Annotated in this window: 99 protein-coding genes, 1 tRNA gene and 1 pseudogene (1 of these 101 running past the window's edge); 47 read left to right on the top strand and 54 right to left on the bottom strand. The window is 64.8% G+C overall.

The window, feature by feature from the left end:
* Nucleotides 1-129: 129 nt before the first annotated feature.
* The 8 genes from fdhA to C7411_RS12775 form a co-directional block, all read right to left on the bottom strand.
* Entirely contained in the window at nt 130-1,326 is a 1,197-nt protein-coding gene (fdhA, locus tag C7411_RS12740; RefSeq protein ID WP_110384657.1) for a formaldehyde dehydrogenase, glutathione-independent, read from the bottom strand.
* Nucleotides 1,327-1,499: 173 nt separating this feature from the next.
* On the bottom strand, nt 1,500-1,994 hold the full coding sequence (locus C7411_RS12745; RefSeq protein ID WP_110384658.1) for a dihydroneopterin aldolase: 495 nt from the start codon (nt 1,992-1,994) through the stop codon (nt 1,500-1,502).
* Nucleotides 1,991-2,626, bottom strand: a complete 636-nt coding sequence (locus tag C7411_RS12750; RefSeq protein ID WP_110384659.1) for a sarcosine oxidase subunit gamma — start codon at nt 2,624-2,626, stop codon at nt 1,991-1,993. Before C7411_RS12750 ends, C7411_RS12745 begins: the two co-directional genes overlap by 4 nt.
* On the bottom strand, nt 2,616-5,624 hold the full coding sequence (locus C7411_RS12755) for a sarcosine oxidase subunit alpha family protein (RefSeq protein ID WP_110384660.1): 3,009 nt from the start codon (nt 5,622-5,624) through the stop codon (nt 2,616-2,618). The genes C7411_RS12750 and C7411_RS12755 overlap by 11 nt, the downstream gene beginning before the upstream one ends.
* Entirely contained in the window at nt 5,621-5,923 is a 303-nt protein-coding gene (locus tag C7411_RS12760) for a sarcosine oxidase subunit delta (protein ID WP_110384661.1), read from the bottom strand. Before C7411_RS12760 ends, C7411_RS12755 begins: the two co-directional genes overlap by 4 nt.
* A 68-nt stretch (nt 5,924-5,991) precedes the next feature.
* Nucleotides 5,992-7,236, bottom strand: coding sequence for a sarcosine oxidase subunit beta family protein (locus C7411_RS12765; RefSeq protein ID WP_110384662.1), 1,245 nt, complete (start codon nt 7,234-7,236; stop codon nt 5,992-5,994).
* A 38-nt stretch (nt 7,237-7,274) separates the two neighbouring features.
* The gene (locus tag C7411_RS12770; protein WP_110384663.1) at nt 7,275-8,660 is read right to left on the bottom strand and encodes an L-serine ammonia-lyase; all 1,386 of its coding nucleotides are present in this window, start codon (nt 8,658-8,660) and stop codon (nt 7,275-7,277) included.
* 200 nt (nt 8,661-8,860) lie between these two features.
* A complete protein-coding gene (locus C7411_RS12775) occupies nt 8,861-10,003 on the bottom strand; it encodes a porin (RefSeq protein WP_110384664.1) in 1,143 nt (380 codons plus the stop codon).
* Between the two features lie 346 nt (nt 10,004-10,349).
* On the opposite strand from C7411_RS12775, the gene betI reads away from it, so the two are divergent.
* From betI to betA, 3 genes are read left to right on the top strand one after another with little or no spacing between them, the layout of a single operon-like run.
* A complete protein-coding gene (gene betI / locus C7411_RS12780; protein ID WP_110384847.1) occupies nt 10,350-10,964 on the top strand; it encodes a transcriptional regulator BetI in 615 nt (204 codons plus the stop codon).
* 19 nt (nt 10,965-10,983) lie between these two features.
* On the top strand, nt 10,984-12,453 hold the full coding sequence (betB, locus tag C7411_RS12785; protein WP_110384665.1) for a betaine-aldehyde dehydrogenase: 1,470 nt from the start codon (nt 10,984-10,986) through the stop codon (nt 12,451-12,453).
* A gap of 11 nt (nt 12,454-12,464) precedes the next feature.
* Entirely contained in the window at nt 12,465-14,198 is a 1,734-nt protein-coding gene (gene betA, locus C7411_RS12790) for a choline dehydrogenase (protein WP_165822797.1), read from the top strand.
* Between the two features lie 191 nt (nt 14,199-14,389).
* Here the strand turns inward: betA and C7411_RS12795 are convergent, their stop codons facing one another.
* From C7411_RS12795 to C7411_RS12805, 3 genes are all read right to left on the bottom strand, one after another.
* Nucleotides 14,390-16,036 carry a trimethylamine N-oxide permease gene (locus C7411_RS12795; protein WP_110384666.1) on the bottom strand — a complete coding sequence of 549 codons (1,647 nt, stop codon included), beginning with the start codon at nt 16,034-16,036 and terminating at the stop codon, nt 14,390-14,392.
* Nucleotides 16,037-16,135: 99 nt separating this feature from the next.
* Nucleotides 16,136-17,038: a choline ABC transporter substrate-binding protein gene (locus C7411_RS12800; protein WP_243413144.1), complete on the bottom strand. Its 903-nt coding sequence runs from the start codon at nt 17,036-17,038 to the stop codon at nt 16,136-16,138.
* Between the two features lie 335 nt (nt 17,039-17,373).
* Nucleotides 17,374-18,288 carry a LysR family transcriptional regulator gene (locus C7411_RS12805; RefSeq protein ID WP_110384667.1) on the bottom strand — a complete coding sequence of 305 codons (915 nt, stop codon included), beginning with the start codon at nt 18,286-18,288 and terminating at the stop codon, nt 17,374-17,376.
* A 126-nt stretch (nt 18,289-18,414) separates the two neighbouring features.
* On the opposite strand from C7411_RS12805, the gene metE reads away from it, so the two are divergent.
* Together metE and C7411_RS12815 are read left to right on the top strand one after the other, a co-directional pair.
* On the top strand, nt 18,415-20,709 hold the full coding sequence (metE, locus tag C7411_RS12810; RefSeq protein WP_110384668.1) for a 5-methyltetrahydropteroyltriglutamate--homocysteine S-methyltransferase: 2,295 nt from the start codon (nt 18,415-18,417) through the stop codon (nt 20,707-20,709).
* A 206-nt stretch (nt 20,710-20,915) separates the two neighbouring features.
* Nucleotides 20,916-21,494, top strand: coding sequence for a DUF4142 domain-containing protein (locus tag C7411_RS12815; protein WP_110384669.1), 579 nt, complete (start codon nt 20,916-20,918; stop codon nt 21,492-21,494).
* 54 nt (nt 21,495-21,548) lie between these two features.
* Here the strand turns inward: C7411_RS12815 and C7411_RS12820 are convergent, their stop codons facing one another.
* On the bottom strand, nt 21,549-22,148 hold the full coding sequence (locus C7411_RS12820; RefSeq protein ID WP_110384670.1) for a TMEM175 family protein: 600 nt from the start codon (nt 22,146-22,148) through the stop codon (nt 21,549-21,551).
* A gap of 172 nt (nt 22,149-22,320) precedes the next feature.
* Between C7411_RS12820 and C7411_RS12825 the strand changes: the two genes are divergently transcribed.
* Nucleotides 22,321-23,025: a cytochrome b/b6 domain-containing protein gene (locus C7411_RS12825; RefSeq protein ID WP_110384671.1), complete on the top strand. Its 705-nt coding sequence runs from the start codon at nt 22,321-22,323 to the stop codon at nt 23,023-23,025.
* Between the two features lie 84 nt (nt 23,026-23,109).
* Nucleotides 23,110-23,361 (top strand): H-NS family nucleoid-associated regulatory protein, encoded by a 252-nt coding sequence (locus C7411_RS12830; RefSeq protein WP_110384672.1) that lies wholly within the window; start codon nt 23,110-23,112, stop codon nt 23,359-23,361.
* 134 nt (nt 23,362-23,495) lie between these two features.
* Here C7411_RS12830 and C7411_RS12835 read toward each other — a convergent pair whose 3' ends face one another.
* Nucleotides 23,496-24,584, bottom strand: a complete 1,089-nt coding sequence (locus C7411_RS12835; protein WP_110384673.1) for a lactonase family protein — start codon at nt 24,582-24,584, stop codon at nt 23,496-23,498.
* A 79-nt stretch (nt 24,585-24,663) separates the two neighbouring features.
* Nucleotides 24,664-24,841, bottom strand: a pseudogene (locus tag C7411_RS12840) (MFS transporter); the annotation flags it as partial.
* A gap of 223 nt (nt 24,842-25,064) precedes the next feature.
* On the opposite strand from C7411_RS12840, the gene C7411_RS12845 reads away from it, so the two are divergent.
* Nucleotides 25,065-26,648 carry an aldehyde dehydrogenase (NADP(+)) gene (locus C7411_RS12845; RefSeq protein WP_110384849.1) on the top strand — a complete coding sequence of 528 codons (1,584 nt, stop codon included), beginning with the start codon at nt 25,065-25,067 and terminating at the stop codon, nt 26,646-26,648.
* A 99-nt stretch (nt 26,649-26,747) separates the two neighbouring features.
* Here the strand turns inward: C7411_RS12845 and C7411_RS12850 are convergent, their stop codons facing one another.
* The gene (locus C7411_RS12850) at nt 26,748-27,488 is read right to left on the bottom strand and encodes a FadR/GntR family transcriptional regulator (protein WP_110384674.1); all 741 of its coding nucleotides are present in this window, start codon (nt 27,486-27,488) and stop codon (nt 26,748-26,750) included.
* A 425-nt stretch (nt 27,489-27,913) separates the two neighbouring features.
* On the opposite strand from C7411_RS12850, the gene C7411_RS12855 reads away from it, so the two are divergent.
* The 8 genes from C7411_RS12855 to C7411_RS12890 all read left to right on the top strand — a co-directional run bounded on the left by C7411_RS12855 (nt 27,914) and on the right by C7411_RS12890 (nt 34,102).
* Nucleotides 27,914-28,642 carry a c-type cytochrome gene (locus tag C7411_RS12855; protein WP_373682586.1) on the top strand — a complete coding sequence of 243 codons (729 nt, stop codon included), beginning with the start codon at nt 27,914-27,916 and terminating at the stop codon, nt 28,640-28,642.
* Between the two features lie 94 nt (nt 28,643-28,736).
* Nucleotides 28,737-30,020 (top strand): c-type cytochrome, encoded by a 1,284-nt coding sequence (locus C7411_RS12860; RefSeq protein ID WP_110384675.1) that lies wholly within the window; start codon nt 28,737-28,739, stop codon nt 30,018-30,020.
* A gap of 7 nt (nt 30,021-30,027) precedes the next feature.
* A complete protein-coding gene (locus C7411_RS12865; protein ID WP_110384676.1) occupies nt 30,028-30,210 on the top strand; it encodes a hypothetical protein in 183 nt (60 codons plus the stop codon).
* A 28-nt stretch (nt 30,211-30,238) separates the two neighbouring features.
* Nucleotides 30,239-30,814, top strand: a complete 576-nt coding sequence (locus tag C7411_RS12870) for a cupredoxin domain-containing protein (RefSeq protein ID WP_110384851.1) — start codon at nt 30,239-30,241, stop codon at nt 30,812-30,814.
* Nucleotides 30,804-32,429, top strand: coding sequence for a cbb3-type cytochrome c oxidase subunit I (locus C7411_RS12875; RefSeq protein ID WP_110384677.1), 1,626 nt, complete (start codon nt 30,804-30,806; stop codon nt 32,427-32,429). Before C7411_RS12870 ends, C7411_RS12875 begins: the two co-directional genes overlap by 11 nt.
* A complete protein-coding gene (locus C7411_RS12880; RefSeq protein ID WP_110384678.1) occupies nt 32,426-33,223 on the top strand; it encodes a c-type cytochrome in 798 nt (265 codons plus the stop codon). Before C7411_RS12875 ends, C7411_RS12880 begins: the two co-directional genes overlap by 4 nt.
* A 102-nt stretch (nt 33,224-33,325) precedes the next feature.
* Nucleotides 33,326-33,754: an OsmC family protein gene (locus C7411_RS12885; protein ID WP_110384679.1), complete on the top strand. Its 429-nt coding sequence runs from the start codon at nt 33,326-33,328 to the stop codon at nt 33,752-33,754.
* A gap of 9 nt (nt 33,755-33,763) precedes the next feature.
* A complete protein-coding gene (locus C7411_RS12890) occupies nt 33,764-34,102 on the top strand; it encodes a cupin domain-containing protein (RefSeq protein ID WP_110384680.1) in 339 nt (112 codons plus the stop codon).
* Between the two features lie 94 nt (nt 34,103-34,196).
* Here C7411_RS12890 and C7411_RS12895 read toward each other — a convergent pair whose 3' ends face one another.
* The gene (locus tag C7411_RS12895; RefSeq protein ID WP_110384681.1) at nt 34,197-35,630 is read right to left on the bottom strand and encodes a cytochrome-c peroxidase; all 1,434 of its coding nucleotides are present in this window, start codon (nt 35,628-35,630) and stop codon (nt 34,197-34,199) included.
* A gap of 183 nt (nt 35,631-35,813) precedes the next feature.
* Nucleotides 35,814-37,499 (bottom strand): phospholipase C, encoded by a 1,686-nt coding sequence (locus tag C7411_RS12900; RefSeq protein WP_110384852.1) that lies wholly within the window; start codon nt 37,497-37,499, stop codon nt 35,814-35,816.
* A gap of 623 nt (nt 37,500-38,122) precedes the next feature.
* On the opposite strand from C7411_RS12900, the gene C7411_RS12905 reads away from it, so the two are divergent.
* On the top strand, nt 38,123-38,380 hold the full coding sequence (locus C7411_RS12905) for a hypothetical protein (RefSeq protein ID WP_110384682.1): 258 nt from the start codon (nt 38,123-38,125) through the stop codon (nt 38,378-38,380).
* A 100-nt stretch (nt 38,381-38,480) separates the two neighbouring features.
* On the opposite strand, the gene C7411_RS12910 is transcribed toward C7411_RS12905, so the two are convergent.
* The gene (locus C7411_RS12910; RefSeq protein WP_110384683.1) at nt 38,481-38,885 is read right to left on the bottom strand and encodes a DUF302 domain-containing protein; all 405 of its coding nucleotides are present in this window, start codon (nt 38,883-38,885) and stop codon (nt 38,481-38,483) included.
* A 106-nt stretch (nt 38,886-38,991) separates the two neighbouring features.
* A complete protein-coding gene (locus C7411_RS12915) occupies nt 38,992-40,461 on the bottom strand; it encodes an MFS transporter (RefSeq protein WP_110384684.1) in 1,470 nt (489 codons plus the stop codon).
* A gap of 142 nt (nt 40,462-40,603) precedes the next feature.
* Here C7411_RS12915 and C7411_RS12920 point away from each other — a divergent pair, with 142 nt between their 5' ends.
* Entirely contained in the window at nt 40,604-41,329 is a 726-nt protein-coding gene (locus C7411_RS12920) for an ArsR/SmtB family transcription factor (protein ID WP_110384685.1), read from the top strand.
* Between the two features lie 14 nt (nt 41,330-41,343).
* Here C7411_RS12920 and C7411_RS12925 read toward each other — a convergent pair whose 3' ends face one another.
* Both C7411_RS12925 and C7411_RS12930 read right to left on the bottom strand, forming a co-directional pair.
* A complete protein-coding gene (locus C7411_RS12925; RefSeq protein WP_110384686.1) occupies nt 41,344-42,555 on the bottom strand; it encodes a M20 aminoacylase family protein in 1,212 nt (403 codons plus the stop codon).
* 58 nt (nt 42,556-42,613) lie between these two features.
* Entirely contained in the window at nt 42,614-43,909 is a 1,296-nt protein-coding gene (locus C7411_RS12930) for an MFS transporter (protein ID WP_110384687.1), read from the bottom strand.
* 413 nt (nt 43,910-44,322) lie between these two features.
* On the opposite strand from C7411_RS12930, the gene C7411_RS12935 reads away from it, so the two are divergent.
* The 7 genes from C7411_RS12935 to C7411_RS12965 all read left to right on the top strand — a co-directional run bounded on the left by C7411_RS12935 (nt 44,323) and on the right by C7411_RS12965 (nt 51,052).
* On the top strand, nt 44,323-45,174 hold the full coding sequence (locus tag C7411_RS12935; protein ID WP_110384688.1) for a transporter substrate-binding domain-containing protein: 852 nt from the start codon (nt 44,323-44,325) through the stop codon (nt 45,172-45,174).
* Nucleotides 45,175-45,247: 73 nt separating this feature from the next.
* Entirely contained in the window at nt 45,248-45,979 is a 732-nt protein-coding gene (locus C7411_RS12940) for an ABC transporter permease (RefSeq protein WP_110384689.1), read from the top strand.
* A gap of 17 nt (nt 45,980-45,996) precedes the next feature.
* Nucleotides 45,997-46,740 carry an ABC transporter permease gene (locus C7411_RS12945; RefSeq protein WP_110384690.1) on the top strand — a complete coding sequence of 248 codons (744 nt, stop codon included), beginning with the start codon at nt 45,997-45,999 and terminating at the stop codon, nt 46,738-46,740.
* Between the two features lie 25 nt (nt 46,741-46,765).
* Entirely contained in the window at nt 46,766-47,557 is a 792-nt protein-coding gene (locus C7411_RS12950) for an ABC transporter ATP-binding protein (RefSeq protein WP_110384853.1), read from the top strand.
* Nucleotides 47,558-47,582: 25 nt separating this feature from the next.
* Nucleotides 47,583-49,199: an HAL/PAL/TAL family ammonia-lyase gene (locus C7411_RS12955; protein ID WP_110384691.1), complete on the top strand. Its 1,617-nt coding sequence runs from the start codon at nt 47,583-47,585 to the stop codon at nt 49,197-49,199.
* Between the two features lie 13 nt (nt 49,200-49,212).
* Nucleotides 49,213-49,962 carry a histidine utilization repressor gene (gene hutC / locus C7411_RS12960; protein ID WP_165822798.1) on the top strand — a complete coding sequence of 250 codons (750 nt, stop codon included), beginning with the start codon at nt 49,213-49,215 and terminating at the stop codon, nt 49,960-49,962.
* A 100-nt stretch (nt 49,963-50,062) separates the two neighbouring features.
* A complete protein-coding gene (locus C7411_RS12965; protein ID WP_110384692.1) occupies nt 50,063-51,052 on the top strand; it encodes a LysR family transcriptional regulator in 990 nt (329 codons plus the stop codon).
* Nucleotides 51,053-51,221: 169 nt separating this feature from the next.
* Here C7411_RS12965 and C7411_RS12970 read toward each other — a convergent pair whose 3' ends face one another.
* The 4 genes from C7411_RS12970 to C7411_RS12985 form a co-directional block, all read right to left on the bottom strand.
* Nucleotides 51,222-52,073, bottom strand: a complete 852-nt coding sequence (locus C7411_RS12970; RefSeq protein ID WP_110384693.1) for a mechanosensitive ion channel family protein — start codon at nt 52,071-52,073, stop codon at nt 51,222-51,224.
* Nucleotides 52,074-52,236: 163 nt separating this feature from the next.
* Entirely contained in the window at nt 52,237-53,427 is a 1,191-nt protein-coding gene (locus C7411_RS12975; protein ID WP_243413145.1) for an arginine deiminase, read from the bottom strand.
* A gap of 174 nt (nt 53,428-53,601) precedes the next feature.
* Nucleotides 53,602-55,026: a basic amino acid/polyamine antiporter gene (locus C7411_RS12980; RefSeq protein ID WP_110384695.1), complete on the bottom strand. Its 1,425-nt coding sequence runs from the start codon at nt 55,024-55,026 to the stop codon at nt 53,602-53,604.
* An 81-nt stretch (nt 55,027-55,107) separates the two neighbouring features.
* Nucleotides 55,108-55,569: an outer membrane lipoprotein gene (locus C7411_RS12985; RefSeq protein WP_110384696.1), complete on the bottom strand. Its 462-nt coding sequence runs from the start codon at nt 55,567-55,569 to the stop codon at nt 55,108-55,110.
* A 293-nt stretch (nt 55,570-55,862) separates the two neighbouring features.
* Here C7411_RS12985 and C7411_RS12990 point away from each other — a divergent pair, with 293 nt between their 5' ends.
* Both C7411_RS12990 and C7411_RS12995 read left to right on the top strand, forming a co-directional pair.
* Nucleotides 55,863-57,278, top strand: coding sequence for a basic amino acid/polyamine antiporter (locus C7411_RS12990; protein WP_110384697.1), 1,416 nt, complete (start codon nt 55,863-55,865; stop codon nt 57,276-57,278).
* Between the two features lie 98 nt (nt 57,279-57,376).
* Nucleotides 57,377-58,333: a cation diffusion facilitator family transporter gene (locus C7411_RS12995; RefSeq protein ID WP_110384698.1), complete on the top strand. Its 957-nt coding sequence runs from the start codon at nt 57,377-57,379 to the stop codon at nt 58,331-58,333.
* A gap of 8 nt (nt 58,334-58,341) precedes the next feature.
* On the opposite strand, the gene C7411_RS13000 is transcribed toward C7411_RS12995, so the two are convergent.
* The 3 genes from C7411_RS13000 to C7411_RS13010 are packed head-to-tail and all read right to left on the bottom strand — an operon-like array spanning nt 58,342 to nt 63,954.
* Entirely contained in the window at nt 58,342-59,856 is a 1,515-nt protein-coding gene (locus C7411_RS13000; protein WP_110384699.1) for an efflux transporter outer membrane subunit, read from the bottom strand.
* A complete protein-coding gene (locus C7411_RS13005) occupies nt 59,843-62,923 on the bottom strand; it encodes an efflux RND transporter permease subunit (protein WP_110384700.1) in 3,081 nt (1,026 codons plus the stop codon). The genes C7411_RS13000 and C7411_RS13005 overlap by 14 nt, the downstream gene beginning before the upstream one ends.
* The gene (locus tag C7411_RS13010; protein WP_243413137.1) at nt 62,920-63,954 is read right to left on the bottom strand and encodes an efflux RND transporter periplasmic adaptor subunit; all 1,035 of its coding nucleotides are present in this window, start codon (nt 63,952-63,954) and stop codon (nt 62,920-62,922) included. The genes C7411_RS13005 and C7411_RS13010 overlap by 4 nt, the downstream gene beginning before the upstream one ends.
* A gap of 531 nt (nt 63,955-64,485) precedes the next feature.
* On the opposite strand from C7411_RS13010, the gene C7411_RS13015 reads away from it, so the two are divergent.
* The 5 genes from C7411_RS13015 (at nt 64,486) to C7411_RS13035 (ending at nt 71,156) form a co-directional block, all read left to right on the top strand.
* Nucleotides 64,486-64,647 carry a hypothetical protein gene (locus C7411_RS13015; protein WP_243413138.1) on the top strand — a complete coding sequence of 54 codons (162 nt, stop codon included), beginning with the start codon at nt 64,486-64,488 and terminating at the stop codon, nt 64,645-64,647.
* A complete protein-coding gene (locus tag C7411_RS13020; RefSeq protein WP_110384701.1) occupies nt 64,644-66,389 on the top strand; it encodes a SulP family inorganic anion transporter in 1,746 nt (581 codons plus the stop codon). Before C7411_RS13015 ends, C7411_RS13020 begins: the two co-directional genes overlap by 4 nt.
* Before the next feature lie 3 nt (nt 66,390-66,392).
* Entirely contained in the window at nt 66,393-67,847 is a 1,455-nt protein-coding gene (locus tag C7411_RS13025) for a DUF2252 domain-containing protein (RefSeq protein ID WP_110384702.1), read from the top strand.
* A gap of 231 nt (nt 67,848-68,078) precedes the next feature.
* Entirely contained in the window at nt 68,079-68,696 is a 618-nt protein-coding gene (locus C7411_RS13030; protein WP_110384703.1) for a LysE family translocator, read from the top strand.
* 84 nt (nt 68,697-68,780) lie between these two features.
* Nucleotides 68,781-71,156 (top strand): DNA polymerase II, encoded by a 2,376-nt coding sequence (locus C7411_RS13035; protein ID WP_110384704.1) that lies wholly within the window; start codon nt 68,781-68,783, stop codon nt 71,154-71,156.
* Nucleotides 71,157-71,165: 9 nt separating this feature from the next.
* On the opposite strand, the gene C7411_RS13040 is transcribed toward C7411_RS13035, so the two are convergent.
* Nucleotides 71,166-72,569, bottom strand: coding sequence for an aminotransferase-like domain-containing protein (locus C7411_RS13040; RefSeq protein WP_110384705.1), 1,404 nt, complete (start codon nt 72,567-72,569; stop codon nt 71,166-71,168).
* Between the two features lie 172 nt (nt 72,570-72,741).
* On the opposite strand from C7411_RS13040, the gene aptA reads away from it, so the two are divergent.
* The 3 genes from aptA (at nt 72,742) to C7411_RS13055 (ending at nt 75,703) form a co-directional block, all read left to right on the top strand.
* Nucleotides 72,742-74,070 (top strand): omega-aminotransferase AptA, encoded by a 1,329-nt coding sequence (gene aptA, locus C7411_RS13045; RefSeq protein ID WP_110384706.1) that lies wholly within the window; start codon nt 72,742-72,744, stop codon nt 74,068-74,070.
* 263 nt (nt 74,071-74,333) lie between these two features.
* A complete protein-coding gene (locus C7411_RS13050) occupies nt 74,334-74,582 on the top strand; it encodes a hypothetical protein (protein ID WP_110384707.1) in 249 nt (82 codons plus the stop codon).
* Between the two features lie 53 nt (nt 74,583-74,635).
* Nucleotides 74,636-75,703 (top strand): NAD(P)/FAD-dependent oxidoreductase, encoded by a 1,068-nt coding sequence (locus tag C7411_RS13055; RefSeq protein ID WP_110384708.1) that lies wholly within the window; start codon nt 74,636-74,638, stop codon nt 75,701-75,703.
* 37 nt (nt 75,704-75,740) lie between these two features.
* Here the strand turns inward: C7411_RS13055 and pcaC are convergent, their stop codons facing one another.
* From pcaC to C7411_RS13080, 5 genes are all read right to left on the bottom strand, one after another.
* Nucleotides 75,741-76,130 (bottom strand): 4-carboxymuconolactone decarboxylase, encoded by a 390-nt coding sequence (gene pcaC / locus C7411_RS13060; protein ID WP_110384709.1) that lies wholly within the window; start codon nt 76,128-76,130, stop codon nt 75,741-75,743.
* Nucleotides 76,130-76,918: a 3-oxoadipate enol-lactonase gene (pcaD, locus tag C7411_RS13065; protein ID WP_110384710.1), complete on the bottom strand. Its 789-nt coding sequence runs from the start codon at nt 76,916-76,918 to the stop codon at nt 76,130-76,132. The genes pcaC and pcaD overlap by 1 nt, the downstream gene beginning before the upstream one ends.
* Before the next feature lie 29 nt (nt 76,919-76,947).
* Nucleotides 76,948-78,315: a 3-carboxy-cis,cis-muconate cycloisomerase gene (locus tag C7411_RS13070; protein ID WP_110384711.1), complete on the bottom strand. Its 1,368-nt coding sequence runs from the start codon at nt 78,313-78,315 to the stop codon at nt 76,948-76,950.
* Nucleotides 78,316-78,447: 132 nt separating this feature from the next.
* Nucleotides 78,448-79,107 carry a 3-oxoacid CoA-transferase subunit B gene (locus tag C7411_RS13075; RefSeq protein WP_110384712.1) on the bottom strand — a complete coding sequence of 220 codons (660 nt, stop codon included), beginning with the start codon at nt 79,105-79,107 and terminating at the stop codon, nt 78,448-78,450.
* 17 nt (nt 79,108-79,124) lie between these two features.
* Nucleotides 79,125-79,832: a 3-oxoacid CoA-transferase subunit A gene (locus tag C7411_RS13080; RefSeq protein ID WP_110384713.1), complete on the bottom strand. Its 708-nt coding sequence runs from the start codon at nt 79,830-79,832 to the stop codon at nt 79,125-79,127.
* A 310-nt stretch (nt 79,833-80,142) separates the two neighbouring features.
* On the opposite strand from C7411_RS13080, the gene C7411_RS13085 reads away from it, so the two are divergent.
* The gene (locus C7411_RS13085) at nt 80,143-81,066 is read left to right on the top strand and encodes a LysR family transcriptional regulator (RefSeq protein WP_110384714.1); all 924 of its coding nucleotides are present in this window, start codon (nt 80,143-80,145) and stop codon (nt 81,064-81,066) included.
* A gap of 91 nt (nt 81,067-81,157) precedes the next feature.
* Nucleotides 81,158-81,847: a GTP cyclohydrolase I FolE gene (gene folE / locus C7411_RS13090; protein WP_110384715.1), complete on the top strand. Its 690-nt coding sequence runs from the start codon at nt 81,158-81,160 to the stop codon at nt 81,845-81,847.
* A gap of 47 nt (nt 81,848-81,894) precedes the next feature.
* Here folE and epsC read toward each other — a convergent pair whose 3' ends face one another.
* Both epsC and C7411_RS13100 read right to left on the bottom strand, forming a co-directional pair.
* Nucleotides 81,895-82,824: a serine O-acetyltransferase EpsC gene (gene epsC / locus C7411_RS13095; RefSeq protein WP_110384716.1), complete on the bottom strand. Its 930-nt coding sequence runs from the start codon at nt 82,822-82,824 to the stop codon at nt 81,895-81,897.
* A gap of 125 nt (nt 82,825-82,949) precedes the next feature.
* A complete protein-coding gene (locus C7411_RS13100; RefSeq protein ID WP_028206369.1) occupies nt 82,950-83,183 on the bottom strand; it encodes a hypothetical protein in 234 nt (77 codons plus the stop codon).
* A gap of 309 nt (nt 83,184-83,492) precedes the next feature.
* On the opposite strand from C7411_RS13100, the gene C7411_RS13105 reads away from it, so the two are divergent.
* Both C7411_RS13105 and C7411_RS13110 read left to right on the top strand, forming a co-directional pair.
* A complete protein-coding gene (locus tag C7411_RS13105; RefSeq protein ID WP_373682587.1) occupies nt 83,493-83,951 on the top strand; it encodes a DUF3005 domain-containing protein in 459 nt (152 codons plus the stop codon).
* Nucleotides 83,952-84,414: 463 nt separating this feature from the next.
* Nucleotides 84,415-85,119, top strand: a complete 705-nt coding sequence (locus C7411_RS13110) for a helix-turn-helix transcriptional regulator (protein ID WP_110384717.1) — start codon at nt 84,415-84,417, stop codon at nt 85,117-85,119.
* Here C7411_RS13110 and C7411_RS13115 read toward each other — a convergent pair.
* Complete coding sequence (locus C7411_RS13115; protein WP_042260174.1) at nt 85,103-85,417, bottom strand: helix-turn-helix domain-containing protein; 315 nt, start codon at nt 85,415-85,417, stop codon at nt 85,103-85,105. The two genes, C7411_RS13110 and C7411_RS13115, sit on opposite strands and share 17 nt — an antisense overlap.
* A 168-nt stretch (nt 85,418-85,585) precedes the next feature.
* Here C7411_RS13115 and C7411_RS13120 point away from each other — a divergent pair, with 168 nt between their 5' ends.
* The gene (locus tag C7411_RS13120; RefSeq protein ID WP_110384718.1) at nt 85,586-86,176 is read left to right on the top strand and encodes an acyl-homoserine-lactone synthase; all 591 of its coding nucleotides are present in this window, start codon (nt 85,586-85,588) and stop codon (nt 86,174-86,176) included.
* A 144-nt stretch (nt 86,177-86,320) separates the two neighbouring features.
* Here the strand turns inward: C7411_RS13120 and C7411_RS13125 are convergent, their stop codons facing one another.
* Complete coding sequence (locus tag C7411_RS13125) at nt 86,321-87,883, bottom strand: MFS transporter (protein WP_110384719.1); 1,563 nt, start codon at nt 87,881-87,883, stop codon at nt 86,321-86,323.
* A gap of 326 nt (nt 87,884-88,209) precedes the next feature.
* On the opposite strand from C7411_RS13125, the gene C7411_RS13130 reads away from it, so the two are divergent.
* The 3 genes from C7411_RS13130 to C7411_RS13140 all read left to right on the top strand — a co-directional run bounded on the left by C7411_RS13130 (nt 88,210) and on the right by C7411_RS13140 (nt 91,021).
* Nucleotides 88,210-88,671 (top strand): universal stress protein, encoded by a 462-nt coding sequence (locus C7411_RS13130; protein ID WP_110384720.1) that lies wholly within the window; start codon nt 88,210-88,212, stop codon nt 88,669-88,671.
* A gap of 181 nt (nt 88,672-88,852) precedes the next feature.
* Nucleotides 88,853-89,608, top strand: a complete 756-nt coding sequence (locus C7411_RS13135) for a helix-turn-helix domain-containing protein (protein WP_110384721.1) — start codon at nt 88,853-88,855, stop codon at nt 89,606-89,608.
* 135 nt (nt 89,609-89,743) lie between these two features.
* The gene (locus tag C7411_RS13140; protein WP_110384722.1) at nt 89,744-91,021 is read left to right on the top strand and encodes an SUMF1/EgtB/PvdO family nonheme iron enzyme; all 1,278 of its coding nucleotides are present in this window, start codon (nt 89,744-89,746) and stop codon (nt 91,019-91,021) included.
* Between the two features lie 176 nt (nt 91,022-91,197).
* On the opposite strand, the gene C7411_RS13145 is transcribed toward C7411_RS13140, so the two are convergent.
* The 7 genes from C7411_RS13145 to C7411_RS13175 form a co-directional block, all read right to left on the bottom strand.
* Nucleotides 91,198-92,097 (bottom strand): 4Fe-4S dicluster domain-containing protein, encoded by a 900-nt coding sequence (locus tag C7411_RS13145; RefSeq protein ID WP_110384857.1) that lies wholly within the window; start codon nt 92,095-92,097, stop codon nt 91,198-91,200.
* A 10-nt stretch (nt 92,098-92,107) separates the two neighbouring features.
* The gene (locus C7411_RS13150) at nt 92,108-95,086 is read right to left on the bottom strand and encodes a molybdopterin-dependent oxidoreductase (protein ID WP_110384723.1); all 2,979 of its coding nucleotides are present in this window, start codon (nt 95,084-95,086) and stop codon (nt 92,108-92,110) included.
* Between the two features lie 109 nt (nt 95,087-95,195).
* Nucleotides 95,196-96,110, bottom strand: coding sequence for a VOC family protein (locus C7411_RS13155; RefSeq protein WP_110384724.1), 915 nt, complete (start codon nt 96,108-96,110; stop codon nt 95,196-95,198).
* A 78-nt stretch (nt 96,111-96,188) separates the two neighbouring features.
* On the bottom strand, nt 96,189-96,893 hold the full coding sequence (locus tag C7411_RS13160) for an OmpW/AlkL family protein (protein WP_110384725.1): 705 nt from the start codon (nt 96,891-96,893) through the stop codon (nt 96,189-96,191).
* Nucleotides 96,894-97,185: 292 nt separating this feature from the next.
* On the bottom strand, nt 97,186-99,219 hold the full coding sequence (locus C7411_RS13165) for an acyl-CoA synthetase (RefSeq protein ID WP_110384726.1): 2,034 nt from the start codon (nt 99,217-99,219) through the stop codon (nt 97,186-97,188).
* Nucleotides 99,216-100,172: a fumarylacetoacetate hydrolase family protein gene (locus C7411_RS13170; RefSeq protein WP_110384727.1), complete on the bottom strand. Its 957-nt coding sequence runs from the start codon at nt 100,170-100,172 to the stop codon at nt 99,216-99,218. The genes C7411_RS13165 and C7411_RS13170 overlap by 4 nt, the downstream gene beginning before the upstream one ends.
* Before the next feature lie 34 nt (nt 100,173-100,206).
* Nucleotides 100,207-101,307, bottom strand: a complete 1,101-nt coding sequence (locus C7411_RS13175; protein ID WP_110384728.1) for a VOC family protein — start codon at nt 101,305-101,307, stop codon at nt 100,207-100,209.
* 126 nt (nt 101,308-101,433) lie between these two features.
* On the opposite strand from C7411_RS13175, the gene C7411_RS13180 reads away from it, so the two are divergent.
* Nucleotides 101,434-102,186: a TetR/AcrR family transcriptional regulator gene (locus tag C7411_RS13180; RefSeq protein WP_181431337.1), complete on the top strand. Its 753-nt coding sequence runs from the start codon at nt 101,434-101,436 to the stop codon at nt 102,184-102,186.
* Between the two features lie 61 nt (nt 102,187-102,247).
* Here the strand turns inward: C7411_RS13180 and C7411_RS13185 are convergent, their stop codons facing one another.
* From C7411_RS13185 to C7411_RS13210, 6 genes are read right to left on the bottom strand one after another with little or no spacing between them, the layout of a single operon-like run.
* Nucleotides 102,248-102,997, bottom strand: coding sequence for a PqiC family protein (locus tag C7411_RS13185; protein ID WP_110384730.1), 750 nt, complete (start codon nt 102,995-102,997; stop codon nt 102,248-102,250).
* The gene (locus tag C7411_RS13190; protein WP_110384731.1) at nt 102,994-104,589 is read right to left on the bottom strand and encodes a PqiB family protein; all 1,596 of its coding nucleotides are present in this window, start codon (nt 104,587-104,589) and stop codon (nt 102,994-102,996) included. The genes C7411_RS13185 and C7411_RS13190 overlap by 4 nt, the downstream gene beginning before the upstream one ends.
* A gap of 48 nt (nt 104,590-104,637) precedes the next feature.
* On the bottom strand, nt 104,638-105,993 hold the full coding sequence (locus C7411_RS13195; RefSeq protein WP_110384858.1) for a paraquat-inducible protein A: 1,356 nt from the start codon (nt 105,991-105,993) through the stop codon (nt 104,638-104,640).
* Between the two features lie 19 nt (nt 105,994-106,012).
* Nucleotides 106,013-107,476: an efflux transporter outer membrane subunit gene (locus tag C7411_RS13200; protein ID WP_110384859.1), complete on the bottom strand. Its 1,464-nt coding sequence runs from the start codon at nt 107,474-107,476 to the stop codon at nt 106,013-106,015.
* A gap of 2 nt (nt 107,477-107,478) precedes the next feature.
* Nucleotides 107,479-110,661, bottom strand: a complete 3,183-nt coding sequence (locus C7411_RS13205) for an efflux RND transporter permease subunit (RefSeq protein ID WP_110384732.1) — start codon at nt 110,659-110,661, stop codon at nt 107,479-107,481.
* A complete protein-coding gene (locus C7411_RS13210) occupies nt 110,658-111,797 on the bottom strand; it encodes an efflux RND transporter periplasmic adaptor subunit (RefSeq protein WP_110384860.1) in 1,140 nt (379 codons plus the stop codon). The genes C7411_RS13205 and C7411_RS13210 overlap by 4 nt, the downstream gene beginning before the upstream one ends.
* Here C7411_RS13210 and C7411_RS37465 point away from each other — a divergent pair.
* Nucleotides 111,712-111,984 (top strand): hypothetical protein, encoded by a 273-nt coding sequence (locus tag C7411_RS37465; RefSeq protein WP_165822795.1) that lies wholly within the window; start codon nt 111,712-111,714, stop codon nt 111,982-111,984. The genes C7411_RS13210 and C7411_RS37465 overlap by 86 nt on opposite strands.
* 31 nt (nt 111,985-112,015) lie before the next feature.
* On the top strand, nt 112,016-112,771 hold the full coding sequence (locus C7411_RS13215) for a TetR/AcrR family transcriptional regulator (RefSeq protein ID WP_110384733.1): 756 nt from the start codon (nt 112,016-112,018) through the stop codon (nt 112,769-112,771).
* Here C7411_RS13215 and C7411_RS13220 read toward each other — a convergent pair.
* From C7411_RS13220 to C7411_RS13230, 3 genes are all read right to left on the bottom strand, one after another.
* Nucleotides 112,768-113,823 carry an AI-2E family transporter gene (locus tag C7411_RS13220; RefSeq protein WP_110384734.1) on the bottom strand — a complete coding sequence of 352 codons (1,056 nt, stop codon included), beginning with the start codon at nt 113,821-113,823 and terminating at the stop codon, nt 112,768-112,770. The genes C7411_RS13215 and C7411_RS13220 overlap by 4 nt on opposite strands.
* Nucleotides 113,824-114,241: 418 nt before the next feature.
* Nucleotides 114,242-114,314, bottom strand: a tRNA-Lys gene (locus C7411_RS13225).
* Nucleotides 114,315-114,360: 46 nt separating this feature from the next.
* A complete protein-coding gene (locus C7411_RS13230; protein ID WP_110384735.1) occupies nt 114,361-114,924 on the bottom strand; it encodes an Hsp20/alpha crystallin family protein in 564 nt (187 codons plus the stop codon).
* 250 nt (nt 114,925-115,174) lie between these two features.
* Here C7411_RS13230 and C7411_RS13235 point away from each other — a divergent pair, with 250 nt between their 5' ends.
* Nucleotides 115,175-115,343, top strand: the start of a protein-coding gene (locus C7411_RS13235) for a diguanylate cyclase (protein ID WP_110384861.1). The gene runs 476 nt beyond the window's last position; the window shows 169 of its 645 coding nt (coding positions 1-169); its start codon is at nt 115,175-115,177; its stop codon lies off the right edge, out of view.

Raw genomic sequence — 115,343 nt, forward strand, 5'->3', positions numbered from 1 at the left:
TGAGCGGCTTTCTTTGCCTACTTTCTTTGCCGCCGCAAAGAAAGTAGGTGCCGCCCCGCACAGGGGCAACGCCCGCGTCCCGACGCGAATTCAAGAAAACCCCAATCCGCGGCGGGAACCGCAAAAAAATCAAGCCGCCAGCAACCCATGCGGATCAATCACAAACTTCCGCGGCGCCCCGCCATCGAACTTCTTGTAGCCCTCAGGCGCCTCATCAAGCGAAATAACCGACACATTAACGATCTTGGCAATCGGCAGCCGGTCGAACAAAATCGCCTGCATGAGGTTGCGGTTGTACTTGAGCACGGGCGTCTGCCCCGTATGGAACGTATGCGACTTGGCCCAGCCAAGGCCGAAGCGGATGCTCAGGCTGCCGTGCTGCGCGGCCACGTCGCGTGCGCCCGGATCGTCGGTCACGTACAGCCCCGGAATGCCGATCATGCCCGCAGGCCGCGTGATTTCCATCAGCGAATTGAGCACCGTGGCCGGCGCTTCCTCCGAGTGGCCCGACGCGCCATGTCCGTGCGCTTCAAACCCCACGCAATCCACGGCGCAATCGATTTCCGGTTTGCCGAGAATCTGTTCGATCTGCTCTCCGAGCGTCGCGTCTTTCGAAAGATCGACCACTTCGAAGCCCATCGCCTTCGCATGCGCAAGACGCTCGGCATTGATGTCGCCGACGATCGTGCAGGCCGCGCCGAGCAGGCGCGCCGATGCCGCAGCCGCCATCCCCACTGGGCCCGCGCCCGCGATATAGACGGTCGATCCCGGCTTCACGCCCGCCGTGACGGCGCCGTGATAGCCCGTGGGCAGAATATCGGAGAGACACGTGAGATCGCGGATTTTCGACATGGCCTGGTCGCGGTCGGGGAACTTCAGCAGGTTGAAATCGGCATACGGCACGAGTACGTATTCAGCCTGGCCGCCAATCCAGCCGCCCATGTCCACATAGCCGTAAGCGCCGCCCGCACGCGACGGATTCACATTCAGGCAAACGCCGGTATGCTGCTCGCGGCACATCGCACAGCGCCCGCAAGCTACGTTGAACGGCACGGAAACAAGGTCGCCGATCTTCAGCGTTTCGACGTCGTTGCCCACCTCCACCACTTCACCGGTGATTTCGTGACCTAGCACGAGACCGACGGGCGCCGTCGTGCGCCCGCGCACCATATGCTGGTCGGAGCCGCAGATATTCGTGCTGACCACCTTCAGAATGACACCATGGCCGATCGGGCGTCCGCCCGGATCGACCATCTTCGGATACGCGATCTTCTGCACCTCGACCTTGCCCGGCCCTTGATACACGACGCCTCGATTACCGCTCATCTCGCTGTCTCCTGTTCGATGCAGCTCGCAACGCTGCTTGCTAGTGGCGTCGCCTCGCGCAACTCCGCGCAAGACAACGATGCTTCGAGCGTAGCCTGCCCGCCGCATACGACGATGTGCAAAAAGCGACGCACCCTTGCTTTGCGCCGACATTGGGCTACGCGTCTTGCCTGCTACGGCTGCCCCCCTTCTGCCCGTATCCATTGCCGATAGTCGGCGCGTGTCCAGTCGAGCGCCACGCCCACGCGCCGCGTGCCCGGCCGGATCTTCGGCTTGTGCACCGTGAGCCTGAGCGTTTCCAGCGCGGGCCATTCGCGAAACGAAAACGCGGCCATGTCCGCCACCAGCGTTTCGAGCAGCCGCGTGTGCGGCTTGCGCCCGAGATAGTCGGCAAGGCGCGTGCAATAGCCGTCGTAGTCGATCCAGTCGCCCGCTTCACCCGTCGCGTTCTTTTCGCGCGGCATGCAGCGGTAACCGAGTTGCGCGTCGATCACGAGCGGCTGCGGACAACCGTGCTCGTGCGGATAGATGCCGATGCGCGCCGGCACGCTCAACGCTTCGACGAATACGCTCCAGCCGCGTCCGCGCGGCTCGTCGTGAGCACCGAGCGCGCCGATTGCGCCCAGCGTGCCGAGCGCCGGCTCGAACGCTGCATCGACGATCTTCATGGCGCGACCGACGCCGCGGCGTCGACCATGATGCGGCAGAAATAATCGGCGAAGCTGCGGCGCACGACGATTTCGAAGCGGTCGTCGCCCGTTGGAATCAGCACGATCGAAGCCTTGAAGTACACGCTCTGCGCGCATTGCCCCGGCTTGAAGAGGCGCGGATGCAGGTCGAGCGGGCAGCCGCGCGAGAGCACGTCGCGCGCTCGCGTGCCTTCGATCTTGATCACCGTGTTGCCGCTGCCGACGTCCACGGCCGCCGCATAGGCGCCGCCGAGCACGGCGGTGAGCGTCGCTTCGAGCACGCCGGTTTGCACCGCAGCGAGCGAACGCACGAGCCATTCGTCGGGGCCGAGCCAGAGCACGTCGTACTGGTCGCTGCGCGCGACGGTGTTCGGCGCGGGCGGCGGCTCGCAGCCCACGACGCTTGCGAACGCCGCGACGAACGCCGGGTCGCTCAATTCGCCGCGCACGTTCACGAGGTCGCGGAACGGCAGCTCGCGCATGGCGAACGCCTTCGAGGCGCGCCCCTCCTGCGCCTTGATCAGATCCGCAGCGCCGACAAGCGGCGATTCCAGGCGCACGCCGACGACGCGCTCCGCGACCGGCAGGGGGTCTTTCATTTCATTGAACATGCTGACGCACTCCTTCCGTGTCGTAGAAAATCGGGCTGGCGATCTGCGCGCTCACGCGCCGGCCATCGGCCATGGGAATCACCACGCGCTCGCCCATCTTGTTCAAGCCGCCCTTCACCACCGCGAGCGCGATGGAACGCTGCAGGATCGGGCTGTAATAGCTCGACGTGACGTGACCGATCATCGGCGTCGTGCCGTCGGGCCGCGCTTGCGCATCGGGCGCGATGATCTGGCCGCCTTCGGGCAGCACGTATTGCGCATCGTCGGTCAGCAATCCGACGAACTGCTTGCGGTTTTCCTTCGCCGTGTCCGAGCGCTTGAGCGAGCGGCGGCCGAGGAAGTCCTTCGTCTGCGAGACTAGACCGCCCATGCCAAGGTCGAAAGGCGTGACCGAGCCGTCCGTGTCCTGGCCCACGATGATGTAGCCCTTCTCCGCGCGCAGCACGTGCATCGTTTCCGTGCCGTACGGCGTGATGTCGAATTCGGCGCCTGCTTCCATCAGCGCTTCCCATACGGCGCGGCCTGCATTGGCCGGCACGTTCACTTCATAAGCCAGCTCGCCCGAGAAGCTGATACGCATGACGCGCGACTTCACGCCCGCGACCGTGCCGTTGCGATACGACATGAACGGGAACGCGGCGTTGTCGAAGTCGATGTCCTTGCACACCTTCTGCAGCACCTTGCGGCTCTTCGGGCCGACCACGGCGAACGTCGCCCAGTGGTCGGTGACGGAAGCGAGACGCACCTTCATGTCGGGCCACTCGGTCTGCAGCCAGCGTTCGAGCCACGTGAGCACGCGTGCCGCGCCGCCCGTGGTGGTCGTCATCATGTAGTGCTGCTCGCCGAGGCGCACCGTCACGCCGTCGTCGAACACCATGCCGTTTTCGTCGAGCATCAGGCCATAACGGCACTTGCCCACTTCGAGCTTGAGCCACGGGTTCGTATAGACCCAGTTGAGCAGCTTCGCGGCGTCGGGGCCTTGAATGTCGATCTTGCCCAGCGTGGACGCATCGAGAATGCCGACGCTGTTGCGCACCGCAAGACACTCGCGCTTCACGGCCGCGTGCAGATTCTCCCCGCTCTTCGGGTAATACCACGGGCGCTTCCAGTTGCCCACGTCCTCGAACTGCGCGCCATGCTGCACGTGCCACTCGTGAATGCAGGTCTTGCGGATCGGGTCGAGCATGTCGCCCAGTTCGCGCCCCGCGAACGCGCCGAACGTGACAGGCGTGTAGTTCGGGCGGAACGTCGTCGTGCCCGTTTCGGGAATCGTCTTGCCGAGCGCGCTGGCGAGAATCGCCATGCCGTTGATATTGCCAAGCTTGCCCTGGTCGGTACCGAAACCCATGGCCGTGTAGCGCTTCACGTGCTCGACCGACTCGAAGCCTTCGCGCGCGGCGAGCAGAATGTCCGCTGCCGAAACGTCGTTCTGGAAGTCGACGAATTGCTTCGGGCCGCGCGCCGCATCCTTGTGGCTGCCCACGAGCCACAGCGCCTGCAGCGGCGTTTCCTCGACCTCGGCGGCCCTGGGCACCGCGGGCCGCTTGAGCGGGAAGCCGAGCGACTTCGCCGCGTCGATGCCGCCGTCCACGCCCTGTGTGAGCGCGCGCGCCAGGCCGAATTCGCCCGCCGCCGCGCCAACGCTCACCTCCTCCTGCACGCGCTTGCCCGGCATGAAGCACGCCTTCGCGTCGCTCCAGTGCGCCTTGCCGCCCGACTGCGCAAAGAGGTGCAGGACGGGGCTGAAGCCGCCCGACACCGCGACGAGGTCGCATGCGAGCGTGGCCTGCTGCGCGCCGGCTTGCCCGTTCGTGTAGCCGACGACATCGACCGAGCTCACGCGCTGCTTGCCGTGCGCACAGTTGATGGCGGCGTTGTACATCACCTTCACGCCCTGGCGGCGGGCGGCGGCCTGCAATGCGCCGTTGCCCTGGGTGCGCGCATCGACGACCGTGACGGCCGCACCGCATGCCTTCAGGTCGAGCGCACAACGGTAGCCCGTGTCGTTGTTCGTGAACACGACCGCATTGCGGCCCGGCAACACGCCATAGCGATGGATATACGTCGATACTGCCGATGCCAGCATGATGCCCGGCAGATCGTTGTTGCCGAACACGATGGGACGCTCGTGCGCACCCGTTGCGAGAATCACGCGTTTGGCGCGGATTTTCCACAACAGCTCGCGCGTACCCTGGCGCGTGGAAACCGGCAGATGCTCGGTCAAACGCTGCGTCACGGTCACGAGATTGTGATCCTGATAGCCGAAAGCCGTGCTGCGCGACAGGATCTTCACGTCGGGCATCTGCTTGAGTTCGGCTTCGATCTTCTCGACCCAGTGGAACGCGGGACGGCCATCGATATCGGCCTTGCACGACAGCAGGCTGCCGCCCAGTTCGCGCTGGTCGTCCACCAGAATCACGCGTGCGCCGGTTGCGCCCGCCGTATGCGCGGCCGCGAGACCGGCGGGCCCGCCGCCGATCACGAGCACGTCGCAATGCGCGAAGCATTTGTCGTAGCGGTCGGCGTCGCGCACTTCGGGCGCTTTGCCGAGACCTGCGGCGTCGCGAATCTTTTCCTCGTATTTCGGCCACCATTTGCGCGGCCACATGAAGGTCTTGTAATAGAAGCCCGCGGGCAGAAAGCGCGAGAACTTCTGGTTGATCGCCATGCGGTCGTTTTCCAGGCTGGGCTCGGCGTTCACGCTCGTCGCAATGAGGCCCTGGTACAACTCGACCTCGGTCGCACGTGCATTGGGCACCGTATAGGCGCCGCGCTCCAGTTGCACGACGGCGTTCGGCTCGGCCACGTCCGCCGTCATGATGCCGCGCGGGCGGTGGTACTTGAAGCTGCGCGCGACGAAATGCACGTCGTTGGCGAGCAGCGCCGAGGCGAGCGTGTCGCCCTGGAAGCCCTGATACGTGCGGCCGTTGAACGTGAAGTTAAGCGGAATCGCGCGGTTCACGCGCCCACCGGCGCCGAGGCGGTTCTTCTGGCTCATCGCTGCGTGCTCCCTTGCTTGTTGCCTTGCGCTTCGTTTGCCGCGCCGAAGGTCTCGTAACTCTGGATCTCGTAGGTGACGGTGTCGCGCGTCGCCATGAACCAGCGGCGGCAACCCTGCGCGTGCAGCCACTGCTCCTTGTGCACGCCGCGCGGGTTGTGGCGCATGAAGAGGTAGTCGCCCCATTCCTTGTCGGTGAGCTTGTCGGTGTCGAGCGGTCGCGCGATTTCGGCTTCGCCGCCGCACGTGAACTCGACTTCGGCGCGGGGACCGCACCACGGGCATTCAATGATCAACATGTCTGGATCTCCTGTCGACCCGAGTTGGCGCTTCAGCGCCTTACTCGGGTCCCATGCAACGAAATTGCCTAGTGTGCGACAGCGGCTGCGCCGTGCTCGTCGATCAGATGGCCGGTATAGAAACGGTCCAGTGAGAACGGCGCGTTGAGCGGATGCGGTTCGTCCTTCGCAATGGTGTGAGCGAACACCCAGCCCGATCCCGGCGTCGCCTTGAAGCCGCCGGTGCCCCAGCCGCAGTTGAAATAGAGCCCTTTCACGTCGGTCTTGCTGATGATCGGGCAGGCGTCCGGCGAAACGTCGACGATGCCGCCCCACTGCCGGTTCATGCGCACGCGCGAGAACACCGGGAACATTTCGACGATGGCCTGCAGCGTGCCCTCGATGATGTGGAAGCTGCCGCGCTGGCCAAAACCGGTGTACTGGTCCACGCCCGCGCCGATCACGAGGTCGCCCTTGTCGGACTGGCTGATATAGGCGTGCACTGCGTTCGACATGATCACCGTGTTCACGACCGGCTTGATCGGCTCCGACACCAGCGCCTGCAGCGGATGGCTTTCCAGCGGCAGGCGCACGCCGGCCATGTCCGCGAGCGTCGTGGTGTTGCCCGCCGCCACCACGGCGACCTTCTTCGCCTTGATGAAACCCTTCGACGTATCCACCCCGGTCACACGCGCGCCGTCGCGGCGAATCCCTGTTACCTGGCAGTTCTGGATGATGTCCACGCCGTGCTGGTCCGCGCCGCGCGCGAAACCCCACGCCACGGCGTCGTGGCGCGCCACGCCCGCGCGGCGCTGGATCGACGCGCCCAGCACGGGGTATCGGCTGTTCAGGTTGATGGTCGGCTCGATTTCCTTGATTTGCTCGGGCGTGAGGAATTCCGCGTCCACGCCGTTCAGGCGGTTCGCATTCACGCGGCGCTCGGTATCGCGCACGTCCTGCAGCGTGTGCGCGAGATTTATCACGCCGCGCTGGCTGAACATCACGTTGTAGTTGAGGTCCTGCGAGAGCCCTTCCCAGAGCTTCATCGCCTTTTCATAGAGCGCCGCCGACTCGTCCCACAGATAGTTCGAGCGCACGATGGTCGTGTTGCGCGCCGTATTGCCGCCGCCGATCCAGCCTTTCTCCAGAATCGCGACGTTCTTCACGCCGTGCTCTTTCGCGAGGTAATAGGCCGTTGCGAGACCATGGCCGCCGCCGCCGACGATCACCACGTCGTACTCCTTCTTCGGCTCCGGGCTTCTCCACTGCCGCTCCCAGTTCTCGTGATACGACAACCCGTTGCGGAACAGACTGAATATCGAATAGCGGCTCATCTCGCGGACCCCTTGTTGCGCGTTACCATTAGCTTCCGTTAGCACTCGATGACGTTCACGGCGAGACCACCGCGCGACGTCTCCTTGTATTTCGTCTTCATGTCGGCACCCGTTTCACGCATCGTCTTGATGACGTTGTCGAGCGTGACGTAATGCTCGCCGTTGCCCTTGAGCGCCATGCGCGCGGCGTTGATCGCCTTGATTGCGCCCATTGCGTTGCGCTCGATGCACGGAATCTGCACGAGGCCGCCCACGGGGTCGCAGGTCATGCCGAGGTTGTGCTCCATGCCGATTTCGGCAGCGTTCTCCACCTGGCGAGGCGTGCCGCCCATGACGGCAGCGAGCGCGGCAGCGGCCATCGAGCAGGCCACGCCCACTTCGCCCTGGCAGCCCACTTCCGCACCCGAGATCGACGCGGTTTCCTTGTAGATGATGCCGATGGCCGCGGCCGTGAGCAGGAAGTCGGCAATGCCGTCTTCGTTTGCGCCCGCCACGAACTTCACGTAGTAGTGCAGCACCGCGGGAATCACGCCCGCCGCGCCGTTCGTGGGCGCCGTGACGACGCGGCCGCCCGCCGCGTTCTCTTCGTTCACGGCCATGGCGTAGAGATTGACCCAGTCGAGCATGGAGAGCGGATCGCGCAGCGACTCTTCCGAGCGCGAACGCAGATGCACCGAGAGATCGGCCGCGCGGCGCTTCACCTGCATCGGGCCGGGCAGTTCGCCGTGCATCTTGCAGCCGCGCTCCACGCAGGCGGCCATCGCGCGCCAGATCACGAGCAGCCCTTCGCGCACGTCTTGCGGCGAGCGTGCCGCGCACTCGTTCGCAAAGGTGACTTCGGCGATCGAGCGGCCGCTCTCGTTGCACACGCGCAGCAGGTCGTCGCCGGTGCGGAACGGATACGGCACGTCGCGTCCGCTGCGCACGCCGTTCACGCGGTCGCCGTCGCGGTTCACGACAAAACCGCCGCCCACCGAGTAGTACTCTTTTTCGACGAGCAGCTGCCCGTTTTCGTCGAAGGCCTGAAAACGCATGCCGTTCGGGTGCAGCGTATTGGCGCCGCCCATCGTCTTGCGAAAGAAGCCGACGCATTCCTTTTCGTCGAAGCGGATGGTCTGCTTGCCGAGCAGCACGAGCGTCTTCTCGCGGCGAATGGCGGCAAGGCGCGGCTCGATCTGGTCGGGATCGACCGAGTCGGGCAAGCTGCCTTCGAGGCCGAGCAGCACGGCCTTGTCGGTGCCGTGGCCCTTGCCCGTCGCGCCGAGCGAGCCGTACAGCTCGACTTTGACGCGGCGTACAAAGGCGAGCAGATTGGCGTCCTCGACGTGGGACGCGAAACGGCACGCGGCGACCATCGGGCCGACCGTATGTGAACTGGACGGACCGATTCCGATCTTGAACAGGTCGAAAACGCTGACGTTCATCTGACTTCCCTTCGCGCTGAGCGCATGGATGAGCTTGGGTACAAGTAGACCAAAGAGGCCATGGCAGCCGATAGAACAAAAACGCCATCGCCGTTGGACGGCCACGCCAGCCGGGGCCTCGGGGCGACTCCGGCGGGCGCAACGCATGCCTTTACCGCGGGTTTTCCCGAGGCTGCGGCGGATCAACGCCCTCCGCCCGCTCAGAACGAGTGGCGCAAGCCAATGCGCACGTCGGCCTGCGTCGTGGTGGAAGACGGCGTGAAGCTGTAGCCGATCACCGCGTCCACGCCCTGCGAGGCCTTGAGCCAGTCGCCCGAGAGATAGACGTCGGTGGTTTTCGAAAGCAGGTAATGCAGGCCCGCCGAAATCTGGTTCCAGTGATGGCCGTCGAAGTGGGTGTACTGGTAGCCGCCCGCCACGCTGAACGCGGGCGTCACCTGCCAGTTCGCGCCGCCCTCGCCCACCTGCATGTGCTCGCTCTCGCCGAACGCCTTGATCTGCGTGTACGTGAAAGCGCCCATCAGCGTGACGTCGCCGAGGGCATAGCTCGCGCCCGCGCCGAAGGTGGCCTGCTTGTCCACGGGGAACGGTGTCGCCGAATAGAGCGAGCTCGCTGCGCCCGTAGCCGGATCGACGCTGACGGTCGGTCTGCCAAAGAACGTGCGCACGCCGATCATGTTGTACGGGTCGAACGCGTAAATGCCCGATGGGTTGTTCAACTGTGTGTAGGCGGTGCCCATCGCGAACGGGCCGTTCTGGTACTGCGCGCCCACGCTCCAGGCGCTGCCGGTGTGGAAGTCGCCGGGCGTGTTGCTGAACGAGTACATGCCGCCGAACTGGAATCCGCCGAACGTGTTCGACATGAATTTCACGGCGTTCGGCAGATGGTCGCCGTTCATGCGGTCGAAGTCGCCCTGGTTGATCGCGTAGCCGCTCGCCCATGCCGTGACGTTGTAGAGGTAGACGAACTCCTGCGTCATGTCGGCCTGATTGCCGAACGCGAGCGTGCCCCAATCGTTCTGTAGTCCCACATAAGCCAGACGGCCGAAAAGCGAGCCGCCGTTGGCGAGCTGTCCGTTGCCGAGGTGAAAACCGCTTTCCAGCTGGAACACGGCTTTCAGCCCGCCGCCGAGATCCTCGGTGCCCTTGAGGCCCCAGCGGTTCGCCTGTGCAATGCCATCGTCGAACTTCACCTGGTGTGAGCCGCCCGCATTGCTCACATACGTCACGCCCGCGTCGACGATCCCGTACAGGGTGACGCTGCTTTGGGCGTGGCTTGCGGTCGAGACAGCGCTCAATGCCGCCGCAATGCCGCTCAGTGCCACCGCATTCAGTTTTCTCATGGTTTCGGGTCTCTCTGGTCTGGCGATACAGGTTGTCGGGCCGCGCCGGGAACGCCTGGCGCCTCGCGCGGTGGATCAAAACGTACAAGTCCAAATCTCGCCCGACTTGCGCAGACACGACATGCGCTGGCGCTGACGCGACACGCCAGCGGCGGAAAAACCCCTGTAAAACAGGCGCAATCCGTTATCTGGCGGGCCTCTCGAGGGGTTCCGGCGACGTCATCATCGGTAATCCGACGCAGACTTTGTAAAATCCGCCGATCCCGCCATTTCTACGTTTTTATTGATTGAACATTCAATAAAAAATACCTAGAGTGGAAACCTCCCCGAATCGTCCGGAATGACCATGCCCAAGATCGGAATGCGCGACCTGCGCCGCGCGCAACTCATCGACGCCACCCTGCAATCGATCGACGAGTCGGGCCTCTCCGGCACGACGCTCGCCACCGTCGCGCAGCACGCGAAGATTTCCACTGGCATCGTCAGCCACTATTTCGGCGGCAAGGACGGTCTGCTCGAAGCCACCATGCGCCATGTGCTGCACGACCTCTGGGAGGCCACGGTGCGGCGTCGCCTCGCCGCGAAAGACGAACCGCGTGCGCGCTTGCGCGCCATCGTCGCGGCCAATTTCGACGTCTCGCAGGTGAACGCGCCCGTCATGAAGACGTGGCTCGCGTTCTGGGCCGAGAGCATGCATCAGCCCGTGCTGCGCCGGCTGCAGCGCGTCAACACGCGGCGGCTCCATTCGAACCTCTGCGCGGAGTTCGAGAAGGTGTTGCCGGGCGCCGCGGCGCGGCGCGCTGCAAGCGGACTCGCTGCCTTGATCGACGGCCTCTGGCTGCGCGGCGCGCTCACGGGCGAACCGTTCGACACGAAGGCCGCGCTGCGCGTGGCCAACGACTACATCGACCTGCTGCTCGAGACGCGCGCCAAGCCGCGCTCAGGCAAGTCGGCCAAATAACCCGGCCCGGAGCCAAGCGATGTCCCTCTTTCCCCTGCAACGCCTCTTCATCGACGGCACCTACAGCGACGCCACCAGCGGCGAAACGTTCGACACCTACGATCCCGCCACCTGCACCAGGCTCGCCACGGTGCAGCACGCGAGCGCCGCCGATATCGACCGCGCCGTGCAATCGGCGCGAGCCGGCCAGCGCGTGTGGGCCGCCATGACGGCCATGCAGCGCTCGCGCGTGCTGCGCCGCGCGGTCGAATTGCTGCGCGAGCGCAACGACGAACTCGCGGCGCTCGAAACCCGCGACACGGGCAAGCCCATCGCCGAAACGCGCAGCGTGGATATCGTCACCGGCGCCGATGTGATCGAGTACTACGCGGGTCTCGCGCCCGCACTGGAAGGCCAGCAGATTCCGCTGCGCGAGACTTCGTTCGTCTACACGCGGCGCGAGCCGCTGGGCGTCACGGCGGGCATCGGCGCCTGGAACTATCCGCTGCAGATCGCCTGCTGGAAGTCGGCGCCCGCGCTTGCGGCCGGCAACGCGATGATCTTCAAGCCGAGCGAGATCACCCCGCTTTCGGCCTCGAAACTCGCTGAGATTTATATCGAAGCAGGCGTGCCGCCCGGCGTGTTCAACGTGGTCCACGGCGACGGCCGCGTGGGCGCCATGCTGAGCGTGCATCCCGGCATCGAGAAGATTTCGTTTACGGGCGGCGTCGAAACCGGCAAGAAGGTCATGGCGGCCGCGGGCGGCTCCACGCTCAAGGAAGTCACGATGGAGCTGGGCGGCAAGTCGCCGCTCATCGTCTTCGAAGACGCCGACCTCGAGCGCGCCGCCGATATCGCCGTGACCGCCAACTTCTTCAGCGCCGGCCAGGTGTGCACCAACGCCACGCGCGTGTTCGTCCATCAATCGGTGATTGCCGCGTTCGAAGCACGCGTGCTCGAACGCGTGCAGCGCATCCGCGTGGGCAACCCCGCCGATCCCGCCACCCACTTCGGACCGCTCGCGAGCGCCGCGCAGCTCGACAAGGTGCTCGGCTATATCGAGAGCGGCAAGCGCGAAGGCGCGCGGCTGATTGCGGGCGGCGCGCGCCTCACGCAGGGCGATTTCGCGCGCGGCCAGTACGTGCAGCCCACCGTATTCTCCGGTTGCCGCGACGACATGCGCATCGTGCAGGAGGAGATCTTCGGCCCGGTGATGAGCATTCTCGCCTTCGCCAACGAAGCCGAAGTGATCGCACGCGCCAACGAATCGCTGTACGGCCTGGCCGCCGGCGTCGTGACCGAAAGCCTCGCTCGCGCGCACCGCGTCATTCATCGGCTCGAAGCCGGCATTTGCTGGATCAACACGTGGGGCGAGTCGCCCGCCGAAATGCCCGTGGGCGGCTACAAGCAGTCGGGCGTGGGCCGCGAAAACGGCATCACCACGCTCGAGCATTACACGCGAATCAAATCCGTCCAGGTGGAACTGGGACCGTATCAGCCCGTTTTCTGAGGGAGTCCTGCATGGCAGCGCAAGAGTACGACTACATCATCATCGGCGCGGGATCGGCGGGCAACGTGCTTGCCACGCGCCTCACCGAGGATCGCGACGCGACGGTGCTGCTGCTCGAAGCCGGCGGTCCCGACTACCGCTTCGATTTCCGCACGCAGATGCCCGCGGCGCTCGCCTACCCGCTGCAAGGCCGCCGCTACAACTGGGCCTACGAAACCGATCCCGAACCGCACATGAACAACCGGCGCATGGAATGCGGGCGCGGCAAGGGGCTGGGCGGGTCGTCGCTCATCAACGGCATGTGCTATATCCGCGGCAACGCGCTCGACTACGACGGCTGGGCCGAGCGCAAGGGGCTTGAAAACTGGAGCTATCTGGACTGCCTGCCCTATTTCCGCAAGGCCGAAACGCGCGACATCGGTGCGAACGACTATCACGGCGGCGAAGGTCCGGTTCACGTGAGCACGAGCAAACCGGGCGTGAACCCGCTCTTCGAGGCAATGATCGAGGCGGGCGTGCAGGCGGGCTATCCGCGCACCGACGACCTCAATGGCTTCCGCCAGGAAGGCTTCGGGCCGATGGACCGCACCGTGACGGCCAAGGGCCGGCGCGCGAGCACCGCCCGCGGCTATCTGGATCAGGCCAGGCATCGGCCCAACATCGACATCGTCACGCACGCGGTGACGGACCGCATTCTGTTCAGCGGCAAGCGGGCGTGCGGCGTCGTCTTTCTCGACGGGCCCGCGCGCGTGACGCGCTACGCGCGCCGCGAAGTGCTGCTGTGTGCGGGCGCGATTGCCTCGCCGCAGATCCTGCAGCGCTCGGGCGTCGGCCCCGGTGCGTGGCTGCGCGAGCTCGACATTCCCGTCGTGCTCGATCTGCCTGGCGTCGGACAGAATCTTCAGGATCACCTGGAGATGTACATGCAGTACGCGTGCAAGGAGCCTGTGTCGCTCTACCCCGCGCTCCTGATGCGTAATCAACCGGCTATTGGCCTCGAATGGATGCTGCGCGGAACCGGCATTGGCGCGAGCAATCATTTCGAGGCGGGCGGCTTCATTCGCACGCGCGACGACGATCCGTGGCCAAACCTTCAATACCACTTTTTGCCCGTTGCGATCAATTACAACGGCAGCAATGCGATCAAGATGCATGGCTTCCAGGCGCACGTGGGCTCGATGCGCTCGCCGAGCCGCGGGCGTGTGAAGCTGCGCTCGCGCGACCCGCGCCAGCATCCGTCGATTCTCTTCAACTACATGGCAGAGGCGCTCGACTGGCGCGAATTCCGCGACGCGATTCGCATGACTCGCGAAATCATTGCGCAGCCCGCGCTCGACCGGTTTCGCGGGCGCGAGCTGAGCCCCGGCGCGGCGCTCGAGACCGACGCCGAAATCGATGCCTTCGTGCGCAACCGCGCGGAAACCGCCTATCATCCGTCGTGTTCTTGTGCGATGGGCTACGACGACATGGCCGTGGTGGATGGCGAAGGCCGCGTGCATGGCGTCGATGGCCTGCGCGTCGTGGATGCTTCGATCATGCCGCGCATCACCACCGGCAACCTCAATGCGCCGACCATCATGATCGCGGAGAAGATCGCGGACCGGATTCGCGGGCGCGAGGCGCTGGCGCGTTCGAATGCGGCGTATTACGTGGCGAACGGAGCGCCGGCGCGTGGGGCGGCTATTCCTGCACCGGATGGCGCGTCGCATAGCGAGAAAATCCGCGCGCACAGTGTGACGCTTTAAGCAACGCTGATGGGCCGGAGTCGGCGCGCAAGGATCCGCGTGCCGACTCCGGCTTTTTTTTTGGGGGGTTCGCCGAGCATTCAGCGCGCGATCAGTCCAGCAAAGAGCGCCGCGGCAGGCACACAAAAAAACGCGGCACCGCACGGGCAACCCGCCCGCACGATGCCGCCAACACCAACACTGAAGCCAACTCAGACCGAAGCGGCCAGCCAATGCGAAACCGCAATCGTCAGCGCCGCAGCAATGAGTGCGCCATAAGGCGCAAGATTCAGCCACCGGTTGCGCACCGGCACGCTCACTTCCATATCGAGCGCACTGCCCGCCGGAAACCGCCCGCGATCCTGCCAGTAATGCCGGAAAGCAAACACCGGCACGATCAGCAGCATGGCAACGAGGCCATCGCGCAGCGTCCCCTCGCCTTGCAGATCGGCGCCAGCGCCCACGAATACGAGGTTCGCATACCCGCACAGCGCGCCCAGCGCGAGCAGCCACGTCGGGCAACGAAACGGCCGTGCCCACGCGCCGCGGTCCATGCGATGAATCCAGCCCGATTGCAAATTCAGGAACACGAACAACATGTAGCAGACGTTCGAGATCGACAGCACCGTCATATAGTCCGACATCGCGAGCAGGACGAGATTGAAGCCCAGATCGGTCCACATCGCCGCCGTCGGCGCGCCGTGCTCGTTCACGCGCGAGAGGTAGCGCGGCAGCCAGCCGTCCACCGAAGCCTGATAGAGCGTGCGCGACGAACCCATCATCGACGTCATCACGATCAGCAGGATGGAGAGCATCAGCATCACCACCACCGCGTTGCCCACCCAGGCGCCGCCGCCCACCATTGCGGCCATCGCAGTACCCACGCCCGTGCCGTCGCCAATGCGCGGATCGAGCATCATCGCCGTACCCAGCGAGCCCTGAAACGCGAGCGGAACGAGCGTCATCACGACGAGGCAAAGCGCGCCCGACCAGAAGATCGCCCTCGCCGTATCGCGCCGCGGGTCGCGAAACTCGCGCGTATAGCACACCGCCGTCTCGAAGCCGTACGAAGCCCATCCCGCCATGAACATCGCGCCCAGCGCCATGACCACGCCCTGCCCGTTCCATGCGCCGAACACTGCAGCGGTGAGATTGCCGTGCGCGTCGTGCCCGAGCGGCAGCAGCGGAAAAAGATGCTTTGCGGGCGCATCGCCCGTGACGAAGGGCACGAGGCCGACGATCAACAGCGGCGTGAGCGACGCAATGCCCAGAATCTTCTGCGTTTTCGCGGCCTTCGAAGCGCCGCTATGCTGAAGCCGGAACGTGACGAGCAGGAACGCCGCGGCGATCAGGAACGTCGCGTTGATGCGCAGCGTGAGGCCTGGCTTGATGAAGTCCAGGTTGGCGAGCGTCCAGTGCCACTGCATGATGGCCGCTTCGGGCGCAAACAGTGTGGCGAGCGCGTAGTTCGCGGCGAGTCCGCAGCCCAGCGCCAGCATGGGCGACCACGCGAGCCAGTTGCACCATACGGAAACCGGCGCGATCATCTTGCTGTAGCGGACCCAGCCGATTGCCCCGTACACCGAAGCGCCGCCCGACTTGTGCGGAAAGAGCCCCGAAATCTCGGCGTAAGTCGCGCTTTGCACGAGGCCCATCGTAATCGACGCGATCCAGATGGCCCAGGCCGGCTGGCCGATGGTCGCGCAAACGCCGCCGATCGTGAACAGCACGCCCGCGGGCACGCCGCTCGTCACCCAGAACGCATCTTTCCATGTGAGACCGCGCTGTAGCGCATGGCCATGACCGCCCCATGCGGCGCTCTCCTGTGCGCCATGCGTACCGATTCCCGCTTGCTCCATCTGCCTCCTCCTCTTTTGAACGCTAATCAACCAAAATTGCTGCGCAAATAGGGATGTACCGCAGGGATGTCCGCGGCTTTCGCCGCGGACAAGGGCGCGTCAGTGCACGCCCAGCGAAGCGCGCACGGCAGGCAGGCCCGGCTTGCCGTCCAGCGTGGTCACGCCGGCGAGCCAGTTGTCGAGCACCTGCGGGTTGCTGCGCAGCCAGTCGGCGGCGGCCTTGTTCGGGTCCTCCTTGTTGGCGATCGGCACCATCAAACGGTTCTCGATGGCGGTCGTGAACTGCAGGTTGGAGACGAATTTCGCCACGTTCGGGCAGCGCGCGGCGTAGTCGGGCGGTTCCGCGGTCAGCACGCGCGCCGCGCCATAGTCAGGCCCGAACACCGCATCGCCGCCGGAGAGATAGTCGATCTTCATCTGCACGTTCATGGGATGCGGCTCCCAGCCGAGGAACACGATCCATTGCTTCTCGCGCACGGCGCGGTTCACCTGCACGAGCATGCCCGCCTCGCTCGATTCGACGAGCTTGAATTTGCCGAGCCCGTACTGATTCGCGCCGATCATCTTCTGGATCAGCGCGTTGCCGTCGTTGCCGGGTTCGATGCCGTAGATGCGCCCTTGCAGTTTGTCCGCGTATTTGGCGATGTCCTGAAACGATTTGAGGCCGCCCTGGTAGACGTAATCGGGAACGGCAAGCGTATATTTCGCGCCCGTGAGATTCGGCGTCGAGAGCACCTTGATCGAGCCCGACTTCGTGAACGGCTCGATGATCGGGTCCATGGTCGGCGACCAGTAGCCGAGAAACACATCGATCTGCTTGCTCTTGAGCCCTGCAAACGTGATCGGTACCGAGGCGATCGTCTTGGTCGGCGTATAGCCAAGCGCGCCCAGGATCGTCGATGCCACGCCCGTGGTGGCCGCGATATCGGTCCAGCCCACGTCGGCGAAGCGCACGTCCTTGCACGCGGCGGGATCGGCCGCGTAGGCGCTGGTGCAGAGCATCGCGGCGCACGCGAGCGCGCCTGTCTTAAGCAGGGGGAATCGGCACATCGTCATCTCCTCAGGAATCGAATTGCGTCGCAGGGTCATGAAGCCTCATGACACATGGTTGTCCGGCAAAAAGCCGACTAACGTAGCAATTGCGACGGGCAATTGCGCAGAAACGACAAACGATTCCAGCGAGCGCCGATGAATAGCGGCTTTAAGTTAATTGAACGATCAATATACGGTCCTATGTCGCGTTCCTTTCGTTCTGGAGATGTCATCGGTTGCCGCGAGCGCGCGTGCACCGCGCGGCATCAGCCTCGCACGCGTGGCTGTGGCCAGACCGGGTCGCGTCAGACCGGGTCGCGCCAGACCGGGTCGCGCCAGACCGGGTCGCGCGCGAATTCGACGAAGGATTTCAGGTAGTCGACCACGGCGTCGCCTTCCCGCGTGCCGAGGAAGATCTGCTTCGCGATGCCCTGCTTGCCGAGCTTCACGATCGCGAGCGGCATGCGGTCTGCGTATTCTTCCGCGAGCCAGCGCGGCAGCGCGGCCACGCCGCGGTGGCTCGCGACCATCTGCAGCATGATGTCGGTCGTTTCGATCGTCTTGTGACGGCGCGGCGTGATGCTCGCGGGCCGCAGAAACTGGTTGTAGATATCGAGCCGGTCGGTATCCACGGGATACGTGATGAGCGTTTCGTCGACGAGCTGCTCGGGCTTCACGTAGCGCACGTTCGCGAGCCGGTGGTCTTCCGCGACCACCAGCACCTGTTCGTAGTCGAACACGGGATCGAAACGCAGTCCGGGCCGGTTGAGCGGATCGGGCGTGACCAGCACGTCGATGTCATAGCCGATCAACGCGCCGATGCCGCCGAACTGAAAACGCTGCTTCACGTCCACGTCGACGTCGGGCCAGCGCGCCAGATACGGCGAGACCACCTTGAGCAGCCACTGATAGCACGGCGCGCATTCCATGCCGATGCGCAAGGTGCCGCGCTCGCCCGCGGCGTACTGCTTCATGCGTTCTTCCGCGAGTTCGAACTGGGGCAAGAGCCGCTCGGCCAGAGAGAGCAGATATTGCCCGGCCTGCGTAAGCCGCAGGCTGCGCCCCTCGCGGTCCCAGATTGGCGTGCCGAGCTGCTGCTCGATTTTCTTGACCGTATGGCTCAACGCCGATTGCGTGAGAAAAAGGGACTCCGCCGCTGCGGTCAGCGAACCCTGCCGGGCGACTTCGCGGACGATGACGAGATGAACGCGTTCGAGCATCGGGTGTCAGATGAAGAAAACTAATGGATGAATGAAATAATGCCATTTTTATTCATTCACGGATACCGCTATCATCGCCGCCACTCTGGAACGTTTTCAACACTTTCATTTCGGACGGCGCCGCACATGGTCACCACGCACAATCTCGGCTTTCCGCGCATCGGCGCGAAACGCGAACTCAAATTCGGTTTGGAGCGCTACTGGAAGGGCGAATCCTCTCTCGACGAGCTGAAGGCGCTTGGCGCGCAACTGCGCGCGCGCCACTGGGAGAACCAGAAGGGTCTCGACCTCGTGCCCGCCGGCGACTTCGCGTTCTACGACCAGGTGCTCGACATGAGCTTCACGCTCGGCAACCTGCCCGAGCGCGTGCAGGGCTTCCACGGCGACCAGCTCGACAACGCCTTTCGCGTGGCGCGCGGCCGCTCGGCCCACGGCGCCGAGGATCATGCCGCTTGCTGCGGCGGCGTCGCGGCCGGCGAAATGACGAAGTGGTTCGACACGAACTATCACTACATCGTCCCGGAATTCACGGCCGATACGCAGTTCAACCTCGACACCTCGCGTCTTTCCGGGCAACTGCGCGAAGCCCGCGAACTGGGCGTGAAGGCCAAGCCGGTGATCATCGGGCCGCTCACGTACCTGTGGCTCGGCAAGGCCAGGGACGACTCGGACAAGCTCGCGCTGCTGCCGCGCATCATGCCCGTGTATCGCGCGCTGCTCGACTATTTCCGCGTGATGGACGTCGAATGGGTGCAGATCGACGAGCCGATTCTCGTAACCGAACTCGATCCGGCCTGGCGCGCCGCGTTTGCGACGGCATATGAAGGGTTCGAGCTGCGCAGCGTCAAACTGCTGCTGGCCACCTACTTTGGACAACTCCAGGAGAATCTCGACCTCGCGTGCTCGCTGCCCGTCGACGGTCTGCATATCGACGCGATCAACGCCCGCGCAGAAGTCGCGCTGGCCGCGCAAAAGCTGCCTGGAGAATGCGTGCTTTCGGTGGGCGCGGTCAACGGCCGCAACATCTGGAAGACAGACCTGAACGCCACGCTCGACTGGCTCGAGCCGCTCGCGAAGCAGTTGGGCGAGCGCCTCTGGATCGCGCCGTCGTGCTCGCTGCTGCACGTGCCGGTGGATCTCGACAGCGAAGTGAAGCTCGACGCTGAAATCCGTTCGTGGCTCGCGTTCGGGCTGCAGAAGCTCGACGAAGTGAAGGTGCTCGCCACGGCGCTGAACGCCGGCCGCGACCAGGTCGCAGCCGTTCTCGCAGCGAACGCCGCCGCCGTTCAGGCGCGCCGCGAGTCGCCGCGCGTGAACAACCCTGCTGTGAAGGCCGCGATCGCCCGCATCGACGCGCAGCTCGGCAATCGTCAGCACGCTTACGCCGAGCGCGCCGCGAAGCAGGCCACGCGCCTGAAGCTGCCCGCCTTCCCGACCACCACGATCGGCTCGTTCCCGCAAACGGCGCAAATCCGCCAGGCGCGAAGCCAGTTCAGGAGCGGCGCGCTCGACGACGCGGGCTACCGGGCCGCCATGCGCGCCGAAATCGAGCGCATCGTGCGCGAGCAGGAGCAACTGGGCCTCGACGTGCTCGTACACGGCGAAGCCGAGCGCAACGACATGGTCGAATACTTCGGCGAGCAACTCGACGGCTACGCGTTCAGCCAGTTCGGCTGGGTGCAGTCGTACGGCTCGCGCTGCGTGAAGCCGCCCATTCTGTTCGGCGACATCAGCCGCCCGAAGGCGATGACGGTGGAGTGGATCACCTACGCGCAGTCGCTCACGGACAAGCCCATGAAGGGCATGCTCACGGGCCCGGTGACGATCCTCAACTGGTCCTTCGTGCGTGACGACCAGCCGCGTTCGGTCTCGTGCTACCAGCTCGCGCTTGCCATTCGCGAAGAAGTACTCGACCTGGAGAAGGCCGGCGTGGGCGTGATCCAGATCGACGAGGCCGCGCTGCGCGAGGGTCTGCCGCTGCGCCGCGCGCAGTGGGGCGAGTATCTGCGCTGGGCCGTGGAATCGTTCCGCATCACGGCGAACGGCGTGGGAGACGACACGCAGATCCACACGCACATGTGCTATTCGGAATTCAACGACATCATGGCTTCGATTGCCGATATGGATGCGGACGTCATCACGATCGAGACCTCGCGCTCGAACATGGAGCTGCTGGACGCGTTCGACGACTTCAGGTATCCGAACGAAATCGGGCCCGGCGTGTACGACATTCACTCGCCTAACATCCCGACCGAAGCGCACATCGTGCAGCTGATGCAGAAGGCCGCGGAGCGTATTCCGGCAGAACGCCTGTGGGTCAACCCGGATTGCGGTCTGAAGACGCGCCAGTGGGCCGAGGTGATTCCTGCGTTGACGAACATGGTGGCTGCCGCGAGGACGCTGCGCGGCCAGGTGCAATAAGTCGGCGAAGCGCATGCTCTCTTACCAACCGTTACACAAGCGAAGCAATCGTTTCACCTGAACCGCGAGTGACTTCATAGAATTCCTCTGACCGTTGAGCAGCAAGGCGCCACGCCATAACGGTCCCGCGCAGGGCCACACGAAAATCCGCATCACGTGCGGCGCTGCGCGCGCAATCGATACCAACTACGCAGAAAGGAGTTCAGATGACTCGCCTCTCGCTTGCCTCGCTCATCGCGGCTTCGGCCGCCAGCCTTTGCGCCGTTACGCTGAGCGCCCATGCGCAGACCCCCGCGCCCACAGCAAATGCAGCGGCGGCTGCCTCGACTTCGGCCGCACCCGGCAAGCTTCATGAAGCCGACAAGGCCTTCATCGCGGACGGCACGCAAACCGTCGCCACGCAGCGCGATGCCGCGCGCATTGCCGACTCGCGCTCGACCGACCGCGAAGTGAAGGCCTTCGCGGAAAAACTGGTGGCCGACTATTCGAAGCTGTCCGACTCGATGCGCGCGGCGAGCCCGCGCGGCGTGGACGTGCCGCGCAACGACCCGGATGCGGCGGTCATCAGCAGCATCAACACGCTGCGCGGCGCGGACTTCGACAAGACGTATATCGAGCAGGTCGCGCTGGCCGGCCAGCAGAAGACGCTCTCGGCGTTCCAGGCGGAGATCGCCTCGGGCCGCGACGCGGGCCTCAAGAAGGCCGCCACGGAAGGCCTGCCGGTGATCCAGGCCGACTACGCGAAGGCTCAGGAACTCGCGAAGCGCAAGCATCTGGCAGGTTGATGACGATGTGATGGGCGAAGGGGCCGGCCGCATGCGCGCCGGCCCCTTCGCTGTCTACTCTTCCTTCTTTTCGCCGGCAGCGAGGGCGAGCCGCTCCATGCGTTGGTCGGGCACGAGCCAAAGCAGTGCGACGAAGAAGTAGAAGATCGCGCCAATGCGCGGATAGTCGAGCGCCGCGAGCGCAAACCCCGCCAGATAAAGCACCGGTGAGATCTTGCCCTTCACGTCGTTGCCCAGCGCGATGGCGAGCGGACTTTGCGTGCCGTGATAGCGCACGAGCGTAAATTGCAGCACGACATAGGCCAGCGCACAGAGCAACAGGTTGACGCCGTAGAGCGCGGTCGGCCAGCGCCCGAATTCGTTCTCGCCCATCCAGCCCGTGGTGAACGGCAGCAGCGAAAGCCAGAACAGCAGATGCAGGTTGGCCCAGAGCACTGAGCCGTTCACGCGGCGCGCCACCTGCAGCATGTGGTGATGGTTGTTCCAGTAGATACCCACGTAGATGAAGCTCAACACGTAGCTCAGATAAACCGGCCAGAGCGGCGCGAGCGCAGCCAGATCGTCGCCATGCGGCACCTTGAGTTCCAGCACCATGATGGTGATGATGATGGCGAGCACGCCATCGCTGAATGCTTCGAGTCGGTTTTTTTCCATCTGCGCAATCGGCCTGCAAGGGATGTAAGGCAGACGGGAAGTATGGCCGAAGTCGCCGCGCGATGCCACCTATGCGCCGGGGCTTTGCAGTTGCGCAGGTTGCGCCACACGCGGCGTGCGTTCCTGACCTATGATGGCCTTGGGCGCCCCGCCCGGCCGCCCGCCTCGAATCATGAATTCCACGACCTCCGCAACCCGCCGCCGCCCCGGGCATCCTGACCGCCCCGAGCGCCACGTGCCCGTCTGGGACCTGCCCGTGCGCCTCTTTCACTGGCTGACCGTCGTGCTCGTGGCCGCCGCTTACATCACGCAGCGCATGAACTGGATGCAGATGCACGTGCGCCTCGGCGAGACGCTGCTCGCGCTCGTGCTGTTTCGCATCCTGTGGGGATGCTTCGGCAGCGAGACCGCGCGCTTCTCGCGCTTCGTCGCTTCGCCGCGCAAGGCGATCGAGCATCTGCGCCATCTGCTGCGGCGCGAGCCCGACGTCCAGGTGGGCCACAACGCGGCGGGCGGCTGGATGGTGCTGCTGCTGCTCGCGCTGCTGCTGGGCGAAACGCTCACCGGTCTCTACGACAACAACGACATCGCCGACGAAGGCCCGCTCAGCGAAATCGTGCCCGCAAAGATCGCCAATGCGATAGCCGGCCTGCACGCGTGGGGCTGGGATCTGCTCGCGGCGGCGGTCGTGCTGCACGTGTGTGCGATTGCCGTCTATGCGCTCGTGAAAGGCCACAATCTGGTCGGCCCGATGGTGAGCGGCAAAAAACGCCTGCCTGCTTCGGTGCGCGCGCCCGCGCGCGGGTCGCTGTGGCTCGCGGCCTTGCTGATGGGGCTGTCGTGCGTCGTGGTGGCGCTGCTCGCCGCGTATCTTTGATGCCGCTTGTGCGGTGTAAGGCCCACGCGAAGCCCGCACAACGCGTAAAATCAGCGGCTCTTTTTCACTCGACAAGAATCATCGATGGCTACCTACCGCGAATTGCTCGCCCAGAAGCGCGAACTCGACGAGCGCATCGAAGCGGCGCGCGCCGAAGCGGCGCACGAGGCGCTGGCCAGCGTGCGCGCGGCAATCGCCGAATTCGGCTTCACGCCCGACGAGGTGTTCGGCAAGCCGCGCCGCGAGAAGACCGCGCGCCGCACCCGCAACGCCGAAGGCAACGAAGGGAAAAAGCGCGAGCGCGCCAATCTGGACCTGTTCGGCGACAACAGCTGATCGACCGCCCGCGCCCTTCACAAGCACACAGGGCCGCAAGGACCCTGTCGCAAGCCATGCCGCGCGCCGGCTGGCACGAGCATGGCGCAAACACCGCAAGCGTCACTGCGCGCCGAGCTTCCTGATCAGCACGGTCAGGCGCGGGCGGCGACGATCTCCACCCAGTTCGCGCCGTTGCCGCCCTCGCCGCGCGACAGGAGTGTGAGCGCGCCGCTCGCCGCATCGATCGTGTAGACCGACACGTGCCGCGATTTTTCTCCGCACGCCACGAGAAAACGGCCCGTCGGGTCGATGCGAAAACCGCGCGGCTGTGTTTCCGTCGCGCTCGCGCCCACATATTCGAGCGCGCCATCCTGAGAGACACGCAGCGTGACAATCTGGCTCGTCGTGCGCTCGGACACGTAGACGAAGCGCCCATCGGGCGAGACGTGGAGATCGGCGGCCCAGACGAGCTTCGCGAGCACGGCGGGGTCGGGCTGCACGGGGTCCGTGGGGCTCGGGCGCGCAAAGCCGTCGTTCAGATGCGCGAGCACCGGAGCGCGCGGCGAGACGTGCAGCGCCGTGAGCTTGCCCGTGGCGGCGTCGCGCGCGAAAGCCGCCACCGTCGCGCGGAATTCGCTCAGCACGTACAGCACGTCGCCGTTGGGCGAAAAGCGCAGATGCCGAGGACCGAAGCCCGCGCCGAGATCGACCGCGCCGAGATCGGCGAGGCGCCCCACGTCTTCCAGCGCGAAAGCCAACACGCGGTCGCTGCCGAGCGACGATGCATAGGCGAAGCGCCCGTCGGCGGAAACGATCACCGCGTGCGCGTGCTCGATGCCGCCGATCACCTGCAGCGGCGCGCCACGCCCGTCCTCGAGATCTTTCGCGCCATACAGGCTCACGCGATGCTCGCCGTACGAGGCGCCCAGCAGGAAACGCCCCTGCGGCTCGGCACACAGATACGCGAGGCTCGATTCGATCGGCGTCTGCACGCGCAGCGCGAGACTGCCGCTTTGCGCGTCGATGACGTAGTCGTTGATGCGCTTGTCCGCGCCGCGCGTAGCCGCGTAGAGGCGGCGGCGATCGGGCGAGAGCGCCATCGGCATCACGTTGTCCTGCGCAGCCACGCGCGCTTGCGGCGTGAGTGCGCCATGGCGCGCATCGAGATGAAACACGCCGATGTCGCCGTCTTTCGAATTCGCGACGTAGACGAAGAAGCCTTCGGGGTTCGGCTGGCTCATGGTGTGGGTTTCCTTCTCGATTGAGGGTTGCGCCAGGGTCGGGCCAACGACGTCGAAGCAAGCAGGCCGCGATCACGAGCGCGACGGCAAGCCAGAACGTGGCTGCGTAGAATCGTGAACTGAATGGCGCACGAATGCCATGGCGGCAGCCACGATGCCCCACGTGCCCATGATGCGCGTGCGCCATACTTTTGCATGAGGATGTTGGACGGCACCTCGAAGATCGCATAGCCCACAAAGAACAGCCCCGCGCCGAACCTGGTACGTTGTCCGACGACATCCAGGCTTGCCCCGCTGAGGGAACCAACGCCGCATTTACCCCGCTTCAGAACGGGAATCATAGTTGAAAAGGCTTGATTTTGTGCGCATGCGGCGCTTCTGGACTGCTACAGGCACCTGCCGCGGACGTGCCGCGGCGATGAACTGGCGCACGGTAGTTGTACGATGACCAAATTCACTGCAACGATGCTCGGAGACGATATGCAAATCACTGGCGACATGCTCATTGGAGGCCGCGCGGTGCGCGGCCCGGAAAAGCCGCTCGCGGCTTTCAACCCCGCCACGGGCGAAGCGATCCCCGCACCGGCCTTCGGCAGCGGTACGGCCGCCGACGTCGACGCCGCCTGCCAGCTCGCCGCCGCGGCGTTCGACGCGTACCGCACGCTGCCGCTCGCCGTGCGTGCGGCGTTCCTCGAACGCATCGCCGACGGCATCGCCGCGCTCGGCGACGCGCTCACCGAACGCGCCCACGCGGAAACCGGCCTGCCCAAGGCGCGCCTCGAAGGCGAGCGCGGCCGCACCGTCGGTCAGCTCAAGCTGTTCGCGCAGGAAGTGCGTCAGGGACTGTGGCTCACGCCCACGCTCGACGCCGCCCTGCCTGAGCGCAAGCCGTTGCCGCGCGCCGATCTGCGTCTGCAGAAAATCGCGCTCGGTCCAGTCGCCGTGTTCGGCGCGAGCAACTTCCCGCTCGCGTTCTCGGTGGCGGGCGGCGACACGGCCGCGGCGCTGGCGGCGGGCTGCCCGGTCATCGTCAAGGCGCACGGCGCGCACCTCGGCACCTCGGAGATGGTGGGCCGCGTGATCCAGCAGGCCGTGCAGGAGATGGGGCTGCCCGAGGGCGTGTTCTCGCTCATCGTCGGCGCGGGGCGCACCGTGGGCGAGGCGCTCGTGGCGCACCCGGCCATCAAGGCCGTGGGCTTTACCGGCTCGCGCGCGGGCGGCACGGCGCTCATGCGCATTGCCGCGAACCGGCCCGAGCCCATTCCCGTCTACGCGGAAATGAGCAGCATCAATCCCGTGTTCCTGCTGCCCGAGGCGCTCGCGGCGCGCGGCGCGGCCATCGCGCAGGGCTTCGTCGATTCGCTCGTGCTCGGCGCCGGTCAGTTCTGCACGAACCCGGGTCTGGCGATCGGCATCGAGGGTCCGGCGCTCGACCAGTTCGCGCAGGCCGCGAGTCGGGCGCTGGGCGTCAAGCCCGCGCAGACCATGCTCACGGCGGGTATCCATGCGGCGTATGAAGAAGGCGCGCGGCGTCTGGCCGAAACCCAGGGCGTCAGCGCGCTCGCGCAAGGCCAGCCCGCGAGCGGCCCGAACCAGGCGTTCGCCGCCCTCTTCGTGACCGACGCGCAAACCTTCCTCGCGCAGCCCGCCCTCGAAGACGAAGTGTTCGGCCCGGCCTCGACGCTCGTGCGCTGCAAGGACGAAGCCGAACTGCTCGCCGTGGCCGAGCACTTCGCGGGCCAGCTCACCGCGACGATCCAGATGGAGCGCGCCGACCTGCCCGCCGCGATGCGCCTCGTGCCGATACTCGAACGCAAGGCCGGCCGCCTGCTCGTGAACGGCTTTCCGACCGGCGTGGAAGTCGCGCACGCGATGGTGCACGGCGGCCCGTTCCCGGCCACGTCCGATAGCCGCGCGACCTCAGTCGGCACGAGCGCGATGGAGCGCTTCCTGCGGCCGGTGTGTTATCAGGACTTCCCGGCCGAACTGCTGCCGCAGGCGCTTGCGGACGCCAATCCGCTCGACCTCTGGAGGCGCAAAAACGGCGAGCTGATGCGCGGCTGAGTGGCTGCATCGGCGCGTTCCACGCATCGCAAATGAAAACAGCGGCGGCAGTTCGACCTGCGGCCGCTGTTTGCCATGCACGCTGCGCGCCGGGATGCCTTACGCTTTCCCCCCCGACTCCGCCACGGCGCGGCGCAGCCGCTCGCGGCTGCTCGACAGATGCATGCGCATGGCCGCGCGTGCGCCTTCGGGATCGCGACGGGCGATGGCGTCGAAAATGCTCTCGTGCTCGCGGCTCACCAGTTCGGCGTAAGCCTGCGGATCGCGATGCACGATGCCGGCCGAGTCGACGCGACGGCGCGGGATCAACGCCGCGCCCATCTGCGTGAGGACGTCGACGAAATAGCGGTTGCCCGTGGCGCGCGCCACCGAGATGTGGAATTCGAGGTCGGCGCCCGAGCTGTCGCCGCCCGTGCGGATGACGACGTCGAGTGCGTCGAGCGCAGTGCGCATGCCTGCCAGGTCGCGCTCGCCCGCGCGCAGGGCGGCAAGGCCCGCGGCCTCGGTTTCGAGACTGATGCGCAGCTCCAGCACGGCCAGCACATCGTCCAGCGTGCTGGCCGGGACGACGTCGAGATCGAACGGCTCGCGGCGCGGCTCCAGCACGAAGCTGCCAATGCCGTGACGCGTTTCGATCACCGACATGGCTTGCAGACGCGAGATGGCCTCGCGCACCACCGTGCGGCTCACGCCCAGTTGCGTCATGAGATTGTTTTCGGTCGGCAATTTGTCGCCGGGCTTGAGTGCGCGCGTGGCGATCCGCTCGCTGATGAAGTCGACGACCTGCCCGGCGAGATTGCGGCTACGCGCGGCGATGGGCGCGGCAAGCGACTCCGCCATGTGGATCTCCTTGGGCTCGATATGCGCGTGTGAGTCTGCGTGCGTCAGTCTTGTCATTCCATTATACGTTGTCGGACAACCCCCGGAACAGCGTGCACGCATGAGACTGAGGACATCCTATGACCGCATGATGGATGCCATCGGCGCAGACTCCGGAACTACACGGAATCGCGCCGTGAACGATCCTCATTTTATTTCGTATTCCGATGCAATTCGCGCCGCTCCCGCCGGCGGCGGGAAGCCCATATCGTTGTGTTAGCAAACATATCGTGCAATCGTGTTCCGGGCGAAATTATTTGTGCAAGCTGGCTGCACAAGTCGGCGTTCTCCGATAATCTCCTCGAAAAGGTGCGCGCCCGGCCGTTTTAGATAATGAGAATCCCCCACGGACGACGCCTCAACTGATATCGAATCGCAACGCGTTTGTGCAGCTACCATCCGCAACGAGGGAATCATTGAGAACCCGCATCGTCCTGCTCATCCTTGCGCTCGCGCTGCCATGGGCGCCGCTCCTCGCGGCACCGCCCGCCGAGCCCGCGCCTGACACGATGCAGGCCCGCGTGATGGGTTGCGCGGCCTGTCACGGCGCACACGGCGAAGGCACCGACAACGACTACTTCCCGCGTCTCGCGGGCAAGCCGGCGGGGTATCTGTTCAACCAGCTCGTCGCCTTCCGCGACGGCGGCCGCAGCTACCCGCCCATGAACTATCTGCTGGCGTATCTGCCCGACGCCTACCTCAAGCAGATCGCGGAATTCTTCTCGCAGCAGCACCCGCCCTATCCGCCGCCCGCCAGGCCCACGGTCGACGCGGCCATGCTCGCGCTCGGCAAAACGCTCGTCATGAACGGCGACAGCAAGCGCAACGTGCCCGCCTGCGCGCTCTGCCACGGCGCTTCGCTCACGGGCATGCAGCCGGCCATTCCGGGCCTCGTGGGCCTGCATGCGAACTACCTCAGCGCGCAGCTCGGCGCGTTCCGTTACGGCACACGCCGCGCCGCCGCGCCCGACTGCATGCACGACATCGCCACCCGTCTCGCCGACCGCGACATCACCGCGATCGCGGCCTGGCTCTCGTCGCAACCCGCGCCCGCCGATACGACGCCGGCTGCGGCCTCGCCGCTGCCGCTCGCGTGCGGCAGCGTCCATCACTAGCCGGGGCCTCGACGTGCGCAGACTTCGATCCCTTCTCCCGTCATCGTCAAGGCCGCTCGCGGCGCGCCTCTCGTTCGCGGCCGTCACGTTCTGCATGGGCGCCGCGCTCGCGCTCGCGCAAACGGCCGCGCCCAGCGCGAACGCAGCGGACGCGGCGAGCGCCGCCGCGGCGGCAGCCGCGGCCAACGCGAAGCCGGTAGCGAGCAACGCCGCACTGATCGCGCGCGGCGAATATCTCGCGCGCGCCGGCGACTGCATTGCCTGCCACACGGTGCCTTCCGAGCAGATGTTCGGCGGCGGGCGTCCGATGGAAACGCCTTTCGGCACGCTCTACACGCCGAACATCTCGTCGGACAAGACGTTCGGCATCGGCTCGTGGACCGCAGACGAGTTCTACCGCATGCTGCACGAAGGCAAGTCGCGCGACGGCACGCTGCTCTACCCGGCCATGCCGTTCGCGTCGTACACCAAGGTCACGCGCGCGGACTCGGACGCGATTTTCGCGTACCTGCTCTCCACGCAGCCCGTGCACAAGGAGAACCGCGCGCACGACCTGCGCTTCCCGTATAACAAGCGCGCGCTGCTGCTCGGCTGGCGCACGCTGTTCTTCCGCCAGGGCGAGTTCAAGCCCGACCCGAAGCAGTCCGCCGAGTGGAATCGCGGCGCCTATCTCGTGGAAGGCCTCGGCCACTGCACGATGTGCCACACGGCGATCAACGCGCTCGGCGGCAACTCGGCCTCGAAGGAGTTCCAGGGCGGCCTGATTCCAGTGCAGAACTGGTATGCGCCTTCGCTCACCTCGAACAAGGAAGCGGGCCTCGGCGACTGGAGCATCGAGGACATCGTCGATCTGCTGCACGCGGGCGTGTCCAAACGTGGCGCCGTGTACGGGCCGATGGCCGAAGTGGTCTACGACAGCTTCCAGTACCTCACCGAAGACGACGTGCGCGCCGTGGCCGTGTATCTGAAGTCGCTGCCGGGCCACAACAACGAAGTCGACAAGTCGCCCAAGAGCACCTTCGTGACGGAGGAAGCCGCCCGCCTCGTGCCGCTCGGCAAGAAGATCTACGAGTCGCAGTGCGCGGTGTGCCACGCGGCCGAAGGCCAGGGCAAGCCGCCGCACTTCCCGCCGCTCGCCGACAACCAGTCCATTCAGATGAACTCGGCCGTGAACCCCATCCGCATGGTGCTCAACGGCGGCTATGCGCCGGGCACGCAAAAGAACCCCATGCCCTATGGCATGCCGCCCTTCGCGCAATCGCTCTCCGACGAAGAAGTGGCGGCCGTGGTCACGTATATCCGCACGGCGTGGGGCAACCACGGCACGCCGGTTTCCGAACATGAAGTGAACGCGCTGCGTTCCGCGCCGCTTTTCTGAGGCTGCGATGATCGAAACTCCCGTACCCGAACAACCGGGCGAGCGCCCGCAACACGAACAGGTCGACGAGATCGTGGCCGGCGGCCCGGGCGGCGCGCTCGCGCTGGCTGGCATCGCCACGGCGATCGTGGCCGCGATCTGGTTCATCTTCTACTTCGTCGTGTTCCTGCCGCGCGGCGTCATCCAATAGATCAGACAGACAAGAAAAGGCCGGCCTCATGTCGAATCCGCTCGATAACCATGCCAGTGCCGAAGTCGCCGCGCGCGTCGAGCGCCGCTGGGCGATGCTCATGGTGGCGTTCGTCTCGCTGCTCGTGGCCGTGGTGGTGTTCACGGGCCTGCACTGGGCCATGATGCCGCCCTCGCGCGTGGAGCTCGTCAATCCGGAAACGCTGCACGTGTCCGGCGAATTCGTCGAGTCGAACCTCGGCAGCGCCGTGGAGACCGACGGCTCCGTGACGGTGCGCATTCTCGCGCAGCAATACTCGTTCACGCCGCAATGCATCCTCGTTCCGGCGAATACGCCCATTACGTTCCGTGCGACGAGCGCCGATGTCGTGCACGGCTTCCTCGTCACGGACACCAACCTGAACTCGATGGTCGAGCCGGGCTACATCTCGACGTTCCGCACGACCTTCGACCAACCCGCCGACCACCTCATGCCGTGCCACGAATACTGCGGCACGGGCCACCAGGGGATGTGGGCTCACGTGAAGGTCATCGACAAGGATGCCTTCATGCAGATGGCGAACCAGGCAGGCAATTCAGCGCGGAGACTCAGCTGTGTTAAATAACAAGCGACTCGTACTCGCCCACTTCTGGCTCGCGTTCATCGTCTTCGGCGTGGCGCTGCTGCTCGGCGCGTGGCAGATGTTCGTGCGCAGCCCGCTGCACCCATGGCTCAACGACCCCGAGCTTTACTACCGCTCGGTCACCGAGCACGGCACCGTGATGGGTTATGTGTTTCCCACGCTCATTGCCATGGGCTTCGGCTACGCGGTCAGCGAACTGGCGCTCAAGCGCCCGCTCGTGGGCGTGAAGTGGGCCTGGCTCGGCTTCATCCTGCTCGCGCTCGGCGCCGTCACGGCCTCGGTGCCCGTCGCGCTCGGCCTCGCCTCCGTGCTCTACACGTTCTACCCACCGATGATCGGCAACGTGTTCTATTACCTGGGCGTCGTGCTCGTCGTGGTGGGCTCGTGGGTCTGGGTCGCGCTGATGGGCGTGAACACCGCGAAATGGAAGCGCGAGAATCGCGGCAAGCCGCTGCCGCTCGCCATGTTCGCGACCACGGCGGGCGCGTATCTCTGGGGCTGGACCGCGGTGGGCGCCGCCATCGAGGTGCTGTTCCAGATCCTGCCCGTGGCCTTCGGCTGGCGCAATACGATCGACGCGGGTCTCGCGCGCGTGTTCTTCTCCTGGACCCTGCACGCCATCGTCTACTTCTGGCTCGTGCCCGCCTATATCGCCTACTACACGATCGTCCCGCGCGCGATCGGCGGCCGGCTCTACAGCGACGTGATGGCGCGCATCTCGTTCATCCTGTTCCTCGTGGTGGCCATGCCGATCGGCCTGCACCACCTCTTCACCGATCCGCAGGTGGGCTCGGGCTTCAAGTTCGTGCAGTCGGTGTTCACGGCGCTCGTCTCGGTGCCCACGCTGCTCACCGTGTTCACGATCTGCGCGTCGGTCGAAATCGCCGGGCGGCTGCGCGGCGGCAAGGGCCCGTTCGGCTGGATCGCGAAGCTGCCGTGGCAGAACCCGCAAATGCTGGCCGTGGCGTTCTCGTTCGTCATGCTCGGCTTCGGCGGCGCGGGCGGTCTCATCAACATGAGCTACCAGCTCGACCAGTCCGTGCACAACACGCAGTGGATCACGGGCCACTTTCACCTGATCTATGGCGGCGCGATCGTCATCATGTACTTCGCCATCGCCTACGACCTGTGGCCGCAGATCACCGGCCGCGCACTCGACAATTGGCGCCTCATGCGCTGGCAGTTGTGGCTGTGGTTCATCGGCATGATCGTGACGACCTTTCCTTGGCACCTGGTCGGCCTCATGGGCATGCCGCGCCGCATGGCCTATTACGACTATAGCGACCCGGCGCTCGCGGGCCAGGGCGCGCTCGTGGCGCTCTCGGCGCTCGGCGGGCTGATCCTCGTGATCTCGGCGGTGCTGTTCTTCATCGTGCTGCTGCAGGGGCACCGCAGCGAGGCGGCCGCGCCCGAGGAGTACCGCTTCAGCAAGCCGGTGCACGAGTCGGCCACGCTGCCGGTGGCGCTCAACAGCTTCGGGCTGTGGATCGTGCTGATGATCGCCCTCACGATCACCAACTATGGCTACCCGATCGCGCAACTGCTCGCGACGCCCGAGACGGCCGTGCCCGCGATCCCGATTGGAGCGCAGCGATGAGCGACGAACGCCTGTTCTCGTTTCGCAACGTGTGGTTCCGCGCGGGCGTCGGCACGGCGATCGTCGTGTTCGCCGTCTCCGTGCTGATCGGCTTCGTCTGGCTGCCTTCCGCCAAAAGCGACCCGTATTTTCAGGGCATCTGGACGGCGATCTGCAGCGCGGCCGGCGTGCCGCGCGAGTGGCACCCGGTCGGCTCGGCGGTGCCGCCCGGCTACACGCTGAGCCAGGTCGAACTCACGCCGCACATGCTCGACGGCGCGACGGCGCTCTCCGTCGGCCGCGGCGCGACGCTCGCCTTGCGCTGCACGATGTGCCATGGCCCGCGCGGCATCAGCATGGCCAATTCGCCGAATCTGGCGGGCCAGTTCGCCATCGTGGTCTTCAAGGAACTGCACGACTTCCAGACGGGCGCCCGCCAGAACGCGGTGATGTCGCCCATGGCGCGCGATCTGTCCGACGAGGACATGCGCGACCTCGCGGCCTACTACGCGTCGCTGCAGCCAATCGCGCACCTGCGCGGCGGCGCGCCCGCCATCGTGGCGCACGGCGCGCCGCTGCGCAATATTCCCGCGTGCGCGTCCTGCCATGGCGGCGTGGACAGCAAGATCGGCAGTCCGTGGCTCGACGGCCTGCCGGCCGCGTATACAAAGGCGCAGTTGCTCGCGTTCGCGAACGGCACGCGCCATAACGACATTTCCGGGCAGATGCGCAACATCGCGCGCAACATGACGCCCGAGGAAATCGACGCGGCCGCCGCCTGGTACGCAGGCGAAACGCCGCCGCAGCAACCCTGAACCCAACCCCGAATTCATCCATGCAGGGCGGCGGCGGTATGTAAATTGCGCGCCCTGCATGTCCTTCACCCACCTCGTTACCCAACCTCGCGGAGCGACATCATGCAAAAGACGGCATCGGCAAAATGGCACGGCGGCATCAAGGACGGACAGGGCACGATCTCGACGCAAACCGGCGTGCTCAAAGAGGCGCCCTATGGCTTCGCCTCGCGCTTCGAAGGCGGTCCCGGCACCAACCCCGAGGAACTGATCGGCGCGGCGCACGCGGGCTGCTTCACGATGGCGTTCTCGCTCTTTCTCACCCAGGCGGGCTTCACGGCCGAAAGCATCGAGACGAAAGCGACCGTCACGCTCGACAAGGTGGGCGAAGGCTTCGCCATCACGAGCTGCCAGCTCGACATGACCGCGAAGATTCCCGGCATCGATCAGGCGAAGTTCGACGAGCTTTCGAAGGGCGCCAAGGAGAACTGTCCGGTGTCGAAGCTCTTCGCCAACAACGCGAAGATCACGCTCAACGCGAAGCTCGTGTGAGAGGCTGTCATGGCCATCCCCCATGCCGCGCCGGGTGAGGTCTTCGACGTGCGTGCGCTAGGCGGCGCGCTCAAGAACGCGAAGTCGACTACCCTGATCCGCGCGCAGCAACTCGAAGTCATGCGTATCGTGCTGCCCGCAGGCAAGCGCCTGCCCGAGCACAGCGTGCCTGGCGAGATCACGGTGCAGTGCGTGGAAGGCGTGATCCGTTTCTTCGTGAACGGCGATCCGCGCACCATGCACGCCGGCGACATGCTGCTGCTCGGCGGCGGCGAGCCGCACGCGCTGGAAGCGCTCGACGATGCTTCGGTGATCGTGACGATTCACCTTGCCCATGGGGAGAAATAAGGGCTGGCGCTGCATCCGTTACAAAATGGGCGCGTCCCGGCTTAAACCGGACACGCCCATTTTTCTTTCCGAAGACGGGTTGCCCCCGCCCCGCTCACTGCTGCGACGGCACCGGGTCGTCGTTGAGCGTCTTGAGGAACGCGATGATGTCCTGAATGTCGCTTTGCGTCATCGCGGGCTTGTCGCCGAACTTGCGGTCGAACGGGGCATCGGTCACGTCCACGTTCTTACGGAACTGCGGCGGAATATCGTCGTACTTGTCGATCTTGCCGTCTGGGCCGCGCGGATAGAACTTGCCCGGGTCCGTATTGCGGTCGTTATAGAACGCCATCACGTCGTCGAGGTTGTGATACACGCCGTTGTGGAAAAACACCGTGCGCGTGGCCGAGTTGCGCAGCGTGGGGGTGAGGAACATGCCGCAGTACTGCGTCTGGTCCTTGAAGTCCGTGCGGAACGGGCCGCATACGCCCAGATCGAAGAAATGCGGATCCTTGTTCTGCGCGAGCTTGTTGTTGCGCGGCACGCCCAAGGCCTCGTACTGGTAGTCCGTGAACATCGGCGGCAGGCCGTCCTTGCCGGGCTTCGAGAGGTGGCAGCCCGCGCAGTTCGCCTTGTTCGGGTCGTTGAACAGACGCAGGCCGCGCAGCTCGGCTTGCGTGAGACGCGCATGGCCTTCGAGCCAGCGGTCGTACTTGCTGTTATACGGATGGAACGACTGGTCTTCCACCTGGTAGCGCGAGATCGCGAACATCGCCTCCGCCACGGCCAGCTTCGGGTCGCCGAAGATCCGGTCTCCGAACAACTCCGTGAAGTGCTTCGCGTACGGCGCTTTCGCAAGCTTCGTCGCCACCTGTTCGATGCTCGTGTCCGCCATTTCCACGGGATTGAGCAGCGGGCCGTACGCCTGCTGCTGCAGCGTGTCGGCGCGTCCGTCCCAGAACAGGCCGCCCTGCGGCACCATCTCCACGGAGGTCGAGGCGCCGCCCGCCACCTTCTGCGACTTCACGACGTCGGCTGCGGCGGTGGCCTGCTGGGCGACCGTCGGCGCGTCGTCGTTTTCGCCCTGGTCGGGACCGATGCTGAAGTTCGGCTGACGGTACAGGTACATGAGCGAAGGCGGCGGCCGATAGCCCTGCTGGTTCATCGCGAGGCCGCCCATCTGCACGTCGTGCCCGTTGGGAGGACCGTAGGCGCGGTCGGGGCTATGGCACGAAGCGCAGGACTGCTGACCGGAGCCCGAGAGCGCCGGATCGAAGAAAAGCTGTTTGCCGAGCTGCGCCATGGCCGAAAGCGGCGCGACGGGCGGGCGCTGCAGCACGACCGGGTGCGGATTCGCGCCGGTCAGGTTCTCGACGACCTCGCCCACGGCATCGGGCACGCTGGCCGGGAAAGCCACGGCGTAGGCGCAAAAACCCAGTGCACCGACGGCGATCACGGCGGCGGCAGCGCGCAGGACGATCCGCGTGGGGCTCGCCGCGCTGCGCGGCCTGGGTGAAGACGGCGCAGGCGAAGTGGAAAGCTCGGACATGTTCGATCTTTCTTTGCGTAATACCATGAGAAGGAAAAGCCAAACGCCGCGTTTCACCCAGCGACCATCGAAGCTGGCGTGCAACGCGGCGAAAGCACACGACATGACAACGGCGCGAAGCCCGCCGCCCTGCACGCGCGAAACTTGCGCGTGCGGACGGTCGAGACTCGCGCCGGACGTCGATCAGATCGACGGCGCGGAGCTCAACTGCGTGCCCAGCGTGCCGTCGAGATACAACGCCGGCAGATTGCCCGTACCGCTAAAGTTGAACAGCGCGCGCATGTCGCCTGCGGCTGCGTCGAACGAACCGCCGCCAAGACGGGCGCCGCCGAGCCAGTTGTCTTCGATGAAGCGCACGACCGATGCTTGATCGATGAACGTGTGGTCGACGTAGTTGGCCTTCGCCCACGGCGAGATCACGAGGAACGGAATGCGCGTGCCCGGACCGCAGCGGCCGTTGACCGGCGCGCCCGCGATACCCGTAGGCTGCGTGCCCGTGCCGCAAACGCCGTTGCCGTTGAGCTGGTCGGCCGCGTTCAGCGACGAATGCACCGGCGCCATGTACTGGTGGTCGTACCAGCCGTCCGAATCGTCATACGTCACGACGACGGCGGTGTTCTTCCAGTCCGGCTGCTGCATCAGGAAGTTCACGACCTTGGTCACGAACTGCTGCTCGTCGAGCGGGTCCGAATAGCCTGCGTGCGCGTCCTGGGCAGCGGGTGCCTTGAGGAAGCTCACCGACGGGAAGTTGCCCGCCTTGACCGCCGCGAAGAAGTCGTCCGAGTCGTACTGGTGGTTCGCCGGGTCCAGCGTCTTGCCGTCCGCTTCGAGCGTGGAGCCGATGGCCGCCGTCGAGCTCGGGCGCAGATGCTGCGGGTTCGCCGTCGACTTGAAGTACTGGAACCAGTTGTGGTGCGGGCTGTAGTCCGCGGTCGCCGCGTTCACGGCCGTTGCGACGGTGCTGCGCTGGCAGCCCGTCGTGCCGTTCGCGTTGACCGTCTGCAGGTTGAAGCCGCCCATGAAGCCGCCCCACGTGATTTTCTGCGCGTTCAGCAGGTCGCCGATGTTCTGCGCGTTGATCATGCCCTGGTCGGTCTTGCTCGAGCACGTGTCGTAGCCCGGATCCACGTCGCCAATCATCGTCAGGCCGCCTGCGCCGTCTTCGATGTAGTAGCTGGGCGCCGCCACCGTCGAAGGCAGCTTCGACGTATTCACGATTTCGAGGCCGTTGGTCTGGCCCGAGACGACTTCGAGCGCGCCCGGCGTCGAGGGACCGTAAGTCGTGGTCCATGCGTTGTCGCTCATCGCGAACTTCTGCGCGTAGTTCCACAGCGCCGTGACAGTGTTGCCGTCGTAATAGCCCATCACCTGGCCCTTGGTGCCGAACGCGCCCGCGCCGCCGCTCGTGCCCTTACCCGTGAACTTCGGGAACAGGTCGAGCAAGCCGTTGTCGCCGGCCTGCTGCTCGGCCGTGTAGGCGTGGTTCTGGTCAGCCGTGGCGGCCTGCGTGCGGTCGAGACGGAACGGCGGCGAAGCGTCCGTGCCGTTGAGCGTCGTGTTCGCGTTGCCGTTCGAGTTGATCAGCGCGGTGGTGAGGCCGTTGACCGCCGGCGTGCCCGAGGCGGCCGTGAAGGCCGGCTCGCCGCCCGGGTTCGTGGCGTTCGGGTAGGTGGCGAAGTAGTGGTCGAACGAAACGTTCTCGCCGTAGATCACGACGAGATGCTTGATCGGCGTGGCCGTCGTCAGCGTGTCTTGTGCCGACGCGGCCGCGGCTGCGGACGTCCCCGAATTCGAATTGCTGCTGCCACATGCAAACAGGGCAGCAGCGAGGCCCGCACAAGGCAGGGCGAGTAATGCTCGGCGATACAACATGTAGTTAGGCTCCATCGATTGTTTGAGTTGCTTTTTAGAGTCCTGCAGACGCGGCGCGCACAAGTGCGCCCTGCCGCCGCGCTTTCAGGCGGGGCCCATCCATTCTGCGCACGGGCCCCCATGCGCCTTACATCAGAGCGAGCGCATTACAACATCGCAAGATGACTACACGGCGAACGTTTAATTTCCGAATACTTTCAACTAATTTCAGATTCGAAAGAATCGCGGAAAGGACTGTGTATGCGGAGGTCTGGATTCGGCCCTGGATTCGGGCCGCGCGCGGGGCCGGGGTTCAGCCCATTGCACTCCGTGCGGCGCGAGCTATAACTGAAAGCACAGTGCGGATGTTCTCTGCGCGCCCGCTCGCCCCTTCTTCTTGCGCCGCGCCGCGCTGTGCCGCCCCCGAATGCGTGGGCGCGCTTCTTTCGTGAGCAGTGAGCTAAGACGTTCGGCAGCCGTGCGCTGCGCGCAGGCATCCCGACTTTCCAGATGAGTGTGCGACTTCAGGCTTTGCCTCTTGCTCGCGCGCACCTTCGCCGCGCAGTCACTTCGCCGTTATTGCGCAGTGATTTCGTCATTGCCGCGAAGGCGCACTCACGAACTCGAGAAAGGAGGTTGACATGACATTTCGCCTGGCATTGATCGCCACATGCGTGGCGGCCGTGGCAGCCGTTGCGCCCGGCACGGCGCGCGCGGCGGACGATCCCGTCTCGCAACAGCGCGCGCATCAGACGATGACCGATGACGCCGATGCTTCGGCTCAGGCCGCCACCGACATGTCGTACGGCGGCACGCCCGATACGCGCAGCGCTTCGGGCCATCGCGCGGGCAAGACGTGCTGGCCGCGTCCCGATTGCGACGTGTTTTTTGGTCAGTGAGATGTGGCTATTGAGGTTGGGTCACTGACCCGCGCCCGGCAGTCGATTTTAAGCGTCCGCCGAAGATGCGTGCGCAGCACATCTGCGTTCGCATCGGCGCTTATTGCACGACAGCCTGCAGCAGCCCCACCACGCGCTGAAGCGGCACGAGCACTTCGGCGTCGATGCCATAGAGCGGGCCGAGCGTCTGCGAGACGTCGCGATAGTCGAGCCGCGTATGCCCTTCGTTGTCTTCCCAGATCACCATGCGCAGCGGCAACTCCACCGCCGCGTGCGGATTGGACGCCATGACGGGCGTACCCGCCTTCGGATTGCCGAACAGGATGAAGCGCGTGCGGCGCAGGCTGAGCCCGGCGGTCTCGGCGGCTTCGCGCTGGTCGACGTCGGCGAAGATATCCGCGCCCGCCTTGGCGAGCGCTGCCTTCAGGCGCGCGATCGTCGTGTCGAAGTCGTGCGCGCTCTTGAGCGTCAGCACTGACGAGGGATGTTGCCCGTATTCGGCCATGACAAACTCCTCCTATGGCACACGGCCCGCGCGAATGCGCGATGCATGCAACGGCACTTTATCCCAGAATGCGCAGCGGATGATCCGGGGCGCGCGCGGGGAGAAGTCAGGCGCACGGCTTCCCAGTACGCGTCTTGTTCGCGCCTCGCGACTCGGCGGCGTGCGAAGCATGGCGGGACCACGCACGCCACCACGCCCACGCCGCGCCTGCCGAGAGCACGGCGGCGATCAGCAGATTCAAGCGCATGCCCGCGCCGATCGATGCGCGCCCGGCGATCATGGCGCCCGCCACGGCCACGCCGAGCGCCGCGCCGGTCTGCCGGGCGGCGTTGAGCACGCCGGCGGCGATGCCCGCACGGCCCTGATCGACTATCGCCATGAGCGCCGCCGTCGCCGCGGGCGTGATGAGGCTCGCGGCGAAACCGATGGCTGGCAGCGGCAGGGCCAGCAACTCGTATCGCGCCGTCGTTGCGCACGCCGCCGCGCCGAGGTAGCCCGCTGCCGCGAGCAGGCAAGCTAGCGCAACGAGTGCGCGCGATCCGAGCCACGCTGCGGCGCGCCGCGAAAGCAGACTGCCGGGCGGCACCACCACGGTGAGCGGCAGGAAAGCGAGGCCCGCGCGCAACGGCGAGTAGCCGCGCTCCTGCTGCAAAGACAGGCTGAGTCCGAAGAGCAGACCGTAGAACGCGAACGCCGAAATCATCGAGACCAGCACGGCTGCGCCGAACACAGGCTCGCGAAAAAAGCCGAGCGGCAGCATCGGCTGTGCGCGGCGCGCTTCGAGCGCGACAAAGGCGAACGCCGCCACCAAAGCCAGCACGATACCGCCCGCCACGAGCGGTGCACGCCAGCCGTGCGCGGGCGCTTCGATGATGGCCGCATTGAGCAGTGCCAGCGCCGCGATGGCCGCCGTCTGACCCGCGAGGTCGAGCCGGCGCGGCACGCGTGGGTGCGGCTGCGCTGCCACGCGCGCGGCCATGACGATGCCCGCCAGGCACACCGGCACGTTGAGCAGGAAAATGCTGCGCCAGCCGACGAGCCCGATCAGCACGCCGCCCAGTAACGGGCCCGCCGCCATCGCGACGCCGCCGAGCCCAGCCCACACGCCGAAAGCGGCGGCGCGCTCGCGCGCGCTGGCGCACGCGCCATTGATGAGCGCCATCGATGCAGGCACGAGCAGTGCCGCGCCCACGCCTTGCAGCACGCGTCCGAGCGTGAGCAGCGCGAGGCTCGGCGCGGCGCCGCACAACGCCGAAGCCGCCGTGAAGACCGCGAGTCCGGCCATATAGACCTGGCGCGCGCCGAGCCGGTCGCCGAGCGTGCCGCCCGAAAGCAGCAGGCTCGCGAACGCGAGCGTATAGGCGTTCACGACCCATTGCAGGCCGGCCACGCCGCCCGCAAGACTCGCGCCGATGCGCTCGAGCGCGACGTTGACGATCGAGGTGTCGAGGATCACCACGACATAGCTGATGCTCGTGGCCCAGAGCACCCGGCGTTGCTGTTCGCGGCTGTGCGTATCTTGCGTCTCGTGCGTCTCGTGCGTCTCGTGCGTCTCGTGCGTTTCGTGCGTCTGCATAGGCTCTCCCGCTACGCCGGCGCGCGTTGGGCGCCGGTCACGAGCCCAGTATCGGACGCATGGCGGCGGCGATGCTTCGATGCGTGTCGAAACAAGCGACCCTGCTCGCGCGCTACGCTACGCGTATATCGTGGAGAAACACATGAACATGCAACCGGGCGTATCCGCCACGGCCTTCCTGATCGCCGACCCCGCGCGGGCCGCAATGTTGATGGCGCTCGCCGATGGCCGCGCGCTGCCCGCCGGTGAACTGGCTTACGCGGCCGGCGTGACCGCGCAGACCGCGAGCAGCCATCTGGCGAAGCTGCTGGACGGCGGGCTGCTCGCCGTGGAAAAAGAAGGCCGCCACCGCTACTACCGGCTCGCGGACGCCCAGGTCGCAACCTTGCTCGAAAACCTCGCGACGGTCGGCGCGCGCACGCCGGCGCGCCGCAAGCCGCTCGGCCGCGAGGCGCGGAACCTGCGCTTCGCGCGCTGCTGCTATGACCATCTCGCGGGCCAGGTGGGCGTGGCGATTACGGAGCGCCTCACGGATGCGGGGCTCATCACGGCGCAAGCGGACAAACGCTTCGCCGTGACGCCCGCCGGCGAGACGTGGTTCGGCGAACTCGGGCTCGACGTCGCCGCGCTCAAGCCGGGACGTCACGGCATTGCGCGTCAATGCCTCGACTGGACCGAGCGCCAGCATCATCTGGCCGGGCCGCTCGGCGTGGCCTTTCTCGCGCTGCTGTGCGAACGCGGCTGGATGCGGCGTGCGCGTGCGTCGCGCGCGGTGCAGGTCACGCCGCGCGGCTGGGTCGATCTGCGCGAGCGGCTGGGCCTGACGCCCGAACTGCTAGCCGCCCGCACAGATGATTCGAATGACTAACGAATTGCACCTCGTCAGGCCACGAGGAACCGCTGGGCCAGCCGCACCCAGCACGCCGCGCCGAGCGGCAGCACCTGGTCGTTGAAGTCATAGCCGGGGTTGTGCACCATGCAGCCGCCCCACTCCCCTTCGCCGTTGCCGAGCAGCAGGTAGCAACCGGGCACTGCATCGAGCATCCAGGCGAAGTCTTCGCTGCCGTTCAAGCCCTTGGGTGCCTGCATGACCACGTTGTCCTCGCCGACCAGCTCCGCACAGACCTGCTGCGCGAGCGTGGTCTCATCCGGTGTATTGACCATCGGCGGCGTGAGCTGCCGATAGTCGATCTGCGCCTCCACGCCGTGCGCCTGGGCGGTGAGCGCCACGATCTCGCGCACGCGCGCTTCCACGAGCGCGCGCGTTTCGGCGCGCGCCGCCCGGATGTTCAGCCCGAGCGTGACCGTCTCCGGTATCACGTTGTGGGTCGCGCCGCCCCGAATGTAGCCCACGGACACCACCGCGGACTCGTCGGGCGCCACGTTGCGCGCAACGATGGTTTGCAGCGCCGTCACGAGCGCCGCCGCGGCCACGATGGGATCCTTCACGCGGTGCGGCATCGCGCCGTGGCCGCCCACGCCCTTGAGCGTCACGTCGGCCACATCCGATGAAAGGCTCACCGGCCCCGGCAGCACGCGGAATGTCCCGGCCGGCACGCCCGGCATGTTGTGCAGCGCATAGACGGCGTCGCAGGGAAAGCGCTCGAACAGACCGTCTTCGATCATCGCCTTCGCGCCGCACAGGTTTTCCTCGTCGGGCTGGAAGATCAGGTTGAGCGTGCCGTCGAAATCGCGCCGCTGCGCCAGCGTTTTCGCGGCGGCGAGCAGGATCGCCGTGTGGCCGTCGTGGCCGCACGCATGCATCTTGCCGGGCGTCTGGCTCGCGTACGGCAAACCCGTGTTCTCGACGATCGGCAGCGCGTCCATGTCGGCACGAATGCCCAGGCGCCGCTTGCCGCTGCCCACCTTGAGCTGCCCCACCACGCCGCTCTTGCCGATGCCCGTATGGACTTCGTAGCCCCACTTCTCCAGCAGCATGGCGACGAGCTTCGCCGTGGCGCCCACTTCGAACCCTAGTTCGGGCTGCGAATGAATCTGCCGGCGTATGCCGATGAACGTCCCGGCGTCGATCTCGATCTCGGGCAGCAAGGTGGGCAGAAACTGGAACGGGGTGAGCGACGGTTCGCATTTCATGAGGACTCCATTGTTCGTGTGAAGGATCGATGGGCGAGAAGCGCTGCGCAACGCAGCGTCAGCCGACGCGCCGCTCGCGAATCGCGCCGATGGCGCACAGCGAGATGAGCCCGCAAACGACGAGATAGACCGCGGGCGAAAGCGGATTGCCGGTCTTCGCGAGCAGCCACGTGACGACGAACTGCGAGCTTCCGCCGAACACCGTCACGCCCACGCTATAGATGACCGAAAGACCGCTTGCGCGCACGCTGGCGGGAAGCATCTCCATGAGCATCAGCAGCATGGGGGTAGACCCGAGATTCGCTGCGGCCGTGATCATGACCGAGAGCGCGAGCACGAGCGGCACGCTCGGCATGCGCGTCATCAGCCAGAACGCGGGCACGATGGCGACGATGTTGAAGAGCAGCGCACCGAGCACGAGCCGCTTGCGGCGCGCGAGGCGGTCGGCGAGACGCCCCGAGACGAGCGAGGCGACGAGCATCGTGAAGCCCGTGGCACAGCCCGAAAGCAACGAGAGCGACGGCGGCATCCTGAGCACGCGGATCATGTAGGTCGGCATGAAGAACACCACGAGATACATGCCCACGGTGCCCGCCGTGATCGAGAGAATGCCGAGGCCCACTTTCGCGCCATGCTCGCGCATGAGCGTGGCGAGCGGGCTGGGCGCATCGGGCTCGGCTTCGTGCGTTTCGTCGAGCCTGGAGCGGATATAAAGGCCCACCGGCGCGATCAGCAGACCGCCCAGGAACGGCAGACGCCAGCCCCAGCTCTCCAGCGCCTGCGGCGAGAGCGTGGCGTAGAGCACCGCGCCGGTGAGCGCGCCGACGAGTGCCGAGATGCCCTGGCTGCCCAACTGCCAGCTCACGCGAAAGCCGCGCTGCCCCACTTCGCCGGACTCCATCAGCATGGCCGTGGACGCGCCGATTTCGCCGCCGAGCGAAAAGCCCTGCAGGAGCCGCCCCGCAAGGATCACGAGCGAGCCGATCACGCCGGCCTGTGCATAGGTGGGCGCGAGCGAGATGCACAGCGTGCCCGCCACCATCAGCGCAATGGTCAGCGTCATGGCAGCCTTGCGCCCGCGCCGGTCGGCATAGCTGCCGATCACGAGCCCGCCCAGCGGCCGCATGACGAAACCGATGCCGAACGTCGCCACGGCCAGCAGCAGCGAGCCGTAAGGGCTGTCCGAGGGGAAAAAGAGCCGGCCGATCAGCAGCGCGAAAAAGCTGTAGACCGTGAAGTCGTACATTTCGAGCGCATTGCCGATCGAACACGCGGCGATCAGGCGGAACTGGCTCTGGCGAGTGGCCGCTGGCGGCGCAATCGGGGCGGTGGCGCTGAGCGTTGCGTCATTCATGGCGGATCTCCGCGAGACGTGGAGCGGGTGGGAACAGGAAGCGGCCGATCGATATTCAGGCAGGTCTCACTTTTGAAAGAAGTCACAAATTTTCATCTTGATAACCGAATGGAATCACAACGAAACGCAACGGCCATCGTGCAGCCATACTGCGCCCCACTTTTAACATGACTAGACAATCAATGGATCACACCCTTGAACAAGGTCGCCGCTAACCCGGCACCACGATGCTTCGCGGCGAGAGCACGGATTTAGCGGCATTACAGGCGGCTTAACAGGGTTTTCCATGAGCCCGGATTTCTGAAATTCTCTTGCGCACAAATTCTTTTCTCGTCATGCTTGTCTATGCAAGTCACACAAACGAAAGAACGTACCCACGAGTCCACGGTACCCACCGACAAAGGAGCATGGTCATGCAGGCGAAGTACCCCCGGCTGGCAAAAGCGCTGATCGGCGCTGCACTCGGCGTCACGCTGCTTGGAAGCGGCAGTGCAGGCGCGAAGGAATGGAAAAGCGTGACGATCGCGCTCGACGGGAGCTATGCCCCGTGGAACCTGACACTGCCTGGCGGCAAGCTCGGCGGCTTCGAACCGGAGCTGGTCGAAAACCTCTGTGCGCGTGCACAGATCCAGTGCAAACTCGTTGCCCAGGACTGGGACGGCATGATTCCGGGTCTGCAGGCCGGCAAATTCGACGTCCTGATGGATGCAATCTCGATCACACCCGAGCGCGAGAAGATCATTGCGTTCTCGAAACCCTATGCGGCCACGCCGGCAACGTTCGCCGTGTCCGATACGAAGATCCTGCCGAAGGGTGGTCCGAACACGCCGCCTCTGAAGCTCGACGCCGACGCGCGCAGCAACGCGCCTGCCATCGAAGCGATGCGCAAGGCGCTGAAGGGCAAGACGATCGGCATCCAGTCGGGCACCGTCTATACGGGCTTCATCAACGCCAATTTCAAGGACGTCGCGTCAGTGCGCGTGTACAAGACCGCACCCGAGCGCGACCTCGATCTCACGAACGGCCGCATCGACGCCACCTTCGACGACGTGACCTACTACACCGCCAACGCCGACAAGTCGCCCGTGGTGATTGCCGGCACGATGATCTCTGGCCCGATCTGGGGACCCGGAGAAGGCCTCGCGTTCCGCAAGCAGGACGCCGACCTGAAGGCGAAGTTCGACACCGCGATCACGGCGGCGCTTGCCGACGGCACTGTGAAGAAGCTCGCCCTGAAGTGGTTCAAGACCGACGTGACGCCATAAGCGCCGCATCCTGGCCATACGCGCGCCGCTTGCGGCGCGCGCCTTTGCTTTCCGACCCGCGTGGATCCAAGCCATGTCCCTGTTATCGCTATTCAACACACTCGGCCTCGGGCCGGACGGCTGGGGTAGCGTGCTGCTTCTCGGCGCGTTGATGACCGTCGTGCTCACGCTTGCCGCATTGGCTATCGGCGCGGTGTTCGGTGCGCTCATTGCCGCTGCGAAACTCTCGCGCTGGCGCGTGCTGCGCGTATTCGGCGACTTCTACACGACCGTCTTTCGCGGCGTGCCCGAATTGCTCGTCATCTATCTGTTCTATTTCGGCGGCTCCACGCTCGTCACCACCGTCGGCCAATGGTTCGGCGCCGAAGGTTTCGTCGGCGTGCCGCCCTTCGCCGTCGGGGCGTTCGCGGTCGGCATGATTTCGGGCGCCTATCAGGCCGAGGTCTATCGCGCAGCCGTGCTCGCGGTCGCGCGCGGCGAACTCGAAGCCGCTCGCGCGATCGGCATGCCGCCGCTGACGATGTTCCGCCGCATCCTGGTCCCGCAGGTGCTGCGCTACGCGCTGCCCGGCATCGGCAATGTCTGGCAGCTGAGCCTCAAGGATTCCGCGCTGATATCGGTCACGGGTCTCGCGGAACTACTGCGCGCGAGCCAGATCGCGGCCGGCTCGACGCATCAGTACTTCCTCTTCTTCGTCGTTGGCGGCCTGCTCTATCTCGCCATGACGGGCGTTTCGAACCGTGTCTTCGGCCGTGCCGAAGCGGTCGTCGGCCGCTCATTCAAGCGCAACTTCGCGCGCAACTGATCGGAGAGCGCTCCATCATGACCATCGATTTCGCGTTCCTGCTCGACACGTTGCGCCAGCTCATCGGCGCGGTGCCGACTACGCTCGGTCTTTTCTTCGCCTCGCTCGTGCTGGGCGGTCTGCTTTCGCTCGTGATCGTCACGATGCGCGTCTCGCCGCACTGGCTGCCGAACCGGTTCGCGCGCGCGTACATCCTGGTATTTCGCGGCTCCCCGCTGCTCATCCAGATGTTCCTCGTCTATTACGGCCTCGGTCAGTTCGGCGTGATTCGCGAAAGCTTTCTGTGGCCGGTGCTGCGCGAACCCTATGTCTGCGCGGTCCTGTCGCTCGCGCTGTGCACGGCGGGATATACGGCCGAAATCATCCGCGGCGGCCTGATGGCGGTCCCCGTCGGGCAAATCGAAGCCGGTTACTCCGTCGGCCTTTCCGGTTTCGCCTTGCTGCGCCGCGTGATCGGGCCGATCGCGCTGCGCCAGTGCCTGCCCGCGTATTCGACGGAAGCCGTGCTGCTCGTCAAGTCGACGGCGCTGGCAAGCCTCGTCACCGTTTGGGAAGTGACGGGCGTCGCGCAGCAGATCATTCAGCAGACCTATCGCACGACCGAAGTGTTCACGTGCGCCGCGCTGATCTACCTGTTCCTGAACTTCGTCGTCGTGCGCGTCATTGGCTTCATCGAACACCGGCTGTCGCGCCACCTGCGTGCGGCGCCCGCCGTGCGCAAGCCCGCCGCGCCGCTCGAAGCTCGCCGCGCCGCATCGTGATCCGCTGCCCCATCTGGAGAGATTGATGAACCCATCTGCACCCATTGCGCTGTCGGTGCGCAACATCCATAAATCGTTCGGCGACCATCACGTCCTGAAGGGCATTTCGCTCGACGCTCGCGAGGGCGACGTCATTTCGATTCTCGGCGCGAGCGGCTCGGGCAAGAGCACGTTCCTGCGCTGCCTGAACCTGCTCGAGACGCCGGACGACGGCTCGGTCGCGCTCGCAGGCGAGGAGCTCAAGATGAAGCGCCGCCGCGACGGCAGGCTGCAACCGGGCGACCGCCGTCAGGTCGACCGCGTGCGCTCGCAGCTCGGTATGGTGTTTCAGAACTTCAACCTGTGGTCGCACATGACCGTGCTGGAGAACCTGATCGAAGGGCCCATGCGCGTGCTCAAGCGCAGCCGTGCCGAGTCGGTCGAAGAAGCCGAAGCGCTGCTCGCCAAGGTCGGTCTCGCGGACAAGCGCGGCCACTATCCGGCGCATCTGTCGGGCGGCCAGCAGCAGCGCGTCGCGATTGCGCGCGCGCTCGCCATGCATCCCAAGGTGATGCTGTTCGACGAGCCGACATCGGCGCTCGACCCCGAGCTGGTCGGCGAAGTGCTGCGCGTGATGCGCACGCTCGCCGCCGAAGGCCGCACGATGCTCGTCGTCACGCACGAGATGGGCTTCGCGCGTCACGTTTCGAATCGCGTGATGTTCCTGCATCAGGGCCAGGTGGATTCGGACGGCACGCCAGACGAGGTGTTCGGCGAACTGAAGTCGGACCGTTTCAGGCAGTTCGTTTCGAGTCACCAGGACCGCAACGCTCACTGAACCCGCGCAACGCACAAGCACTCTCATGACAATCGTACGTACCCAGGATCCGCTCGACTGGCGCGACATCGCAGCCATTGCAGCGGGTCAACCGCTGATGCTCAGCACGCACGCACAGGCGAGCATTCGCAGCGCCCGTGCGCTCGTCGAACAGATCGTCGCGCGCAGCATCCGCGCATATGGCGTGAACACGGGCGTCGGCGCGCTGTGCGACGTGGTCGTCTCGCAAGACGAACAGCACGACCTCTCGCACAACATCCTGATGAGCCATGCGGTGGGCGTAGGCGAGCCGCTCGGCGCAGAGGAAACGCGCGCGATCATGGCTGCGGCCGTCAACAACTTCGCACATGGACATTCCGGTGTGCGACTCGAAGTCGTCGAGCGGCTCGCCACGCTGCTGGACGCGAATTGCCTGCCCGAGGTGCCCGCGTTCGGTTCCGTCGGCTATCTGAGCCACATGGCGCACATCGCGCTCGTGTGCGTGGGCGCGGGACATGTGCGCTGGAACGGCGAGCGCCTGAGCGGCGCGCAAGCCCTGCAGCGGCTCGGCCTGCAGCCCCTGTCGCTCGAGGCGAAGGAGGGTTTGAGCCTCGTCAATGGCACGCCGTGCGTGACCGGGCTCGCAGCGCTCGCGCTTGAGCGCGCTCAGCGGCTGCTCGACTGGGCGGATGTCGTCGCCGCGATGAGTTTCGAGAATCTTGGCGGGCAGATCGCGGCGTTCGACACGCGTTCGCTCGCCTTTCGCATCTCGCCGGGCCTCGCCCGCGTGGGCGAGCGCCTGCGCGCGGCGCTCGCCGGCAGCTCGCTGCTCGAAAAGTCGCTCGGGCGGCACACGCAGGACCCGCTCAGCGTGCGCACGATCCCGCATGTGCACGGCGCCGCGCGAGACACGCTCGCCGCAACGGCCGAAGTCGTGAACCGCGAGCTTGCCTCGGTGACCGACAATCCGATCGTTGCGGGCACACCGGAATCGCCGCAGGTCTACTCGCAGGCGCACGCGGTCGGCGCCTCGATCGCACTGGCGATGGACAGTCTCGCAACCGCGATTGCTCAGGTCGCCGCAATGGCAGAACGGCGCCTCGACCGCCTGGTGAACCCGCTCGTGAGCGGCCTGCCCGCCTTCCTTGCTCACGCAAGCGGCACGCGCTCGGGTTTCATGATCGCGCAGTACACGGCTGCATCGCTCGTCGCGCAGAACCGCCGCGAAGCGGCTCCCGCGAGTCTCGACGGCGGCGTGACCTCGGGGCTGCAGGAGGACCACCTGTGCCATGCGACGCCTGCCGCGCTCAAGGCGCTCACGATCATCGAGAACAGCAACCGGATCCTCGGCATCGAACTGCTCGCCGCGGCGCAAGCCTACGATCTGCAGCCGCTCGACGCGGCGCGCGCCCCCTACACGGACGCGCTCTACGCCAGCGTGCGCGCCACGCTGCCGACCTATCGCGACGACCGCCCGCTCTCCGACGACATGACGTTCGCGTTTCGCCTCGTCGCCGACGGCGCCCCGCCGCCGCTTCCCGGCCCCGCGCATGACGACGCGAAGCCCGTCTCGCGGGCAACGGAGCTCGACATGCTGCCAAACGCGCGCAGCACGGCAACCCCGGCAAGCAACGACGCGCTTCCCGGCGCGATCGGCGTCTGAAGCGAGGTCAGGCATGAACGCGCCATCTTCGCTCATCGACAATTCGACGCGTTCCGCGCCAGCGCACAAGGTCGCTCCGGCGTATGAGCAGATCAAGCGCTACGTGGTCGATCGAATCGCGGACGGAACCTGGAAGCCGGGTGAGGCCATTCCGTCGGAAACGGAGCTTGTCAAGGAATTCGGCGTCGCGCGCATGACCGTATCGCGCGCGCTGCGCGAACTGTCGGCCGAGCATGTGCTCAGACGCGTCCAGGGCGCGGGCACGTTCGTCGCGTCGCGCGACGTCGAATCGACCGTTCTCGAGGTTCGCAACATTGCCGACGAAATCGCCGCGCGGGGCCACCGGCACAGCGCACGGGTGCTGACACTGGAAGCGAGCGCGAACGATCAGGCGATGGCCGCGCTCGAACTTGCCGGCGGTTCCGCGTTCCATTCGCGTATCGTCCACTACGAGGAAGACGAACCGATCCTGTACGAGGACCGCTACGTCAACCCGCATGTGTTTCCGGGGTATCTGGAGCAGGATTTCACGCTGGAAACGCCGAACCACTACATGATGAGGCTCGCGCCGGTTCAACGGGCTGAGTTCCGGATCTACGCGCAAAAGCCGGACGCGGACATACGGCGCCATCTTTCGATGAATATTGGCGAGCCCTGCCTGCTGATGTGGCGGCGTACGTGGGTCGGCAGCGCAGTGGCGACGGCTGTCGAGCTTTGGCATCCGTCTTCGCGGTTTCATCTGGTCGGCAAGGTATCGACCTGACACCGGGCGCACTGCGCCCCGCTCCTCGCCCTGTCGCGCAACGTTTAGAATCTCTTCCGACCGGAGACCATCGAAGCGCCACGCGCGGGGAGCACCACAGATGAAACTGCACCAGTTGCGCGTCCTGCTCGCGCTCGCGCAGCACGGCAGCATGCACGAGGCATCGCGCAGCCTGCACATCTCGCAGCCGGCGCTTTCCAAGGCGATTGCGGAACTGGAGCGCGAACTGGGCGTCACGCTCATGTCGCGCTCGGTGCGCGGCGTGAGCCTCACGAATTACGGGCGCGCGCTCGCGAAACGCGCGAGCGTCGTCGAACAGGAGCTGCGCCACGCGCTGGAAGACATCGAGGGCATGCGCGGCCATGCCGAGGCGCAATTGAACATCGGTTTTTCCGCCGTGGCATCGAGCGGGCCGCTGCCCGAATCGATCGCCGCGTTTCGTGCGCGCTTTCCGGGCGTGGCGGTGCATGCCTATGAAATGCGGCCGCAGCAGATACTCGAAGGGTTGCGCGAAGGCCGCCTCGACCTCGCGCTCATCTCGACGAACAGCGGCCCCGGCACAAGCGCGTTTCAGTGGGAGCCGCTCTTTTCCGTGGGCATGGTGCTCGCCACGCGCCCCGGCCATCCGCTCGCGCGCGCAACGCGCCTGCGCGATCTGCTCGAGGCCGACTGGCTCACGCTCGACCCGCTGGACGATCCCGGCAGCCCGCTCGCGAGTCTCATGCGCGTCAATCGCCTCGACATGCCCAGGCGCGTCGTGCACAGCGTGTCGAACCTGCTCGGCCTGCAGCTCGCGACCTGCACGGATGTGATCAGCATGTGGTCGGATTTCGTGTTCTACGGCATGAACGGGCCGCTCGTTCTCCAGCGCGACGCGTTGCACATGCTCCCCATTCGCGACGAGTTGCCCGACTTCCACGTATTCATGGTCTACCGGTCCACGGACCTGATGACTCAGGCGTGCACCGCGTTCAGCAAGGAGATTCGCCATCGCAGCCGCACGATGGTCTCGCCGCGCGCCGCCGCGTCCGGCGCGGCGCGCACGCGCAAAACGGCGGGCGGGGCCGCGAAGTTACGTGTGGATCGCTAAGGCTCAATCTTGTTTCGCACCCGCCTCGCACGTCGAGACGGCCTTCCTCCACGGAGTCATGGTAAGCGGGCGGCGGCTTCACACCGTTCATCGCCGTCGCGCTGGTGGGCTTTGGCGGCGGTACGCGGCACCTCGTCGGCGTGCTCTGGCGCTACGTTTGAACAACGGCTCACGAGCGCGTGAGCGCTGCACGATCGCCCGTCATGCGTGCGTTGCCCGCCACCGCGAGTCCCGCCGTGGCCAGCGCTTCGCGTGCATGTCCGCGTATATCGTCGACGGCATATTGCGCATCGGCGTTGCGCACCCATGCGCGCACCAGCAAGCGCGCGCCGCCGCCGGACGGGTAGCTGTCCACGGCGACCGTCGGCGCAAGCGTCGTGCCGCCCTGCACGCGCGGTTCGGCGCTAACCATCTCCTTGAGCTTGCCGATGGCCGCGTCCACCTGGTCGCGCCGCGCGAGATCGACCGTGACGTCGATTCGCTGCGTGCCGCCGCTGCTGTAGTTGATGACCGGATTGCTCCAGATCTGGCTGTTCGGCACGAATACGACGTTGCCGTCGCCGCGCTCGATGCGCGTCGTGAACAGCCCCACTTCGCACACGATGCCGGCCGCCGCGCCGCTGCCTTCGATCACATCGCCGGCGCGAAACGGGCGCAGCATCAGCAGCATGATGCCGGCAGCGATGTTTTGCAGCGTGCCTTGCAGCGCGAGGCCGATGGCGAGGCCGGCGGCGCCCAGCGCGGCGAGCACGCTAGCCGTGGCGATACCCACTTCGCTGAGCGCGGCGACGAGCGCAATCACGCGCACCGTCCACGCCGCCATGCCCGCGAGCATCGGCGCGAGCGTCGGATCGGCGTGCGAGCGCGCCAGCATGCTCGCGAACACGTGCGCCACGCGATTGGAAACCCACCAGCCGACAACGAGGATCAGCACGGCAACAATCACATTCATGACGTCGTGCGTCATCGTGGCGAGCAGCGAGGGTTGCAGATGGAACAGGCGGTTGAGGAAATCGTCCATGATCGGGAAGCAACGGGTTGCGATGGGGGCGAGGCGCGCACGCATTGCGCACCCCACCGAACCCGGCAGCAGTCCGCATACCCGTAAGCTTTGAAAGCATGGGCCTCGCAAGCCCCATCGATCCGGCACCGTTGCGCCCGCAACGATCTCCCGCCCTTCGGCGCTAGAAGTCCACCGCATCGCGAATGATCGGGCACGTCATGCAGTGGCCGCCGCCGCGCCCGCGCCCCAGTTCCGCGCCCACGATGCTCACGACCTCGATGCCAGCCTTGCGCAGCAGCGTGTTCGTATAGGTGTTGCGGTCGTAAGCGAACACCACGCCGGGCGAGGTGCACACGAGGTTCGCGCCGCTGTCCCATTGCGTGCGTTCGCGCTGGTAGTCGTTGCCGCCCGCTTCCACCACGCGCATTTTCTTGATGCCGAGCGCCGCGCTCACCACCTCGACAAAGGACTTTTTCTCCTGATGCAATTCCACACCCGCCGGATGATCGCTGGGCCGGTACGTGAATGTCCGGGTACGCGCGAGGAAATCCGGCGCGATCAGCACGCAGTCGCGATCGGCAAACGTGAAGACCGTGTCGAGGTGCATGGCCGCGCGAATTTTCGGCATCGCCGCCACGATCACCTGCTCGGCGGCGCCCTTCTCGAACAGCGTAGCGGCGAGCTGGCTGATCGCCTGGCGCGAGGTGCGCTCGCTCATGCCGATCAGCACCGTCTTGTTGCCGATGGGCATGACATCGCCGCCTTCGAGCGTCGCCATGCCGTGGTCCTGCGTGGGGTCGCCCCACCACACGTTGACCTTGCCCGCGAAGTCGGGATGAAACTGGTAAATCGCCGCGGCAAGAATCGTTTCCTCGTGCCGGGCGGGCCAGTACAGCGGATTGAGCGTCACGCCGCCGTAAATCCAGCAGGTGGTATCGCGCGTGTAGATCGTATTCGGCAGCGGCGGCAGCAGATATTCGGTGGAACCGGCCGCTTCGCGCACGACCTTGAGCGCCGCGCCGCCATGCGCTTCCGGGAAATCGTGGATCGAGAGGCCGCCCAGCAAGGTCTCGGCCAGCTTGCGATCGTCGAGCCCGTCCAGATAGCTGCGCAGTTCGTCGATGAAACCCAGCCCGACCTGGTTTGGCACGATCTGATTGTCGAGAATCCACTTCTTGCCCTCGGGCACGGCAACGGTTTCGGCGAGCAGGTTGTGCATTTCCACGACTTCGACGCCGCGGTCGCGCATCTTCGTGACGAAATCGAAATGGTCGCGTTTCGCGTTGTCGACCCACAGCACGTCGTCGAACAGCAACTCGTCGCAATTGCTCGGCGTGAGGCGCGAGTGCGCCATGCCAGGCGCGCACACCATCACCTTGCGCAGTTGCCCGACCTCCGAGTACACACCAAACGCGCTCTTTTCCTTCGCCTTTGCCTTGTCGCCCTTCGCGGCTTTGCCCGCCTTTTCAGGCTTCTCTACCTTCTCGCCCTTCTCACTCTTGCCACCGCCCTTCGCCTTGGACATATCGATCTCCGCTCGTTCTCGTTAGACCGCCATGGTTCCCGTGGCCAGCGCAACGACGCCTACGATGGCCGCGGCGGCCGCCACGATGAAAATGACCCAGTCGCTCGTCCGCTGGAAGACCTTCAGCTTGCGCTCGCGCCGTGCAATGAAATACAGCACGGTGCCCGGTGCGTAGAGAATCGCCGATAGCAAAATGAACTTGAGGCCGCCGGCAATAATCATGAACAACGTGTAGATAACCGCGACCGACGCCAGGGCGAGATCTCGCGTGCGTTCCTCGGGCCGGACCTCGTAGCTCTCGCCTCGTTTCGAGACCATCCACCCGTAGGCCGCGACGAACAGGTAGGGAATCAGCGACATCGCGCTCGTAAGATTGAGCATCAGGGCGAACGCGTCGTACGAAAAATAGGTACTTGCGACCAGGATTTGCACGACGATGTTCGTGATCCAGAGCGCATTGGCCGGTACGTTGTTGGCGTTTTCGCGCGCGAACACGGCCGGCATGTCCTGATTGCGCGCCGCCGCGAACATCACCTCGGCGCAGATGAGCGACCACGCCAGATACGCGCCCAGCACCGAAACGATCAGACCGATGCTCACAAAAATTCCGCCCCACGGACCGACCACGCTTTCGAGCACGGCCGCCATGGAGGGCTGGCGCATGCCCGCTACGTCGCCGCGCGGCAGCACGGCGAAGGGCAGCATGGAAACGAGCACCATAAGCGTAGTCACGCCGGCGAAGCCGAAGATCGTTGCGCGCCCGACGTCCGCCCGCTCTCTCGCATAGCGCGAATACACGCTCGCCCCTTCGATGCCGATAAAGACGAATACGGTGACGAGCATGGTCGCGCGCACCTGGCCGATGATGCCGCCCTCTTGCGCCGCGGACTCGATATTCAGGTGGAAAGTGCCGTACTTGAACACGAACAGCAGGATCACGATGAACACCACGATCGGAATGACCTTGGCGAACGTCACGATGGTGTTGATGAACGCGGCCTGCTTCACGCCGCGCAGAATGAGAAAGTGAAAGAGCCAGATGCCGATCGAAGCGACGACGATGGCCGTGACCGTATTGCCTTCGCCGAAAATCGGGAAAAACGCGCCCAGCGTGGACTTGATCAGTACCCAGTACGAAACGTTGCCGATGCAACTGCCTATCCAGTAACCGAACGCGGAAAGGAAGCCGGGGTAATCGCCAAAACCCTCTTTGGCATAGACGAACACACCGGCGTCGAGGTTCGGCTTGCGCTCCGCGAGCGCCTGAAACACGCGTGCGAGCGTGTACATGCCCACGCCCGCCACGAGCCACGCAATCGCCGCACCGACCGGCCCCGTCGCACCGGCGAAGGTTCGCGGCAGAGAAAAGATTCCGGCGCCCACCATGCCCCCAACTACCATCGCGGTCAACTGCACGCGACTCATCTTCTGCTCGGTATCGGCCATCGGTTTCCTCGCTGGTTGTTCGGAACTTCGCTTTATCGGGCGGCCGGCGCACCGCCGCTCAGGCTTCAGGGACCTGCAGGGTCACCGCGTCACGCGCACCGAGTTGTTGCCGAGCAGCACGCGTACGCGGTCGCCTGGAACGAACTGCTGATCCGCATCCTGGACCACCGACATCAGTTGCCCCGAATCCAGCCGCACGACGATTTCAAGGCCTTGCCGCTGCGTGACGCGCTGCTCGACGGCATTGCCTGCCGCGCCGCCCAGCACAGCGCCGCCGATGCCCGCCGCAACGGCACCCGTGCCGCGCCCGATGTTGCTGCCAGCCGCGATGCCGCCGAGCGCGCCGCCGGTTATCGCGCCGATGCCCGTTGGACCCGGCTGAATCGTGACGGGCCGCACGGTTTCGACGGTACCGAGTTCGATCACGAACACCTGCTGAGCCTGGGCCGGCGTGAAGACAGAGCCTGAAGTCGGCGCCTCGCAGCCTGAAAGCGCGACCGAGACAGCCACGGAGCCAAGAAGTGTTGCAGCGAGATATCGCATGACATTCCCCCTTAATGCGGCGCGTTGCGGATTCGCTAATTCATTCGGCCTGTTTGCTAACGATTGCACGGATATTCATTAGCGAACATTCAGCCGATAAGTACCCGGTGAATTACCGCTTTCCATCCATCCTCCGGACACCTGAAGAACATTATGGAATACGATTCGCACATGATGTATTCAACGTGACATTCGTTCGAGAATAGTTCAGCAATTCAATGTGGCGCGCATTTTTTCCGCGATTTCCCGCGCTCGCATTACGGACCGGTCAGAGATCAGAAAAAGGCTCGAACATGAAATCGACGGATGACCAGAAATTGTCGCTGCCGGTACTGACGGCCATGGTCGTGGGATCCATGGTCGGCGCCGGCATCTATTCGCTGCCGCGCAACTTCGCACTCGAAGCGGGACCGACGGCCGCCGTCATCTCATGGTGCATTGCGGGAGGCGGCATGTATATGCTGGCCCGCGTCTTCCAGCTGCTCGCCGAAATCCGGCCCGACCTCGACTCCGGCATCTTCGCCTATGCTCGCGACGGCTTCGGCGGCTACGCCGGCTTTCTTTCCGCGTTCGGGTACTGGATGGCCGGTTGCTTCGGCAATGTCTCTTATTGGGTGCTGATCAAATCCACGCTCGGCGCATTCGTGCCGGCATTTGGAAACGGCAATACGCCGATTGCCATCGCGGTTTCGTCGGTCGGCATATGGGCATTTCACTGGATGCTGTTGCGGGGCATTCGGCAGGCCACGCTCATCAATGCGATTCTCACCGTCGTCAAGATTTTGCCGATTTTCGTCTTTATCGGCATTTTGAGTGTCTATGCCGGCGCGGAGCCATTTACGGACAATCTCGCTCAAAGCACGAGCGGGCTTGTCCCGCAGGTCAAAGGGACCATGCTCGTGACAGTATTCGTGTTTCTCGGCATCGAAGGAGCCAGCGTGTATTCGCGCTACGCGAAAAAGCGCTCGGACGTGGGTGCCGCCACGGTACTCGGCTTCGCCTTCGTGCTGTTGCTGCTCGTGCTCGTGACACTGCTGCCCTACGCGCATCTCATGCGCGCGGAGATCGCCGCCATGCGGCAACCTTCGATGGCGTCGGTGCTGGGCGCCGTCATCGGTCCGCGAGGTGTGGTGTTCATCGGCGGCGCGCTGATCGTCTCCGTGCTCGGCGCCTATCTCGCATGGTCGCTGATCTGCGCGGAAGTGCTGTACGCCAGCGCGAAAGCGGACGCCATGCCCGCCATCTTCGCACGCCGCAACGCGCGGCAGCTTCCCACCGCCGCGATCTGGCTCACGAGCGGCGTCGTGCAGGCCTTCGTCATCAGCACGTACTGGTCCACTGACGCCTTCTCGCTCATGCTGCGCCTCACGAGCGCCATGGCGCTCATCCCCTACTTTTTCGTGGCGACCTTCGGACTCAAGGCCATCCGCGCACTGCCGCAGTCGGCCATGAGCGCGCGAACGCGCATGCAGCGCTATGCCACCGCGGGCATCGCCACGATTTATACACTGTTCCTCCTTTACGCTTGCGGGGTGGAACTGCTCGTCATGTCTGCGCTGCTCTACGGGCCCGGCAGCCTGCTGTACATCTGGGCCCGGCGCGAGCGTGGGCAAGCGTTTTTTTCCCGGCCCGAGTGGTGCGCATTTCTCGTGGTGATGGGCGGTGGACTCGCCGCGATCTTCGGGCTGAGCCCCTCCGCATGGCGTTAGCCGCGCGCCATTGCGCCCGCCCGTATCCATCGGCCTTGTGACTGCGTTTCGCCTCATCGCCGCCATTGCGGCATCCCAACGTTCGACAGCGAGGAACCATGCCTATCAGCTACGCTTTGCGCAAGGCGCAGCTTGCAGCGGTCGAGCAGCGCGCGATGAAGATTTCCATCTACGTCGTGTGCCTCGGTTTCGCGGCCAACGTCGGTTATGGCTTCATCGTGCAATCCGATACGCTGCTGCTGACCGCCATTTTTTATCTGCTCAATCTCGTGAGTTCCGCGCTTGGATTGCTCGCAGCCACCGTGATCAGCCGGCCGGCGACGACGCGTTTCGAATATGGCTACTGGTTCCTCGAACCGCTCGTGAACGGCATCAACGGTCTCATGATGCTGCTGGTTTGCGTGTATGGCTTCGTGAACGGGCTGGAAGGGATACGGTCGGGCGGCCACGTGGTCGATGCGCACGGCGTGATCCTGATCAGCGTCGCGAGTTGCGTGATCTGCTTTGCCATGGTGGTCTACAAGAAGCGCGCGGCCGCGCAAATCAATTCCAAGCTGCTCAAAACCGACGGCTGGAAATGGATCATGAAATTCTCATTCAGCGCGGCCACGCTGCTCGGCTTTTTTGTCTATTCGTTATTGCCCGAAAACTTTCAGGATTTATGGGCGCGCTATGTCGACAGTGCCATGACCGCGGGGCTCTCGTTGATATTTCTCTCGGCGCCCGTGAAAATCGTGCGCACCAGCTTTGCCGAATTGCTGCATATGAGCCCCGAAGAGAACAATCCGCGTGCGGAGATCGAGAAAGCGCTATCGAAGCTCGAACGCGAGCTTGGCATTCTGCGCCATCACACGCATGTCATTCAGGCGGGCCGGCGCAATTTCGTCGAAGTCAGCGTGCTGGTCGGCGCGGCGTCCGCGTTAAACGACCTCGCCTCGCAGGACAGATTGCGCGAACGCATCTGGGAAACGCTCAGCGCGAACCCGCTGGAAAACCGCCTCACCGTGCAGATCACCGCGGACCCGCGCTGGGAAGACGGACGCCAGCCGGGATGACACGCGCCTCACCAGAACGCACTCAACGAGGGCGACAGTTCCAGCGGCGTCCCCGTTTTTTCCCAGCCGCCTCCCATCGCTCTGAAGAGCGCGATCTGCGCGCTCAGTTCGCCGACCCGCTCGCGCACCAGCGCCGCCTCGCTGTCGGCGAGCGCGAGCTGCGCGCGATCGACATCCATGCGCCCCACCTCGCCCACGCGCAGTTGCGTTTGCACCTTGCCCAGCAGCGTGCGGCGCTGCGCCACCTCGTCATTGCGCGCGGCCTGCAGCTGCGTCTGCCGCGATAGACGCGTGAGCGCCTGCTCGACGTCGAACAGCGCCCCGCTAGCCGCCTTCTCATAGGCGATTTCCGCTGCGCGCGCCTGGGCGTCAGTTGCCTGCACGCGCGACTCGCGCGCGCCGAAGTCGATGAGCGGCATCACCGCCGCCGCGCCGAACAGCCATAACGTGCTCGTCCCGAGCGACTGCCCGGCGATTTCCCAGCCATTGCGGGCGAGCACGGCGCTCAACGAGAACGTCGGCCAGTAGTTCAGGCGCGCGACGTCGGCCTGACGCAGGCTCGCGAACAGGCGGTCGCGCGCGGCGATCAGGTCCGGACGCCGTTCGAGCAAATCGACCGGCTGCCCCGGCGCGATGGCGGGCAGCGCGTGCGGCAGGCCCGTGGTCTCGTCGAGCACGTCTGCCAGTTCGCCTGGCCTCGCCGCGCAAATCTGCTCGATGGCAAGCCGCGCCGCCACGATTGCGCTATTGACCTCCTGTTCGCGCGCCTGAACCTGCGCCAGCGCCGCGCGCGCCGCGTCGATATCGGTACTCAACACCACGCCGGCCAGGAAACTGTGCTGCGCAATCACGACGAAGTCCGCTGCGATCTCGCGGCTTTGCACAATCAAGCGGCGCTGCTCGATCAACCCGCGGTAGGTCATGTAGGCGTCGGCCACGGTGGCGACCACGGCGAGCCGCGCGGCCTGCGCATCGCCCGCCGCCGCGAGCGTCATCGCGCGCGCGGCGGCAAGACGCGCGCGTCCGCGGCCGAATACGTCGATTTCCCACTGCGTCTGCAAGCCCACGCGCCAGAACTGCGCATCGAGATCGGTGATGCCGAGAAACTTCGCGAATTCGAGCTGCGTTTCGCCGCCGTGGAATTTGGCGGCCTCCACACCCACGCCGATGGTGGGCAGCAACGCCGAGCGCGCCGCGAGGATGTTCGAATGCGCGTCGTCCACGCGCGTAGCCGCGAGCGCCAAATCGTAGTTGTGCGCCAGCGCGCGTTGAATCAGCGTGTCGAGCGCAGGGTCGTCGTACTGAAGCCACCAGTTCGCAAGCTGGGTTTCGTCGAATGACTGCGCGTTCGCAGTATCGGCTTCGTTCGATTGATATTGCGCGGGCAGCTCGGGAGGGCGATCCAGTTTCAACGGGCCGCTGCATCCGGCGAACACCGCCAGCAGCACGGGGGCGATGCGTCGCACGGCCGGCCACGCGCCCGGCGTTGCATTCGCCGCAAACGGAACCTCACCGCGTTTCATGATGGGCTCCGTGCGCGCCGTTCGAATTGCGCGGCGCTATCTCGTCGCTGCGGATCGAGAAGAACTGCACGTAGAGCGCGGGTACCGCCGCCATGGTCAGCACCGTCGCAAACGCGAGCCCCGCCATCATCGTGATCGCCATATCCTTGAAGAACGGGTCCCAAAGCAGCGGCACCATGCCGAGTATCGTCGTGCCCGCCGCGAGCGCGACCGGGCGCAGGCGGCTCTTGGAACCGTCGATCACGGCCCGCATGCGCGGCACGCCGGAGGCGATCTGCAGATCGATTTCGTCGACGAGCACGACACCGTTCTTGATCAGCATGCCGATGAGGCTGAGCAGCCCGAGCAGCGACATGAAGCCGAACGCACCGCGAAAGAGCAGCAGCCCGATCGTCACGCCGCAGATCGACATCGGCACGACGAGCAGCACGATGAGCGCGGGCTTGAGCCGCCCGAACATGAACAACACGAGCAGCAGCATGCCGGCAAAGCCAATCGGCAATTGACGGAACAGACTTTCCTTCGCCTTGTTCGACGACTCGTACTCGCCGCCCCACTCGAGCCGGTAACCGGGCGGCAACCGGATCGCCTCGACCGGCGCGCGAATGCGATCGAATGCCGCCACGCTGTTTTCGCCATAGCGCGTGCCCGCCGATACGGTCAGCGTGCGAATGCGGTCGCGCCTCGAGATCAGGCCGTCTTCGGTGCCGTATGTGATACCGGTCAGCACGTCGGCCACGGGAACGTAGCGCCGTTGGCCGAGGCTGAAGATCTGCAGGCCCGCCACGCGTTCGATGCCGCTTTCGCTGGAAGGCTCGTTGAGCACGATCGGCAGCAGCAGGTCGTTGTCGCGGAAGATCCCCACACGCAGGCCCTCGGTGGCATACGCGAGCGTGTCGTTGAGCTGCCGCCGCGTCACGCCGAGCGCGCGGGCACGCGTGTCGTCGAATACCGGCCGCACCACGTTGACCGGGTTTTCCCAGTCGTTGCGTATCGATTGCAAACCTGCGTCCCGGTGCAGCACGGCCTCGGCCTGTGCGCCCAGCGAGCGCAATACCGCGGGATCCGGGCCGAGAAAGCGCGCCTGGATCGGCAGCCCGCTGGAAGGCCCGAAGTTCGGGCGCGTGACCGACCAGCTCACGTCGGGAAAGCGCTTGCGCAGTTCCGTATCGAGTTTGGGGATCATGCCGTCGATGCGCGAAGCGTCGTCCATCGTCACGATGAACTGCGCGTACGACGGGTCCTGGGTCTCGGGGTCGTAGACCAGAATGAAACGCGTCGCCCCGCCGCCGATGTAAGTCCCGACGTTCACCACGCCTCGTTGCGCGAGCAACAGTTTCTCGGGGCCTTTGGTTCGCTCCATGACCGTGCGAATGTCGGCGCCGCGCGGCAGACGCATATCGACGTAAAAAATCGGATTGGTGGACGCCGGAAAGAAACTCTGCTCGACGAACCGGAAGCCCCAGACGCAAACTACGAACAGCACCACCATCGAGGCGATGACCCAGACGCGCCGGCGCTCGACCCATCCGAGCAGCCGCCCATACCGGCGATACAGCGGCGCATCGAACGGGTCCTTTTGCTCCCCTTGCGCCTTGCGGAAGAAATAATAGCCAAGCAACGGCGTGAGCGCGATTGCGATGACCCAGCTCAGCAACAGGGAGATCGCCGCGACCGCAAAGAGCGAAGCACAGAACTCGCCCACCGCATCGGGCGACATGCCGATGCCTGAAAACGCGAGAATGCCGACAACCGTCGAAGCCAGCAGCAGCCACTGCCCCTGCTTGAGCACCTGCGCCGCGGCCTCGACATGCGAAAGGCCCCTTTGCACGCGCACGAGCATGCCTTCGCACACGACAATGGAGTTGTCGGTCAGCATCCCCATCACGATGATCAGCGCGCCGAGCGAAATACGCTGCAATTCGATACCCGCCGCGTACATCACGAACAGCGTGCCGAGAATCGAGAGGAACAGCTCGATGCCGAGCACCACACCGGCGCGCCATCCCAGCCCGATACCGAGTGCCACCGTCACGATGCCGACGGAGAGCATGACGTCGAACACGAAGCCGCGCACGGCCGCATCGACGGCTTCGGGCTGATCGTAAAGCACATGCAACTCGATGCCCAGCGGCCTCGCGCGTTCGAGCGCCTGCATTTTGGCCTTCACTTCCTCGCCGACCTTCACGACGTTCACGCCCGAGCGCGCGCTAATGCCGATTGTCAAGGCATCCTGGCCGTTATAGCGGATGGCCTGCGTGGGCACGCTCGCGTAGCCGAAACGGACCCGGGCCACGTCGCCAAGCTGCAGTTCGCCTGGCGTCGTGCCAATGGGCAACGCGCGAACGGCGGCGAGCGTGTCGAGCGTGCCGGTGGGGGAAAGACGCATGAGCTGGTCGCCCACGCGCTCGCGTCCCGCGCTGCGGATTTCGTTCTGCACGCCGAGCGCCTGCGCAATGTCGTCCGACGAAAGATTGTTTGCGACCAGCAAGGACTGGTCGGCCGTGATCGTGACCTGCTCCTGCTGATTGCCGGCGATGACGATATCGGCCACGTCCGGAATGGTGAGCAACTCCTTGCGCAGGTCGCGAGCGTAGTCGAACAACTGCGACTGCGAATAGCCCTTGCCCGTGATGGCATAAAACATCCCGTACACGTCGCCGAAGCGGTCGAACACGATAGGCGGCCCCGCTCCCGGCGGCAAACGCGGCGTCACGTCGTTCACCTGGCGGCGCAACTGCTCCCAGACCTGCTGCAACACCTTCGACGCATACTGGTCGCGAATCTGCACCCGGACTTCCGAGTAACCCGCCATCGAACGCGACCGGATGAAATCGACCTGCTCCAGTTGCTGAACGGCGCTTTCCATGCGGTCAGTCACCTCGCTTTCGACCTGCCTCGCGCTCGCGCCAGGGTACAGCGTCACCACCACGGCGGTCTTGATCGTGAACTTCGGGTCTTCGAGCCGCCCGATGTCGATGTACGCGATGATGCCGCCGATCAACGACACCAGCGCAAGGGTCCAGGCAATCAGGGGCTTCTCGATTAACGCTCGCGCCAGGTTCATGGGTTCGTTTCCAGTGGGCGAACTTCTTCGCCTTCGGACACGAACTGCGACCCGGCGGCCACTACCTGATCGCCTGCACGCAACGCCCCGCTCACCACGGCGTCGTTCTGCCGGATCTCGTGCAGTTCGACTGCCGTGCGCTGCACGCGATGCGTTTGAGCGTCATATTTCCAGACCGCGCGGCTGCCGTCCGCGGCAACCGTCAACGCGTTCACCGGCACGGTCAAGGACGACTGCGCAGCAGCCGAGGCCGGCACGTCGATGCTCACGCGCAACGCCATGCCGGGCAGCAGCGTAAGCTGCTCGGGCCGCGCAAGCGAAAACAGCAGGCGATACACACTGCCCGCGGGCGTCGAAACGGTGGAGTGCTCGCGATACACGAGCGGAAAGATCGTCGATGGCCGATCGGGCGGCCACGCCCGCGCCCGCAGCGCGCTGCCGAACGGAAGCGTTTCGGCGACGTTCTGCGGCAGCGCCACGCCCACTTCCAGCCGCGCAGTCGCTTCGAGCGTGAAGACGGGAGCGCCTGCCTGCACCACCTGCTGCGTTTCGATGGTCCGCCGCGCGATGCGGCCGTCGAACGGCGCAAGTAGCTGGGTATTGCGCAGGTCGCGGCGCGCGAGATCGCGTTGCGCGCGCGCCATCTCGACCGCGGCCTTCAACTGATCGTAGGCCGCACCGGAGAGAATGTTTTCGTCGTGCAGCGCGGACTTGCGCTTGAGGTCTTCGGCCAGCTGATTGTATTGGGCGTCCGCGCGCTGCACCTGAAGCCGGTAGGGCTCGTCGTCCACGCGGGCGAGCAGTTGGCCTTGCCGTACGCGCGCGCCGTCGAGCACCGCGATCTGCACGACGCGTCCTGGCACTTCGAATGCGATGGCGGAAACATTGGTCGTCTCGACCTGACCGGAGAACACGCGCAATGCGCTCGCGGCGCTGGTCCCGACGCTGACCAGTTCGACCATGCGCGGCTCGCTCTTTTGCGCGGTTGGCGCGGGCTTGCCACAGGCCGCGAGCACGGCGGCAGCGAGCACGGCGCACGCGCAACGACGAGCGCACGCGGACCGCTGCATCCCCGGTCTTGCGTTTGCGATTGAATCTGAAAAGGCATCCTGACCGCTCATTCTTGCCCTCGCAATCAGTTGTCTCGTCATCGGCCGGCCGAATGCGCGTACACGCGTTAGCTAACGTTGCACAGCGAATGACCGATGCAAAAGTCAAACGATCTGACGCGAAGTGAGCATAACGGATTCTCTCGGGACGAATTTTGAACGCGTCACGCTTGCGCGCAATGGCTGCGCCGGAGGCAAACTACCTTTCGCCGCCTCGATTGCCCCCCATTTTAATCGAGCAGGCGGAGCAACTTATGCCTCAGAGGTACGCAGAAGCGCCGGCCGATTCCCGTCACGATGCATTCAAAGCTTACCGGACGGCGGCGGCGCCGCTCGCCCGCCCGATACATTGGGCTCCTGACTACTATTGACTATGGGCACAAAAAGCGAGAGCGTATTGGCGTGGCATCAGGTTCGCTGTTGTCTCGATCAGATCAACAATCCGAGGTAACCATGTGGATCTTCCGTGTCGATGAACCTCGTCTTGGGGTCATCCGTATTCGAGAATGGCGCCGCCGCGCGCATCACACAATCGGCCTTCTCGTCATGCTGCTGGGCGGCGCCACCCTCGGGCTGATCGCGCTCGATCAGTCCGGCAACTCGGCCGCACCATGAAACCCGCCGCTCCTGCACCGCACCGCCTGCCTCATCTGCCTTTCCTGCAAGGACTTCTGCCCTTCGATCCCGCGCAACTGCCGCACGACATCATCGCCGGGATCACGCTGGCGGCACTCGGCATTCCTGAAGTAATGGGATACACGAAAATTGCCGGCACGCCCACCGTTACGGGCCTCTATACGATCCTGCTGCCGCTCGTGGCGTTCACGCTCTTTGGTGCGTCGCGTCAACTGGTCGTCGCGGCCGACTCCGCGACTGCCGCCATTCTCGCGGGTACGTTGACGGCCGTCGCCGCGGCAGGCAGCAAGGACTATGTCGCCCTGACGAGTAGCGTTGCCTTGACGGTCGCAGTGATGCTGCTGATCGCGCGTGTTTTTCGTCTGGGTTTTCTGGCCGACTTTCTTTCCCGCAGTGCGCTGATCGGATTCCTGACCGGCGTCGGCATCCAGGTCGCGGCAGGCGAGCTTGCCGGCCTGATCGGGCTCGCCAGGCAGGGGCATGGTCCGTTGATGCAGGTCGCATCCGCGTTGCAACGCGTGGCCGAGGCGAACTATCCGACCACGATGCTCTCGATCGGCGTGCTCGTGGTGATCGTCGGCTGCAAGCGCTTCGTGCCTCGCGCACCGGGTGCGCTGATCGCCGTGATCGGCTCCATCGTGGCAAGCGGCGTGTTCAATTTCGCCGGACATGGCATCGCGGTGACGGGCGAAGTGCCCGGTGGACTCCCGTCATTGTTCCTTCCACCGTTGCATATGGGCGCGATCAACCAGGTCCTGGTAACGGCAGCCTCATGCTTCATCGTCATCATTGCCCAGAGCGCGGCAACGGCACGCGCGTACGCCAACCGCTATAACGAGAGGGGCGACGACAACGCCGATATCATCGGGCTCGCGGCCGCCAACGCGGCAGCGGCTTTCACGGGAACGTTCGTCGTGAACGGCAGCCCGACCAAGACCGAGATGCTCGACGACGCGGGCGGCCGCACCCAGGTCGCCCACCTCACGACAGCCGCTATCGTGCTGCTGGTGCTGCTATTTCTCACGAAACCGCTGAGTCTGCTTCCTGCCGCTGTGCTGTCGGCCATCGTGTTCATGATCGGCGTAAAACTGATCGACGTGAAAGGCATGGCCGAACTGTACCGCATGCAGAAGGACGAGCTGGTCGTGGCTCTGCTGACCGCGGGCGTAGTCGTGTTCGTCGACGTGATGCACGGCATTCTTGCTGCCGTCGTGCTGTCACTGATCGCGCATGCGCGCCACAGCTACCGCTTGCGGACCCGGGTGCTAACGCCAGGCCCCGGCGATAGCTGGATCGCGCGACATGTCGAGCCCAATCTGCTCGCCGCGCCCGGTATCGTCGTCTACCGTTTCGAAGCAGACCTGTTCTATGCGAACACCGGCCGATTCACGGAAGAGGTGCTGAAGCTTGTCACCGAAGCGAGTCCAGGACTGCGCTGGGTGGTGATCGACGCATCGGAGATCAACAACATCGACTACACGGCAGGCAAGACCTTGATTCAGCTGGGCGGCGAGCTCGACAAGCACGGCGTGGGCATAGCCGCGGTCGCCCTCCCCACAGGCGTCCGACACGAAATCGAGCGGTACAAGGCGTTGCGTATGACCGGCGTGCATCGCGAGGTCTTTGCAACAGTCGAGGCCGCAATCGAAGCACTACGCGAACTTCCACCGCCTACTTCCTCATCTTCTCAGGGCGGGTCGTTTGAATCGAACAAGGAGTGATGCGTGCCTGATTCCGCTAACGCAAAGCGCGCCGCCTCCGGAGCGGATCTCGCTGCCCCGGCTACACCGGCAGTGCAGGAAGACCCATCCACACTATTTGCGGGGCGTGGCTCGCTCGCCGATCGCGTCAGACGGGGCAAGGCGGCTCGCCGGGAAACGCCGCGCGAGAAGCTCGCCGAATGCAAGATTGCCGATCGCGACCCGATCGCACTGCTCGACGCTTCCAATGTGGGTCGGGTGACGGAATTGATACCCATCCGTTATGGACGGATGGTCGCGAGTCCGTTCGCGTTCTATCGCGGTGCGGCGCCGCTCATGGCATACGATCTGTCGAGGCTGCCACATTCCAGCGTGATCGTGCAATTGGGTGGCGATGCGCATCTGGCCAACTTCGGACTGTTCGCAAGCCCGGAGCGGCGCATTCTCTTCGGCCCCAACGACTTCGACGAGACGCTGCCTGGACCGTTCGACTGGGATGTGCGCAGACTCGCGACATCGTTTGCGATCGCTGCGCGCGAACGCGGCTTTGGCCTGCGTGACCAGCAAGGCATCGTGCGCCGGTTGTGCGGAACGTTCCGCCAACGGCTCGCCGACTTCAGCCGCATGGACACGCTCGACGTCTGGTACTGCCAGTTCAAGGCGGCGAGCATGCTGGCCATTGCCGATTCGGTCGACGAAAGGAAGAAGGAACTGGCCGTCATCGAAAAGGCGAGCCAACAGTCGTCGCGTTCCGTAATGAGTCATGCGACCGAGATAATCAATGGCAAGCTGCGGATCAAGGAAGTCCCTCCGCTCGTGTACCACGTACCGCTGGAGAGCCCGCATGACAGCAAGCAGTACGACGCGATGGTACGGCGCTTCTTCGCCGACTACCGGCTGACGCTTCCCGACGACAGGCGCGCACTGTTCGATCGATATGAACTGGTGGATGTCGCCATTCGTGTCGTCGGCATCGGGTCGGTCGGAACGCGTTGCTATGAGGCGCTTTTCATGGCCGACGGCGAGTGCCCGCTTTTCCTTCAACTCAAGGAGGCACGTGCTTCCGTACTGGAGGGTTATCTGCCGCCGAGCCGCTACCCCAATCATGGTCAACGGGTGGTCAACGGGCAGCGTCTGCTGCAGTCTGCCAGTGACATTTTCCTCGGCTGGTCCAAGATGCGCCACACCGGCAACGACTTCTATGTGAGGCAATTGCGCGACATGAAGGGCGCATTCGACTTCACGACATTCGACGTTGAAGATCTCGGCGAGTATGCGGTTTCCTGCGCCCACGCTTTGGCCCATTCGATGGCGAAGGCAGGCGATCCCGCGTTGCTCAGCGGATATGCCGGCAAGTCGGCGGCATTCGACGAAGCCATCGTGCGCTTCTCGCTCGCCTACGCAGAACAAAATGAAACAGACTGGGCAGTTTTGAAAGCGGCAGTCAAGGCGGGACGCATTCAGGTCATTCGTCAATAGGATTCGAGCGCCCCTTACCGATCAAGGGCCTGGTTGCCTGCGAAAACGGGCGTATTCGGCCCTCGCGGCGGCCCTCGCAGCCTGCGCGCCGGTTCAGCGAGTACCACACGCCGCCATCGCGCCCTGACCCGTACTGTTCAGCGTCTCCACAACTGTACCGGTACTGTACCGAAGACAGTCGATAAACTGGTTCCGTCGATTCTGTTTTCTCTTTCCGGAGCCCCTCGCATCATGCTGCCCGAAATGCTCAGCGCGCTGCCCGCCGGCATGCTCTTCGTCGTGGTCACGAGCATCACGCCCGGCCCCAATAACACCATGTTGCTCGCTTCCGGCGTCAACTTCGGTTTTCGTCGCACAGTGCCGCACATTCTCGGCATTAGCGCGGGCGTTGTCGTGCTCATGCTCTCGGTGGGCTTCGGGCTTGGCCAGGTGTTCCGGCACGTCCCGTCGCTCTATACCGTGCTGGAGATCGTGAGCATTGCGTACCTGCTTTATCTCGCGTGGAAAATCGGCACCTCGGAAGACCTCAAGGTGAAGCGCGGCGAGCACCGGCCCATGCGCTTTCATGAGGCCATCGCGTTCCAGTGGGTCAATCCCAAGGCGTGGATGATGGTGCTCACGGCCGCCACCACGATCCGCCTTTCCGCGAACTTCGGCACCAATACGATGGCGATGGCCTTCCTGTTCTATGTGATCGGCCTGCCCTGCATCTGCATCTGGGCCGCGTTCGGCACGGGCATGCGGCGTTTTCTGTCGAATCCGCGGCGGCTGCGCGCTTTCAATCTCTTCATGGCGCTTTCGCTGCTCGTTTCGCTGTACCCGATGTTCGTGCACCTGCTGCAACATTAAGACGGGCCGCCGCCCTTTCCCGGTTCAAATACCGCTTCAAACGCTACAATCGCAACCGGGAAACATGGGCGGCGGAGTCACACTTTGTCTGAGTTTGAAGCGGGTTTTATTCTCACCCGCCATTGGCGCGATACAGGCGAACACACCGAGGTCGACTTCTGGCTCGCGACCGACGCGGGGCCGCGCCAGCTGCGCCTGCGTCCCCAGCCCTCTGTCGCATTCGTGCCGGCCGCCCAGGAAGCCGAGGCCCGCGCCGCGCTGAAAGGCGACGCACGCACCGAGCTACGCCCGCTGAATCTGTGCGACTTCCAGCGCCGCCCGGTGCTGGGGCTTTATTCGCCGCAATACCGCGCCCTGGCGGGGAACGCAAAGCGCCTCGCCAAAGCGGGCGTCGACGTCTACGAAGCCGATATCCAGCCGCCGGAGCGCTACATGATGGAGCGCTTCATCACGGCGCCCGTGCTGTTTCGCGGCGATGCGGGTAGCCAGGGCGAAAGCGGCGTGCTGCTCGACGGCGAGATGAAACCCGCCAACGGCTATCGCCCGCAGTTGAAACGGGTATCGCTCGACATCGAAACCAGCGCGCAGGGCGAGCTTTATTCGATTGCGCTCGAAGGCTGCGGACAACGCCAGGTCTATATGCTCGGCCCCGCAAATGGCGACGCGAGCCAGGTCGACTTCGACTTCGAATACTGCGAAAGCCGCGCGCAGATGCTCGAACGCCTCAACGCTTGGATGGCGAAGCACGATCCCGACGCGATCATCGGCTGGAATCTCGTGCAGTTCGATTTGCGCGTGTTGCACGCGCACGCCCAGCAAACCGGCGTGCCTCTGCGTCTTGGCCGCGGCGGCGAGGTCATGGAGTGGCGCGAGCACGGCATGCGGGAGAATCACTTCTTCGCAGGCGCCGCGGGCCGCCTCATCATCGACGGCATCGAGGCGCTGCGCTCGGCCACCTGGAGCTTTCCGTCGTTCAGCCTCGAATACGTCGCGCAGGCGCTGCTCGGCGAGGGCAAGTCGATCGACAATCCGTATCAGCGCATGGACGAGATCCAGCGCCGCTTCGACGAAGACAAACCCGCGCTGGCCACCTACAACCTCAAGGACTGCGAGCTGGTGACGCGCGTCTTCGAGAAAACCGGGCTGATGGCCTTTCTGCTCGAGCGCGCGTCCGTCACGGGGCTTCCCGTGGATCGCAGCGGCGGCTCGGTGGCCGCGTTCACGCATCTGTATCTGCCGAAAATGCATCGGCTCGGTTACGTCGCGCCGAATCTCGGCGACGTGGCGGGCGAAACCAGCCCCGGCGGCTTCGTCATGGACTCGCGCCCCGGCATCTACGATTCGGTGCTCGTGCTCGATTACAAGAGCCTCTACCCGTCGATCATCCGCACCTTCCTGATCGATCCCGTCGGGCTCATCGAAGGTCTGGGCAGCCCCGGCGACGAAGCGTCCGTGCCCGGCTTTCTCGGCGCGCGCTTCTCGCGCGAGAAGCACTGTCTGCCGGAAATCGTGCGGCAGGTATGGGAGGGCCGCGAACAGGCGAAGCGGCAGCACAACGCCCCGCTTTCCCAGGCGCTCAAGATCATCATGAACGCGTTTTACGGCGTACTCGGATCAACGGGCTGCCGCTTCTTCGACCCGCGCCTCGCCTCTTCGATCACGATGCGCGGACACGAGATCATGCGCAGAACCCGTCAGCTCATCGAGGCGCAAGGCTACGACGTGATCTACGGCGACACCGACTCGACCTTCGTCTGGCTCAAGCACGCGCACAGCGAAGCCGACGCCGCGCGAACCGGCAAGCAGCTCGTCGAGCACGTCAATGCCTGGTGGAAGACCGAACTGCAGGAACGCTTCGGTCTCCAAAGCGCTCTGGAACTGCAGTTCGAACGCCATTACTCGCGCTTTCTCATGCCCACGGTGCGCGGCGCGGAAGAAGGCAGCAAAAAGCGTTACGCCGGCCTCACGCTTGCGAAAAACGGCGGCGTAGAAGTCGTGTTCAAGGGCCTCGAGACCGTGCGCACCGACTGGACGCCGCTCGCGCAGGAGTTCCAGCGCGAGCTATACCGGCGCATTTTCCAGCGCGAGCCCTATGTAGAGTACATCCGCGACTATGTGCGGCGCACGCTCAATGGCGAACTGGACGACCAGCTCGTCTACCGCAAGCGCTTGCGGCGGCCGCTCGTCGAGTACCGGCGCAACGTGCCTCCGCACGTGCGGGCGGCGCGCGTCGCGGACGAGTTCAATCGCGCGAAAGGCCGCCCGCTCCAGTATCAGAACGGCGGCTGGATCAGCTACGTGATGACGACCGCCGGCCCCGAGCCGCTCGAAACGCTGGGTTCGCCGCTCGACTACGCGTTCTATGTGAGCCGCCAGCTACAGCCCGTTGCGGACGCAATCCTGCCCTTCCTGCGCGAGGATTTCGATACGCTGATGTCGGGGCAGCAGAGTTTGTTTTGAACGCGCGCCCTAGCGTGCGCGCTCGATAAACCGCCACAGCGCGTCGTCCGTCGAATACGGCGCGTTGAAGCGAAACCACGCGCTCGGTTCGTCGTCGGGCCTGAAATAGGAGCCGGGCGCCAGCCAGATGCCGTCGCGCAACGCCGCCGTGGCGATCGCGCCGGCCCGTTCGGGTTCGATGGCAAGGCGCGCCCACACGAAGAGGCCCGCGCGCGGCCGGTGGAATATCTCGAGCCCCAGCGCGTCGAGCCGCTCCTCCACGCATGCATGCGCGGCCTTCAGCCGTTCGTTGACGAGTTCGACATGGCGCGCGTGGCGCCCTTCGAGCAAGACCTTGTCGACGATGCGCTCGATGGTCTCCGACGACGTGAGCCCCACCGCCATCTTCGCGCGCGCGAGCTCGCGCAGCACATCGCGCTCGGCGACCACATAGCCGCAACGCAGCGAAGGCGTGACCGTCTTCGAAAAGCCGCCGACGTACAGCACGCGCTGCAAGCCTTCCATCGCCGCGAGCAGCGGCGCGCCGGGCGGCGCAAGCTCGCGGCTCACATCGTCCTCGACGACCCACATGCGCTGGCGCTCGGCGATCTGCAGCAAGCGGAAGGCGTTGGACATCGCAAACGTCGCGCCGGTGGGATTCTGCAGCGTCGTATTCACGAAGATCGCCTTCGGCTGGTGCGCCGCCACCCGGCGCTCGAGCGCCTCGATGTCGAGCCCGGCGGGCGTGCGCGGCACGCCGTGCACCGTGAGCCCCGCGAGCTTGAGAATCTGCAGCAGATTGCAGTAGCCGGGGTCTTCCACGAGCACCGTGTCGCCGGGCCTCAGCAGCGTCCGCACGATGAGGTCGAGCCCCTGCGTCGCGCCCTGCGTGAGCAGGACGTTCGACACCTCCACAGGCAGCCCCTGGCGGTCCAGCTGCGCCGCGATGCGCTCGCGCAGCGGCGCGTAACCGTATGGGTGCCCGTAGTCGCCAAGCCGCACGGCCGGCACCCGGCTCATGGCGCGCAAGGCGTGCTGCAGGCCGCTTTCGTTGATCCATTCGCCCGGCACCCAGCCGCAGCCCGCCTTGATCGGCACCGAATGGTCGGCGAACACGTCGGAGAGCAGCCAGGTCGCCGTCAGCGTGGGCGGCTGCCAGAGCGTCGCGCTCGCCCGCGCCGACTCGTTGCGGGGCGCCACGCGGTAGCCCGAGCCGCGCCGCGCGACGACGAAGCCCATCGAAACGAGGCGGCTGTACGCCTCGGTCACGGTATAGGTCGATAGCTCGTGGGTTTGCGCGAGCTGCCGCACCGAGGGCAGCAGCGCCCCGGCGCGCAGCGTTTGCGCTTCGATCGCGCGCGTGAAGCCCTGCACGAGCTGCTCGACAAGCGTCGTCGTGACGCCGCGGCCGCGCTCCAGTTCGAGTTCGATCATGGGAAAAGCAAGCGTATAGTGCGAGGGAAAACCCGTACGGGTCGAAGCCGCCGACCAATACAGTTGGCGAGAATTGTCCAGCACGGTTTGCAGATCAGTATAGAGACTGTCTATGCCGTCGTTCAAGCCTCGGCGCTACAGTTGAGCCAACCCCACCTGAGGAGAAGCACGCATGACTTCGCGCCCCGTCATCGACGATCTCTCGTCGTTCTGGATGCCCTTCACCGCCAACCGCCAGTTCAAGGCCGCGCCGCGCCTGCTCGAATCGGCGAGAGGCATGTACTACCGCACGACCGACGGCCGCGAAGTGCTGGACGGCAGCGCGGGCCTCTGGTGCGTGAACGCGGGCCATGCGCGCGAGGAAATCGTCGCGGCCATCGCCCAGCAAGCCGCGACGCTCGACTTCGCCCCCACGTTCCAGATGGGCCACCCGCTCGCGTTCGAGGCGGCACGGAAGATCGCGGAAATCATGCCGGCCGGGCTCGATCGCGTGTTCTTCACGAATTCCGGCTCGGAGTCGGTCGACACTGCACTCAAGATCGCGCTCGCCTACCATCGCGCACGCGGCGAAGGCCAGCGCACAAAGCTGATCGGCCGCGAGCGCGGCTATCACGGCGTGGGCTTCGGCGGCATCTCGGTGGGCGGCATCGCGCCGAATCGCAAGGCGTTCTCGGGCCAGTTGCTGCCCGCCGTCGATCATCTGCCGCACACGCATGATCTCGAGCACAACGCGTTCTCGAAAGGCCAGCCGGCCTGGGGCGCGCATCTCGCCGACGACCTCGAGCGCATCGTCGCGCTGCACGACGCCTCGACCATCGCCGCCGTGATCGTCGAGCCCGTGGCGGGCTCGACCGGTGTGCTGATCCCGCCGCAAGGCTATCTGCAGCGTCTGCGCGAGATCTGCACGAAGCACGGCATCCTGCTGATTTTCGACGAGGTCATCACGGGCTTCGGCCGCCTCGGCAAGGCCACGGCCAGCGAGTATTTCGGCGTGACGCCCGACATCCTCACCATGGCCAAGGCGATCAACAACGCCGCCGTGCCGATGGGCGGCGTGGCCGCGAGCCGCACGATCCACGACACGATCGTCAACAGCGGCGCGCAGGGCGCAATCGAGTTGTTCCACGGCTACACCTATTCGGCGCACCCGCTCGCTGCCGCTGCCGCGATCGCGACGCAGGACCTGTATCGCCGCGAGGGCCTGTTCGAGCGCGCCGCAGCGCTCGCGCCGAAGTTCGAGGCCGCCGCGCATGCGCTGCGCGGCGAGAAGCACGTGAAGGATGTGCGTAATCTCGGCCTCGTTGCAGGCGTCGAACTCGACTCGCGCGACGGCGCGCCGGGCGCGCGCGCTTACGAGGTTTTCGTGAAGTGCTTCGAGGCGGGCGTGCTGATCCGCTTCACGGGCGACATTCTGGCGTTCTCGCCGCCGCTCATCGTGACCGAAGAGGAAATCGCACGCCTGTTCGGCACGGTGCGTGACGTGCTCGCCACGGTGCAGTAACGCGCAAGGCGTGAGCAACCCCATACTCGCGCCTGCTTTCATTTGGTAATCCGCCGCAAGGGCGGCCCGGGTTCGGGCCGCCTGTTCTTTTTTGCGCTGCTGGATCCACGCCGTACCCAGGCAACGGGATTGCGCAGCCGTACGCACGAGGACCGGGTTCAAGCACGCAAGGCGCCATCGGCGTATCGTTGCCCTATCCGCCATAACGAACGCGATTGCGGCGAGCGCGCATCGACCGAGTGCGCTCGCCAGGAGGGAATCTCATGAAGATGCCAGTCCGCGTCGGCACGCATATCGAGGGCATCCACTGGATCGCCGAGTATGGGGAAGCGACCCATCAAATCCGTGTGATCCGTGACGGCCGCGTGGTCGACACGATCCCCGCGCCCGCGGCCATGTTCGGCGAAGAGCGCGACGCGGGTTCGGCCAGCGACGAGGCGAGCCGCGCCGAAGAAGCCGCGCTGCTCGCCTGCCTGCGCCGCTACGTGGCCGACGTGCAGCCAGAAGAATAGGATTCTTGATCATTGTCCCTGCCGCTTTCACCTCTCGCAAGGAGAGCCCGCCGATGAACGAGCGCAACGAGCACCTCCCGCCGCAGCTCATCGAAACCGACGCGCTCGTCATCGGTGCCGGGCCGGTGGGACTTTTCCAGGTGTTCGAACTCGGTCTGATGGAGATACACGCGCACGTGGTCGATTCGCTGCCGGTGGCGGGCGGCCAGTGCGCCGAGCTATACCCCGACAAGCCGATCTACGACATTCCGGCGGTGCCGATGTGCACCGGGCAACAGCTCGTCGATGCGCTGATGCAGCAGATCGAGCCTTTTGGCGCGACATTCCATCTCGGCCAGGAAGTGCAAATCGTCGAGCCGCGCGCCGACGGCCGCTTTTTCGTGCAGACGGGCAAGGGTACGCAGTTCCTCGCGAAGACGGTGTTCATCGCGGCCGGCATGGGCTCGTTTCAGCCGCGCACGCTCAAGCTGAACGGCATCGAGCGATACCGCGACGCGCAACTGTTCTATCGCGTACGCGATCCCGAGCGCTTTCGCGACAAGGACGTCGTGGTGTGCGGCGGCGGAGATTCGGCGCTCGACTGGGCGCTGCAGCTCGTGGACGTCGCGCAGAGCGTGATTCTGCTGCATCGGCGTGAGGGCTATCGCGCGGCGCCGGCAACGGTCGCGAAGATGCAGGCGCTATGCGAGCAATGGCGCATGCAGTCCATCGTCGGCCAGCTGACCGGCTTCGAGGACGAAAGCGGCAAGCTCGCGCGCATCAAGGTGACCGGCGGCGACGGCGTCACGCGCGCACTGGATCTCGACTACCTGCTCGTGTTCTACGGCTTGTCGCCGCAACTCGGGCCGATCGCGCAATGGGGCCTCGAAATCGAGCGCAAACAGTTGCCGGTGGATACGGCGCGCTTCGAAACGAGCGTGCCGGGCATCTTTGCCGTCGGCGACATCAATACCTATCCGGGCAAGAAGAAGCTGATTCTCTCCGGCTTTCACGAAGCCGCGCTCGCCGCGTTCGGCGCGGCGCATCACGTGTTTCCCGAGAAGAAAATCCATCTGCAGTACACGACGACCAGCACGCGCCTACACAAGGTGCTCGGCGTCGAGTCGCCGGTATTCGACTGAACGCGGGGCGAGCGCCCCGCGTGTTGACGCGATGCGATCAGCCCTGCTCGGCGTCCTGCTCGCGGAAGACGCGGTCGGCGAGATGGAACGCCGAGTTCGCCGCCGGCACGCCACAGTAAATCGCCGTTTGCAGCAGCACTTCCTTGATCTCGTCGCGCGTGACGCCGTTGTTGCGCGCGGCGCGCAGATGCAGCGCGAGTTCTTCGCTGCGGTTGAGCGCGACCATCATCGCGATCGTCAGCAGGCTGCGCGTGTGGCGCGGCAAGCCATCGCGCGTCCAGATTTCGCCCCACGCGTAGCGCGAGATGAAGTTCTGGAATTCCTCCGTCACTTCGGTGCGGTTGGCGAGCGAGCGATCGACGTGCGCATCGCCCAGCACCGCGCGGCGCACCTTCATGCCCGCTTCGTAGCGGTCTTCGTCGTTCATCACGCCCCCAGCAGGAAATCGGTCACGATCTGGTTGTACTCGTCCGCCCGCTCGACGTTCGAGATGTGCGCGGCGTTCAGCTCGACATAGCGTGCGCCCGGCACCGATTCGGCCAGCTCGCGCCCTTGTGCGGGCGTCGCGGCGAGATCGTGCGTGCCCGAGATCACGAGCGTGCGCGCCTTGATCGACGGCGCCTCGCCGCGCAGGTCGGCGGCGTTGATCGCTTCGCAGTTCGAAGCGTAGCCGTCCTTGTCGGTATGCACGAACACGTCGCGCACCTGCGACATCACGAGCGCATGGCTCGCGATGAATGCAGGCGTGTACCAGCGCGGCAGCACCGCCTCGGCGAGCGCGAGCATGCCTTCGCTGCGAGCCTTCGCCGCACGCGGCACCCACACTTCCGGCGAGCCGATCTTCGCTGCCGTATTGCACAGCACGAGGCGGTCGATGCGGTTGGCGTAGCGCGCGCCGAGGCCGACACCGGTCAGGCCGCCCATCGACACACCGACGAAATGCGCGCGTTCGATGCCGAGCTGGTCCATCAGGCCGATCACGTCGCCGGTCAGCTGCTCGATGGTGTACGGGCCTTGCGGCGCCGCCGAGTGGCCGTGGCCGCGCGTGTCGTAGCGCAGCACGCGGAAATGCTTCGTGAACTCGACGATCTGCGGCGTCCACATCGACACGTCGCTACCGAGCGAATTCGAAAAAACCACCCATGGCGCCGAGCGGTTCTCCGTACCGTCGATGCGGTAGTACAAATGCGTGTCGTTGACGGCTGCGTATGGCATGCGTGTGACTCCTCGTGTGTCTTCCATGATCAATGGGACGTGCGCTGCCTGGCGTTCGCTTCATACGCCGCGAGCACCGCGTCGACGAACGCGTGCGCCTGTCCCGCGTAATTGGCCGGATCGAGCAGCGCCTCGAGGCGCGCCTCGTCCAGGTGCCTCGTCACGGCGGGATCCGCCGCGAGCACTTCGTACAGCGTGCGGCCGCTTTGCACCGCGGTTTTCGATGCGTGCTCAACGAGATGATGCGCGTCCAGACGCCCGGTCTGGTCGCCGAGCGCGAGCATCACGGCCTCGCCGAGAATGAGGCCGTGCGTGATGTCGAGATTCGCCGCGAGCCGTTCGGGCCGCACTTCGAGGCCCGCCGTAATCTGTTGGGTCTGCGCGAGCGCGCCGCCAGCGAGGCGCGCGAGATCGGGCAGCGCGTCCCACTCGGCTTGCCAGCCGCCGAGCGCGCGCTCGTGTTCCTGAACCATGCCCGCGAACACCGTCGCGACGAGGCCCGGCGCGCGCGTGGCGGCCGTCAGGACGGCTGCGCAACCGACGGGATTGCGCTTGTGCGGCATGGTCGAGGAACCGCCCTTGCCCGCCGCCGCCGGTTCGCCCAGCTCGCCGATTTCGGTCTGCATCTGCAGGGAGATGTCGCGCGCGATCTTGCCGAGCGTGCCGATGAGCATGCCGAAAAACGCTGCGGCCTCGGCAATGCGGTCGCGCTGCGTGTGCCACGGCAAGGCAGGCAGTGCGAGACCGAGTTCCTGCGCAAGCGCGGCGCTCACCGCCGGGGCGGCGTCGCGCAAGCTCGCGAGCGTGCCGGCTGCGCCGCCGAACTGCAGCACGAGCGAGCGCTCGCGCAGCACGCCGAGGCGTTCGCGATGGCGCAGCATCGCGTCGAGCCATTGCGCGAACTTCAATCCGAGCGTGATGGGCAGTGCCTGCTGCAGCCAGGTGCGCCCGATCGCCGGCGTCGCGCGATGCGTGCGCGCGAGGTCCGCCAGCGTCGCGCAGAGCGCATCGATGCCGCGCTCGATCAGCGCCAGCGCGTCGCGCAGCTGAAGCACCGTGGCCGTATCGATGATGTCCTGACTCGTGGCGCCCCAGTGAACGTACTTGGCGGCTTCGGGGTCGGCGGCCTTCACGCGCGCCGTGAGCTGCTTGACGAGCGGGATCGCCAGATTGCCGCCCAGCGCGGCGTCGCGCGCGAGCGCCGGCGCGTCGAGCTGATCCGCCGCACAGGCCTCGACGATCGCGGCCACGGCCGACTGCGCAATCACGCCATGCGCAGCGCAGGCGCGCGCCAGCGCCGCTTCGACGTCCAGCATGCGTTGCAGCGTGGCATCGGGAGACCAGACCGCATTCATCGGCTCGGTCCCGCAGATCAGGCTCGTGAGGCGTTCAATCATGGAATGTGGCGCGTAGAAAAAAGCAGGCGTTCAGAGCGTACCGATGGAACGAAGCGGGCGCGGCAACCGTCGACGAATGCCGACGGTTGCCGCGCCGCTCACGTGCGAACGATGCGCACGTCTATAGACAGTCTACGCTGCGCGACGGTTTTGCGTCGCGTCGATCAGCGGCACGCCGGCGAGCTTCTGCAGCGCGTCAAAGTCGATGTCCGAATAGATCTCGCGCACGGCGAGGCCTTCGGACGTGACGTCGAACGCGGCGAGGTCGGTATAGATGCGGCCCACGCAGCCCACGCCCGTCACCGGGTACGAGCATTCGCTCACGAGCTTGCTTTCGCCCTGCTTCGTGAGCAGTTCCATCATCACGAACACCTGCTTGGCGCCGAGTGCGAGGTCCATCGCGCCGCCCACGGCGGGAATCGCGTCGGGCGCGCCGGTGTGCCAGTTCGCGAGGTCGCCGTTCACCGACACCTGGAATGCGCCGAGCACGCAGTAGTCGAGGTGGCCGCCGCGCATCATCGCGAACGAGTCGGCGTGGTGGAAGAAGGCGCCGCCGGTGAGCAGCGTGACGTGCTGCTTGCCAGCATTGATGAGCTCGTCGTCTTCCTCGCCGGGCGCGGGCGCCGGGCCCATGCCGAGCAGGCCGTTCTCGCTGTGCAGGAAGATTTCCTTGCTCGGATCGAGGTGGTTGGCCACCAGCGTCGGAACGCCGATGCCGAGATTCACATACGCGCCTTCGGGAATGTCCGCGGCCACGCGCTTGGCCATTTCATCGCGATTCAGTCGTTTCATTGCCTCTCTCCGTTCCTTCAGGCTGCCTGGCCGCTTTGGCCGGCGTGCGCTTGATGCGCCGCTTGCGGCACTTGCACGACGCGTTGCACGAAAATGCCGGGCGTCACGATGTTTTCCGGATCGAGCTGACCGAGTTCGACGACTTCCGAAACCTGCGCGATGGCGACCTTCGCCGCGCTCGCCATGATCGGGCCGAAGTTGCGCGCCGTCTTGCGATAGACGAGGTTGCCCCAGCGATCGCCCTTATACGCCTTGATGAGCGCGAAGTCGGCGTGCAGCGGCGCTTCGAGCACATAGTGACGGCCGTCGATCAGGCGCGTTTCCTTGCCTTCGGCCAGCTTCGTGCCGTAGCCCGTGGGCGTGAAGAAGCCGCCAATGCCGGCTCCCGCGGCGCGGATGCGCTCGGCCAGGTTGCCCTGCGGCACGAGTTCGAGTTCGATTTCGCCGGCGCGATAGAGTGCGTCGAACACATACGAATCGGTCTGGCGCGGGAACGAGCAGATGATCTTGCGCACGCGCTTCGCCTTGAGCAAGGCGGCCAAGCCGATGTCGCCGTTGCCTGCGTTGTTGTTGACGATGGTGAGGTCGCGCGCGCCCTGCTCGATGAGCGCGTCGATCAGTTCGGCGGGCATGCCGGCCGTGCCGAAGCCGCCGATCATCACCGTGGCGCCGTCATGCACGTCGGCCACGGCGGCTTGAAGCGAGTCGAAAATCTTGTTGATCATGCCTGTTCCTGAAAGCGATGCGCATCGCGGAAGGTCCACGTCACTCGATCGCGAAAAGTTCTATATACGAACACCGATTCGTTTAGCGAACGTCCAGCGCATTATCGGAGCGTATTCAACGGCTTGTCAAGGCGGGCCTACCCACACAGGCCATCGACGTCATGCCGGCGCCGACGCGCGCCGGATCGCACGCGCTGCCCGCCCGTCAAGCCAGGCGCGTTCGTGGGCACATACCCCAATATCCGGAATTGCGATTCATCGACTAGTCTTTATCCGATTTCGACATAGTCGGCGCCGCTGCCCCGCCTTGATGCAAGACCTCGATCTGAATCTCATCCCCTTCCTCGTGGCCATGGAGGAAACGCGCAACGTGAGCCGCGCCGCCGAACGGCTCGGCGTGAGCCAGCCGCGCGTGAGCACGGCGCTCGGCAAGCTGCGCGAGTTCTTCGGCGACCCGCTCTTCGTGCGCACCTCGCGCGGCATGGAGCCCACGCCGCGCGCGCTCGGCCTCATTCCCGCCGCGCGCGACGCGCTGGTGCGCATCGAGAAAGGCATGCTGCAGGCGCAGGACTTCGATCCCGCCACGAGCACGCACACGTTCTCCATCGCGCTCTCCGACGTCGGCGAGATCGTGTTTCTTCCGCGCCTCCTGCAGGTGTTCGCGAGGCGCGCGCCCAACGCGAACCTGCGGTCGGTGTCGCTGCCGCCAGGCCAGGTCGAGCGCGGTCTCGAATCGGGCGACATCGATCTCGCGGTCGGTTATTTTCCCGACCTCGGCGGCAACAACTTCTTCCAGCAGCGCCTCTTCACGCACCGCTTCATCTGCATGATGCGCAGCGGCCATCCGCTCGCGGGCCAGCCCATGACGATCGAGCAGTTTCTCGCCATGGGCCATGCCGTCGTGCGCGCCGAGGGGCGCAGCCAGGAAGTGCTGGAACAGTATCTGGAGAAAAGACGCATGCGCCGCCGCGCCGTGCTCGAAACGCCTCACTTCATGAGTCTGCCGTTCATTCTCACGCGCTCCGACCTCATCGCGACCGTGCCGCATGCAATCGGCTTCGCCTATGTGTCCGAGCATGCATCGATCACGCTCGTCGAGCCGCCGCTGCAGTTGCCGCGTTTCGATCTCAAGCAGCACTGGCATCGCAAGTATCACAATGCGCCGCGCGGAGAATGGCTGCGCAGCATCGTGGCCGAACTGTTCAACGACGCCATGGACGAATGGCCCAAATGACCCCCTCGCGCCGGGCACGGCAAAACATGAAACAATGTGCGCTCGTGGCGCACGCCAAAGCGGCGTCCTCCCGCAAGACAGGAGCCCATGCATGAGCGAAGAAAAAAAGGCCGGGAAATCCAGGCAAGGCGCGAGCCAGGCTGCAAAGCCACGCAAGAGCGCAACCAACGCAACCGTCCAGACCGCCGCGCGTCCGTCACGCGCCGAAGCCGAGGACGCCGTGCGCGTGCTGTTGCGCTGGGCCGGGGACGACCCCGCTCGCGAAGGACTGCTCGATACGCCTGCGCGGGTCACGCGCGCCTACGAGGAGTTCTTCGCAGGTTATCAGGTCGATCCGCGCGAAATCCTGTCGCGCACCTTCTCGGAGGTGGACGGGTACGACGAAATGATCGTGTTGAAGGACATCCGCTTCGAGAGCTACTGCGAGCATCACATGGTGCCGATCATCGGGCGCGCGCACGTGGCGTATTTGCCCGAGCATCGCGTGGTGGGCATCTCGAAGCTCGCGCGTCTCGTCGATGCATTCGCGAAGCGCCTGCAGATCCAGGAGAAGATGACCGCGCAGATCGCCGACACGCTCAATGAAATCCTCCAGCCCAAGGGCGTGGGCGTGATACTCGAAGCGGCGCATCAATGCATGTCCACCCGCGGGGTGCACAAGGCGGGCGTCGAGATGGTGACGTCGCGCATGCTCGGCACGTTCCGCACCGATCCCTCCACGCGCCGCGAGTTTCTCGCGATCGTCGGCAATCCGGGCGCAATGAGCGTCTCGAACACCTGAACGGAACCCGCAGAAAACGAACGGGACGGCGTGTCCCGTTCCCCTCCCTACTTCATCGGGCTTTCATCGCCCCGCTCGATCTCGCGAATCTTGCCCTGGCGCACGCTGCTGCCCGGCGGCACGCTATGCGTGAGCCACACGTTCCCGCCAATGACGGAGCCGCGCCCGATCGTCACGCGGCCGAGTATCGTCGCGCCCGCGTAGATCACCACGTCGTCCTCGACGATCGGATGGCGCGCATTGCCCTTCACGAGCGTCCCGTCGAGGTCGGCCGCGAAACTCTTCGCCCCGAGCGTCACGGCCTGATACACGCGCACGCGCTCGCCGATGATCGCCGTCTCGCCGATCACGACGCCCGTGCCGTGGTCGATGAAAAAGCTCGAACCGATCTGTGCGCCTGGGTGAATGTCGATGCCCGTTGCCGAGTGCGCGATCTCGTTGATGAAGCGCGCGAGCAGCGGCACGCCGAGACGGTGCAGGGCATGCGCGAGCCGATGATGCGTCATGGCCCACACGCCCGGGTAGCACAGCAGGATCTCGGTGATGTGCTGCGCAGCCGGGTCGCCGGTGAACGCCGCCTGAATGTCGCTCACGAGCAGTGCGCGAATCTCGGGCAGTTGCCGGCCGAACTCGCGCGCCACGCCGAATGCGCGCGCGCGCAGTTCGTCGTCGCTCGCCTGCGAGCTTTCCGGCAGGAAGCGCAACGCGCGGCGAATCTGCTCGGCAAGCAGCCGCAAGGTGCTGTCGAGCGTATGGCCCACGTAGTAGTCGATGCTTTCGTCGGTCAGGTCGGGCGCGCCGTAATGCGTCGGAAAGAGCGCCGCGCGCAGGCCCGCGACGATGTCGACGACCGCATCGCGTGACGGCAGTTCGCGGATACCGAGTGGATGGCGCGTGCGGTGCCGCTCTTCACGCGACGCACGCAGATCGGCGACGATCTGTTCGAGACCCCAGTCGGGGGAAGCAGCTTTGGACATGGTAATGCGGCAGCAGACGCAGGGTCCGTGCAGGAGTCAGTGTATCGGCCCCAGAGATTACCGCGTTTTGCGGGAGTTCGCCGAAACGCCCCCGGAGATGGGCAAGGCCCGCGTGGCGCACGCGCTCAGAGCGTGACCGTGCTGGCGTCGATCCAGCGCACGGCCCAGTCGCGCGCATGGGCGATGGCGGCCGCCTCATCGGAAAAACGCAATTCGGCAGGGAAAAATCGGTTGGCAACCAGTTCGCCGTCGCTCGAGCGCGAAATCACCACATACGGTTGATACGTGCCATCACCGGCACGCGCCGGTGCGCAATTCAGCAAATAGCCACGATGCGTAAATGCAGCGTCGAAGTGCATGTGTGTCACCCGCCCCTGACTGCCTCGTCCATTTTTTTTGGCGCGTGCATTCAGGATCGTGCGGCAAAGCCACAGCATGAGCCCTCGCCCGGCCCATTAATCGAAAGCGCGCCAACTCGTTGAAAGAGGATCATACTCCTGGGAAAAAGCCCAAACCAACGAAAAAAATGCAACATCGCTGGAGGCGTTCTCCTGGCGAACCGGCTTGCTTTTCACCCCGATTCAAGGGTGCGGCGCCGCAGCGGAACGGCGCTTGCGGAATGGCCTGCTGAACGCAGGCACCCCCGGATCTTCCAAGGAGGAAGCATCATGAATCGTCCCGACGACATGCAAACAGCGAAGGCGGGAGATGTGAGCGCGTCGCCGTCGCGCCCGCGCAGCGCCGAGCTCCACAACGACCGCACGCACGACAGCTCGGTCGATACCGACGGCAAGAACCGCGAAGCGGCGCGCCTGGCGGGCGAAGGCTGCATCGGCCCCGACGAAGTGACGACCAGCAACGCGACGCTCGTCAACAGCGTGGCCGAAGCGAATGACGGCCTGGCGGGCTTCGACAGCCGCAAGGGCGTGCACCGGCTGCCGATCGCGCTGGAGTCCGGCTACGAGATCGTCGACCTCGGCATGAGCGCGCCCGAAGAGCCCGACGACGTCGAGTGGCAGCGCAACGCCGCGCGCGAAGCGGGCGCTCGCCGCAGCCCGGGACGTCTGCACTTCGCGCTCAACCACCTGCGGCCGACGCGCGTGATCGAGTTGCAGCGCAAGCCCTGAACAACGGTTCGCCGCTCGCCATGCGGCGATTCGTTTGCGATTATCCAGGCGATATCGCAGCAATGGCGGATACAGACAGTATCCCGTCGAGTGCAGTTAAAACTCGAAATGAAAAGCCTGAAAATTAATGAAAGCCGATAAATCGCCGGCATTATTCGGCGAGTTGCACGCTTTTGCCGCTTTCGAAGTGGCGTCCGACTTTATTTCGGCTGCGGCGCAATGCACTTTTCCTTGCGGACCTGCGCCTGTTCAGGAGACGTAGAATTCACTCCGATGTCACCGAAATCTGACAGAAATGACCCTACAAAACGGGAGGATTGCAGACGAGGGGGGATCAGACAGGAATTTAGTGATAAATTCTTACATCATAAGAAGCGAGGAGCGAGTGTCTGAGGGCCTGCCCAGCGATCTCGCCCAGCGCTGATGGAGAGTGTTGAACGTGCCTCTACATTTTATTGAGCAGATGTCGCCCGTGCTCGACGCGCCCGAAGAGGCAGCGTGGTTCGACGCGGTGGCGAAGCTCGCCAGTTCGTGGGGATTCAGCCAGATCATGCTGGCAATCCTGCCGCGCCCGGGCATGAGGCTCGAGGATGCGTTCATCCGCACGAACTACTCGGCCGCCTGGCGGCAGCGGTACAACGACCACGGTATGGCCTATTTCGACCCGACCGTGTCGCATTGCACCACGCGCTCGGCACCGCTCATCTGGTCGCCGGAGCTTTTCGCGACCGAGCAGCAACAATCGATGTATGAGGAGGCCCGCTCGTACGGGCTGCGCGCAGGCATCACCCTGCCGATCCATGGCCCGCGCCAGGAAATCGGCATGCTCTGCTTCGTCAACGACGCGAATCCCACGGACAAGTTCTGGGACGACGTGAACCGCGCGCTGCCGAATCTCGTCCTGCTGCGCGATCTGGTGCTGGACACGAGCCAGCGGCACCTGAACGACCATGTCCAGTCGCTGATTCCCAAGCTCACGCCACGGGAAAAGGAATGCCTCAAGTGGACTGCGCTAGGCAAGTCCACTTGGGAAATTTCTCACATCCTCAATTGCTCTGAAGCCGTCGTGAACTTCCACATGAAGAACATTCGCGGGAAGTTCGGCGTGAACTCACGGCGAGCGGCAGCCGTGATTGCGACCCAGATGGGTCTTATTGACCCGGGCTAAGCACCATCGGCGCTTCACCGCGCAACACGCGCTCGGCGCGGCCAAGGTCGCCGTCAGAAATCGTCTTGTTGAAATACAGCCCGAGCAGAATCGAGACCGGCGGCGGAATCTCCGCGCCCGACTCGAACCGGCTGCCGCGCGACTGCGTCACGCCGAAACGCGCCCAGAAGCGGCGCTGGCTCTCTTTCTTCTTCTTCCGATACGCAATGATCAGGACGCGGTCGACGACCGAGGACAGATCCCCCGGGGACGACGTGGTGTTCGCACCCGAGTGCCATTGATTGCCCATAAGTTCCATGATGACTCTCGCTGTCAGATATGCCTGATGAGTGACTGCCGCGGAACTGATTCTGCTTGTGAGGCCCTATCTGCGCACCTACCTATCTAGATAGGTGTTTTTTTATATTCATAACGCATAGCTTTCGAACCGTACTGCCGCGCTTCCACACAAATCGGGAGAGTTGTCATGCAAGCTGCGATACGGATCGGACTGAGACAGGACTTCGACAACGAAGACATCAATGAAATGTACCGGCTGCGCGCGCGCGTGTTCCGCGACCGCCTGGGCTGGGACATTCCCACCATCGCGGGGATGGAAATCGACGGCTACGACGCGCTCGGGCCCCATTACATGCTGATCCAGGACGGCGCAGGGCACGTGCGCGGCTGCTGGCGCCTGATGCCCACCGAAGGCCCCAACATGCTGCGCGATACCTTCCCGCAACTACTGCAGGGCAAGGCTGCCCCCACCGCCCGCAACATCTGGGAACTGAGCCGCTTCGCCATCGAGTCGGGCAACGACCAGGCATTCGGCTTCGCCGACGTGACCATGAGCGCGATGCGCGCGGTCGTCTCGTTCGCCGACCGCGCGGGCATCAACAGCTATGTGACGGTGACCACGACGCCGATGGAACGCCTGCTGCGCCGCACGGGCATCGAACTGACGCGCCTTGGCGCGCCGATGCGCATCGGAGTGGAGAATGCCGTCGCGCTGGAAATCGCCATGAGCCAGCAGACGCACCACGCGCTGTTCGGGGCGATGGCCCACGCCGCCTGAGGGCGACGCCGCGCAGGAACAGATACAGATACGTGCCGGCTGGGTGGCGCGGCCTTTCCCGCTCGGCCAGGCGCACTGGATTTTTGTCAGACAAATATAATCCGAAAACCTGTGCGGACCGCCTACACCCGAACGCGGCCGGCCCTAGTCGGCCTTGACTTCGGCGGCGTGCGCCTGCGCGCTTTTCTGCGCCGCCGAGGCGCTGCGGCTGAAGCGGATGTGGGAAATCCGCCCCACGCACAGCGCCGCCGCGAGCGCCGCGCAGCCCGTCAGGCCGATGCCCAGATGGATCGCGTCCACCAGTACGTGGCGCACCGCATCGATCAGCGCCGCGCCGTCGAGCCCCGCCGCCTTCATCTGCGCGACGAGGCCCTCGCGCAACGACGGGTCGATCAGCACGCGCGGATCGGCGAGCTGGGGTTGCCAGCGCTGCTGCAGCGGCGCGCCGATCACCGCCAGCGCGTCCCCCACCCCGGCCGCATAGCGATGGTTGACGATGGTCGCCACGACGCTGGTACCGAGCATGCCGCCCACCATGCGCGTGGATTGCAGCAAGGCGGTCGTGATGCCGAAGCGCTCCCGCCCGGCAATTTCCTGGCCGAAGATATTCAGGTTGTTCAGAATGAAGCCGAGCCCGATACCCACCGCCGACATCGCCAGCTCGAGCCAGAGATGCGCCGTATGCCGGGACGCGAAGGCAAGACCGGCGCAAGCCGCGACCAGCAGGCTGAAGCCGGCGGTGAGAATCGTCGTGGGCTTGCGCAGCCGGATCACGATGCGCGTGTTGATCAGGCTGCCTAGCGCGATACAGGCGGCGATCGGCGTGGCGAGCAGCCCCGCCTCCTGGGGCGACAGCCCGAAGCCGCCCTGCAGCAGGAGCGGCGCGAAAAAAATCAGCGAGAACATCACGAAGCCCGAAAGCGTCGAGAGCGTAAATAACGTGACGATCTGCGGGTCGCGAAACAGGTCGAGCGGAATGATCGGGTGCGTCGCGCGGCGCTCGCAGGCCAGCAGCGCGGCCGCGCCGGCGAGTACCGCCAGTGCGAGCGCGGCGTTGCCGGTCGTCGGGCCGCTCCTCGGCACCGCCTCGATCAGCGTCTGGAAACCGCCCAGCACCAGCGCGACGAGGCCGGCGCCCGTCCAGTCGATGCGCACCTCGCCGGTACGCGCCGGCTGGTAGCGCGGCAGATGCGCCCAGATGAAATAAAGCGCCAGCGCGCCGACCGGCAGATTGACGAGAAAGGTCGAGCGCCAGCCAAAGTGCTCGCTGAGCCAGCCGCCCAGTGAAGGCCCCGCGGCCGTGCCGATACCGTAGGCGGCCGCCATGACGACCTGCCAGCGCACCCGCGCACGCGGGTCGGGAAAGAGATCGGGAATCGAGGCGAAGGCCGTGCCCACCATCATCCCGCCGCCAACGCCCTGCAGCGCGCGCGCCGCTGCCAGAAAACGCATGTCGGTCGCGAGCCCGCACAGCACGGAAGCCACCGTAAACACGATCACCGCGGCGATCACGAAGCGCTTGCGGCCAAAATAGTCGCCGAGCCGGCCGAACACGGGCACCGTCACGACCGAGGCGAGCAGGTAGGCGCTCGCGATCCACGCGTAGAACGCGAAACCGTGCAGTTCGGCGACGATCGAGGGCAAAGCGGTGCTGACGACGGTTTGATCGAGTGCGACGAGCATGTTGACGAGGCCGATGCCGAGCATGGCCAGCAGCGCGTCGCGAAACGGCAGGTTAGCGGAGGAAGGTTTCACGGAAGGGGCAGACCGCGCGGAGCGAAAAAGAGGCAACGATAGCGATATGCCGGTGCGCATGCAACATATCGACATAGCAAACGAAATCAGAAAGCGCTGCGATATACCGACGCAACCCACTTGATCTTCCTTCCTGTACCTTCCACATTTCATACAGTCCGGCTGCGTGTTTACTTGCGATCCATTAAGCTTCTCGCCAGTCACGACACGCCGCGCCGCCTCGTTACCACTTCGCCCGGGGCCGCGCGATTCTCGATCCCACTCTATGAGGAGGTCTTATGTACCAACGCATCCTTGTCGCCGTCGACGGCAGCGCTACGTCCCGCCGCGCCTTCGAAGCCGCGCTCGACCTGGCGAAGGCAATGGGCGCGACGCTGCAGCCGTATTACGTGATTGAGAACACGCCCATGTATTTCGACGCGCCGGGCTACGACCCGTCGATCCTGCGCAACCAGATGATCGCGCAGGGCAACGAACTCGCGGAAGAAATGAACAAGGCGATGGGCGCGCGTGGCGTGCAAGGCGCCATGCTCACGGGCGAAGCCTCTTCGCTCGACGACGTGCCGACGCTCGTGCTCAACGCAGCGAAGACAGCTGGCGCGGATCTGATCGTGATGGGCACGCACGGCCGCCGGGGCTTCCAGCGCCTCATCCTCGGCAGCGTTGCCGAACGCTGCGTGCGGCAGTCCACGCTGCCCGTCCTCCTCATCCCGTCGGCCGCCGGAAGTGCTGGGCAGTAGCCGCACTGAGTGCAGGCAGTTTTCGTGTTATTGGAAAGTCGCTTGCGCGCCGTCAGACGCCGCGTGAGCGGCTTCTGACGAGCCTCAAAGCAATTCATCTTAAATGCGCGTCGCTTTGCCACTAATTTGAGATAGGGCCCCGATAGACAATGCCTGGACAGAAATCAAAGGAGCACTGTCCATGCTGAACCAAACCACCGCTTCTCATACCACGGTGCGCCGCAGCAACCGCACGCTCCCGAACGCGCCGCGCACGTCTGCGCGCTGTTCGGTTTGCGCCTTGCGGCACCTGTGCATGCCCCAAGGCCTCTCGCGCGACGACCTGCCAAAGCTCGAAGCATTGATCTGCTCCGCGCGCAGTGTGCGGCGCGGCGAAGCCCTGTATCGCGTCGGCGACGCATTCGACAACCTCTACGTCGCGCGCTCCGGCTCGCTCAAGACGGCCATGGCACACCGCGACGGCCGCGAGCAGGTCACCAGCCTGCGCCTGGCCGGCGACCCGCTCGGCCTCGACGGCATCAGCACCGGCTTCCACACCAGCAGCGCCGTGGCGCTCGAAGACAGCTCGGTCTGCCTCATTCCCTACTCTGCACTCAAGTATTTGTGCCGCGAAACTGGCGCCATGCAAGACCGGCTGCATCGCCTCATGAGTGAGGAGTTGATCCGCGAATCGTTCCAGATGATGGTGCTCGGCTCGCTCTCCGCCGACGAACGCGTCGCCTCGTTCCTGCTCGACGTTTCCGAACGCAACGGCCAGCGCGGCTATTCGCACGCTGAGTTCAACCTGCGCATGACGCGTGAGGACGTGGGCAGCTATCTCGGCGTAACGCTCGAAACGGTGAGCCGCACCCTGTCGAGATTTCAAAAGCGCGGCCTGATCGACGCACAGGGCAAGCTGATCCGTATCATCGACATCGAAGGCCTGCGGCATTTGTAATTCGCGGCAAACCCCGGGCGGCGCGTCCCGCTCCGGGTGCCCGCGGCGCGCCGCGTTGGCGCGGCAACTCCGTTGGCACAACTCCTGCGCAGGGTTAAAGTTTCGTACTACGCCCACACAAGGAGAATTGCCGAGATGCCTCTCCCGCAATCCCCCACGCTCACCGCCCGCCTCGAAGCGGCGCGCAGCGCCAGCGACGCGCTCTTCAACGTCGTCAAGCCCGAGTTTCTGTACGAGCGGCCCATTCGCGAGCGGCACCGCATCGTGTTCTATATCGGTCATCTTGAAGCATTTGACCGCAACCTCTTCGACAAACGCCTGTTCGACCTGCCTTCCACCGATGCGCGCCTCGACCAGTTGTTTGCGTTCGGCATCGATCCTGTCGATGGCGGCCTGCCGACCGATGTGCCCGCCGACTGGCCAGAACTCGCCGAAGTGCTCGCCTACGGACGCGATGCACGCAGCCGCATCGACGCGCAGCTCTCGACGCTCGACCTGCCTTCCGATGCCTCGAATCACGACACGCCAGGGCAGTTGCTGAACGTCGCGATCGAACATCGGCTCATGCATGTCGAAACGCTCGCCTACATGCTCCATCAGATGCCGTTCGGGCAAAAGCAGGCGCCCGCCGCAACGCTCGCGCGCGCCGACCCGCTCCACACGGTCAAGGCCGGAACCGTGCAGGTGCCCGCGGGCCGCACGGAACTCGGCATGACCGCCGAGCGTGGCCTGTTCGGCTGGGACAACGAGTTCGGAGAACAGCAGGTCGACGTGCCGGCCTTCGAGATCGACCGCTATATGGTGACGAACGGCGCGTTTCTCGAATTTATCGAGGACGGCGGCTACCGGAAGCGCGAACTCTGGAACGACGCGGACTGGGCCTGGAGGGAAAGCGCGCACGTGGCGCACCCCGTATTCTGGTCGCGCGGCCCTGAAGGCTGGACACTGCGCACGATGTTCGAAGACATCGCATTGCCGCTTGCATGGCCCGTGTACGTGAGCCACGCCGAGGCCAGCGCCTTTGCGCGCTGGCGCGGCATGGCGCTGCCAAGCGAGTCGCAATGGCAGCGCGCGGCGCACGGCGCGCTGCCTGGCCGCAGCGACAACTTCGATTTCCGCGACTGGAACCCGGTGGCCGTCGACGCCACACCCGACAGCGCCAGCACGTGGGGCGTGGAAGGCCTGTACGGCAACGGCTGGGAATGGACCTCCACGCTTTTCGGTCCGCTGCCGGGCTTCAAGGCGTTTCCATTCTATGAAGGGTATTCGGCAAACTTCTTCGACGGTCAGCACTACGCCATGAAAGGCGGCTCGCCGCGCACTGCCCAGTGCATGTTGCGGCCAACGTTCCGCAACTGGTTTCAGCCGCGTTATCAGTATGTTTATGCGGGATTTCGCTGCGTGCGGGATTGACAAATAAAGCATAAGTTGGCTGCCCAATAAACCTTATGGTTTATTGCACATACCGGCAACCCTATGGTTTATCTTGCCCTCGTATGGCGCCCCTGCAGGCGAAGATAGTCTATGGGGGACGCGCCAGGGCCTGTTCACATTCATAATTGCCGTGTGCGCTGGCGAACCCCGGCCAGTCATGCCCTGTCAGACCCGACCGCCGAAGGAAACGGATGGTCCTGCGTCTGCGGCGTGGTCGAGTATGCAAGGCTGATGTCGCCCAGGAACACACTTTCGCCTAACTTGCATTCTCGCGATGTCTCGCCGAGCGCATGACGAATATCGATCCGGTACGTGCCGCTGCCTTTCGCGAGCCCGCCGAACCGGAAATCGCCGAACGCGTCAGAGACCGCTTCTGCAACCCTTCGACCGTCCGAATACAGGATAACCTCAGCACCAGCGACACACTCAACCACGCCGTCCACCCGGGCGCTGATGCTGCCGGCTACGAAGCAGCTTTGCCAGCGTTCGAGGCCGCTGTACCACACGCGAGGCCGCGTGCCGAGAGTGGGTCGCAAAACCTCGAGCCCTTCGCGCCGGGCCTTTTCCGCCATCGCGGCGTCATCGAGTTTGACAGCCTCGAATACGCCGGTGGGGCAAGCCTGTTCGCATCGCGGACGCTGCCAGCCCTGATCGAGCAGATGAGCGTCGAAGATCCAGGACTGCGGCACTTGCAGTTCCTCGTTCCAGACAATCGCCTTGTACGGGCAGGAGTTGACGATATCTTTGCGGCCGCGAGCCTTATCCGGATCGATGATGACGATACCGTCGGCGCGCTTTCGGATCGCGTCGCCGCCGACGCGCATGCATGGCGCTTCGTCGCAGTGATTGCACATCACAGGCAGGTACGTCGTTTCGACCATGTAAGCGTCGCCCTGCACGCGGCGCAGGATGCGAATGGGGCTTTCGGCGCCGGCCGCGGCGGGCGCGGAGTAGCCGGGAAAATCGTTTCCAACGTGCTCATCACGTGCCGCGATGACACAGTTGTTGCAGTTCTCGCACTGCCCGACCTTGATAATCAGATTCCACTTGCTCATCACGTACTCCTCAAGCTGCACGACCGAGCAAGAAAGCTTCGGCGCCCTTCCATTTTTCAACCTGCACAAGGCATGAATTCGGGCTCATGCTGCTTGTGCCGGCCGTCTGCGGCCGGTCCGGGGTCAGCAGGTTCATGCACCCGCCTATTTCAACGCGCTCGCCATCGACTTCGACCAGCTGAAATTCAGCGCTGGCCTCGTACGACTTGACGACACCGGCGGTGACGAGCTGCGATACGTCAGCCGCACAAATGACGGCGCCCCGGTCGTTGTACACCTTGACGAGATCGCGATGGTCGATGCCTCGGGCCGCCGCGTCGGCGGGACCGAGCCGCAGCAGCCAGAAGCGATGACCGCCGACCAGCGCGCGATGATCTTCGACACAATTGACCGACGAGTTCTTCCCGTCGCAATGCGTGTGAAAACTGTACCGGCTATGAGTCGCGATCAATTGCAGCGGAAAGCGCTGAGCCAGTTCTGAACGCCGCCCCTCCCAGGACGGGATGTAGCGGTTCAGCGGCGGCCGCTCCGGATTGTCCGCCGTGTGCCGCTTCAGCAACTCCGGCACGAACTCCAGCTTGCCACTGGGTGTCTGCAGCCCCATGCCGAACTTCTCCGCGTACTGCGACGGCATCGGATGCGGTTCCTGCATGTCCTTGCGCCGTCCTTCCGCAAACCAGCGCATGTCGACAGGATGCCGCAATTCCGGCTTTTCGGCCGGAACGACGAAATAACCCTTGCGGCAAAACTCGCGCCACGAAATGTGATCCGGCAGATCTGACGAGGCGAACACGCGCTTGACCCAGTCGAGTTCACTGCATCCCTCGGTGAAAACGCCGCCGAGGCCAAGACGCGACAGAACAGCGGTGAAGATGTCATAGTCGGAGCGGGACTCGCCGAGCGGCTCGATGCATTTGTGCTGCATCGTGATCATGCGGTGATTCACGGTGTTGAAGCCATGATGCGCGTAGCCGCCGGAGTTCGACCATTCACCGATATCCCATCGTTCCAGCGACGTACACGCCGGCAGAATGATGTCGGCAAACTGGGCCTCGCCCTCCATCCAGATCGACTGGTTGACCACGAATTCGATGCTGGGATGCCGGTAGGCGTCCACCCAGCGTCCCGATTTCGTGACCGTGCTGAAGGCAGACCCGCCGTAGCGATAGATCATGTGTATCGGCGAGTAGCCCGGCATCGGGTAGCTGAACGGCGCGAACTGGGCTTCCTGAGACATACCGTCCCAGAGGTAGCCTGTCGCGTGCCCGTCGATGATGGCATCCGGCAGCTGCTGCCGCGGGACCATCTGCTTGACCGGATTCATGGTCAGGATGTGCGGCATGCGCTGATAGTTGTTCACGGCATTCGCGGTCCATGCGAGGTCGCCCGACATGCCGCCGTCCGCGTAGCCCGGAAAATAGAAGTGCAGATCATGCGGCGCACCGAGCTGCAGACAGCCGAAATTCACGCCCGGCTTGCCCCAGCCCTGCATCGCCATCATCATGATCATGCAACGCGCCCATTGCGCACCGGTTGCCCCGCGTCCCGCCCCGCCGAATCCCGCCCCCGTCATGCCGACGGCAAGATAGACCTTCTTCTTCCCCCAGAGGCGCGCGAGGGCACGAACGTCTTTGGCAGGCACGCCAGTCTCCTGCTCCTGCCACTCGGGAGTCTTGCGTATGCCGTCCGTTTTGCCTGTCAAATAGGCCCGCCACTCATCGAACCCGGTGGTCCGGTTCGCGACGTACTCCTTATCGTACAGATCCTCCTCGAGCCATACGTACATGATCGCAGTGGCGAGGGCCGCATCCGTTTGAGGCCGGATGGGAATCCACCGGCCGCCCAGCAGCTGCGCTGTCGGATTGCAATGCGGATCGATATGGACGAACTCGATTCCCAGCTCCTTGGCCCATAGACGCCGTGGTGTGCCTTCGAATCCCGCATAGGCGCCGTTCGTGCTTTCCGGGTCGCAGGACCAGAAAACGATCATTTCGGCTTCCTTAAGGCAGTCCTCGATACCGCCGTAGCCTGACGGCACGCCAACGCGCATCGAGTTGCCGAAGTGGTGCATGGCACCCCAGTACCATCCTTCCCAGCTGTCCGGATTCGCGGCCACCCGTGTAAAGCCGATCAGATTGGCGAAGCGGGTCAATGCGCTGAGGTAGTAGCCGACATTGCCCCACTGATGGTGCGACGACATCGGAAAGGTGATGGAACCCGGGCCGTGAACGCGCTTTTGCCGGTTGATTTCCCGCGCGACGATGTCCAACGCCTCGTCCCAGCCGATCGGCACATAGCCGGACTTGCCACGGTTCTGCGGGTTGCGTTCCCCATCGGGATCGAAATCGACCCGCTTCATCGGCTGGAGGATGCGCTTGTCCGAGTAGACGAGCGACTTGATCGACAGCGCATGCGGCGCGACAAGGCCGCGCCGTGGCGGGCTGAAACGGCGTCCGCGCGCCTCGATCTCCCAGCTCGGCGCATCCTTGCTATCGAGATCGATGGGTGTTACGCGTACGATGCGTCCATCCTTCACGTAGACGAACAATGGGCCGCCGTTCGTGCAGGTGGTATAGCGTCGTGTGCCATCCCGCATCGGCGCGCCCATCGGCAGGCTGACGGTTTGCATCATGCTTAGCGTCTGCATGAACCAGACCAGCAGCTCATCGTCGCCGTCAGTGACCACCTTGAAATTCTTCGCAGCATGGATGATATCCATGTAGTTAGGACTGGGCGAAAGGAATTTCAGGGCGGTGGCGACATCCTTGAACTGCATGCGTACGTCGGGCTTGGGATGCGTTCCTGCGCACGACCGGATGCGGCCGTTCTTGAGCTTGATGACCCGACCGATGCTTTCATCCGCGAGTCCGATCCACGCGACGAGATCGTGCTCCTTCAGACGAGCGCGATAGGCAGGGAAGCGGCGTGCCGTCAGGTCGATGACCTTGGGCATGGCAAAGAGAATTGTCTTGAGGATCTGGCGCTTCACTTTTTGATCCAGTGGAAAAGCTGCGCGGATGCAAGCATCACGGCAATACGGACCAGCGCCCCCGAGCGGGCATGCAGTTCAGGCGGGCGCGGTCATGTCCGGTTGAGGATTAAAGACCCGGGAAGGCCGGGCCCCATTGCAGCAACGTGTCTCGTCCGAACGGACAGGTGAGGGTCGGCGAGTCGCTGTTGACCAGGTCGCCGTCCACGTAATGCTCCACGTGAAAGCCGGCGGGATCGGTCCAGTAATCGAAAATCTGGCTGCCGTGGAAATGGCGGCCGATGCCCCAGCGGTGCTTGTAGCCTTTATCGGCCATGGCCATGTGACCGATGCCCACGTCATCGATATCGCGACATTCGAAGGAGGCGTGGTCAAGGCCCACCGCCTTGCCGCCGACAATCGCCAGTGTGTGGTGGTCGGTCCATGCCGCGCCTGTTTCCAGGTGCATGAAGCCGGCCACGACGTTCTTCTCGTCGCCCTGGTAGATCAGTTCCGACGCCTTCATGCCGAGCGTTTCGCCATACCACGAGATCAATCCCTGCGGGTCCGGCGAGAAGACGGCCACATGGCCGAGCCGCTGAACGTGCGACGGGCCGAAGGCCGGGCGCTGGAAGTCGCCCAACCGGTTTTTGGCATGGGCGTCATTCCACACAATCGCAGCGCCGCCCGACGGAATGACTGGCAGACGTTCTGCGCCGAACACGAACTCCAGCCGACGGCCGTCGGGATCGGCCCCCACCGTGTACAGGCCTCCACCCGGATGCGGGCAATCGGTCACGGGCGAATCAAAGCGGGCCGCCAACGTCTCGAGTGCCTCGCGCGAGCTCACGCGGAAGCCGACGCCAACGAACGCCGCCTCGCCTTGCGTCGAGACATAGGAGAAAGGCGCATCCCCGTAGCTGCGCAGATAAAGCGTGTCGCCGCCCTGTCGCAGATCCTGCAATCCGTAGTCGACCATGAAGTCGCGGACGGCAGCCAGGTTCGGGTGGCGAAAAAGAACGTATTCGATGTCTTCGATAAGCATGGAAAATCTCGCGATTGATGAGGTTGACGGCTCGACGGGCCGCCACGATCGATGTCCGGGGACGTTGTTCGTCCCCCGCTAGAATGTGTAGGCGACGTTCACAAAAACGTTAATGGGTTCGATCCTGAGCGTCGACTTCGAAACGATCTGCGTTCCGTTTGCAGTTTGTCCATATAGGGTCATGTGCGTCCGGATCGGCATGTAGCCAACGGACGCTCCGACCGACCAGTGTTTGGCAAACGCGTAACTTGCCCCGACCTCGAACACGGGGTTCCACGATGCACTGAGGGTCGCGTGTATGGATCCGCCAGGACCGACACTGTCGGTGATGAACTGGTTGTTGGTTGCGCGAACCTGGGTGAACCACGTGTAGTTCACGCCCAATCCGACGAAAGGACGGAATTTCGACTGAGCCTCAAACAGGTGATATCGAAGTTCGACGGCGGGCGGCATCGGCCTCGTCGTACCGAGGGTGCCGTACTTCGAGAGCGTCCCGTCTCCAACCAGATTCACAGTGAGTGGCAGGCCAAAGAGAGTAGCGATGCCGATGTGGTCGGTCACGTAGTACTCAGTGGTGATGCCAAGCGTATCCGTTGACGTCGCGTGTGCGCCGGTACCCGATAATTCCCGGTTGACTGCAATACCGCCGACGCTTTCCACGGTGAGCGGCGTTGCATTGCCCTGTGGCGCTACGTGAAGCCACCCTGTCGCCACCGTAAAACTTCCAGCTGACTGGGCATTCGCATTTCCGGCAAGCGCAGCCGTACAGATAAAGCCCGCCATTACGGCAGGACGAACATGTCTCCTGTTAATCCTCACGTATCGTCTCCTGTCTCATCGGTTGGTTATCTTTTTTATCGTGCGCACACCCAAAACGACCCGCGCACTGCGCCGGATCGTTTGTTCGGCCCTTACACATCCGGGCCGGATCCACAAATCAAATGGCCGGTATTTACGTAGTCATACTAATTATCTGGCCGGGATATGATTTGCGAATGTCTGAAGCTTCCGTCCCCGTGCCTTACCGTGCAGTTGCCACGTTTGATCAATTGCTCTTCAGGTCAGTGAGCGCGCATTACGAGTCGCTCGGCCTCGGGCGGGAGCGCACACCACCGACCATCGGTACGCTGTGTGTCTCCGATGCGATGCCGTCAACGCCAGTCGCAACAGAAACGAAAACCGGGAACGGAAAACGCCCGAGCGCGGAAAGTGCCAATGATGCGAGTTCCGCGTCGGGAAGCTCGACGTGAACTGAAATCCCACGCAAGTTGTCTTGTGCGATGCCGACTTTTGCGCCCTCGACACCGGCATCCACGAGCGCCGACTGCAAAGCGTCTACCGTTTCCAGCCGCTTGAGTGCGGGCTTGAAGATCTTGCCGACACCTGTCAGGGGCATCGCATCGACGATGCGTACCGCTTTGGGGAGTGCAGCGCGCTCGCTGATCTCGCCGCGCAGGAACTCGGCGATTTGTGCTTCGTTCGCCGTTATACCCGGCTTTAGCTGGACATAGGCGACCGGCAACTCACCCGCGTGCATATCGGGACGCCCGACTGCTGCAGCAATATGGACCGCGGGATGGCGATGCAGCGCTTCTTCGATCGCTGCAGGATCAATGTTGTGTCCGCCCCGGATAATCAGCTCTTTCTTCCGGCCGGTGAGCCAGAAGTAACCCTCTGCGTCGCAGCGTCCCAGATCGCCGGTATTGAGCCATCTGCCGCCATCCGCCAGGTCCATCCAGATGCCGCTGTTCTGCTCCGCACGCATATAGCCGATGAACACGTTCGGGCCGGAGATCAGCAGTTGACCCACCTCGTCCGCAACACAGTCCCGCACATAATGGCCCGCCTCATCGACCACCACGGCTTTCATGGCCTGGCCTGGGAGACGAAGGCCGATAGACCCGACCCGCCGTTCACCGAGCGGCGGATTGACGCTGCTAACGCAGGTGCCTTCCGTGAGGCCATAGCCTTCGAGGATCTTGATACCGGTTCGAGTCTGGAACGCACGCAGCAACTCCACCGGCATTGGCGCGGCTCCGCACAGGCCGTACTCGAGTGAACCGATGTCGCGAGCGCCAACGGGAACGTCCAGCAGTGAGCCATAGAGCGTCGGCACGCCGCTGAAAAAATTGATCCCGTAATGCTCGACGATTTCCCAGAAGCGTTTGACGACGCCTTCGGCGCGATAACCTTGGGGCGTGCCCAAAACGACATGTGCGCCACGCGAAAACGGCAGCAGCCCCGTCACCATCACCGCATTGACATGAAACAGCGGCAATCCGCAGAACATCGTCTTGCCCGGACCGACGCTTTCACCAAAGAACTGCGCGGCGCCCCAGGCATTGGCCACTTCGTTGCCGTGCCGGCGCATCGCGATCTTGGGCAAGCCTGTGGTGCCACCCGTGCAGAAATAGGACGATACGTCGTCCGTGCTCGCTGGCCGCGAACTGGAGAGCGCTGTGCCAGGCTCGCATGCCATTGCTTCGCTGAAGTCGTGGAGGGCGACCTGCGATGGAACTGCGCCTCGCACGCCCCCCTCGCCATGCAACCGTGCGCACTCGCCGCGCTGAAGCATTCGGGCGGCAAATCGCTGTTCGCCCGGCACATGGTCGGCGAGGTTGACCAGCACGACGTGCTTGAGCGAGGCAACCTTGTGCAAGGCCGGCTGCACTTTTGGCCACAGGTCCGTGCCGGGATACGGTGCCAGCGTGACAAGGACGCTGGCGCCCGATGCATTGAGCAGTTCGCCGATCGCGTCGCCTTCGAGCAGTGGATTGATCGCGCAGACAATACCGACGGCCTCGGCTCCCCAGATCACAAAATGCGTTTCGGGAAGATTCGGCAATACATAGGCGACGACCGTGTCTCGCTGTACACCCAGTCGCGACAGCATGTTCGCGGTCCGCGTGATATCGCGCACCAGTTCGCTGAACGTCCAGCGTTCCGGGTTCGCGTATCCGTCCGCCGTTGCGAAGAACGATAGCGCCGGTGCCGACGGATCAATGGCCGCGCCCCGGCAGATCATCTCGTACGTGTTCGTGGGGAGATCCGGGGGTTGCCCGTGGGCTTCGATCGCGTCGATGTCCTGGATGTTCGCGACGCCTTTCACGGTGCCTCCGCGACGACGCGATTTTGCTGAACACCAAGATTGATCGAGCCGTCGGGGCTGACGATACGCGCCTCCACGACGTCCCCAACCTTGAGATACTGGGTCCGCTCAGCCTGCAGATTCATGAACAGACGCCATTTTTCCGCTTCAGGCAGTTGGGCGGCCGCACGCTGCTTTTCGGGCGACGGGATGATCAACGCACAACCGGACGGCGTGCCGGTCGCGAGCAGGTCGCCGGTGTGCAGATCGTGGACGCCGGAAAGCTCGGTCAGCGTCTGCGCGGGACCATACACCAGACCGGCCGTGGTGTCGGTCTGCCGCAGAATGCCATTGACCGTCAGCGTCAGCACGAGCTCGCCCAGCTTCGCAATTTCTTCCTTTTGCAGCAGGCACAGGTACGGACCGACCGGCCCGAACGTCCGGTAGCTCTTGCCCTTGTAGAACTGCATCTGCGGAATCTGAATGTCGCGCGCCGAGTAATCATTGACGATCACGGCACCCGCGACGAACTTGTGCAGGTTCTCTTCGGTCACGGTGACGCGGGAGGTGATGTCGCGCTTCAGGACAAGACCGAGCTCGATTTCATAGTCGAGGAATCGCACCTCTTTCGGCTTCACGAGCGGCGAGTCGGCGGCAACGATGCAGCTCGCCGCCTTCGTGAAGATCATGTTGAACTTCTTCGCGTCCGGGTCCATGCCGGACTCGATCATATGCTGGCGATAGTTCGCTCCCTGGCAGACGAACTGCTGATTCGCGGTCACCGGCGAAAGCCATTGCACCTGCGACTCGGGAATCGTCGGGCCGTCCAGCAAAAGCAGCCGTTCGACCGGGTTCGCCTCGATGAATTCGGCGGTGGTCCGGAATTCGCCGGGTATCGGCGTGATCGCGCCATCGGCAACGACGCCCCACTGGGCGTGACCATCATGCAGATAATGCAGAACGTGAACTGCCATTTCTAATCTCCGGATTCGATGAACGGGTGTTGCTTCAGGCGAAAATGCTGGCGAGTGTCTTCAGCTTGGCCAGTGTGAGGTCGGGGCTACGGCGCAGATTGCGAATCAGTCCGGCGATGCTTACAGGCGTCAGTTTCGGCTTGGTGAAGCTGCGCGGCATTGTCGGTCCCCACTGCGCCATCGCGTTGCGGCTCACGCCATGGATTCCGGTCGGCACGTCGGCAGTGAACAGATCTCCGTCGCAGTAGTGTTCGTGCTTGTCGCCCCACGGGTCCTGCCAGTAGTCGAAGATCTGACTGCCGAGGATATGTCGGCCGATCCCCCACGCGTGGGTCCAGCCGCTCTCGCGCAGTACGCGCTGGCCCGTGCCGATCGCGTCCGCGTCGACGAGCTCATAGGCGCTATGGCTGTACTTCGCGACAAATCCCTGAGCGAGCGCAAGGGTGTGATGATCGGCGGGCTCGCTGCCGAGATCGAGACGCATGAAGGCGACGGCGGGCGAGCCGTCGGGCAGCACCTGCACGTCGCTCGGAATGAAACCGAAATGCTGCGTGTACCACGCACAGGTTTTCTGATAGTCGGCAAGTTCGAGCACCACGTGCCCGAGGCGGACGACCTCCGGCGCGTGGCCGGGCGGTCGCTGGGTTCCGTTGACGCGGACTGTCGCATCGACTGAGTTGAAGGCCAACGGCAGCCGGTGAGGCAAGCTCGCTGCCAGTTCCTGGCCCCATAGCGCATCGACGCGAAACCCGGATGGATCCGTCAGCGTCACGACGTATCCGCCGCCCGGCAGTGGCGAACGCCCGATCTCCGCCGCGCCCGGCAGCTTTTGCAGCGCGACCAGTTCGAGCCAGCTGCCGACCCGCAAGCCGAACCCCACGAACCGCGATTTCGGCGCCTTGCGAACGACATAGCAGAAGTGCGAGGCGCCGGTGCCGCGCAGGAGGAGCCGACTTTCGCCACGCGAGACGGTTTGCAGCCCGAAGTCGTTGAGAAAACGCTCGGCTTTTCCGAGGTCGGGCCGATCGAACATCAAATAGGCCAAAGCCGTCGCTTTTGCCGTCGGATTCGGGTGACGCGCCGGTTGCTCAGTCGTCAACTCCGGGGCGGCACCGTTTTCGGTGGTCGTCTCCATAGTCCCTCCATGTATTTCGTCAGACCGGCGTCAGGCGCCGTTTATGACATTAAACTCATGACTGATAGTTTTGTCAATATAGAGATTCGAATCTATACTGTCAAAAAGACCACAAATGAAACGATCATGACGACCACGACCAATCGCCGGCCCCCAAAACGCTCGCCGCGTGCGGCGCCCTCGCCGGCCCCCGTTGTCGATGAGCGGGAGCCGCGCGGTGCGCGCCGCAAACGTGAAACCCGCGCCCGTCTGCTCGATGCCGCGCTGAGGCTGATGGCCGAAAAGGGCATGGAAGGTGTCGCAATCAACGAAATCACCGAGGCCGCCGATGTCGGCTTCGGCTCGTTCTACAACCATTTCGAGTCGAAAGACGCGATCTATTCGACGCTCGTCGACAACGTGTTCGAGGAATTCGCGGACATGCTCGATCGCCTCGCGGGCGGCATCTCCGATCCCGCGGAGGTTGTGGCGGTTTCGGTCCGTCATACCATCCTGCGTGCGCGGCATGATCCGGTTTGGGGGCGATTCCTGATCCGGGAAGGCTTTTCCGCAGGCATGTTGAGCCGCGGGTTAGGCCAGCGGCTGCTGCGCGACATCGGCAATGGGATCGAGGCGAAGCGATTCGTTGTCGCCGACCCCTTGATCGGATTTCTCGCGGTGGGCGGCACGGTACTGTCCGCCATCGCGGCCGAACTGAACTACGTCGTGCCTGGCGCAACCGCAGCGGGCGTGCTCGAAGAACTCGGCTTCGACGGCGAGCGCCTTCCCGAGCGTACGGCGGCCATGCTGCTGCAGACGCTCGGGCTCAAGCGCGCGGAAGCGGAGAAAGTCGCAGCGCGTCCTCTGCCGGCGGCAGAGGAAACGGCCGAGGAAGACTGACGGCAAGCACGCGTGCGCCGCGATCCCGCGCACACGCGCCGGACCGCGACGCCCATGGATTTCAGCCAACGGCGCGCGGAAAAAGTTTGCTTGCCGCTTGTCGAGCGACGAATCCGGCGTCCGTCAACTGGGCGACGTCGGGACAGGACAAGGCGCCCGGTGCGCTCTTGCGCGACGCTGCCGCATGTCTTGCCGGGTTGTCCGCCGTACTCGCGGCGAGCCCGCGTACCACCTCGGCGATTTGCGCGGCGACGATGGTGATCGCGCGCCGGTGACCTTCGACGATCGCCTGGTAGCCGTCCGACACGGGTTCGCTCAACACGCTGCGACAGGTCACTGCGCCTGCACCGTCCGACCTCCGCACATTCCATACGACGTCGACCAGCACATGCGAGCGAGGCCACGATTCGAAACGCTGGACCTCGACGGCGATCTGATAAACGGGAACGTCCTCCCCGTTCGCCGGCGCGCCGGGTCCGGCCGTGCCGGCCTCTCGACTGACGCCGGCAATCAGCGCGGAGCGGATCTCGTCCGCAAGCGACGAAGCCCAACGATCGTCCTCCAGCACCTTCAGCTGCGCCGCATCGACCTGCACGACAAGCTGACTTCTCGCATCAGCGGCAGGCACTTTCACAGGCCGCACGTCGATGCGCCAGGCAGGGGTTGCGCGACTGCTCGCGGGCGGCGATACGCCGGCGGCGAGCGTATAGAAGCGCGCTGACGGCGAAGCGCAAGCCGTCATGAGGACGAGGCCAGCGACGGCCACTGTGCGCGGCAACCCACGTAGCGAGGGGCGTAAGTTCCGGATCATGGCTGGTCTCCCTTCTTGCCAAACAACAGCGCCTGCGGATGGCGCTCCAGATAATCAGCAAGCGCATTCAGCGATTGCAACGTTCGCGTCAGTTGCTGCATCGCATCCTGAACGTCGGACTGCATCGGCGCAGCCTGGTGAAGCGTCGTTTCGGCGGCGCCGAAGGTCTTTTGCGCGGCCGCCAGGGTGTCGCGCGCTTGCGGCACGACCTCCGTGTCCATGTGACCGAACAGCTTGTTGGCGTTTTCGAGCGCGCCGTTCAGGTTGTTCCCGATCTTGTCGAACGGAACCTGGTTCAGCTTTCGGGCGATGTCCGCGACCTGCACCTGCAGTTCGTCGAGCGTGTTCGGCACGGTCGGCAGTTCGATCGGATTGCGGCTCACGTCCACGCTCGCGCGAGCCGCTTTCGGGAACATGTCGAGCGCGACGTAGAGCTGGCCGGTCAGCAAGCTGCCGGTGCGCAATTGTCCGCGCAGCCCTTCTGTCACGAGGTGCTGAAGCAGTTCGTGGCCACCCGGCGTGTTGGGGTCGGGCAGCGCGTCGTTCGAGCGTCGGCTCAGGCGGTCGGGATAAAGCGCCATCGAGACCTTCATGCTGAAGCTCTTCTGCGTTTCGCTGTATTCGATACCGATGCCGGTCACCTGCCCCAGCACGATCCCGCGAAGGTCCACCGGCGCGCCAACGGACAGTCCTCGCAGCGACTGGTCGAAGCGCATCACGACATTGAGCGGCTGGCCGTCAGGCTCGCGCATCGCCTCCTGCTCGTCGGCCGCGAGCGGAAACCCGGCTTTGTCCACCGCGAGCGCTCCGCCGTCCTGACCGGGGGGACTCTGGAATGCCAGCCCGCCGACCACGACGGTCGCAAGTGACTGGGTATTGAGCTTCAGACCGTTGGAATCGAGACGCAGATCGACGCCGCTTGCGTGCCACCATCGCGTACGGGTCCTGACATATTGATCGAACGGCGCATTGATGAACACATTGACGATCACACCATCGCCGTGAGGGTCGAGCGAGAAGCCGACCACCTGCCCGGCCTGGACACGATGGTAGAAAACCGGCGCGCCGATATCGATCGAGCCGAGCGATTCGCCTCGCAACGTGTACTGATGTCCACGTTGCCCCGTCGTGACGATGGGCGGGTTTTCGAGTCCGGCAAAGGCGATTTGCGTGTCGGTCGAGCGCCCGATATCCGCGCCGATGTAGGCGCCGGACAGCAACGTACCGAGGCCCGAGATACCGTTGGCGCCGACACGCGGCCGCACGACCCAGAACCGTGTGCCTTCTGTTGCGAATCGCGCGGCGTCCTTGCCGAGCTGAATGGTCACGATCACGCGCCGCAGGTCCTTCGACAGCGCGATGGCTTGCACGAGGCCGATGTCCACATCCTTGTACTTGACCTTGGTTTTGCCCGCCTCCATGCCTTCCGCGCTATCGAAGGTAACGGTGATGACGGACCCTTTTTCGGCGACCGATTTCGCCACGAGCGCAATGCCGATCAATGCGCAGATCAGGGGAACCAGCCATATGAGGGACGGCAGCCAGCGCTTGCGCGGCCGAAGTTCGGGGCTGGGCAGATTGGGAAGATGCATCGTTCGGGTGTTTCGGAGAGTCCGGTTTGTTGAGAGGCAACGCCGCAGTCAGCGCACGCCTGGTCGATCGGTTCGTGCGCGATGCCTGGCTGCATCGACGCTGTCCCATATGAGCCGTGAATCGAACTGGTGCGACGCGAGCATCGTCAGGATCACCACCGCCGCAAAGGCGAGCGCGGCCGGTCCCGCTGTGATGACCGCAAAAGAGCCGAAATGCACCAGCGTGACGGTCAGTGCAACGACGAAAACATCGAGCATTGACCAGCGGCCGATGCGCTCGACGAGCCGATAGAGCACGGTGCATTCCCGAGGCCGCCAGGCCGAGCCGCGACGAGCGGTTAGCGTGAGAAGCGCGAGGACGGCCAGCTTGAGCATCGGTACGAGAACGCTCGCGATAAAAACCACGACAGCGAGCGGCCAGTCGCCCGAACTCCAGAAGTACGCGACGCCGCCCAGGATCGTGTCGTCCTCGAAGCGGCCGAGCGTCGACGCATGCATGATTGGCAGCAGATTGGCCGGGATATAGGCGAAAACGGCGGCAAGCAGCAGACTGGTGGTTCGCGTCAGGCTGTCTGCATGGCGACGGTGCAGCAGGTGCCCGCATCGCGAGCACCGCTGGCGCGTCCGACCTTCTGCGTGCGCCTGAACCAGACCGCAAGCGTGACAGCCGACCAGTCCAGCGCGCTGCGCGGTCACGGCGGACGAGCGCGCCGGTTCGCGCACTGGCTGCATCCTCATGAAGCGCTCGCGTCGGCCCTCGACCTTCGACCAGCGAATGCCGGTCCTGCGGGCAGACGTGAGACGCTCGTGGACCGCCCACAGCCGGCCGGGATCGAATGAAGCAACGATGGCCAGCATGACGGTCAACCCAGCCAGTGCAAAGAGGCCAGGCCCCGCGATCACGTCGGCGATGCTGACCATCTTCACGATCGTCACGAGCACGCCGAGCATGAATACCTCGACCATGCACCACGGACGCACGAGTTGCACGACGCGCAATACCCGGTTGAAGCGGGGCGGCACCCTGCCGATGCGAAGCGGCACCAGCAGATACAGGAAGGCCATCAGCTCGATCAGCGGGAAGACTGTCGATGAGCAGAACACCATCGCCGCGACCATGCACATCTCGCCTGACCAGAGCGAGCGCACAGCGCCAAAGAGCGTCGCCTCCGAAGTCACGCCGTTGGCACGCAGCTCGATCACCGGGAAAGCCTGCGCGATGCAGAAGGCGATCAATGCGGCTAGCGTCATCGCGCAGATGCCGTCGAGCGACGCGCCCCCATCCGCCAATGCGCCCAGCTTCGCGGCGCATCGCGTGCAGCTCGCGACGCGCGCTCCGACGCTCGCTGGCTTGCGCAACAGCAGATCGCATTCGTGACAGGCAATCAGTCTGCGATATTCCATGCTCGTCATACGCGCGCGCTCATTGCGTCGACGCTGCCGTCTGCTGTGCCACCGGCAGTTCCCCCATCGCCTGGAACAGCGCCGCCGTATCGCTCATGCGCTGGCTCGCTGCGCGTACCGCGCCGAGTTGTGCGTTGAGATAGCGGGACTCGCTGGCGTGCGTTGCCGTCGACGGCAGCGCGCCCATGCGATGACGCGACGCCGTATCGTCGAACGCGGCGTGTGCGGCGTCTGCGGCCACGTCCGCCGAGGCGAGCGTCTGCGCATCGTTATCCAGCGCGGCCAGCGAATTCGCGACATCCTGAAACGCGGAGAGCACCGTCGACTTATAGTGCAGCACGGCGGCGTCGTATGCGTCGATCGACGCGCGACGCTCCGCGAACAGGGCCCCGCCATGGAAGATCGGCTGCGACATTGCCGCACCGAGCGCCCACAGGCCGCCCGCGCCCGATAACACCGCCGGCCAGCTGAAACCGCCGCGGCCCATCGCAGCCGTGAGCGACAGGCTCGGGAACATCTGCGCCGTCGCGGCGCCGACGTCGGCCGCGGCGGCCTTGACGGCAGCGTCCGCTGCCTGAATGTCAGGCCGCGAACGCAACAGGTCCGAAGGGACCGCTACGGGCACGTTCGCGGGCAGCGAGAGACTATCGAGATCCGGCACGCTCGGCGCGTCGTCCGGCGTGCGGCCGATCAGCACTGCCAGCGCATGGACCGCGCACGCGCGTTGCTGCCGCAGCGCAGGCAGCGTCGCCGCGATCGACGCGGCGTCCTGTTTCGATTCGAGCATCTGGGCGCGCGACACGGACCCGAGCGCGAAGCGCTGCTCGTCTTCGTTCGCGGCCGCGTTGGACACTTGCACGAGCCGCTCGGTAAGCGCGATCTGTCGGTCGAGAGACGCGACATTGATCACGCTCGCGACGATGTTGGCGGCAAGCGCGCGCCGCGACGCCTCCAGTTCGAACGCCTGCACATGCACGCGCGCGGCGCTTGCCGAGTTCGCGTAACGCGTTTGGCCGAACAGGTCGAACGTGTAATGCGCGAACACCTGGCCGGCGAAGAAATTGTATTGCACCTGCTCCGGTCCGATTCCCGGCACGACGGGCGCGCGTGCGCGCTCGACCTGCGCGGTACTGTCGATCGACGGCAGCGTCGATGCGCCGACCTGCGCGCGCAGTTGCTCTTGCGCGGCCGCAAGCGTGCGCTGGGTCGCCGCGAGATTCGGGCTGTTGCGCAGGCCCTCGTCGACGAGGGCATCCAGCGCGTCGGAGCGGTACTGGCGCCACCATTGGGGGGCCGCCGTCGCGCCGACATCGAATGTCTGCGCAACGCCACCGGCCGTCACGGTTTTCGACGGCTGCGCCTGCGCGCCGTAGTGTTCCGGTGAAGGCATCGCCGGCGCTTCGCCGCCCGGCCCGAACGAGCAAGCCGAGAAGGTCAGTGCGGCCGCGACAGCCAGCACGGAAGTCCTATAGGTAAAGCTCATCATCAACCCTCCGTATGCTCGGCGACGGGCGATTGCGTGCTACGTTCGTCGCGCCGGACCCTGAAGCAGGTCGCGTAGAGCGCCGGCAGGAAGAACACCGTCAGCACCGTCGCGATAGTGATGCCGCCCATCAGCGCGGTCGCCATGGGGCCGAAGAAGCCGGAGCGAAGCAGTGGTATCAGTGCGAGAACGGCGGCGGCGGCGGTCAGCATGATCGGCCTGAAACGCCGCACCGTCGCGCCGACGATCGCGTCGAAGCGCGGGTGCCCCGCCGCGATGTCCTGATCGATCTGGTCGACGAGAATCACGGAGTTGCGCATGATGATGCCGAACATCGCGATCACGCCCAGCAGCGCGACGAAGCCGAACGGCTTGTCGAACAGCAGCAGCGCGGTCACCACGCCGATCAGGCCCAGCGGCGCGGTCAGCACGACGATGAACGTGCGTGCGAAGTTCTTCAGCTGGATCATCAGCAGCGTGAGCACCGCGATGATCATCAGCGGCATTTCCGCGTTGATCGATGTCTGGCCTTTCACGCTCTCCTCCACCGCGCCGCCCACGTCGATCCGGTAACCGACAGGCAGCTTCGCACGCGCATCGGCGAGCGCGCGGTCGATGTCGCGCGTGACGTCGATGCCCTGCGCGGCGCCGCGCACGTCCGCCTGCACCGTGATGGTCGGCTGCCGGTCGCGCTCCCAGATCACGCCGTATTCCAGCGTGTCGCGCACGTGTCCCAGCGAACCGAGCGGCGCCGGCCCGTTCGGCGTCGGCATGGCGAGGCTCGTGAGCCTGGCGGGGTTGACGCGCTCGCTCCTCGGCGCGCGCAGATCGACGTCGACCAGCTTGTCGCGCTCGCGGTACTGCGTGACCGTAAAGCCGGATAGCGTCATCGCGAGGAAGCTGGAGACGTCCTCCGACGTGACGCCGAGCTGCCGCGCGCGGTTCTGGTCGATCTCGAACGAGATCGAGCGTTCGGCGGGCTCGTCCCAGTCGAACTGGACGTTGCGCGTGCGCGAGTCGGCGCGGGTCTTCTCCGCGACAGTTTCCGCAATGGCGTGCACGGTCGCGATGTCGTCGCCGCTCACGCGGAACTTGATCGGAAAGCCGACGGGCGGCCCGTTTTCGAGGCGGGCGACGCGCGTGCGAGCTCCGGAGAAGTCCTTTTCCAGTTTCGCATCGAGCCAGTGCATCAATTGTTCGCGCGTTTCGACGTCTTTCGCGGTAATGACGAACTGCGCGAAATTCGGCTGCTGAAGCTGCTGGTCGAGCGGCAGGTAAAAGCGCGGCGCGCCGGTGCCCACGAAGTCGACGAAATGCGAGATTTCCGGCTTGCCGTCCAGCACCTTCTCGAGGCGCTTCGCTACACGCAGCGTCGCGTCGAACGAGGCGCCCTCCGGCAACCGCAGGTCGACCAGCAATTCCGGCCGCTCCGAGTTCGGGAAGAACTGCTGCGGCACGCGCGTGAACGCCGCCATCGCGATCGCGAACAGCACGACCGTGACGCCGAGCACGGCCGAGCGGCGGTCGATACACCAGCCTACCCAGCCCGACAGGCACCGGTAAAAGGGCGTGTTGTACACGTCGTGTTCGTGGCCGTGTTCACCATGCTCGCCACTCGTGCGGCCTTTGTGCTCCGGCAGCAGATGAAAGCCCAGCAACGGCACCAGCACGACCGCGGCGAACCACGAAACGACCAGCGCGATGGCCGACACTTCGAAGATCGAACGCGTGTACTCGCCGGTGCTCGATTTGGCGAGCGCGATAGGCAGAAAGCCGGAGACCGTGACCAGCGTGCCGGTCAGCATTGGAAAAGCCGTGCTGGTATAGGCGAAGGCCGCCGCGCGCAGGCGGCTCCAGCCCTGTTCGAGCTTCACGGCCATCATCTCGACGGCGATGATCGCGTCGTCGACCAGCAGCCCCAAAGCGAGCACGAGCGTGCCGAGCGACACCTTGTCCAGGCCGATGCCGAACAGATGCATGCACAGCGCCGTGACAGCGAGCACGATCGGGATCGTGATGACCACGACCAGGCCGGTGCGCAGACCGAGCGAGATGAGGCTCACGACCAGCACGATGGCCACCGCTTCGCCGACCGCCTCCACGAAGTCATCGACCGAATGCTTCACCGCGTGCGGCATGCTCGACACGGCCGAGAGCTTCAGCCCCGCCGGCAGCGTAGCCTGAAGTTCCGCCGTCCTGGCGTCGAGCGCCTTGCCGAGGTCGATCACGTCGCCGCCTTTCTGCATTGTCACGCCGATGCCGAGCACGGCCTGGCCGCCCACGCGCATTTGCGTGACCGGCGGATCGTCATAGCCGCGCTTGATCGTCGCAATGTCGCCGAGGCGAAACGAGCGCTTGTTCACGGTGATGAGCACACTGGCAAGCGCCTGTTCGTCCTTGAATGCGCCGCTTGGCCGCACGAACACGCGATCGTCCGCCGTCGTGACGGTACCTACGGGCGCAACGGCGTTCTGCGCGTCGATCGCCTGAGCAATTTGCTGCGGGGTGATCGCGAACCGCGTCAGTTGCGCGTTCGAAATCTCGACGAAGATGTGCTGGTCCGGATCGCCGAAATAGTCGACCTTCGCGACACCGGGCACCCGCAACAGCACGGTGCGAAGCTTGTCCGCGTAGTCGTGCAGTTGCGCAGGCGTAAAACCGTCGCCTTCGAGCGCGTAGATGTTCGTATAGACGTCGCCGAACTCGTCGTTGAAGAACGGCCCTACCGTCCCCTTGGGAAGGGTCGCCTGAATGTCGCCGACCTTCTTGCGCACCTGGTACCAGGTCTCGGGCACTTCCTTGACCGGCGCCGAGTCCTTCATTGCGAAGAAGATCATCGACTCGCCGGGCCGCGAGTCGCTCTTGATGTCGTCGACGTACGGCACCGCCTGCAACTGGCGGCCGATCCGGTCGGTGATCTGCTCCTGCACTTCGCGTGCCGTTGCGCCCGGCCAGTAGGTCTTGATGACCATCGTGCGGAACGTGAAGGGCGGATCTTCCGATTGCGCGAGCCTGGTATAGCCAATCACGCCGAACACCGTGGCGAGCCCGATCAGGAAGATCACCAGTTGCTGGTGCCGCAGCGCCCACGCAGACAGATTGAATCCCGGTGCATCAGCGTTCGAGCCGTCGCCGGTTTTCATGCGCACGTCGTCGCGCGCGCTTTCATGATCGCGCGCGTTCATGACGGAAAGTCCTCCGGATACAGCGGCGGCACGACCTGCACGTGCTCGCCGGCGCTGACCGCATGCACGCCTTGCAGCACGACCCGGTCGCCGTCGTGGAGGCCCGAGCTGACCGATACCGTGCGTTCGTCGTAACGCGCAATGGTGACCGGATGCAGTTCGAGTGTGTCGCCCTTGCGCGCCACCCACACGGCGGGTTGCTCGCCCCGGTGAAACAGCGCCGTGACGGGCAACGTGTACGACTGTCCGTTGCCGGCGTTGCCAGCGGCATCGAAGGTCACGTTCGCGGTCATGCCAAGGCGCACCTCGGGGCCCGGTGAGGTCAGCGTCAGCTTGACCCGCCAGGTGCGGCTTTCCGGATCGGCGGCGGCGGACACCTCGCGCACCGATGCATCGAAAGTCCTGCCCGGCAGCGCGGGCAGCGTGACGTGCGCCTTGCTGCCGACCGCCAGCGCATTCACCGTTGCTTCCGGCGCGTCGCAAGCAATATCGATGTCGCCCGTCCAGTCGAGGTGATACACCGCTTGCGTCGCCTGAACGTTCTGGCCGGTATCGGCGTCTTCCGAAGTGATCACGCCGTCGTGGTCGGCCGCCAGCGTCGCGTAGCGCAGATGATCTGTCGCCAGCGCCATCTGCGCGAGCGCGGACGTGCGCTGTGCGAGCGCGGAAGCGTAGGCGTCCTGGGTCTGCTCCAGTTGTGCGTTCGAAATCAGGTTGGCGCGTGCCTGCGCCTCGTCGCGATCGAGCTGCTGCCTGGCGAACACGAGGCGATGTTCCGCGGCATCCAGTTGGGCGCGCGCGTTGACGAGGTTGTCCTGGAGATCGGTCGGATCGAGCAGCGCAACCGTCTGCCCCGCTTTCACGGTGTCGCCGATCCGCACCCGCCGCTCGATGATTTTGCCGCCCACGCGAAATGAAAGAGGCGTGGAGTAGCGCGCCTGGACCTGCGCCGGCAACGAGTCGCCCGCGACATGCCTATCCGCTTGAACGGCGCGCGCGACCACAGGCTTGGCCTCCTGCACGGCCGCTCCGTTGTGATGGCATCCACAAATGAGGATTGCGCTGCACGCCGCGATGACGGCGGGTGCCCGGTGGATCGGCCGGGTGCAGGAAAGTAACAGGGAGCGCGCCCGCATCGGCGCGGCAGGGCCGGAGTGTTTCACGATGTTCACAAGGAAGCTGATGAGTCCAGGTGGAAAGTCATCCGCGCTGACTGACGCCAGCCGCGACGGATGGTTGTTGCGGACCAGCGGCACCGGTCGGCGCGAAGGTGAGATTAAATCCAAAACTGATGATATTGTCAATCATGACAATATCATCTAATATTGCAACAAACTATGACCGGGGAGGCAACATGTCGGAGGTCCGCAGAGCGCGCACGTATCGTCGGCAGCCTGTCGAGGAGCCGCGCGGGTCCGTCGCGGAACGGTCGCCTCGGCTCGCGCGGCGCAAGCATGAAACGCGCGTGCGTCTGCTTCATGCCGCGTTCGGCCTGGCCGCGAAAAAGGGAATGGACAGTGTCACGATCAACGAGATCACCGACGCTGCGGATGTGGGATTCGGCTCGTTCTACAACCACTTCGATTCGAAAGAGGGGCTCTTCACCACACTCATTGAATGGCTATTCGAGGAATTCGCGGATGCGCTCGATGGCCTCGTCAGCGACCTGTCGGACCCGGCTGAAGTACTTGCCGTGTCCGTACGTCATACGTTGTTGCGCGCCTGTCGCGATCCCGTGTGGGGACAACTGCTGATCCGCGAGGGGATATCCGCGCGTGCGCTCAGCACGGGACCTGGACGACGCCTGTTGCGCGACATGCGCAGAGGCATTGCGCAAGGACGCTTCACGGTCACGGACGAACTGCTATGCGCCATCTCGGCGATCGGCACCGTCCTCGCCGGCCTCGCAGCCGAACTTCGTTCGCCGTCTTCGAAGCGGACCGGCCGGTCGCGAAAAGTCCTTCGACCGCGGGAGGAACGGTTCGCCGAAAACATTGCGACAGTCGTGTTGCAGGCCGTCGGCCTCAAGCGTATGGAGGCCGAAAAGATCGCCCGGCGACCCATGCCACCCGGCCCCCCAGAGTATGCTGAGCGCCGGCGGCGAGATTAGTCCCGATAAAGCGCGGTGGTCAGGTAGTGACGGCGCAGTTCCCGCAGCGCCGATACGCACGCGGCGCTGGCAGGCAGTGCGAGCAGAACGCCGAAGAACCCAAACACCTTCCCGAACGCCAGCAACGAGAAAATGACCGCGAGCGGATGCAGACCGATACGCTCGCCGACAAGCCGGGGTGTGAGAACGACGCTTTCGAGGATCTGGCCGATTCCGTACACGAGCGCCACGGCTCCCACGCCGTACCAGTTTCCGAATTGCAGAACCGCGGCGAAAAGCGCGGATGCCAGCGCTGTCGCAAATCCGATATACGGAACGACGACGGCAAGTGCCGTGAGGAGACCCACAGGCAGTGCGATGCGCAAGCCGGCGATCGTCAGCGCGGCTGGGTAGAAAACGGCCAGCACCGCTACGACGGCAAGCTGCCCTCGCAGGTATTGCGACATCATGTGGTCGACTCCGGCGACAAAATCCCGTGTTTGTGCGAGCCAGCGCCGTGGCACGAAACTTTCGAGCCGCTCCAGCGCTTCGGGCCTGTCATACAATAAATAAAACAGCACGAGTGGCAAGATCACGAGATTGCCCACGACGTCGACCATCGCACTGCCGCCGGTGCGCAGATATTGCCAGACGGCGAGGACAGCGTCGTGCTCGCCTGCCATCAGGCGCGCTGCCAATGTGGCGCGCAGACTCGTCCAATCGGGCCAGTAGTCGATTCCCATGGAAGCAAGCCACGGCTTGCCGGCGCCTTCGAGTTTCGACGCGAGCGAAGAGATCTGCCCGGTCAGTTCGGATCCCTCCATCCGAACGACGACGAATACCAGCAGAACCAGCAGCGCCAAAAGCGCCACGAAAATCGACATCATGACGAGCGCCGCGAGACCACGCGGCGATCGCCGGCGTACCAGCCACTCCACGCCCGGCTGCAGAACATAGGCGATCATCGCGCCAAGCAGAAAAGGTGTCAGCACGGAGCGCAGGCTCCACAGCAGCACGCCGGCCGACAAGGCGACAGCGCCCCAGAACAACGATTGGCGATAGTAGGCAGTCATGGTCGCGTCTATTGTTGCGTGTTCGCGTGAAGTGTCGGGCCAGGCTCGATCCGATGCATTCAATGTATGGGTGCGCTGGCGGATACGTGTGCGCAATTCGTTGTTGCGAGATGCGGCACCGCACGACCAGGACACCTCGCGCATCGCCGGGCTACCTCACACATCATAAATGATATAATAATCAATATTGATTGGAAAGTTTTTTAGACGCTTTCCTGTCAACACGGACGTGCCGGCAAAGCGATATCGGCAGACAATTGCCATCTGAGCGCAGGCTCCCAGCGTCTGGATCTTTTCGCCCCATTGTCGTTACGCGCGAAATTTCATGGGCGATGGCGAAAGCCTTCAGGAACGGGGCCCGAGCTTGCGCGCGCCGCTGCGTCCCGTGGCCGCCGCGGCGCAAAACCCCCGTTTGATGTGGGCCGTACTGGATTCGAACCAGTGACCAACGGATTAAAAGTCCGCTGCTCTACCCGCTGAGCTAACGACCCGGTCCACCCTTGCTCCGGCCGTCACAGCGCTTTGGGCGTACCCGCCCTAGCCGATATCGATCGTGCGGCTCGCGCACGGTGCCGGATCCATTTTCGGAATGGTCAACGTGAGTAGGCCGTTGTCGAACTTTGCCAGAGCGCGACCGGGGTCGGCGTATTCCGGCATCGGAATCGTGCGCACGAAGCGTCCATGGGCGCGCTCAAGCCGGTAGCAACCGTTCTCCTCGTTGCGCACATCCTGCTTCTTTTCGCCACGCAGCACGATCGCGCCTTCCTCGACGCACACCTTCACGTCTGCGCGGTCCATCCCCGGCAGTTCCGCGGTCACGCGCAGCACCGGTCCCTCATCGACGACATCGATACGCGGCTGGAAACGCGACGAACTGAAGTCGCCAAACCACCGGTCGAGTGCGCCACGGCCCGCAAACGGTTCAAGAAAAAACTCCTCCATTGCGCGCCATGGTTCGCGTGAAAACAGTCGCGCGAACTCGGGCATTGAGGCGCGTTCGTTTTCGCTCGTCGAGGGGCTTTCGCGGCCTTGTGCATCGGACTTGCGGGAGGCGGCTCGAAGGAACTTGAAGGGATTCCACCTTTTCGGATCAGGGCTCATCGTATCCTCCTCTACGTTCTGGAAGGACAATCGGATTGCGTCGATTGCGTCGCACCCGCGGCTGGCAGCTTTGCGGCCTGTAAAGGGCAGCCGCGGATGGCAGCCTCAAAGCGTAACCGCAAAGGGCGGCGAATCGCGCCGCAGTATGGCTGCACGACGGCAACGCTTGTCGCGACTGCCGGAGCGATGCTTAAAATAGCTCATGGAACGGAAATTTCAAGTGGCCCTGCAACATGCCACGGGAGGCTTCATGGACCTTTTCGACAGGCTCGAGGAACACGTCGGCGACGTGGGCCTGCCGCTCTTCGCGGTCACCGTCACCGCCGCTGCGCAGATCAATACGCCGCTTATCGCGATACTCCACTGGCACGGTTTCCGGCGCGCAACGCCGCTCGTGCTGCCCGGCGTGGAAATACCGG

The sequence above is a fragment of the Paraburkholderia silvatlantica genome (assembly GCF_003096715.1).
Classification (GTDB): domain Bacteria; phylum Pseudomonadota; class Gammaproteobacteria; order Burkholderiales; family Burkholderiaceae; genus Paraburkholderia; species Paraburkholderia silvatlantica.

Coding starts and splice junctions, on each gene's coding strand:
- fdhA (WP_110384657.1), bottom strand. CDS start 1,326: ATGAGCGGTAATCGAGGCGTCGTGTATCAAGGGCCGGGCAAGGTCGAG.
- C7411_RS12745 (WP_110384658.1), bottom strand. CDS start 1,994: ATGAAGATCGTCGATGCAGCGTTCGAGCCGGCGCTCGGCACGCTGGGC.
- C7411_RS12750 (WP_110384659.1), bottom strand. CDS start 2,626: ATGTTCAATGAAATGAAAGACCCCCTGCCGGTCGCGGAGCGCGTCGTC.
- C7411_RS12755 (WP_110384660.1), bottom strand. CDS start 5,624: ATGAGCCAGAAGAACCGCCTCGGCGCCGGTGGGCGCGTGAACCGCGCG.
- C7411_RS12760 (WP_110384661.1), bottom strand. CDS start 5,923: ATGTTGATCATTGAATGCCCGTGGTGCGGTCCCCGCGCCGAAGTCGAG.
- C7411_RS12765 (WP_110384662.1), bottom strand. CDS start 7,236: ATGAGCCGCTATTCGATATTCAGTCTGTTCCGCAACGGGTTGTCGTAT.
- C7411_RS12770 (WP_110384663.1), bottom strand. CDS start 8,660: ATGAACGTCAGCGTTTTCGACCTGTTCAAGATCGGAATCGGTCCGTCC.
- C7411_RS12775 (WP_110384664.1), bottom strand. CDS start 10,003: ATGAGAAAACTGAATGCGGTGGCACTGAGCGGCATTGCGGCGGCATTG.
- betI (WP_110384847.1), top strand. CDS start 10,350: ATGCCCAAGATCGGAATGCGCGACCTGCGCCGCGCGCAACTCATCGAC.
- betB (WP_110384665.1), top strand. CDS start 10,984: ATGTCCCTCTTTCCCCTGCAACGCCTCTTCATCGACGGCACCTACAGC.
- betA (WP_165822797.1), top strand. CDS start 12,465: ATGGCAGCGCAAGAGTACGACTACATCATCATCGGCGCGGGATCGGCG.
- C7411_RS12795 (WP_110384666.1), bottom strand. CDS start 16,036: ATGGAGCAAGCGGGAATCGGTACGCATGGCGCACAGGAGAGCGCCGCA.
- C7411_RS12800 (WP_243413144.1), bottom strand. CDS start 17,038: ATGCTCTGCACCAGCGCCTACGCGGCCGATCCCGCCGCGTGCAAGGAC.
- C7411_RS12805 (WP_110384667.1), bottom strand. CDS start 18,288: ATGCTCGAACGCGTTCATCTCGTCATCGTCCGCGAAGTCGCCCGGCAG.
- metE (WP_110384668.1), top strand. CDS start 18,415: ATGGTCACCACGCACAATCTCGGCTTTCCGCGCATCGGCGCGAAACGC.
- C7411_RS12815 (WP_110384669.1), top strand. CDS start 20,916: ATGACTCGCCTCTCGCTTGCCTCGCTCATCGCGGCTTCGGCCGCCAGC.
- C7411_RS12820 (WP_110384670.1), bottom strand. CDS start 22,148: ATGGAAAAAAACCGACTCGAAGCATTCAGCGATGGCGTGCTCGCCATC.
- C7411_RS12825 (WP_110384671.1), top strand. CDS start 22,321: ATGAATTCCACGACCTCCGCAACCCGCCGCCGCCCCGGGCATCCTGAC.
- C7411_RS12830 (WP_110384672.1), top strand. CDS start 23,110: ATGGCTACCTACCGCGAATTGCTCGCCCAGAAGCGCGAACTCGACGAG.
- C7411_RS12835 (WP_110384673.1), bottom strand. CDS start 24,584: ATGAGCCAGCCGAACCCCGAAGGCTTCTTCGTCTACGTCGCGAATTCG.
- C7411_RS12845 (WP_110384849.1), top strand. CDS start 25,065: ATGCAAATCACTGGCGACATGCTCATTGGAGGCCGCGCGGTGCGCGGC.
- C7411_RS12850 (WP_110384674.1), bottom strand. CDS start 27,488: ATGGCGGAGTCGCTTGCCGCGCCCATCGCCGCGCGTAGCCGCAATCTC.
- C7411_RS12860 (WP_110384675.1), top strand. CDS start 28,737: ATGGGCGCCGCGCTCGCGCTCGCGCAAACGGCCGCGCCCAGCGCGAAC.
- C7411_RS12865 (WP_110384676.1), top strand. CDS start 30,028: ATGATCGAAACTCCCGTACCCGAACAACCGGGCGAGCGCCCGCAACAC.
- C7411_RS12870 (WP_110384851.1), top strand. CDS start 30,239: ATGTCGAATCCGCTCGATAACCATGCCAGTGCCGAAGTCGCCGCGCGC.
- C7411_RS12880 (WP_110384678.1), top strand. CDS start 32,426: ATGAGCGACGAACGCCTGTTCTCGTTTCGCAACGTGTGGTTCCGCGCG.
- C7411_RS12885 (WP_110384679.1), top strand. CDS start 33,326: ATGCAAAAGACGGCATCGGCAAAATGGCACGGCGGCATCAAGGACGGA.
- C7411_RS12890 (WP_110384680.1), top strand. CDS start 33,764: ATGGCCATCCCCCATGCCGCGCCGGGTGAGGTCTTCGACGTGCGTGCG.
- C7411_RS12895 (WP_110384681.1), bottom strand. CDS start 35,630: ATGTCCGAGCTTTCCACTTCGCCTGCGCCGTCTTCACCCAGGCCGCGC.
- C7411_RS12905 (WP_110384682.1), top strand. CDS start 38,123: ATGACATTTCGCCTGGCATTGATCGCCACATGCGTGGCGGCCGTGGCA.
- C7411_RS12910 (WP_110384683.1), bottom strand. CDS start 38,885: ATGGCCGAATACGGGCAACATCCCTCGTCAGTGCTGACGCTCAAGAGC.
- C7411_RS12915 (WP_110384684.1), bottom strand. CDS start 40,461: ATGCAGACGCACGAAACGCACGAGACGCACGAGACGCACGAGACGCAC.
- C7411_RS12920 (WP_110384685.1), top strand. CDS start 40,604: ATGAACATGCAACCGGGCGTATCCGCCACGGCCTTCCTGATCGCCGAC.
- C7411_RS12925 (WP_110384686.1), bottom strand. CDS start 42,555: ATGAAATGCGAACCGTCGCTCACCCCGTTCCAGTTTCTGCCCACCTTG.
- C7411_RS12930 (WP_110384687.1), bottom strand. CDS start 43,909: ATGAATGACGCAACGCTCAGCGCCACCGCCCCGATTGCGCCGCCAGCG.
- C7411_RS12935 (WP_110384688.1), top strand. CDS start 44,323: ATGCAGGCGAAGTACCCCCGGCTGGCAAAAGCGCTGATCGGCGCTGCA.
- C7411_RS12940 (WP_110384689.1), top strand. CDS start 45,248: ATGTCCCTGTTATCGCTATTCAACACACTCGGCCTCGGGCCGGACGGC.
- C7411_RS12945 (WP_110384690.1), top strand. CDS start 45,997: ATGACCATCGATTTCGCGTTCCTGCTCGACACGTTGCGCCAGCTCATC.
- C7411_RS12950 (WP_110384853.1), top strand. CDS start 46,766: ATGAACCCATCTGCACCCATTGCGCTGTCGGTGCGCAACATCCATAAA.
- C7411_RS12955 (WP_110384691.1), top strand. CDS start 47,583: ATGACAATCGTACGTACCCAGGATCCGCTCGACTGGCGCGACATCGCA.
- hutC (WP_165822798.1), top strand. CDS start 49,213: ATGAACGCGCCATCTTCGCTCATCGACAATTCGACGCGTTCCGCGCCA.
- C7411_RS12965 (WP_110384692.1), top strand. CDS start 50,063: ATGAAACTGCACCAGTTGCGCGTCCTGCTCGCGCTCGCGCAGCACGGC.
- C7411_RS12970 (WP_110384693.1), bottom strand. CDS start 52,073: ATGGACGATTTCCTCAACCGCCTGTTCCATCTGCAACCCTCGCTGCTC.
- C7411_RS12975 (WP_243413145.1), bottom strand. CDS start 53,427: ATGGTGTGCGCGCCTGGCATGGCGCACTCGCGCCTCACGCCGAGCAAT.
- C7411_RS12980 (WP_110384695.1), bottom strand. CDS start 55,026: ATGGCCGATACCGAGCAGAAGATGAGTCGCGTGCAGTTGACCGCGATG.
- C7411_RS12985 (WP_110384696.1), bottom strand. CDS start 55,569: ATGCGATATCTCGCTGCAACACTTCTTGGCTCCGTGGCTGTCTCGGTC.
- C7411_RS12990 (WP_110384697.1), top strand. CDS start 55,863: ATGAAATCGACGGATGACCAGAAATTGTCGCTGCCGGTACTGACGGCC.
- C7411_RS12995 (WP_110384698.1), top strand. CDS start 57,377: ATGCCTATCAGCTACGCTTTGCGCAAGGCGCAGCTTGCAGCGGTCGAG.
- C7411_RS13000 (WP_110384699.1), bottom strand. CDS start 59,856: ATGAAACGCGGTGAGGTTCCGTTTGCGGCGAATGCAACGCCGGGCGCG.
- C7411_RS13005 (WP_110384700.1), bottom strand. CDS start 62,923: ATGAACCTGGCGCGAGCGTTAATCGAGAAGCCCCTGATTGCCTGGACC.
- C7411_RS13015 (WP_243413138.1), top strand. CDS start 64,486: ATGTGGATCTTCCGTGTCGATGAACCTCGTCTTGGGGTCATCCGTATT.
- C7411_RS13020 (WP_110384701.1), top strand. CDS start 64,644: ATGAAACCCGCCGCTCCTGCACCGCACCGCCTGCCTCATCTGCCTTTC.
- C7411_RS13030 (WP_110384703.1), top strand. CDS start 68,079: ATGCTGCCCGAAATGCTCAGCGCGCTGCCCGCCGGCATGCTCTTCGTC.
- C7411_RS13040 (WP_110384705.1), bottom strand. CDS start 72,569: ATGATCGAACTCGAACTGGAGCGCGGCCGCGGCGTCACGACGACGCTT.
- aptA (WP_110384706.1), top strand. CDS start 72,742: ATGACTTCGCGCCCCGTCATCGACGATCTCTCGTCGTTCTGGATGCCC.
- C7411_RS13050 (WP_110384707.1), top strand. CDS start 74,334: ATGAAGATGCCAGTCCGCGTCGGCACGCATATCGAGGGCATCCACTGG.
- C7411_RS13055 (WP_110384708.1), top strand. CDS start 74,636: ATGAACGAGCGCAACGAGCACCTCCCGCCGCAGCTCATCGAAACCGAC.
- pcaC (WP_110384709.1), bottom strand. CDS start 76,130: ATGAACGACGAAGACCGCTACGAAGCGGGCATGAAGGTGCGCCGCGCG.
- pcaD (WP_110384710.1), bottom strand. CDS start 76,918: ATGCCATACGCAGCCGTCAACGACACGCATTTGTACTACCGCATCGAC.
- C7411_RS13070 (WP_110384711.1), bottom strand. CDS start 78,315: ATGATTGAACGCCTCACGAGCCTGATCTGCGGGACCGAGCCGATGAAT.
- C7411_RS13075 (WP_110384712.1), bottom strand. CDS start 79,107: ATGAAACGACTGAATCGCGATGAAATGGCCAAGCGCGTGGCCGCGGAC.
- C7411_RS13080 (WP_110384713.1), bottom strand. CDS start 79,832: ATGATCAACAAGATTTTCGACTCGCTTCAAGCCGCCGTGGCCGACGTG.
- C7411_RS13085 (WP_110384714.1), top strand. CDS start 80,143: ATGCAAGACCTCGATCTGAATCTCATCCCCTTCCTCGTGGCCATGGAG.
- folE (WP_110384715.1), top strand. CDS start 81,158: ATGAGCGAAGAAAAAAAGGCCGGGAAATCCAGGCAAGGCGCGAGCCAG.
- epsC (WP_110384716.1), bottom strand. CDS start 82,824: ATGTCCAAAGCTGCTTCCCCCGACTGGGGTCTCGAACAGATCGTCGCC.
- C7411_RS13100 (WP_028206369.1), bottom strand. CDS start 83,183: ATGCACTTCGACGCTGCATTTACGCATCGTGGCTATTTGCTGAATTGC.
- C7411_RS13105 (WP_373682587.1), top strand. CDS start 83,493: ATGAATCGTCCCGACGACATGCAAACAGCGAAGGCGGGAGATGTGAGC.
- C7411_RS13110 (WP_110384717.1), top strand. CDS start 84,415: ATGTCGCCCGTGCTCGACGCGCCCGAAGAGGCAGCGTGGTTCGACGCG.
- C7411_RS13115 (WP_042260174.1), bottom strand. CDS start 85,417: ATGGAACTTATGGGCAATCAATGGCACTCGGGTGCGAACACCACGTCG.
- C7411_RS13120 (WP_110384718.1), top strand. CDS start 85,586: ATGCAAGCTGCGATACGGATCGGACTGAGACAGGACTTCGACAACGAA.
- C7411_RS13125 (WP_110384719.1), bottom strand. CDS start 87,883: ATGCTCGGCATCGGCCTCGTCAACATGCTCGTCGCACTCGATCAAACC.
- C7411_RS13130 (WP_110384720.1), top strand. CDS start 88,210: ATGTACCAACGCATCCTTGTCGCCGTCGACGGCAGCGCTACGTCCCGC.
- C7411_RS13135 (WP_110384721.1), top strand. CDS start 88,853: ATGCTGAACCAAACCACCGCTTCTCATACCACGGTGCGCCGCAGCAAC.
- C7411_RS13140 (WP_110384722.1), top strand. CDS start 89,744: ATGCCTCTCCCGCAATCCCCCACGCTCACCGCCCGCCTCGAAGCGGCG.
- C7411_RS13145 (WP_110384857.1), bottom strand. CDS start 92,097: ATGAGCAAGTGGAATCTGATTATCAAGGTCGGGCAGTGCGAGAACTGC.
- C7411_RS13155 (WP_110384724.1), bottom strand. CDS start 96,110: ATGCTTATCGAAGACATCGAATACGTTCTTTTTCGCCACCCGAACCTG.
- C7411_RS13160 (WP_110384725.1), bottom strand. CDS start 96,893: ATGGCGGGCTTTATCTGTACGGCTGCGCTTGCCGGAAATGCGAATGCC.
- C7411_RS13170 (WP_110384727.1), bottom strand. CDS start 100,172: ATGGCAGTTCACGTTCTGCATTATCTGCATGATGGTCACGCCCAGTGG.
- C7411_RS13175 (WP_110384728.1), bottom strand. CDS start 101,307: ATGGAGACGACCACCGAAAACGGTGCCGCCCCGGAGTTGACGACTGAG.
- C7411_RS13180 (WP_181431337.1), top strand. CDS start 101,434: ATGACGACCACGACCAATCGCCGGCCCCCAAAACGCTCGCCGCGTGCG.
- C7411_RS13185 (WP_110384730.1), bottom strand. CDS start 102,997: ATGATCCGGAACTTACGCCCCTCGCTACGTGGGTTGCCGCGCACAGTG.
- C7411_RS13190 (WP_110384731.1), bottom strand. CDS start 104,589: ATGCATCTTCCCAATCTGCCCAGCCCCGAACTTCGGCCGCGCAAGCGC.
- C7411_RS13195 (WP_110384858.1), bottom strand. CDS start 105,993: ATGGAATATCGCAGACTGATTGCCTGTCACGAATGCGATCTGCTGTTG.
- C7411_RS13200 (WP_110384859.1), bottom strand. CDS start 107,476: ATGAGCTTTACCTATAGGACTTCCGTGCTGGCTGTCGCGGCCGCACTG.
- C7411_RS13205 (WP_110384732.1), bottom strand. CDS start 110,661: ATGAACGCGCGCGATCATGAAAGCGCGCGCGACGACGTGCGCATGAAA.
- C7411_RS37465 (WP_165822795.1), top strand. CDS start 111,712: ATGAGGATTGCGCTGCACGCCGCGATGACGGCGGGTGCCCGGTGGATC.
- C7411_RS13210 (WP_110384860.1), bottom strand. CDS start 111,797: ATGCGGGCGCGCTCCCTGTTACTTTCCTGCACCCGGCCGATCCACCGG.
- C7411_RS13215 (WP_110384733.1), top strand. CDS start 112,016: ATGTCGGAGGTCCGCAGAGCGCGCACGTATCGTCGGCAGCCTGTCGAG.
- C7411_RS13220 (WP_110384734.1), bottom strand. CDS start 113,823: ATGACTGCCTACTATCGCCAATCGTTGTTCTGGGGCGCTGTCGCCTTG.
- C7411_RS13230 (WP_110384735.1), bottom strand. CDS start 114,924: ATGAGCCCTGATCCGAAAAGGTGGAATCCCTTCAAGTTCCTTCGAGCC.